The sequence below is a fragment of the Lentzea sp. NPDC020367 genome, from assembly GCF_044387305.1.
Classification (GTDB): domain Bacteria; phylum Actinomycetota; class Actinomycetes; order Mycobacteriales; family Pseudonocardiaceae; genus Lentzea.
This window is the reverse complement of sequence record NZ_JBIRVV010000007.1, coordinates 338,615-449,355: the sequence shown is the minus strand read 5'-3', so window position 1 is coordinate 449,355 and position 110,741 is coordinate 338,615. Positions and strand designations below refer to the sequence as shown.

Sequence of the window (110,741 nt, the reverse complement as noted above, 5' to 3'; positions counted from 1 at the left end):
CGTTCGGGAAGCTGGTGGCCAGTGTCCACGAGTGAGACGGCGTCCAGGACTGAGTCAGGCGACGTGCTGACCGACGTCGTGATGAGGACCTTCCGTTTGTACGGGGCGTTTCTCGACGCGGCCGAGGTGATGACGAAGCCGGTGGGCCTGACCGCGGCGTGGTGGCAGGTGCTCGGCGCGGTGCTGCGCGAGCCGTTGTCCGTCTCCGGCATCGCGCGGGAGATGGGGCTGGCGCGGCAGTCCGTGCAGCGGATCGCGGACCTGTTGGTGGACAAGGGTTTGGCGGAGTACCTGCCGAACCCGGCGCATGCCCGCGCGAAGCTCGTCCAGCCCACTCCCGAGGGTTTCGCCGCCATCGAACGGTTGCGGGACGCGCAGTACGAGTGGGCGAACCGCGTCAGTGCGCAGGTCTCCGTGGAAGACCTGCGCACGACGCTCGCCACGATGACCGCGTTGGTCGCGGCTACTTCCTGATGCCCGGCAGGGGGTGGGGCATCGGGGTTTCTAGCCGATCGTGGTGGTGGTCAGCACGGGGCTGGGGTCCGGGTAGCCCTTCGCGGCGGCGTTGATCGGGAACCCGATCACCACGACGACGGCGGTGAAGGTGAGACCCGGGGCGTCGTAGCTGGTGCCGCCCAGCTTCGTGGTGATCGTCCCGGTGCCGCCGGCCTGCAGGTTGATCGTGACGGTCGGCAACTCGAAGTCGGCGCCGCCCTTGATCGGACCGGGCACGCTCAGCACGACGTCGTTGCCCGACAGGGCGACCGTCGGCGTGCCACCCAGCCCGGAACCGCCGGACAGCGAGGCGGACTGGAACTTCGAGTTGGCCGGAACCGGCAACCGGAGCGCGAGACCCTTGATCTCCCGCACCTGCCGGCCACCGGCCTCGGTGGGAATCTTGTTGGGCGCGGGGTCGATGGTGACCGCGACCGTGCCGCCGGGGGCGACGGTCGCGGGCGCCGACGAGTCGACGCCCTGGTCGAGCGTGAAGTCCGACGTCTGCCCGACGGCAGTCGCCCGGAGCTTGTAGGTGATCGTCTGCGGAGCGGCTGCTGACGCGTTGGTGGCGAACATCAGCATCGGTACCAGTGCGGCTGCGGCAATTCCGGCTAGCTTCATGGCCTCTCCCCGTTGAGTGGACGAGGGACACTTCCAGCACGCGGCGTAACCACCTGACTACTCATGAGTAGGTTTCACGTCAACAGTTCACACTTCACATCGCCCGAACGGCGCTGCGCATTCGATCTTGTGGCGGCGGCCGAAAGTGGCGCCGCGGTGCGGGTCAGCGCCGCTTCGAGGTGCTGTGGCCCAGCGCGCCGATCGCCGTCACCACGAAGCCCGCGAAGAAGAGGCCGAAACCCAGGGCCAGGTTCGGGCCGCCGACGCTCGAGGCCGTGGGCCGCTGGGGGAAGCCCGGCGTCTCGAAGGAACGGAACTCGGGTGGCATCGGCTGGTTCGGGAAGCCTGGCGGCAACTGGCCGTCCGCGAAGTCGGGTGGCACGTCGCCGAACGTGACCGCCGTCGGGAAGGCAGGCGTCAGGCGGCTGGGCCGCTCAGGTGCGCCCGAGGGGCCCAGCAGGCCGAACAGGACGACCCCGAAGCCCGCTATCGCCAGGAGGGTTCCCACCCACACGAACACCTTGACCCACGAGGGCGCACCGGACAGGTCCTGGTAGCCGCGCCGGGAACGGCGCCGCGAGCGCGGGAAGTCGTCGTCCGCGAAGTCCGGGTGGCTCAGATCCGCGATGTCGTCGGCGCTGCCGTCGAAGATGCCGTCACGAACGCTGTGATCGGAATGGTGTGGATCGTCGTACACGTCGCCCCCCGGTGCCGTTGCGCAGTTGGTACCACGCCGTGGCCTCGTGCCGAGGGCGATTCGGCGTGATCAGGCCGGGGGTGGCAGCCAGCCGCGGCTGATCGCCACGGTGACGGCGGCCGTTCGGTCGCTCACGTCGAGCTTGCCGAACACGTGCAGCAGATGGCTTTTGACCGTCGCCTCGCTGACGTTCAGCTTCTTGCTGATGGCGCCGTTGGACAGTCCACACGCCACGAGCCCGAGCACCTCGGCCTCACGTGCGCTCAGCCCGGGGCGTTGCACGGCACTCACGAGCTTGGTGGCGACCGGAGAAGCCAGCACGGTCTGGCCGCGCGAAGCCGCCCGGACCGCGTCGATCAGTTCCTCGCTCGGCGCGTCCTTCAGCAGATAAGCGGTGGCACCAGCCTCGATGGCACGCAGGATGTCGCCGTCGGTGTCGAAGGTGGTCAGCACGACCACTCGGCTGGACGTGGACGCGACGACCTGTGCGGTGGCCGTGGCGCCGTCCATGCCGGGCATCTTGAGGTCCATCAGCACGACGTCCGGCAGGAGTTCCGACGCCAGCCGGATCGCCTCGGAACCGGAGCCGCACTCGCCGACGACGGTCAGATCTTCCTGCGCCTCAAGGATTGTGCGCAGGCCGAAGCGGACGACCGGGTGGTCGTCGACCAGCAGCACCCGGATCACGCGTCCTCCAGTCGTACGTGCACGCGGACTCCTGAGCCAGGCTCGGAACGGATGTCGAACTCTCCGCCCGTGGCACGCACACGGTCTCGCAACCCGTCGAGGCCGTAGCCGCGCGGGGTGTCCGGTGAGAAACCGCAGCCGTCGTCGACGATCGAAAGCTCGACACCGGCCGCGTAATCGAGAGAGACGGTCACAGTCGAGGCGTGTGCGTGCTTGCGGACGTTCGCCAGCGCTTCCTGCGTGACGCGCAACAGCGTGACTTCGTGGTCCGGTGGCAACGGGCGATACGTGCCGTGAACCGTCATCGACGCGGAGAGCCCTAGCTCGCGGCCCAACCGAGATGTGAGGCGTTCGAGAGCGGCGGGGAGGGCGGCGCCGTTCAACTCGACCGGTGTCAGCGCGGCGACCAACGCGCGGATCTCGGCCAGGTTCTCGGACGTCGTCTGCTCCGCGAGAGCCAGATGTTGGTCGCGCGCAACGGGATCGGTGGCGGTGCGGGCCGCTCGCAACAGCAGCAGCACCGACGTCGCGCCCTGGGCGAGGGTGTCGTGCAGGTCGCGGGCGAGGCGTTCGCGTTCGGTGAGGACGCCGGCTTCGTGGCTGACGACGGCCAGCTCAGCCCGTTCGCGGCTCTGCGAGATGATCCGGGCGATCCACAGGCCCAGCATCACGGCGGGCACGACGCTCAGGAAGATGACCACCGCGCCGCCGATCGAGTCCTCGCTGAAGCTGCCGGACACCAGCACGACGGTGCCGATCGACAGAGACGTCAGCGCGGTCGCCCAGATGGCGAGCCTGGGTTCCAGCAGCGACCAGATGTGCGGGTACAGCGTGAAGAACAGCACCGCCAGCGCGGGCACCAGTGCGAACATCGCGATCACCAACGGGATCGCGACGGCCAGGTAGCGCACGCCGCGTGCGTCGCGGGCGAGCGGTGCCCCGACGCGCCAGTACCAAAGACAAAGCGCGGCCAGCAGCACCAGGGCGACGGGCACAAACCGGTCTTCCGCGAACACCAGCACCACGCTGACGAGAGCGAACACCGCGAAGGCCACGTGCCAGGCGACCTTCGTGCGGTCCCAGGCGTCATCGGAGGACACCGGGAAACTGTGCGGCTCCCCGCGCGAAAACACCAGTAGCCGGTCGACTGAGCGCGAAACCCACCGGTCCGTCGATGCGCGCCACACCCCGGAAACCCGAGGATTCCGAGCCATGACGAGAAAGAAGTCCAGCCTGGTCCTGCTGATCCTGTCGATGGTCTACGCGGCCGCCATCGCCCTGCTCGCGGTCGCCGACTCGAGCGCGCTCACCCCCGTCGCGATCGCCGGGGGAGCCCTGCTCGGCATCGGCTGGGCGACGGTCGGCTACCTGTCCAACCAGAAGGCCTAGGCGGCGACGGTCTGCCGTGCCAGGGCGAAGTCGTACCGGTCCAGCACGAGCTGCGCGACCTCGACGTCGTCGCCCAACGGCCGCGCCACCACGGCGTCACCCGCGAGCGTCGTCACCTTGTCCGGCAACAGGCCGGGAGCGAGGAACCACGACGACACGGCGATCTTCGTGGCCCCCCTCATCCGCAACCGCTCGATCGCCTCGGGCACGGTCGGCGAGGCGATCGACGCGAACGCCGCCTCCACGCCGGCCCAGCCCGACTCGCGGGCCCAGCGCCGGGCCACCCGCGCCACGGCCTCGTTCGCCGGAGCGTGCGAGGACCCGGCGCCGGCCAGCACCACACCCAGGTTCCTGTCCCCGAACGAGACCCCGGCCTCGGACAGCCGGCGCAACGCCGCCGACTCCAGCCGGGGATCCGGGCCGAGCACGTCGGTGACCACAGCGGGCACCCCGGACTCGGCTACGGCGGCCGGCACGTCGACACGGGCGTGATAAGCCTTGCCCAGCAACAAGGGCACGACCACCGAGGGCTCGCGCAACACGTCGTGCAGCCGGGGCGCGCACAGGTCGAGGAAGCAGCCGCGCACGTCCAGCTCCGGCCGCAACGACCGCACCACGTCCAGCAACGCGTGGATCGACGCCGCCGAACGCGGGTCACGACTGCCGTGCGCAACGGCCACGAGCGGTGTCACAGGGCCCCCGTCAGACCACGAGCCCGCAGCACGGCGCGCTCCAACGGACGGAACAGCAGCAGCTCGATCCCGATGCCCACCAACAGGATCAGGAAGATCGCCGCGATCACCATGTTGATGTCGTTCAACGACGAGCCGTTGTGCAGGTACTGCCCGAGTCCGACGCCGAGCTGGGGCGAGGTCGCGATGATCTCCGCGGCCATCAGCGACCGCCACGAGAACGCCCAGCCCTGCTTCAGGCCGGCCAGGTACCCGGGCAGGGCCGCCGGCAGCAGGATGTGCCGCGCTGAAGCCAGCCGACCGGCGCCCAGCGCACGTCCGACCCGGGGCAGCAGCGGCGGAATCTGGTCGATGCCGGCCACCAACCCGTTCGCGATCGACGGCACCGAGCCCATCAGCACCACGAAGTAGATCGTGGACGGCGTGACGCCGAACCACAGGATGGCGGCCGGCACCCAGGCGACGGACGGAAGGGACTGCAGACCGGTCAGCAACGACCCGATCGCCGCCCGCACCACCCGCACCTTGGCGACCAGCAACCCCAGCGGCGTGGCGATCAGCACCGCCGCGAGGAACCCGAGCACCGCGCGGTGCAACGAGGTCCACAGGATGCCGAACGCCTCGCCGGTGGAGATCGAGCGGACGAGCTCGTTCCACACGTTGACCGGAGCGGGCAGCTGGAACTCCGGCAGCAGAGCCGAGGCCCAGAGTCCCTGCCACACGCCCAAAAGCAGTGCGAAGGCGATGAGCGGTGGCACGCCCGTCTTCAGGAAGCGCTGCCACAGCGACGCTCTGTGCGCCTCTACGGGCACATCGAGCGCGTCGAGGCCGGCGCCGACCTTGTCGAGCGTGTCAGGAGGCGTGGCCACTGATGACCTCTCGCAGATGGGTGTTGATCTCGTCCAGGACCTCGTCGCGCGAGTCCGTCACGTCCCACTCGCGCACGACGCGGCCGGGACGTGACGACAGCAGCACCACCCGCTGGCCGAGGCGCACGGCCTCGCGCACGTCGTGCGTCACGAAGATGATCGCGGTGTTCGTGGTCTCCCACACCCGGATCAGCTCGGCCTGCAGCACGTCGCGCGTGATGGCGTCGAGCGCGGCGAACGGCTCGTCCATCAGCAGCAGGGCGGGCGCCCCGTCCGCGGACACGGTGGTGGACGCCAGCGCGCGAGCCAGGGCCACGCGCTGACGCATACCACCGGAAAGCTCGTGCGGACGCTTGTCCGCGACGTCGCCGAGCCGCACCAGTTCGAGCAGCTCCTGCGCGCGACGCTTGCGTGCGATGCGGCCGACACCGGCGAACCGCAGCGCCAGTTCGACGTTGCGCGACGCGGTCAGCCACGGCATCAGCGCGGGCTCCTGGAACATCACGGCCGGGCGCGACGTGTTGAGCTCCAGCGAGCCCGACGTCGCGCCGTCGAGGCCGGCGACGATGTTCAGCAGCGTGCTCTTGCCGCAGCCGGAGGCGCCGAGAAGGCACACGAACTCACCGGGCTTGACCTTGAGGTCGACCCCGTCGAGCGCCACCACGGCGGAGTTGCCGTGGCCGAAAACCTTGCGGATGCCAGCCAGTTCGACGGCGGTATCCACAGTGGACAGAGAAGTGGTCTCGAGCGTGGCGGTCATGGTCGTGTGCCTTCCCCTCAACGTCTCGGAACTACTTCTTGTCCAGGCCCGCTGCCTGAACCTGCGGCTTGCCCTGCGCCTGCAGGACCTTGTTCAGCAACGTGAAGTCGGCGTACCCGGCGACGTTCGCGGCCTCCTTGGCCACCCCTGCGGTCACGGCGTCCTTCGCGAGCTGCGGGAAGTGCTTGGCCTGCGCGTCCGTGGTCAGCTCGATGTTGTCCCACGCGGCGTCGAGGATCTTGTCGCCGAGCTTCTTGGACGTGAGCTTCTCCAGGTGGGCGTTGGCGGCCTTCTTCGCCTCGTCCTTGTTGGCCTTCGCCCAGTCGATGGCCGCGACGTGACCCTTCAGCACGGCCTCGACCGTCTCCGGGTGCTCCTGCAGGAACTTCGTCCGCACGATGACCACGGTGGTCGGGAACGCCCCGCCGTCCCACAGCGTCTTCTCGTCGAGCAGCACCTTGCCGCCACCCTCGTTGACGATGCGCGCCGACCACGGCTGCGGCGCCCAGGCCGCCTGGATGTCGCCCTTCTTGAACAGGTCGAGCGACGCGGCGTTCTCCACGTTCTGCACGGTCACCTGGCCGGTCAGGTTCTTCTCCGCCAGGTACTTCTTCAGCGACACGTCCTGCGTGTTCGCGAGCTGCGGCGTGGCGACGACCTTGCCCTTGAGGTCCTCGATCGAGTTGATCTCGGGCTTCACCACGAGCTGCGCACCACCCGAGGTGGCGCCCGCGATGAGCTTCACGGCCTCGCCCTTGGACTTCGCGTAGGCGTTGATCGCCGGTCCGGAGCCGATGTAGGCGATGTCGAGGGACTCGCCCAGCAGGGCGTTCACCTCGTCGGGGCCCGCGTTGAACGTCTGCGTCGTCAGCTTGGTGTTGCCCAGTTCCTTGGCGTACAAGCCCTTTTCGACGCCGATCAGCGCGGCGGCGTGGGTGATGTTCGGGAAGTAACCGAGGCGGACCTCGGCGGCGGCGCCCTTGGACTCGGCGGCGGGAGTCTCGGAGGTGCCTGCACGGCTGCAACCGGACAGGGCTGTCAGTGCGATCAGTGCGACGGCGATGGCGGGCTTGAGGTTCACGGGGTTTCAGGCCTTTCAGGGACCGGGGGAGACAAGGGCGTGGTTGTCAGGGGTGGCGTTGACGCCACCCCCGGTACAGCTCTCCACGCCGTCCTCAAGCAGCGGCAGCGGAGCCCCGACCAGTCCGGCGGCGAGCGTGGAACCATCGCTCGCGTCGATCACCAGGAAGGACCCGGTGCGCCGGCTGAAGCTGTAGTCGTCCAGTGGAACAGGCTCCGCGAGACGCAGAGCCACTCGGCCGATCTCGTTGAGCTCCAACGAAGCTGGGCTGTCCACGCTGGACAGGTTCTGCTCGTCGAAGCGGTCGCGCAGGTCGGTGACCATCGCCTGCACGGTGCGCGTTCCGTGCTTGACGAGGACTCGGGCGCCGGGTCGCAGAGGCTTCTCCGCGAGCCAGCAGAGGGTGGCGTCCAGTTCGTCGGTGACCGTGGGCTCGTTGCCCGCCACCGAGATCAGGTCGCCGCGGGAGATGTCGATGTCGTCCGCCAGCAACAACGTCACGGACTGGCCGGCCGCCGCCTCCGCCAGTTCGCCATCAGCCGTGTCGATCTTCGTGACCTTCGAGCGCCGCCCGGAGGGCAGCACCACGATCTCGTCGCCCGGCTTGACCGTGCCGGCCGCGATCAGGCCCGCGTAACCCCGGTAGTCGAGGTGTTCGGCCGTGCGCGGCCGGATGACGTACTGCACCGGGAACCGGAACGGGGCGTCGTGCGGGTCGGGCTCGACCGGCACGTTCTCCAGGTGCTCCAGCAGCGTCGGGCCGGAGTACCAGGGCGTGTTCGCGGACTTGTCCACCACGTTGTCGCCGGCCAGCGCCGAGACCGGGATCTCGACGACCGCGTCCTCGGTGTAGCCGAGAGCCGTGGCGTGCGCGGTGAACTCCTTGGAGATGCGGGAGAACGTCACCTCGTCGTAGTCGACGAGGTCGATCTTGTTGACCGCGAGGACGAGCCGGGGCACGCCCAGCAGCGCGAGAACCGCCGCGTGGCGCCTGGTCTGCTCGATGACGCCCTTGCGCGCGTCGACGAGCAGCACCGCGAGCTGCGCGGTGGAGGCGCCGGTGACCGTGTTGCGGGTGTACTGCACGTGGCCGGGGGTGTCCGCGAGGACGAAGCTTCGTTTCGGCGTCGCGAAGTACCGGTACGCCACGTCGATCGTGATGCCCTGCTCGCGTTCCGACCGCAGGCCGTCGACCAGCAGCGACAGGTCCGGCGTCGCGAGACCCCGGTCCGCGCTCGCCCGGTGGACGGCGTCGAGCGTGTCCGCGAGCACGGACTTGGTGTCGTAGAGCAACCTGCCGACGAGCGTGGACTTTCCGTCGTCCACGCTGCCAGCGGTAGCCAACCTCAACAGGTCGCTCATGTTTAGAAGTACCCCTCCCGCTTGCGGTCTTCCATGGCGGCCTCGGACAGCCGGTCGTCGGCACGGGTGGCGCCGCGCTCGGTCAGTCGTGACGCGGAGACCTCGGCGATCACCGCGTGGATGTCGGCGGCGTCGGACTCGACGGCACCCGTGCAGGAGCCGTCACCGACCGTGCGGTAGCGAACTGTCTTGCGCAGCAACGTTTCGCCGTCGCGCGCCGTGCCCCAAGGGCCTTCGGCGAGCCACATGCCGTCGCGCAGGAACACGTCGCGCTGGTGGGAGTAGTAGATGTCCGGGAGCTCGATGCCCTCGCGCTCGATGTAGTTCCAGACGTCGAGCTCGGTCCAGTTCGACAGCGGGAACACGCGGACGTGCTCACCGGCGCGGTGGCGGCCGTTGTAGAGGTTCCACAGCTCCGGCCGCTGGCGCTTCGGGTCCCACTGACCGAACGCCGTGCGCAGGCTGAAGATCCGCTCCTTGGCGCGGGCGCGTTCCTCGTCCCGGCGTCCGCCGCCGAAGACCGCGTCGTACTTGTGCTGCGTGATGGAGTCCAGCAGCGGCACGGTCTGCAACGGGTTGCGGGTGCCGTCCGGACGTTCCTCGAGGCGGCCGTCGTCGATCCAGTCCTGGACCTTCGCGACCTCCAGGCGCAGCCCGTGCTGCGCGACGACGCGGTCGCGGAACTCGATGACCTCGTCGAAGTTGTGCCCGGTGTCGACGTGCAGCAGCGGGAACGGCACCGGCGCCGGGTAGAACGCCTTGATCGCGAGGTGCAGCAGCAGCGTCGAGTCCTTGCCGCCGGAGAAGAGGATCACCGGCCGGTCGAACTCTCCCGCCACCTCGCGGAAGATGTGGATCGCCTCGGATTCGAGGCGCCCCAGGGTGTCCAGAGCCAGAGTCATCCGTGCAACCCACATTCCGTCTTGGACTGACCGGCCCACCGGCCGCTGCGGGCGTCCTGCCCCGGCAACGGCTTCGCGGTGCACGGCAGACAGCCGATGGAGGGATATCCCTCCTGCACCAACAGGTTCTCGAGGATCCCCTTCTCCTGGATGTAGGCGTTGAACTCGTCGTCGGACCACGGCGCGATCGGGTTGATCTTCACCAGCCCGTTGCGGTCGTCCCACTGCACGATCGGCGTGTTCGCCCTGGTCGGGGCGTCCACGCGGCGCACGCCGGTGACCCACGCGTCGTACTTCGCGAGCTCCCGGCGCAGCGGCACGACCTTGCGCAGGTTGCAGCAGGTGGCCGGATCCGACTGGTACAGCAGGCCGAACTCGCGTTCCTGGTCCTCGACCGACTGCTCGGCGGCGGCGTTGACGATGCGCACGTCCGGGTAGACGACCCCGACCGCGTCCCGCACGCCGATCGTCTCCGGGAAGTGGTACCCCGTCTCCAGGAACAGCACGTCGAAGTTCGGCTTCACCTTGGCGGCGAGGTCGATCAGCACGGCGTCCTGCATGTTGGAGGCGACGATGTAGCTGTCGCCGAACGTCCGCGCGACCCACTCCAGCGCCTCTTCGGCGTTCGCGTCCTTCAGCTCCAGCTCCGCGGCCTCAGCGACGATCTTGAGGTCTTCCTTGAGATCGCTCACTTCTTCACCTCCTGCGGCAGGTTGAGCCCGACGAACGAGACCTTGAAGACGCGGCGGCACCCGGTGCACAGCCACGCGTAGCTGGGTTCCTCCTGCGGCCGGAGGTCCTCGTCGCCGCAGTAGGGGCAGTAGAACGGCGTCGCGCGCTCGGTCACTTCAGGTCACCCTCTTCCGCACGGGCGACCCACTGGGCGAAACGCTCGTCCTCCTCGCGCTGGGCGACGAAGTTCCGCACGATCCGCTCGACGTACTCGGACAGTTCGTTCGCGGTGACCTTGTGGCCGCGCAGCTTGCGGCCGAACCCGGCGTCGAGCCCGAGCCCACCGCCGAGGTGGACCTGGAAGCCCTCGACCTGGTTGCCCGACTCGTCCGTGACGATCTGGCCCTTGAGGCCGATGTCCGCGGTCTGGATGCGGGCGCAGGAGTTGGGGCAGCCGTTGATGTGCACGGTGATCGGCTCGGTGACGCCGTCGACGATGTCCTTGAGGTTGGCTTCGAGCTGCACGACGAGGTCGTTCGCGCGGGCCTTCGTCTCGACGATCGCGAGCTTGCAGAACTCGATGCCGGTGCAGGCCATGATTCCCCGGCGCCACGGCGACGGGTCGACCTGCAGGCCCAGCTTGGCGAGGTTGCTCTTGAGCGTCTTCACCTCGGCCTCGGGCACGTCCAGCACGATGATCTTCTGCTGCGGCGTGAACCGGACGCGGCCGGAGCCCGCCTGTTCGGCGATCTTCGCGACCTCGACCAGGATCGAACCGGACACGCGGCCCGCGACCGGTGCGGCGCCGACGTAGAACAGGCCGTCCTTCTGCCGGTTCACGCCGATGTGGTCCAGTTGCTGCTTCAGGGTCTCTGGCGCCGGGCCGTCGATCAGCTTGCGCTTGAGGTACTCGTCCTCCACGACCTGGCGGAACTTCTCCGGGCCCCAGTCCGCGACGAGGAACTTGATGCGCGCGCGGTGCCGCAGCCGGCGGTAGCCATAGTCGCGGAAGACGGAGATGACCGCCTCCCACACGTCCGGCACCTCGTCGAGCGGCACCCAGGCGCCCAAGCGCTTGCCCAGCATGGGGTTCGTGGACAGGCCGCCGCCGACCCAGAGGTCGAAGCCGGGCCCGTGCTCGGGGTGGTTCACGCCGACGAACGCGATGTCGTGGATCTCGTGCGCGACGTCCTGCAGCCCGGAGATGGCGGTCTTGAACTTGCGCGGCAGGTTCGAGAAGCGCGGGTCGCCGATGTAGCGCTCGAGGATCGTGTCGATCGCCGGCTGCCCGTTGATGATCTCGTCCTCGGAGATGCCCGCGACCGGCGAGCCGAGGATGACGCGCGGGCTGTCGCCACACGCCTCCATCGTCGTCAGGCCGACGGCTTCGAGCTTCTGCCAGATCGTCGGGACGTCCTCGATCGCGATCCAGTGGTACTGGATGTTCTGCCGATCGGTGATGTCCGCGGTGTCGCGCGCGTAGGTCTGCGAGATCTCGCCGAGGACCTTCAACTGCTGCGTGGTGAGCGCGCCACCGTCACTGCGGACGCGCATCATGAAGTACTCGTCGTCCAGCTCTTCGGGCTCCAACGTGGCCGTGCGGCCGCCGTCGATGCCGGGCTTGCGCTGCGTGTACAGGCCGTACCAGCGGAAACGCCCGCGCAGGTCGGCCGGGTCGATCGAGTCGAAACCACCGTGGGCGTAGATGTTCTCGATGCGGGTGCGGACGTTGAGCGGGTTGTCGTCCTTCTTGCTCCGCTCGTTGGGGTTCAGCGGCTCTCGGTAACCGAGTGCCCACTGCCCCTCGCCGCGACGCTGCTTGGCGCGCGGTGACGTCTGCGGCGGGACCATCGCCATCCTCCGGGGTTTCGAGGCGCTCGGTGCGCATGCGAGCCCGGAGGTGCTTGTGGTGGGGGCGTCGTCAGCGCGCCGGGCGCCGACGGGAACAAATCAGCGCGCGGTCAGGCCGAACGACGGCACATCGCGCTGGAGACACGACGGAAGTCGACGTGGCGGCGGGCCACGAGGCGGACTCCAGTCGAATGCATGTCCTCAGTGTGCCTCCCGTCCAGTAACTGGTCCACCAACAACCGAATGCTGGGATTGACGAGGGGAAGTTGACATCCTAGGCTGGTTTCACTCCGTAATATCTCTGTCACCGACAGATACATCGCCTGGCTGTGCACCGCCGTTCGGGCTGTAGGGGACACTGGGAGCCATGCCTTCCGCTCTGCCCGAAGGCGAGCCCGCGCCCGCTGACGGTTCGCTTCCCCCTTCCGCTCTCGCCGGTGTCGGTTCCCGGCCGTTCGGCATCTACGTGCACGTGCCGTTCTGCGCGACCCGCTGCGGTTACTGCGACTTCAACACCTACACGCCCGGCGAACTGGGGTCCTCAGCCTCGCCCGAGTCGTGGCTGGAGGGCCTGCGCCGCGAACTGGACCTGGCCGCGTCCGTTCTCGGAACCGCTCCCATGGCCGAAACCGTGTTCGTCGGCGGCGGTACGCCTTCTTTGCTGGGCGCTTCGGGCCTCGGTTCGGTGCTGGACGCGGTGCGGCAGTCGTTCGGCCTGGCACCCGGCGCCGAGGTGACGACGGAGTCGAACCCGGAGTCGACGTCGGCGGAGTTCTTCTCGGGCATCCGTTCGGCCGGCTACACGCGCGTGTCGTTGGGCATGCAGTCCGCGGCCCGGCACGTTCTGGCCGTGCTGGACCGCAAGCACACCCCTGGCCGTCCAGGCGAAGCGGCGCTGGAGGCGCGGGCGGCCGGGTTCGAGCACGTGAACCTGGACCTGATCTACGGCACGCCGGGGGAGCGCCCCGCGGACCTGGCCTCGTCGCTGGACGCGGTGCTGGCCGCGGGCGTCGACCACGTGTCCGCCTACGCGTTGATCGTGGAGGACGGCACGGGCCTGGCCCGCCAAATCCGCCGCGGCGACCTGCCCATGCCCGACGACGACGTGCTGGCCTCGTCGTACGAGATGGTCGACTCGGTGCTGAGCGGCGCCGGCTTCTCCTGGTACGAGGTGTCGAACTGGGCGACTTCTCTTGAAGCCCAATGCCGCCACAACGTCCTGTACTGGAAGGGCGCGGACTGGTGGGGCTTCGGCCCAGGCGCGCACAGCCACGTCGGCGGCGTCCGCTTCTGGAACGTGAAGCACCCGGCCCGCTACTCGTCCCTGCTCGCGGAAGGTCTGTCGCCCGCCGCCGGTCGCGAGCTGTTGTCCGCCGAGGACCAGCGCGTCGAGCGCGTGCTGCTGGAACTGCGCCTGGCATCAGGGCTTCCGATGGACGTGCTGGACGACGCCGGCCGCGAGGAGGCCAAGCAGGCGATCGCCGACGGGCTGCTGGAGCCGCACGACGACCGCTGCGTGCTGACCGACCGAGGCCGCCTGCTGGCCGACGCCGTGGTCAGGCGTCTGCTGCCGTGATCAGCGGGCGCGCAGGTCGTGCTGACTGCGCACCTCGGTGATCTCCTGGCCTTCTTTGTCGTACGTCACCGTGCCCCACCAGAGCCCGTCCTCCCTGCGGGCCGTCTCCCAGACAACTGAGCCCCTCCACCACTCGTCGTCGCTGAGCACCAGGCATGGTCTGCCGGGTGGCCGCAGCCACACCACGTTGTCCACGTTTGGACCCTAGCGACCGCCACCGACAAAAACCGGAGGCCGGATCGAGCCCGGGTTCAGAGCGGGCACCAGGCCCGAATCCGGCTGGGTAAACTCGGGAGTAGTGGACACGGAGGTGAACAGCGATGAACGCCGATGAGCGTCGGTTCGAGGTGCTGCGCGCCATCGTCGCCGACTACGTGTCCAACCAGGAGCCCGTCGGGTCGAAAGCCCTGGTCGAGCGGCACAACCTGGGTGTGTCGAGCGCGACCGTGCGCAACGACATGGCCGCGCTGGAGGACGACGGGTACATCGCCCAGCCGCACACCAGTGCCGGGCGCGTGCCGACGGACAAGGGCTACCGGCTCTTCGTCGACAAGCTGAGCGAGATCAAGCCGCTCTCGCAGGCCGAGAAGCGGGCGATCCGCAGTTTCCTCGACGGGGCGATCGACCTCGACGACGTGATGCGTCGCAGTGTGCGGTTGCTCGCGCAGCTGACTCGGCAGGTGGCGGTGATCCAGGTGCCGACGCTGTCGCGTGCGGCCGTGCGTCACCTGGAGGTGCTGCCGATCACGCCGTCGCGGCTGATGCTGGTGCTCATCACCGACACCGGCCGCGTCGACCAGCGGATCGTCGAGCTCGGGGACGTGATCAGCGAGGAGCACACGGCGCAGTTGCGCGGCGTGCTCAACCAGGCGATGGCGGGACAGCGGCTGGCAGAAGCGTCGGCCAAGGTCGCCGAACTGCCGGAGGAGGTTCCGCCGAACCTGCGCGACCCGATGCTGCGAGTCGCTACTGTGCTCATCGAGACGCTGGTGGAGCACCCAGAGGAACGGCTCGTGCTCGGCGGTACCGCGAACCTCACGCGCAACATCACCGACTTCCCGGGCTCGCTCCGGCAGGTGCTGGAGGCGTTGGAGGAGCAGGTCGTCGTGCTCAAGCTGCTCGCCGCCTCCCGCGACCCCGGTCGCGTGCTGGTGCGCATCGGCGAGGAGAACGAGGCCGTGGAGATGCACAGCACTTCCGTGGTGTCCATCGGCTACGGCAGCCGTGACAACCCGCTCGGGGGCCTGGGTGTCGTCGGACCGACGCGCATGGACTACCCCGGAACCATGGCGGCCGTCCGCGCGGTCGCCAACTACGTCGGTGAGATCCTGACCGGTCGTTGACCACACGTACTTGCAGTAGTTGATGAAGATGAAAGCGAACAAGGTGGCCAGGGATTACTACGGCATCCTCGGTGTCTCGCAGGACGCGACGCAGGATGAGATCAAGCGCGCCTATCGCAAGCTCGCGAGGCAGCTGCACCCGGACGTCAATCCCAACGAGGAGGCCCGCTTCAAGGAGGTGACGGCCGCCTACGAGGTGTTGTCGAACCCCGAGAAGCGCCGCGTCGTCGACCTGGGAGGCGACCCGCTCGACTCGGGTGGCGGTGGCCGACCTGGCGGAGACCCGTTCTCCGGCTTCGGCCTCGGCGACATCATGGACGCGTTCTTCGGCGCCTCCACCGGTGGCGGCCGTGGTCCGCGCAGCCGCGTGCAGCCCGGCTCCGACGCGCTCATCCGGCTCGACATGACGCTGGAGGAGTGCGCGGCGGGCGCCACCCGTGAGCTGACCGTCGACACGGCGATCCTGTGCGACCGCTGCCACGGCGCGGGCACCCAGAACAACTCCAAGCCGGTCCAGTGCGACACCTGCCACGGCCGCGGCGAGGTCCAGTCCGTGCAGCGCTCGTTCCTCGGCCAGGTCGTGACGTCGCGTCCGTGCCCGGTGTGCCGCGGCTACGGCGAGGTCATCCCCGACCCGTGCCAGCAGTGCGCCGGTGATGGCCGCACGCGGTCGCGTCGCACGATCTCCGTGAACATCCCCGCCGGCGTCGCCGAGGGCATGCGCGTGCGCCTCGCGGGCCAGGGCGAGGTCGGCCCCGGTGGCGGCCCGGCAGGCGACCTCTACGTCGAGGTCGAGGAGCACCCGCACGAGATCTTCGAACGCGACGGCGCCGACCTGCACTGCATCGTCCAGATCCCGATGACGACGGCCGCCCTGGGCGCCACGTTGCCGTTGAAGACCCTGGACGGCGAGGAAGAACTGCAGATCGACCCCGGCACGCAGCCGAACACGCAGCTCGTCATGACGGGCCGCGGCATGCCGAAGCTGCGTTCCACCGGCCGCGTCGACGGCCGCGGCGACCTGCACGTGCACCTCGAGGTCCTGGTGCCGACCAAGCTCGATGCCGCCCAGTCCGCGTTGCTGCGCGATCTAGCCGATCTGCGCGGCGAGAACGAGCCCTCCCTGTCCCACAACGGCAAGGGCGGCGGCGGACTGTTCTCCCGCCTGCGTGCCTCGCGCGGCAACCGGTGACGCTGCCCGTCTTCCTCGTCTCGTCGTTGCCGGCGGGCGAGGAGTTCGTGCTGGACGGACCGGAAGGCCGCCACGCCGCGACGGTGAAGCGTCTGCGCGTGGGCGAGGAACTCGTGCTGTCGGACGGATCCGGCGCCCAGGTGCGCTGTTCCGTGACGGCGGTGGAGAAGGACGCCTTGGCGTTGCGCGTGGTCGAGCGCTGGGTGGAGCCCGAACCGGCGCCGCGCGTCGTGCTCGCCCAGGCGCTGGTGAAGGGCGACCGCGGCGAACTCGCGGTCGAACTCGCCACCGAGGCCGGAGTGGACGGTGTGGTGCCGTGGCGCGCCGCCCGGTGCATCACCAAGTGGGAGGACGGCCCGCGCGGCGCGAAAGCGTTGGGGCGCTGGCGATCCACGGTGCGCGAGGCGGCGAAGCAGGCCCGCCGCTCGCGCGTGCCGGTGGTCGACGAACCCGTGAGCACGACCCAGCTTTCTCATCGCGTGTCGTCGTCCGCGCTGACGCTCGTGTTGCACGAGAGCGCGACCGAACGGCTTGCCGACGTCCCGCTGCCCGATTCCGGGGACGTGCTGCTCGTCGTGGGTCCCGAAGGCGGAATCACGCCCGAGGAACTCGACGCACTGCGATCTTCGGGTGCGCGGATCGTCCGATTGGGCCCAACTGTTCTGCGTGCATCTACCGCCGCGGCGGTTGCTCTTGGTGCCATTGGGGTGCGCACTGCTCGGTGGTGACCCCGATCACTACTGAGATGAACATCGGATGGATTGGCTTGACGGAAGTTGTAGCGAATCCCAGGCAAGTGGGGTTACCCTAGTTCGCAGAGGGGCTGATTGGTCTATCCGGAAACGGAGTAGACGATTAGACCTTCTGACCAAAAGACTCGCCGGACACCTCCCCCCTCGGTCCGGCGTCGGCGCCTCGCGGCGAAGCGACCCCCAGGCTTCGGACCGCGAGGCGCCCCTTTTGGTTTGGTGGTGTCTGCTCGTCGCTGACGCGCCTTCGCCGGCCGCACCAAAAGCGTGTCTTTTGGGGGCCGAGCCCCCAAGCCCCACGCCGGGGGCGCGCCCCCGGACCCCCGGCCACCTCGCCTTCGGCATCGGGTGGCCCATCAGGTGCACAGGCGCGGCAGGGTGAGGCGGCCCCTATCCGGTGCGTTGTGGGTGTAGCGAGAGAGTCTTCTTATCTGGCAGTCGCTGTCGGTTGTTGTGTCTTCATCGTTATTTCTTGGCGTTGACGTAGGTTCTGCGTGTGCAGCGAATTGCTTACGGTGACCATCCCAGTCAGTTCGGCGAGCTTTACCTTCCTGACGGTGTTGCTCAGGGTGCTGTTGTCGTCATTCACGGTGGTTTTTGGCATCAGCGCTACGGCTTGGAACTCGGCCGGCCCCTTGCGGACGTGCTCGTCGCCGAAGGATTCGCCGTGTGGAACATCGAGTACCGGCGAGTGAGTGGTGGCGGTGGGTGGCCGCAGACCGGTGAGGACGTGCTCGCCGCCATTGACGCCGTCGACATCGGGCCCGTCGTGACGCTCGGGCACAGTGCCGGAGGCCACCTCGCTGTGTGGGCGGCCAAGCACAGTCCGCGAGTGGTCGGAGCGGTGGCCCAGGCGGCGGTGCTGGACTTCACGAAGCACATCACGCCGCGGGCGTTGGAGTTGTGCACCGAGGAGCAGTTCGCGGAGGCCTCGCCGGTCGCGTTGGTTCCCATCGGCAAGCCGGTGGTGTGCGTGCACGGTGATCAGGACGAGGACGTACCGCTCGAGCAGTCCGCCGGGTTCTGCGCGGTGGAGCCGCAGGCGGAACTCGTCGTGGTGGAAGGGGCCGGGCACATGGACGTGATCACGCCGGGCACCGAGGCGTGGGAGAGGTGCCGCGCGGCTGCCGGGCGGCTTGCGCGCGGCTGCTAAAAATGGGCGGTGCCCAAGGTTGTCGACCATGAGGAACGCCGCCGCGAACTCGCCGAGGCCGTGTGGCGCATCGTGCAGCGGGACGGGATAGACCACGCTTCCGTGCGCGCCGTCGCGGCCGAGTCCGGGTGGTCGAGCGGGTCCTTGCGCCACTACTTCCCGACGCAGGACGCCTTGCTGGGGTTCGCGATGGAGCTCGCGTACCGGCGGTTCATCGCACGGCTGGAGAAGATCGACACCTCGGCCGGCAACCGGGAGGTGCTGCGGTCCTTCGCGCACGAGATGCTGGCGATGGACGACGATCGCCGGGTCGAGGCCGCGGTGCTGTTGTCGTTCCTGCCGCGGGCGATGGTGGAACCGTCGCTGCACGAGCTGGAACGTCTTGGCACGCGCGAGTTGTACGCCGAGATCGCGCGCGTTCTCGTTGCCTCGCAGGAAGCCGGTGAGCTGCGGGACGGCGTCGTGCCGATGAAGGCCGCGCGGCGGTTCATGGTGCTGATCGACGGGCTCAACATCCACCACGGGCTCGGGCCCGACGAGCTCACGGTCGACGACATGATCGAGGCCGTCGACGAGCAACTGGACCGGCTGTTCGCTTAGCTTGGGGCATGTCCTGTTTGTTCTGCCGGATCGTCGCCGGTGAGATTCCCGCGACGATCGTGCACGAGACCAAGACGACGCTGGCGTTCCGCGACATCCAGCCCAAGGCGCCCGTGCACGTGCTGCTCATCCCGCGCGAGCACGTGCCGAACGCCGTTGACCTGAACGGCGACCAGCTCGGCGACCTCTTCGCCGCCGCGCGAGAGGTCGCCGACGCCGAGGGCGTGGCCGAGTCGGGATACCGCCTGCTGTTCAACACCGGACCGGACAGCGGGCAGGAGGTCTTCCACGCCCACCTGCACCTGCTGGGCGGTCAGCGTCTCTAGCCGATCGCCTGGAGCAGCGGCGCGTGGTAGCGGGTGCGGTCGCCTGGGAGTTGTTCGGCGTTGCGGACCATCCAGGTGGCCTCGCCCCACGACTCCATGCCGTGGTCCCGCACGAACGCGATCACCGCGGGGTCGTGCACGTCCACCCGCACACGGCCGTTGCCGACGGCCGAGTCGGCGATGAGCGCGCACGCGTCAGCGGGGGAGTCCGCGATGACCGGGCCGATCAGCAGCAGGTCGTCGCTCACGCGCAACGACCCGGCGACGCCGTGATCGGAGACCCTGACCGACCCCCTGGCGAGCAACGACTCCCACAGGAACGGCCGCGTCAGACCGGTGACCTTGACGTCGAGCGCGACGAGGTCGTCGAGGTCAGCGGCCGTGGCGATATGCGATATATCGGCGGCCGGTCCCGTGAACACGCCCGCGTGGATGTCGGTGAAGCCCACAGCGTGGAAGCCGAGCTGCTCGTAGAGCGGGCGGCCCATCGATGTCGCGAACAACGTCGAGACACCCGTATCCAATACATGGGACACCAGTCGGCGGCCGTGGCCCTGACGCGCGGCGCGTTCCGCGATCAGCACCATGCTGATCGACGCCAGTTCCGGGTAGCGCGTCACGATCGTCGTGCCGACGAGGCCGTGCTCGTCGAACAGTCCCCAGCCCTCGCCGTGCGTGAGCAGGAACTCCCACTTCTTCTCCTCGCGCGGCCACGACCGGCTCTCGGCCAGGTCGGAGCACGCGGGGAGGTCGTCCAGTTCGAGTCGTCGCAGTTCCACCGGAAAGCCCCCAGTCATCCGAGCGCGTGCGAGGCGGGCGCGAAGTAACGCGAGCGATCGCCCGGTACGTCGGCGGCGCCTTGCACCATCAACTTGCAACCGCCTGTGCGTTGCTCAAAGCCTTGCCCCAGCAGGAAAGCACCCACCTCCGCGTTGTCGGTGTCCACCCGGATCCGGCCGGCGCCGGACGCCAGGTCCGCGATCAGCTCGCACGCGGCCGAGGTGGACGGGGCGATCAGCGGGCCGATCGTGACGCCTTCGGGATTCGGGCGGGTGGCGATCACGCCGGAGTCGGACATCAGAACCGCGTACGGCGTCGACGGGTCGAGCAGTCGTTCCCAGAGCGCCGGCCGGGTGTAGCCGCTGACCTCGCGATCCAGCTCCGCGAGCGTCGCCGTGTCGGCGGGAGTGGCCTCCCGCGTCACACCGGGGGCCGCGCCCGTGAACACGCCGTGGAAGTCGGTGGTTTCCCCGACGGAGTGAAAGCCGAGCCTCGCGTAGAGCGGCTCACCCATCGCCGTCGCGTACAGAACGGAGGGGCTGATATCCAATATACTGGCCATCAGTCGGGTGCCGATTCCTCTGCGACCGGCCCAGGACGCGACCAGCACGCCGCTGATCGCCTGCATCTCGGGATACGGCGTCGTCAACGCCGTGCCGAGCAGCCCGGACGAGTCGAAGGCACCGAACCCCGGACCGAGGGCGAGCATCATCTCCCACTGCGCGGGCGTCCAGCTCCAACCCCGGTCCGTGATCAGCTTCATGCACTCGGGTATGTCGTCGACACCAAGCCTGCGGATCTCCACGACCCTGAGCACACACCGTGAGCAATGCGCTAGCCACCCATTTTCGGCCGGACTAGCATCGACGGCACCAGATCCGAGCGACAGGAAGCAGGCCGGGGCCACGTGGCCGACGAAACACAGCAGAGCAACAAGGAAGGTCAGTCCCGGTTCGCCGTGCCGGAAGGTGCGGTGCTCACGCTGCTCGGGTCGCGCGACGAGAACCTCCGGCTCGCGGAGGAACTGCTCGACGCCGACGTGCACGTGCGCGGGAACGAGATCACCTTGTCCGGCGCCCCCGCCGACGTGGCCTTCGCCGAGCGCGTCTTCTCCGAGCTCATCACCCTCGCCGGCCGCGGTCAGCCGATCGACAAGAACAGCGTCCGCCGCATCATCACGATGCTCAGCGCGAACGACGTCGAGTCGCCCGCCGAGGTGCTGAGCCTCGACATCGTCAGCCGCCGCGGCCGCACGATCAGGCCGAAGACGCTGAACCAGAAGCACTACGTCGACGCGATCGACAAGAACACGATCGTGTTCGGCATCGGCCCCGCCGGCACCGGCAAGACCTACCTCGCCGTGGCCAAGGCCGTGCAGGCGCTGCAGGCCAAGCAGGTCAACCGGATCGTCCTCACCCGCCCGGCCGTCGAGGCGGGCGAGCGCCTGGGCTACCTGCCGGGCACGTTGAACGAGAAGATCGACCCGTACCTGCGCCCGCTCTACGACGCGCTGCACGACATGATGGACCCGGAGGCGATCCCGCGGCTCATGCAGGCGGGCACGATCGAGGTCGCGCCTCTCGCATACATGCGGGGAAGAACGCTTAATGACGCGTTCATCATCCTCGACGAGGCGCAGAACACGACGCCCGAGCAGATGAAGATGTTCCTCACCCGCCTGGGCTTCGGCTCGAAGGTGGTCGTCACGGGTGACATCACCCAGGTCGACCTCCCCGGTGGCCAGCGCAGCGGTCTGCGGGTCGTCAGGGACATCCTCGAAGGCGTCGATGACATGCACTTCTCGACGTTGACCAGCCAGGACGTGGTGCGTCACCGCCTGGTCGGCGACATCGTGGACGCGTACGACAAGTGGCAGGTCCAGCAGGACCTGATCGACCAGAACGGGCAACACCACGGACCCGGTGCACGCCGGGGGAACCAGCGCCGGGGACGATAGGCGCCGTGAGCATCGAGATCGCCAACGAGTCGGGTGTCGGAGTCGACGAAGGATCCATCGTCTCCGCCGCCCGCTTCGCGCTGGACCGCATGGGCGTGAGCCCGCTGGCCGAGTTGTCCGTGCTGCTCGTGGAGCTGGACGTGATGGCCGACCTGCACGAGCGCTGGATGGACCTGCCGGGTCCGACGGACGTCATGGCCTTCCCCATGGACGAGCTGGACTCCGCGCGCCGCCCCGACGCCGCCGGGCTCGGGCCCGCGCTGCTCGGGGACATCGTGCTGTGCCCCGCGTTCGCCAAGGACCAGGCCAAGAAGGCGGGCCACGGCCTGCTGGACGAGCTGCACCTGCTGACCGTGCACGGCGTGCTGCACCTGCTCGGCTACGACCACGCCGAGCCCGCGGAGGAACGTGAGATGTTCACGTTGCAGAACCGCATCCTCGGCGACTTCCGCACCGCGCGGGACGACGCAGAGCGGGCCGCTCACCAGCGCAGCACCGACGACAAGGTGCTCGGCGCGGTCGGCCTGGACGAGAAGAACGAAGAAGCCTGACGCGATGACCGCGAACCCTGCCAGTGTGATCGTGCTGGCCGTTCTGCTCGTGCTCGCCGCCGGACTGTTCGCGTGCGTGGATGCCGCTCTCGGCACCGTGTCACGCGCACGGGTGGAGGCCCTGCAACGGCAGGGTCGCTGGGGCACCGGGCAGCTGCTGCACGTCCTCAACGACCGGCCGCGGCACGTCAACCTGTTGTTGCTGCTGCGCCTGGCCTGCGAGATGTCGGCGGCCGTGCTGGTCACGACGGTGTTCCTCGACTACGTGGCACAGGCCTGGCTGGCCGTCCTGTACGCCTGCCTGAGCATGCTCATCGTGTCGTACGTGCTCGTCGGCGTCGGACCGCGCACTCTCGGCCGTCAGCACCCGTACGCCGTGAGCCTGCTCGCCGCGGGCACCGTCCGGCAGCTCGGGCGCGTGCTCGGGCCGCTGTCCAAGCTCCTGATCCTCATCGGTAACGCCATCACGCCCGGCAAGGGCTTCCGCGAGGGTCCGTTCAGCTCCGAGGTCGAACTGCGCGAGCTGGTCGACATGGCGCAGGAACGCGGCGTCGTGGACGAGGGCGAGCGCGAGATGATCCACTCGGTGTTCGAGCTGGGCGACACCATCACGCGCGAGGTCATGGTGCCGCGCACCGAGATCGTGTGGATCGAGCAGTCCAAGTCGCTGCGGCAGGCGCTCGCGCTGTCGTTGCGCACCGGCTACACCCGCGTCCCGGTGATCGGCGAGAGCGTCGACGACGTGCTCGGCGTGGTGAACCTCAAAGACCTGATGCGGGCCACGCTCGCCGAGGGCGAGGACCCGAAGAGCGTCTCCGAGCTGATGCGCCCGATGAGCTTCATCCCGGACTCGAAGCCCATCGCGGACCTGCTGCGCGAGATGCAGGTGTCGCGCCGGCACATGGCGATCGTCGTGGACGAGTACGGCGGCACCGCCGGCCTGCTGACCATCGAGGACATCCTCGAGGAGATCGTCGGCGAGATCACCGACGAGTCCGACACCGACGACCGCCCGCCGGTCGAGCACCTGGAGGACGGCGCGGTGCGGGTCAGCGCGCGCCTGCCGGTGGACGACCTGGACGCGTTGTTCGGCACCGAGCTCGACGACCACGAGGTCGAGACCGTCGGCGGCCTGCTCGCGCAACGGCTCGGGCGCGTGCCGCTGCCCGGTACCGAGGCCGAGATCGCCGGCCTGCGCATGCGGGCGGAGGGCGGCAAGGACGAACGCGGCCGCATCCGGGTCACGACGGTGCTCGTACGTCCCGCGCAGAAGGAGAACGAGGATGACTGACGTCGATCCGGAGAACGCCAAGCTGATCACCCTCGCGCGGTCCGTCCGCGCGCGCAACGGTGCCGCGGAAGGCGCGGCGGTGCGGGACCTCGACGGCCGCACCTACAACGCCTCCACGGTCTCGTTGCCGTCGCTGAAGCTCACCGCGCTGCAGGCCGCCGTCGCGGCCGCCGTGTCGAGCGGCGCGGAGGGGCTGGAGGCGGCGGCGGTCGTCTCCGAGGAGAACCGGGTGGACGGCGAGTCGCTGGCCGCCGTGCGCGACCTGACGTCCTCCGGTCCGGTGCTTCTCGCGAACACCTCGGGTGAACTGCGCAAGCAGTTCTAGACGCCCCGCGAACGGCCATAACCAGCAAGAGGGACAATGGACGGATGGATGGTTACCGCTCCGGGTTCGCGTGCTTCGTCGGCCGCCCGAACGCAGGGAAGTCGACGCTGACGAACGCGCTGGTGGGCACGAAGGTCGCCATCACGTCCAGCAAGCCGCAGACCACGCGCCACACGATCCGCGGCATCGTGCACCGCGAGGACGGCCAGCTCGTGCTGGTCGACACCCCCGGTCTGCACCGGCCGCGGACGTTGCTGGGCCAGCGGCTCAACGACCTGGTGCGCGAGACGTGGTCGGAGGTCGACGTCGTCGGCTTCTGCGTGCCCGCGGACCAGAAGGTCGGCCCCGGTGACAAGTTCATCGCCGCCGAGCTGGAGAAGGTCGCCAAGCGCACGCCCGTCGTCGGCATCGTCACCAAGACCGACCTCGTGTCGCAGCAGCAGGTGATGGAACAGCTGCTCGCGCTGCAGAAGGTCATGGAGTTCGCCGAGATCATCCCGGTGTCCGCCGTCGACGGCTTCCAGGTCGACAAACTGAGCGACCTGCTGCTGAAGAAGCTGCCAGAAGGCCCGCAGCTGTTCCCGGACGGCGACCTGACCGACGAGCCCGAGCAGACGCTGGTCGCCGAGCTCATCCGCGAGGCCGCGCTGGAAGGCGTTCGTGACGAGCTGCCGCACTCCATCGCCGTCGTGGTCGAGGAGATGCAGGTCCGCGAGGGCCGCAAGGACCTGATCGACATTCACGCGTTCGTGTTCGTGGAGCGGTCGTCGCAGAAGGCGATCATCCTGGGCCACCGGGGCGAGCGGCTCAAGCAGGTCGGCATGGCCGCCCGCAAGCAGATCGAGGCGCTGCTCGGCTCGCGGGTGTACCTGGACCTGCACATCAAGATCGCCAAGGACTGGCAGCGGGACCCGAAGCAGTTGCGCCGCCTGGGTTTCTGACGATGGGAATCTGATGGCGAACCTGTACCGCGACACCGGAGTCGTGCTTCGCGTGCAGAAGCTCGGTGAAGCGGACCGGATCATCACCTTCCTGACCCAGCGCCACGGCAAACTCCGCGCCGTGGCCAAGGGCGTGCGCAAGACGTCGTCGAAGTTCGGCGCGCGGCTCGAGCCGTTCTGCCACGTCGACGTGCAGTTCTACCCCGGCAGAACGCTCGACATCATCACGCAGGTGCAGACGCTGGACGCGTTCGGCGTGGGGATCGTGAAGGACTACCAGCGCTACACGGCGGCGTGCGCGATCGCCGAGACCGCGGACCGCCTTTCGGCCGAAGAGGGCGAGCCGGTCCTGCGGCTCTACATGCTCGTGGCCGGGGCGTTGAAGGCGTTGTCGACGGGGGAGCGCGACCCGTCGCTGTTGTTGGACGCGTTCCTCATGCGTGCGATGGCGTTCGCGGGATGGGCGCCCGCGGTGAACGAGTGCGCGAAGTGCGGCAATCCCGGTCCGCACCGGGCGTTCAGCATCCAGGCCGGCGGCTCCTGCTGCCCGACCTGCCGTCCGGCCGGCTCCTCCTCGCCCTCCCAGGACACACTGGCGTTGCTCTCGGCTCTGCTGCACGGCCAGTGGAACGTGGTCGACGAGATTCCGCACATCGCCCGCCGCGACGCGAGTGGCCTGGTCGCGGCGCACCTGCAGTGGCACCTCGAACGGCAGCTGCGGTCGTTGCCTCTGGTCGAGCGAAAGGCGCAGCCGGCCGACGGCTAATGTGGCGGCTACCGACAATCGCCAGAAATCAAGCACAGTCGCGCACGTTCGAAAGGTACCTAGGCACATGCTGCGTCGTCGCCGCTCTGAGCGTGAGAAGCGCGTTCCGCGCCCGCCGGAGCCGCACGAGTCCGGTGCGACGCCTCCGGACATCCCGGCCGATCTGGTGCCCAAGCACATCGCGATCGTGATGGACGGCAACGGCCGTTGGGCGAACCAGCGCGGACTGTCGCGGGTGGAGGGCCACAAGCGCGGCGAGCAGGTCGTGCTCGACGTCGCGAAGGGCTCCATCGAGCTGGGCGTGAAGTGGCTTTCGCTGTACGCCTTCTCCACCGAGAACTGGAAGCGCAGCCCCGAAGAGGTGCGCTTCCTGATGAACTTCAACCGCGACGTGATCGCCCGCCGCACCGACGAGCTGGACGAGATGGGTGTCCGCATCCACTGGGCCGGCCGCTCGCCGAAGCTGTGGGGCAGCGTGATCAAGCAGCTGCAGGAGGCCGAGGTCCGCACGGCCGAGAACACCGTGTTGAACCTCGTGATGTGCGTGAACTACGGCGGCCGCGCGGAGATCGGCGACGCCGCCAGGGAGGTCGCGCGCCTGGTCGCCGCCGGGAAGATCAACCCGGACAAGGTCGACGAGCGCACCCTCGCGAAGTACCTGTACAAGCCGGAGATGCCGGACGTGGACCTGTTCATCAGGCCGTCCGGTGAGCAGCGCATCTCGAACTTCCTGCTGTGGCAGTCCGCGTACGCCGAGATGGTCTACCAGGACATCCTCTGGCCCGATTTCGACCGCCGCGACCTGTGGCGCGCCTGCGAGAAGTTCGCGGACCGCGACCGTCGCTTCGGCGGTGCCGTCGACAAGCCCGGTGAGGAGGTGGCGTCGTCGTGAACGCGAGCGGTGAGGCCCTGGAGGCCGCACGCAAGGCGTTGGAGCTGTTCCACGACGTCTCCGTGGACGACGACGGCGCGCTGAGCTTCCGCCACGGCGACGTGCCGTGCGCGGTGCAGGGCATGGAACTGGCCGAAGGCCTCACGGTCCTCTCGCTGACGGTCGTCGTCGCGTGGGACCTGCCGGCCGAGGCGGCAGGGTGGGTCGCTGAACGCGCTGGTCAAGGCCTGTTCGGCACGCTCGGCGTGATTCATTCCGAACGCGGCACCGACGTGATGCTGCGCTACGCGTTCCCGGCGGACGGCCTCAAGCCGGAGCCGCTGAGCACGCTCCTCATGTTGGTCGTCTCGACCGCGTCGCAGGTGCGCGGCGAGCTCCTCTCCCGGTTTTCTTGAGAAAGGACCCTTCCATGGGTGGCGTGATCATTTACGAGCCGGAAGAGGACTCGGACGTCAACGAGTTCCCGTGGACCGTCACGTTCGAGCCCTCGGGCGGCGACGACTGGGACTCGTTCATCTGCGGCCCGTACGAGCGTGACCACGCCGTCGCGCTGGCCGAGGCAGTGGCGCTCGACGACGCCGAGGGCGGTGTGCTGGCCATCGTGAAGCCGATGCTGCCCGCGCTGTCGGCCGACGACGTCACCGCCACGATCGAGGAGCTCCGCGAGGCCGCTCTCGAAGAAGAGGCCGACGCCGAGGAGACCGTCAACGGCACTCCCGTCGACTTCGACGACGACGATCTCGAAGAGGAGGAGGCGGAGTTCGACGAGCCGCCCTCGCCCGAGGAGATCCGCGAGGGCATGGCGCGCCAGTACCGCCGCCTGCTGGACCTGGACGCGGACGCGGAATGACGATCACCGGCGAGATCCGCTCGTCGAAGCGGCGCTCGGGCCCGCCTCGGCTGAAGATCACGTCGTTGGAGGTGCTGTGCGGGATCCTCGTTCTCGCACTGCTCTTCCAGTCCCGGCTCGTCGATCTTCTCGACGTGCCGAAGCTGCGCACGGCCTCGACCGTGTTCGTGGCGATCTGCGTGCAGGCGATGCCGTTCCTCGTGCTGGGCGTGCTGATCTCGGGCGCCATCGCGGCGTTCGTACCGGCCTCGGCACTGCGGAAGTTGCTGCCTTCGAAGACGGCGCTGGCCGTGCCCGTGGCCGGTGTCGCGGGCATCGCCCTGCCGGGCTGCGAGTGCGCTTCGGTGCCGGTGGCCAAGAGGCTCATGCAGCAGGGCGTCGCCCCGGCCGTGGCGCTGACGTTCCTGCTGGCCGCGCCCGCGGTGAACCCGATCGTGCTGGTCTCGACCGCGGTGGCGTTCAACGACACCCCGATGATGGTCGTGGCGCGGTTCGTCGGCTCGTTGCTGACCGCGATGGTCATGGGCTGGCTGTGGGTGCGCTTCGGCAAGATGGAGTGGATCGCCGAACGCGCGCTGGCGAAGCTCGGAGATCACTCCGGCCAGAACAAGTGGGCCGTCTTCGCTGAGAGCGCGCGGCACGACCTCGTCGACGCCGGCGGGTTCCTCGTGCTGGGCGGGCTGTTCGCGGCGACGTTCAAGACGTTCGTGCCGGTCGCGTGGATGCAGACGCTCGGCGGCCAGATCGTGCTCGGTGTGATCGTGATGGCATTCCTGGCTGTCATCCTGGCGCTGTGCTCGGAGGCCGACGCGTTCGTCGCGGTCGCGTTCTCCGCGCTGCCGCTGTTGCCGCGCCTGGTGTTCCTCGTCGTCGGCCCGGCCGTCGACGTGAAGCTGATCGCGCTGCAGGCAGGTGCGTTCGGCAAGTCCTTCGCCTTCCGCTTCGCACCGGCCACCTTCGTGGTGGCGATCTTGTGCGCCGTCGTGACAGGAGTGGTGCTGCTGTGAGGCGGGAAACCCAGAACATCCTGCTGGTGCTGCTCGGCGGCGCGCTGCTGAAGATCAGCTTCTCCGGGCTCTACCTGCGCTATGTGCAGAAGAGCCTGCTGCCGCTGCTGATCGCGGCCGGCGTGACCATGATCGGCCTCGCGCTGTTCGCGATCATCCGCGACATCCGCCGCGGCAAGGCAGCCGACGACGGCCACGAGCACTCGCACTCGTCGCGCTCGACGTGGCTGATGCTGCTGCCGGTGCTCGCTGTGTTCCTGATCTCGCCCCCGGCGCTGGGCGGCGACGTCGTCAACTCGGCCGCCGACACGAACCAGACGCAGCGCTCCCGCAACCTGCTGGGCGAATTGCCGTCCGGGGACGTGATCCCGTTGTCCATGACGGAGTTCGTCACGCGCACGGCGTGGGACGAGTCGGGAACGCTCGACGGCCGCCGCGTGAAGCTGACGGGCTTCCTGCTGCGCGCCGAGGGCGAGACCTACGTCGCACGGCTCGCGATCTCGTGCTGCGCCGCCGACGCCCGTCCGCTGAAGGTGCGGGTGACCGGGGACGTGCCCGCGCTGCCGGACGAGCAGTGGGTCGAGGTGACCGGGAAGGTCGTGCCGAAGTCGGCGAACGAGAAGAACTCCTGGGTGCCGAGCTTCACCGTGGAGTCGTTCACGCCCGTGGCCGAGCCGGTCGAGCCCTACGAGTCGTAAGCCCTACTTGAGACCTTTGGCCGTGCAGTCCGCGCACGTGCCGAAGATCTCGACGGTGTGGCTGACCTCGGAGAAACCGTTCTCGGCCGCCACCCGGTCCGCCCACTTCTCGACGGCGGGACCCTCCACCTCGACCGTGCGGCCGCAGTGGCGGCACACGAGGTGATGGTGGTGGTGTGCCGAGCAACGACGGTAGATCGCCTCGCCCGAGTCGGTGCGCAGGACGTCGACCTGGCCCGCGTCCGCGAGGGACTGCAGGGTGCGGTAGACCGTGGTCAGGCCGATGCCCTCGCCGCGGCGGCGCAGTTCCTCGTGCAGTTCCTGGGCGCTGCGGAAGTCGTCGAGCTGGTCGAGCAGGTTCGACACCGCGGTGCGCTGCTTGGTGGACCTCAGTCCGGTCACAACTTCTCCTCGACGTGCGTCACAGCGTCCACCACGATGTGCGCCAGGTGTTCGTCTACCAGTCGGTACACGACCTCGCGGCCGTGTCTTTCGCCGTGCACCACGCCCGCCGACTTCAGCACGCGCAGGTGCTGACTGATCAGCGGCTGGGCGACTCCCAGTGCCTCGACCAACTCGTGCACGCAGCGGTCGTGTTCCCGCAGCTGCAGCACGATGGCGATGCGGACCGGGGCGGCCAGCGCGCGCAGCAGGTCGCCGGCCTCGGCGAGGGTGTGCGCGGAACGGGGCGGCGCGGGCGCGGGGGCCGCGCGTTCGGGGGAGTGCTCGCCGTGCAACTGGACGGTCATGGCGGCGCACCTCACCTGGTAGGGATTTTCACAACCAATTCTACGGTGATGATGAGCAGTACGAGCAGGACCACCACGCGCAATGTGCGCTGAGCTGGGGAAAGAACCTTCCAGGTGGCTGCCAGCAGCACGCCGGCGCCCACGATCAGCACACCGAGCAGCACCGCGCCGAGGGTGCCGCCCACCAACACGCCCGTGATGAACAGACCGAGCACGAGCACGAACGCCACGACGGGGCGGACGCGCGCGAGTGGGCCGTCGCCGGGCAGAAGAGGGCGCTTGGAGGTCACCGTGCCATCCTTGCACCGTGCTGCTGGTGTGCCGCTTCCGCGTATCCGATCCCGAGTCGTTCACCTCGCGCGTCGAGCAGGCGCTGACGCTGCTGACGGCGCAGCCGGGGTGCCTCAGGGGCACGCTGGCGCGCTCGACCGACGAGGACGACCGCTGGGTGCTGACGGTCGAGTTCGAGTCCGTGGTGGCCTACCGGCGCGCGATGTCGCCGTTCCCCGTGCGCGAACACGTCATCCCGCTGCTGTCGGAGGCGCTGACCGACGAGCCCGCCATGTACGAACCGAAGCTGACCAGCGCCGGCGGTGAGGTCGAGACGCACACGAGCGTGCTCGCCGAGGACGCGTTCACGGTGCGGCTCGGCGAGGCGGCGGGTCCGGCTACTCCTCGCTAGCGATCTTCGTCATCTCCGCGAGGAACTCCTCGTCCGAGCCGTCCGGCAGCAGTTCCAACGCCCTGCGCGCGGCCTGTGCGGCTTCGGCGGTGCGGCCGAGGATGTGCAGCGTCTTGGCCTTGCCGTACGCCGCGTACGGAGCCGGCGTCTGGTCGAACGCCGTCAGGGCGTCCTCGTAGCGCTCGTGCTCGAAGTAGTACCAGCCGAGGTTGTTGTACAGCGGCCCGAGCCAGTGCGTCAGGTTCGGGTGCTCGGCGATCACGTCGAGCCCGACCTGCGTCCACTTCTCCGGGTCGTCGACCAGGGCCACCATGTGCGCGGCGTCCGCGGCGAACCACAGGTCGTCGCGCTTCTTCGCGAGCACGAACGCCGCCACGAACAACGGCTGCGCGGCTTCCGGATCACCGCCGGAACGGTGCAGCCTGCCGCGTTCCAGCAACGCGCGCACGCGGCCCGTCGAGTCGGGGGACACGAGCGTCTCCGCCTCGTCGATCAACGCGTGACCTGCGGCGAAGTTGTCGCGCAGACCCTCGACGCGGGCGAGTTGGGTCAGCACCTCCGCGCGCCCGTCGTCGGTCGCCTCGTCGTCGAGCCTCGCGCGCAACCGCGCCTCGGTGCCGCCCAGGTCGGCGAAGTCCCACAGCTCTCGCAGCCGGTCTTCCATCCGTGCAGGGTAAGGCTCCGGTCGCCCGTTCGGGGCGTGACGTGACGGGCTAGGCTTGAGCCCCCGATTCTCATTCGCCCGATGGAGTTCCCCTTGCCCGCCGATCGCATCGAGACCGTTGTCAGCCTCTGCAAGCGCAGGGGGTTCGTCTACCCGTGCGGGGAGATCTACGGCGGTACCCGCTCGGCATGGGACTACGGACCTCTCGGCGTGGAGCTCAAGGACAACATCAAGCGCCAGTGGTGGAACTTCATGGTCCGCGGCCGCGAGGACGTCGTGGGCCTGGACTCGTCGGTGATCCTGCCGCGTGACGTGTGGGTCGCCTCCGGTCACGTCGAGGCGTTCGTCGACCCGCTCGTCGAGTGCGAGTCGTGCCACAAGCGGTTCCGCGCGGACACGCTGTCCGAGGAGTACGCGGAGCGCACCGGCAAGGAGGTCGCCGAGGGCGACGTCTCCGACGTGCCGTGCCCCAACTGCGGCGTGCGAGGCACCTACACCGAGCCGAAGATGTTCAACGGCCTGCTCAAGACGCACCTCGGTCCGATCGAGACCGAGGAGGGCCTGCACTACCTGCGCCCCGAGACCGCGCAGGGCATCTTCACGAACTTCCTGAACGTGCAGACGACGTCGCGCAAGAAGCCGCCGTTCGGCATCGGTCAGATCGGCAAGTCGTTCCGCAACGAGATCACGCCGGGCAACTTCATCTTCCGCACCCGCGAGTTCGAGCAGATGGAGATGGAGTTCTTCGTCGAGCCGGGCACGGACGAAGAGTGGCACCAGTACTGGATCGACGAGCGCACCCGCTGGTACACGGACCTGGGCATCTCCAAGGAGAACCTGCGTCACTACGAGCACCCGAAGGAAAAGCTGTCGCACTACTCGAAGCGCACCGTCGACGTCGAGTACCGCTTCCAGTTCGGCGGCCAGGAGTGGGGTGAGCTCGAAGGCATCGCGAACCGCACCGACTTCGACCTGACGACGCACTCGAACCACTCGGGCGTCGACCTGTCGTACTTCGACCAGGCCACGAACTCGCGCTTCAAGCCGTTCGTCATCGAACCCGCCGCCGGTGTCGGCCGCCCGATGATGGCGTTCCTGCTGGAGGCCTACACCGAGGACGAGGCCCCGAACGCCAAGGGCGGCGTGGACAAGCGCGTCGTGCTGAAGCTCGACAGGCGGTTGGCGCCGGTCAAGGTCGCCGTGCTTCCGTTGTCGCGCAACGCGGACCTGTCGCCCAAGGCCCGCGACCTCGCGACGGCCCTGCGCCGCAACTGGAACGTCGACTTCGACGACGCCGGTGCCATCGGCCGCCGCTACCGCCGTCAGGACGAGATCGGCACGCCGTTCTGCGTGACGGTCGACTTCGACACGCTCACCGACCTCGCCGTGACGGTGCGGGAGCGCGACACGATGTCGCAGGAGCGCGTGGCGATGGACCAGCTGGAGTCGTACCTCGCGGCGCGCCTCGTCGGCTGCTGATCCGCTGAACGTGATTCGGGCCCGGTGCGCGCACCGGGCCCGAATTCGTTTTTGAAGGCAACAACTCGGCGCCCTCGTGCGTGTGGGATGCATGGGGGATCAACGACTGAGACAGAGCGGCGCCCTGCTCGTCGGTGCGGGGGTCGCGCTGCTGGCCGGGATGGTCGTGGTGGCGCTGACCGTTCCGGTGACCGGCTACGCCTCCGTGCAGGTGTGGGTGGGCGTGGCGGCGGTGGCGCTCGGGCCGTGCTGGACGGGCCTGGTCTTCTTGCGGTCGTCGCGGTACCAGGTGCTCAAGCGCCTCGGTCTCCCGTTCGGCGCCTCGCTGGTGCTGGCCGCGATCGCGGGGTTCTCCGTGCGGGATCACTACGTAGGGCACCCGGCAGTGCCGGTCACCGTCTCCGCGGTGGCCAACGGCGTGATCGCCTTCGGGTCGGTGCTGCTGACGGTACTGGCTACCAAGGTGATCGAGCCGGTGCTCACACCCGATGAGCTCGACCAGTCCGTGGACGTCCGCGACCTGCACACGTGGGGCAGGCGCGTCGCCGTGCTCGGTGGTCTGTTCGCCGTAGGGCTCGTGGCGACCTCGGTTTCGGGCGTTCTGCTGTTCGGGGTGATGGCGGCCGGCTGCGTGGTCGCGTCCGGTGTGGTGCTGATCAGGGTGCGCGATCTGCGCGCCGGTCATCGGAGTCGTGTGCTGGTGACCGTGCTGTTCGTGGTCGCGATGTTCTCCTTGGTGATGGCGTGGCCGGTCGTGTACGGCATGTTCGCCTCGTCGGTGATCGGTGCCGTCCTGTTCGCGGTCCAGCTCATCGCCGCGCTGTTCGCCGTCGTCGTGGCCGGCGTCGAACTCGCCCGCTTCCTCGGCCGGTACGGCGTGCTGCGGCCGGACGGGCAGGTGGCCCGATGAGCCCGCAGCAGATCAGGCAGTTCGGCGTCGTGCTCGTCGCCGCGTCGCCGGGGATGGCGCTCGCGGCGTTCGTGGCGGGGATGACCCTTCCGCTGTTCGACGTCGCCCGTACCTTCATCGCCGCCGAGGGTGTCGTGTCGGTGGCCGGCGGCTTGGGGGCGGGACTCGTCCTGGCGAGGACGTCCGAAGCGCTTCTCGCAGTGAAACCGTTGCGCGTCTGGATGCTGGTCAACGTCGTCGCGGGCACCACGGCCCTGCTGACGCTGTACACGGACTACCCGGAGAAGACCGGGCTGCTGACCAGTCTGAGCTCGGTGGTCTTCACCGTCGCGGTGCTGGCGTCGGTGCTGGGGACCTCCTACGTCCTGCACCAGGCGGAGCAGGGCATCAAGTCGCGGGGCCTGGACCTGCCTGAACTGCCGAGGTGACGGTGCCGTGGCACGCTCGGCCGATGATCGTCGTCGGCCGGGGTGAGCCACCTCAGTGGGTTCCGGTCCCCGCGGACCGCGTGGAACGGGCCAGGGCACGTCTCGCGCTGACGGGACTGCCGGTTGCCGGTGCGGCACTGGTGCTCGGCATCGTGCTGGTCGCGGTGGGGCTGAACCTGCCGACGGCCCGCAGCCCCCTCAACGTGATCGGCGTGATGACGGCGGGGATCGCCGCGTTCTGCGCGATGTTGTCGGGGGTGAGCGTGCTGAGCGCCCGTTCGTGCGTTCGCGACGGGTACGTCGACGTGAACGGCTCACGGCTGGTCCGTCGCCTGCTCGGGGTGTGGTGGGGCGCGGCGATCTTCTGCGTGCTGGGGGCCTGGTTCGCCGAGGTGATGACGCTGCGCGGCGACGTGCCGTTCGGCGCGGGGTCGGCCGTCTACCTGGCGTTGCTGGCATTGGTGCTTGTGCTGGGAGGAGTCGCGTTCTTCGCCGCGGGCAACATCCTGGGACGTTTGCGCGTGTAGAAGGACATGACGGGGGAGCGGGGCAGGGGGCGCGTGCAGGCTGCGGTGGGGGTGGTGCTCCTCGCCTGGGTGGTGTTGTTCGCCGCGTTGACCGAGGTGGGGAACCCTCAGGTGCTCCTGGCCACGGCCGTGAGCGGCGGGCTGGTGTGCGCGTGCGCGGTGGCGGGCGGCGTGGTGGCGATGCGTCTCACCGACGCGGAGACCGCCGCCCGGCTGCGGCACGTGTTCGTGGTGCTGGAAGGCACCGCCATGGCGATCTTCTACCTGTTCTACGGGTTCGCGTTCAGCGCCGAGCCCGTGGGGAGGCCGGGGGACTTCGCGGTCGTGGTCCTGCTGGTGCTCTCGGTGCCGGCACTGGGGGCGCTCACGTTGGTCCTGTGGCGGAGCTACGCGGTGCACAAGATCGTCGTCGACGCCTTCGGGCCGCTCGTGCCGGATTCCGGTGAGGGGGTTCCGGTGCAGCGGATCAGGGTGCTCGGGACCGTGCTCGTCACCGTCGGGCTCGCCCTGGCGGTGTCCGCGATGACGGTGGCGCTCGTGACGCCGATGTACCGGCCCGTGCTGCTGACGGTCGGTCTGCTGGTGACACTCAGCCCGGTCGTGCTCGGGGTGAGTCTGACGCGGGTGACGGACGTCTACTCCGCGCGGCGCCGCAACGTCGGCAACTACGTCATCGTCCTCGCCGCTTCGGGTTTCGCCGTCTCCGAGTTCGCCTCCGGCGCGGGCGTCGCGGGGGCGTTGTTCGGCGCGCTGGTCTTCGGCGCGGTCGTGCTGCTGGTGATCGCGATCCTCGTGGTGCGCGAGTTCACCGGTGAGTGGGACCGGCCGTGGCGGGAGCCGCGGGTCAGGAAGGTCAGCTCTTGACGCCCAGCTTCGCGAGGACGGCCGTGGTGACGGCGTTGATCGACTGCCTCGCCGTGGTCCAGGAACCGGTCGGGTTCGTGGTGAGCACGGCGACGGCGTAGCGGTCGTCGAGCACGCCCGCGCTGTGCAGGTAGACCTCGCTCGGCAGGTAGTACATCCAGCCCTGCTTGGCGTAGGCGCCGGTGACGCCGAGCAGCCCGAACGCCTGGTCGAAGCCGTCGGCGGCGGTGGCGGGCGCCTTCGACAGCGCGCCGACGATCGCGTCGCGTTCCGGCGAGTCGAGGATGTGCTGGTAGAGCCGCACCATGTCGTTCGCGGTGATGACGACCTCTCCCCACTGCGACGGGTCGTCCGGGGCGTGGGTGCCGGTCAGGCCCGCTTCGGCGGCGACGCGGCCGATGGCGTCCATGCCGTCGAACCTGGTCCACAGCACGTCCATGGCGTTGTCGTCGCTCGCGCTCAGCGCCCGGTCGATGAGGTCGACGTCGCCGGCCTGCAGCTGCTGGTGCAACGCGTCGAACGCGAGGATGAGCTTCGCCAGCGACGCCGAGTAGAACGGCTTGTCGCCCTGCTCCGAGACGAGCTGGTCCGTCTGGAGGTCCAGCACCGCGACGCCGACGTCGGACGCGCCGCCCGCAGCCGCGATATCCGATATGTCAGCCGCTGATATATCGGATATTGCCGACGATGATGAGCCGGTATCCGATATATCGGCGTCGCCGGGATCCAGCGAGCCGTCACCGGTGTCCAATACATCGGGGCCGCGCGATATATCAGCTGACGGCTTCCCGTGCGCTTGGCACGGCGCAGCCTCCGGGACGACGAACACGGCCGCCACGAGGAAGAGGATCAGAGCCCAGCGCACACTTCCAAGGTCCGTCTCACAGGAGCCTGGTGTCGAGCTTTTCCTCCTGTGCGGTTGCTGAAGAATCCTCCCTGACCACCACGTATGCGCCGGAACCCTGCCGTTCCGTCACCGCCTCGACGAGCTCGGTGCCCCGGTAGAGCAGGCCGACGCCGTCGTCGGTGCAGTACGTCGTCGGCAGCACTCCGGCGGCCACCGCGTCGTGGATCTTCGGGCGGCGCTGCTCCTCGGAGTCGTAGTGCACGCCGTTGCCGTAGGGCAGGAAGCCCAGGCCGTTCGTGACGATCCGGAGGTCCGGGCCGAACGAGTCCGTCGCGCCGCCGGTGTGCCAGCAGATCGAGCCCGCGGACACGCCGCTGAGCACCACGCCCGCCTCCCACGCCTTGCGGAAGACCGCGCCGAGGCCGTGCACCTCCCACACCGCGAGGAGGTTCGCCACCGAGCCGCCGCCCACCCAGACGACGTCGTGGGACAGCACGTAGTCCTCGAGGTCGTCGGTCGGCGGCATCGTGAAGAGGTTCAGGATCGACACGTCGACGCCCGCGACCCTGCCCGCCTCGGCCATGTTCGCGTTCATGTTCCGCTGATCGCCGCCCGCGGTGCCGACGTGGCACAGGCGCGGTGTGCGGCCGTCGACGCCGGAGAGGTCGAGGGCGAAGTGGATCAGCTTGTTGAACTCGACGAAGGTCCGGCGCCCTGAGCGCAGACCTCCGGACGTGGCGAGGATGGTGGGCTGCTCAGCAGGCATGACGATGATCCTCGCAGGGGCGTCAACGCGGCACCCGCGCGGTCTGGGAGCATGCATGGTGTGCGGACCACGCCCCTCAAGCCCTTCGCCCGGATTCGCCGGATCGTGTTGCGCCTCGTGTTCGGGGCGCTGGTCATCGGCGTGCTCGTGGGCGGCGGCACGGCGTTCCGCGTGTGGCAGGTCGCCCGCGTCGACGACTGGACGAAGGCCGACATGGCGATCGTCCTCGGTGCCGCGCAGTACAACGGCGTCCCGTCCGACGTGCTCGCGGCACGCCTCGAGCACGCGCTCGGCCTCTACCAGGAGGGCGTCGTCGGCTACATCGCCACGACCGGCGGCAGGCAGCCGGGTGACAACTTCACCGAGGGCCAGGTCGGCAAGTTGTGGCTGGTCAAGCGGGGTGTGCCGGAGGACAGGGTGCTCCAGGTCGGCGAGGGAGCGGACACGCTCGGGTCGCTGCGGGCCGTCGCGTCCGTCGCCAAGGAACGCGACCTGAAGACCGCCGTGATCGTCAGCGACCCGTGGCACTCGCTGCGCGCCCGCACGATGGCCGAGGACGCCGGTCTGCACGCCTGGACGTCGCCGACCCGCAGCGGTCCGAACGTGCAGACACGTGAGACGCAGTGGTTCTACATCAAGCGCGAGACCGGAGCCTTGCTGTACTACCGCCTGATGAAGGCTCACGCGGGCGTGTTCGACGAGCTCAAGCTCCCTAAAATCGGCTGATGGGATACACCGGCCACGACGCGGAGCGCCTGCTCTCCGAAGACCCCAAGAGCGCCGCGCTGCCGGGCGCCCGCACCGACACCCGCACGCCGTTCTCCCGTGACCGGGCCCGTGTGCTGCACTCCGCGGCGTTGCGCAGGCTCGCCGGCAAGACCCAGGTCGTCGGCCCCGGTGAGGGTTCCGAGGTCACCGGTGTGCCGCGCACGCGCCTGACGCACTCGCTGGAGGTCGCGCAGATCGGCCGCGGCATCGGCGAGGAGCTGGGCTGCGACCCCGACATCGTCGACACGGCCGGCCTCGCGCACGACATCGGTCATCCGCCGTTCGGACACAACGGCGAGAGGGCGTTGAACGAGCTCGCGGGCCCGTGCGGCGGGTTCGAGGGCAACGCGCAGACGTTCCGCATCCTCGCCCGCCTCGAACCCAAGACCGCGCACGGACTGAACCTCACACGGGCCGTGCTCGACGCGTCGACGAAGTACCCGTGGACGCGCACGCCGGGCATCGTGAAGTTCGGCGCGTACGACGACGACCTCGAAGTGTTCGAATGGATGCGTGCGGGCGCTCCGGACCGTGAGCGGTGCATCGAGGCGCAGGTGATGGACTGGTCCGACGACGTGGCGTACTCGGTGCACGACGTCGAGGACGGCGTGCTGGCCCACCGCATCAGCCTCGGCGCGCTGGCCCGTCCCGACGAACGCGGCGCCATCGCGTCACTCGCCGCGAAGACGTTCTCCGACGAGTCCGTGGCCACGCTCGAAGCCACCGCCGAGGACCTGCTGACGCTGCCGGTGATCGCGTACTGGACCGACCGCGAGTACGACGGCTCGCTCGGCGCGCAGGTCGCGTTGAAGAACCTCACCAGCGAACTGGTCGGCCGCTTCGCCTCCGCCGCCGTCACCGCGACCCGCGCCGTGCACGGCGACGGGGCGCTGACGAGGTACAACGCCGCGCTGGAGGTCCCGAAGCAGGTCGCGGCGGAGGTGGCGCTGCTCAAGGCGATGGCCGTCCGGTACGTGATGAGCGACCCGGCGCGCCTGGCCATGCAGGCGAAGCAGCGCGACCTGATCACCGACCTCGTCGCCCGCCTGATGGAGCGCCCGACGCTGCTCGACCCCGCGTTCCGCCCGGTGTTCGCGGCCGCTTCCTCTTACCCCGCAAGGCTTCGCGTCGTCATCGACCAGGTCGCGCTGCTCACCGACGCGCAGGCCGTGGCCTGGCACCGCGCATCGGCGTAGGTTCGAAGGGATCCGTGCCGAAGTCCGATCCTCGGGGAGATTCCGTGACCGACCAGGCCGACTTCGCCCTCAACCTGCACCGCGTCGCCGTACCCGATCCGTCCTCGAACGCCTGTTGGTCGCCGTTCTCGGTGGCCAGCGCCCTCGCACTGGCCCGTGAGGCCGCCGGCAGCGAGACCCGCGCCGAGATCGGCGGGCTCCTGGGCGACTTCGACGCCTCCGACGCGCTCGACGTCCCCGAACTGGCCGTCGCGAACACGCTGTGGGCCGACGACGACCTGACGATCAACCCGGACTTCTCGCTCGCCGGTTCGGTGCGGCGCACGGCGTTCTCCGACCCCGCGACGGTCCGCAAGCTCGTCAACACCGACGTCGCCGAGACCACCCGCGGCCTGATCCCCGAACTGCTGGCGGACGCGCCGCCCGCGGACGCCGCCGCGATCATCGTCAACGCCCTGTACCTCAAGGTCGGCTGGCTGAACCCGTTCTCCGACTGGGAGACCGCCGCGCAGCCGTTCCACGCGCCCGGCGGCGACGTGGACGTGCCGACGATGAAGGTGACCGAGAAGTTCCGCTACGCCCGCCACGACGGCTGGCAGACGATCGTGCTGCCCGCGGACTCCGGCGTCGAGGCGGTGATCCTGCTGCCGGACGAGTCGCTGGACCAGCCGCTGAGCCCGTCCGTGCTCGCCGCGCAGGACTTCACCCGGCTCGAACTCTCACTGCCCAAAGTGGACGTACGGGCGAGGTTCAACCTCAAGAACACGTTGCGGCAGCTCGGAGTCGAGCGCATGTTCACGCGCGACGCCGACTTCTCCGGCCTCTCACCGGACGAGCGGATGTTCGTCGACGACGTTGTGCACGAGGCCGTGCTGCGCCTGGACGAGCAGGGCCTCGAGGGCGCGGCGGCCACCGCCGTCACGTTCCGGACGGTGTCGATCGAGATCCCGGTGGACCCGGTCGTGGTGACGGTCGACCGGCCGTTCCTGGTCGCGGTGCGGCACGCCCGCTCGAAGGCGATCTACTTCCTCGCGCAGGTCGCCCGTCCGTGACCGATCAGACCACCTTCGCGCTGGACCTGCACCGCGTCGCCGTGCCCGATGCCGAATCGAACGCCTGCTGGTCGCCGTTCTCCGTCGCGAGTGCGCTCGCACTGGTCCGGGAGGCCGCTCGGGGCAGGACCCGGGACGAACTCGCCCTGCTGGTCGGCGGGTTCGACCCGAAGGCCGCGCTCGGCGTCCGGAACCTGGCCGTCGCGAACACGCTGTGGGCGGACGACGGCCTGCCGCTGAACCCGGACTTCCCCCTGACGTCCTCGGTGCGGCGGGCGGACTTCTCCGATGCGAAGACCGTGCGCAAGCGCGTCAACGCCGACGTCGCCGAGACGACCCGCGGCCTGATTCCCGCACTGCTGCCGCCTCCGTCCGGTCCGTACGACGGGGCGATCATCGTGAACGCCCTCTACCTCAAGGTCGGCTGGACGACCGCGTTCCAGGCCCACCTGACGGAACCGAGGCCGTTCCACGCACCCGGCGGCGACGTCGAGGTGCCGACGATGACGGCGACGGCCGAGTTCGGCTACTCCAGGACCGAGGGCTGGCAGACCATCGCGCTGCCCGCCAGGCCCGCGGTGGAGGCGCTGGTGCTGCTGCCGGACGAGTCGCTGGAGCAGCCGCTGCCGCCGTCGGCGTTCGACGTGCGCGACAGCACCGCCGTCGAACTGTCACTGCCCAAAGTGGACGTACGGGAGAAGTTCGAGCTGCGGGAGACCCTGGAACAGCTGGGTGTGGGCACGATGTTCTCGCCGAGCGCCGATCTCAGCGGCCTCTCGCCGGACCCGTTGTTCGTGAGCGACGTGATCCACGAGGCCGTGCTGCGCCTGGACGAACAAGGCCTGGAGGGTGCGGCCGCGACCGCCGTGCGGATGACCAGGGGCGGGCGGTCGAGAGCGCCGCAGGACCCGATCGTCGTGCGGGTCGACCGGCCGTTCCTGGTCGCCGTCCGGCACGCGCGGTCCGGTGCGCTCTACTTCCTCGCGCAGGTCGCCCGTCCGTGACCACTTTCGGGGCCCATTCGCCCTGATGGCGAGCGTTTCGCGCGGCGAGATCATGATCATGGCTTTACCGTTCCACGCATGACCCAGCACGGTGCCGGCGAGCAGCTCGTCGTGCTCGCCGCGGCGGGCGCCACGCAAATCACCTGCTTCAGCGGCGTCACCATTCCCGTCCTGCTCAGAACCGAGTGCTACGCGAAGGCCCTGGCCAGGGCACTGGGCCTCGCGCCGACGCCGGAGCTGCAGCGCGACGGCGTGTTGCCGCAGTGCGTGTTCTTCATCCACGAGTACGCGCTGCAGACCGTGGTCGGCGGCAACCGGCTGATGGAGGACCAGGTCCTGCACCTGCTGTTCCACGCGCCGTCGATCCGGATCGTGCCGGCCAGCGCGGGCGGGGCGGCGGCGGTCGGGCTCGACTACGCGCTCATCCAGTACGAGCACGAGCCGCCGCTGGTCTACCTCGCGAACTGGACGCTCGCCAGTGACGCCGCGACGGTGGAACGGGCCGTGGCCATCTTTCAGCGCATGCACGCCGTCGCTCTCGACAACGAGCGGTCGCGTGACGTGCTGATGGAGTACGTGGCCGTCTACGACCGCTAGGGCCTGTATCGAAGTCTGGTCCGCGATAGCCGGGCCCGAGGCGGCCCCTGGCGGCACGGCCGAAGGGCCCACATACAACACCGGTATGCGGGCCCTTCGGCCGCACCGCCAGGAACCACCTCAAGCGCGACTCTCATCGACCCAGACTTCGATACAGGCCCTAGGGCGTGTTGCGGCGCAGGAACAGCCGCATGCCGTCCTCACCGGGCAGCGCGCACAGCAGCAGTTTGACGTTCTGGTGTCGCACCGGAACCGCACACGAGTCGCCTGCCAGCAATGTTCCCGCGAGCAGGCCGGCCGACTCGTGGTCGATGTCCAGCACGAAGTCGTTGCTCATGGATGGACCCTATGAGCTGGCCGCCTCGCAACCCAGTCACCCAAAGGTGTTGTCACGTTCCGGCGAGCTGCCTCGTCCACAGGGCATGACGAGGATCAAGGGAATCATGAAGAAGGACGCCGGCCCGCTGCTCAAGGCCGTGTACTGGTTCGCGCGGCGGGAGTTCGGGGCGGTGCCGGAGCCCGTCACGGTGATGGCGCACCACCCGAAACTGCTGATGGCGAGCGGCCGGCACGAGCTGGCGGTCAAGAAGGCGATCCACGGGCCGTTGTTCGAGCTCTGCGTCTACCGGACGGCGGTGAAGCTCGGCTGCTCGTGGTGCGTGGACTTCGGCGCGATGCTGATGAAGCACGGCGGTCTCGACATCGAACGCCTCAAGCACATCGACGAGTACGCCACCTCGCCGCTGTTCACCGACCTCGAACGCAAGGCGCTCGCCTACGCCGACGCGATGACCGACACGCCCGTCGCGGTCACCGACGAGCAGGTGGCGGAGCTGGAGAAGCTGCTGGGGCGCAAGGAACTCATCGCGCTGACCTACCAGATCGCGCTGGAGAACCAGCGCGCCCGGTTCAACAGCGCGTTCGACATCAGGGACCAGGGCTTCACCAGTGGTGACGCCTGCCGCGTACCGACAAACTAGAGCGGTGGAGAAGATCGCCCTGACGGGTGCGCAGGAGACCATGCTCGCCACTCTGTACGGCCGGGCGCTCGACAGCGAGCGCCCCGCGTCCGTGCTGCACGACGACGAGGCCAAACGCGCTGTCGACCGCATCGACTACGACTTCGGCAAGACCGGGATGAACACGACGTCGGCGGTCGGCGTCGCCATCCGCGGGCGGGTGCTCGACGACTGGACCCGCGAGTTCCTCCGCGCCAATCCGTCCTGCACGGTCCTGCATCTGGCCTGTGGGCTGGACACTCGCGCGCATCGGATCGAACGGCCGGACACCGTGCGGTGGATCGACGTCGACATGCCGGACGTCGTCGCGTTGCGGCACAAGCTCTTGCCCACGCCCCAAGGCGACTACCGGCTGGTGGCGTCGTCGGTGACCGAGGACGCGTGGCTCGCCGAGGTGCCCGCCGACCGTCCGGTCGTCGCGGTGTTCGAGGGCCTCTCGATGTACCTCACGCAGGCGGAGGGCCATGCGTTGATCAGCCGGATCACCAGCCGGTTCGCCGGCGGTGAGCTGCTGTTCGACGTCTACGGCTCGTGGGGGATCAAGCTGCAGAAGCTCGTGCCGGCCGTGCGCAACGCCGGCGCGACCTTGCACTGGGGTGTCGACGATCCGAGCGAGATCGAGGCCCTGTGTCCCGGACTGACCACAGTGGACGCCTGGCGCAGCGTGGACCTGCCGCACCTGGACGCGTTGCCCAGGTCCGGCAGGATCCAGATGAAGGTCGTCAGCGCGATCCCGAAGCTCCGCGACGTCGGGAAGCTGCTGCGACTGCGGTGGTAGGGATCAGTTGTCGATGACGAAGTCGAACTTGGCGGTGTAGCGGTTGCCGACGAGCGGACCGAGCTCGACCTCGCACTCGCGGTCGAGGTAGGCGTCGCGCCGGTTCAGGTAGGCCACGTTCATCCCGTACGCCCTGAGGTTGTCCGGGAAGAACAGCTGCGTGGTGAGGATCGGGCCGCCCCGCGCCTGCACCTTGACGTGGATGTGCGGGGTGCGGCCGGGATAGTCCTTCGGCACGATCGTCTCCAGCACGTACGCGCCGGAGGCGTTGCTGAACTGGTGGCCGCGCATCTTGAACGTGGTGTTGTCGTACACACCGCGGTCGTCCGCCTGCCAGAAGTCCAGCAGTGCGTTGGGAATCGGCGCGCACTTCATCGTGTAGACGAACCCGGTGATGCTGAGCACGATCCCGGTGACGCCGGGCGTGCGCAGGTTCGTGCGCTGCGGGGAGTTCCGCTTGAAGTAGGGACCCTCGATGTTCGACGGGGTGTCGTCGTCATCGACGCAGGTCGGGGTCAGGGGGAGAGGCGCGCTGCGCGCCGTGGTGGTGCCGGCGGCGGTCAGTGCGACCACTGCGGCCGCACCGGTCGCCAGGAACGCCCGGCGTGAGGGGTTGTCCTGTTCGGGCATGTTCGAACTCCGGTGGTTGCAACCCGCGGCAGGGGGCTTGGGCTGGACCAGCGGACAGGACGTTAGCGACGAAACGATCCCGGCTCCAGTTACGGTCCAGACCAAAACCCCGTCAGAACGCGACGTGGGCGAGCTTGTCCGGGTTCGCGATGTCGTAGACGGCCACGACCTTGCCCTCGTGCACCGTGAACGACGTCACACGCGCCGTCACGTCGCCGTACGCCGGCATCGCGAAGCCGAGTTCGCCGTTGACGAACACCGGCCGGTGCTCCTCCGGGAAGCCGTACTTGCGGATGAGGCCGAAGAAGAAGCGCGCCACCTTGTCCGCGCCGGTGACCGTCTGGACCGCGGTGCGCACCTTGCCACCGCCGTCGCCGATCATCACGGCGTCCGGGTGCAGCAGCGCGAGCACGGCGTCGAGGTCCCCGTTCGCCATGGCCCGCAGGAACTTCTCCAGCACCTCCTGCTGCTCGGCCAGCGCCGCGCGGGGCGGCGGTTCGGCGTCCGCGACGGCCTTGCGGGCACGGGACGCGTGCTGGCGCGCGGAGGCCTCCGAGACCTGCAACACCTCGGCGATCTCGGTGAACGGCAACGAGAACGCGTCGTGCAGCACGAACGCCACCCGCTGGTCCGGGGTGAGCCGGTCGAGCAGCACCAGCGCCGCCATCCGCACGCCGTCGGAGCGCACCACGCTCTCCAGCGGGTCGTCCTCCGCGCCGGTCGTCAGCAACGGCTCCGGCAGCCACGAGCCGACGTACGTCTCGCGGCGCACGGCGGCGGACCGCAGCCGGTCGAGGCAGATGCGGCTCACCACGGTCGTGAGCCAGCCGCGCGCGTCCTGCACACCCTCGGCCTTCGCGAACCGCGGCCACGCCTCCTGCACGGCGTCCTCGGCGTCGGCGAGACTGCCGGTCAGCCGGTAGGCGACGCCGATGAGGTGCGTCCGATGGAGTCCGAAGACGTCAGCGGTGGTCACAGTTGGCAGTTTGCCAGGGGATTAGACTCAGCCGTGTGGCAGGACGCATCAGGGAAAGCGACATCGCATTGGTGCGTGAGCGCAGCCGGATCGACGAGGTCGTCGGTGACCAGGTTTCGCTGAAGCGAGCGGGTGGGGGCGCGCTCAAGGGGTTGTGCCCCTTCCACGACGAGAAGTCGCCGTCGTTCAACGTGCGCCCGTCGCACGGCACGTTCCACTGCTTCGGCTGCGGCGAGGGCGGCGACGTGATCGCCTTCGTGATGAAGGTCGAGCACCTGTCGTTCGTGGAGGCGGTGGAGCGGCTCGCGGACCGGGCGGGCATCCACCTCACCTACGAGGGCGGCGGCGCCACGATCCAGCGCGACCGGGGCACGCGCGGCAGGCTCATCGAGGCGCACAAGGTGGCCGCCGAGTACTACGCGGAGCAGCTCAAGACGCCCGAGGCGCAGGCGGCGCGGGAGTTCCTGGCCGAGCGCGGGTTCGACGAGGCAGCGGCCCGCCAGTTCGGCTGCGGCTTCGCGCCCGGCGGCTGGGACAAGCTCACCAAACACCTGTTGGGGCGTGGTTTCGAGCTCCAGGAGCTGATCAAGTCGCAGCTCGTCAAGGAGGGCAAGCAGGGGCCGATCGACCGGTTCCACCGGCGGCTGCTGTGGCCCATCAAGGAGATCAGCGGCGACGTCGTCGGGTTCGGTGCGCGGCGGATCTTCGACGACGACCCGATCCAGGCGAAGTACCTCAACACCAGCGAGTCGATGATCTACAAGAAGTCGCACGTGCTGTTCGGGCTCGACCAGGCCAAGCGGGAGATCGCGAAGCGCAAGCAGGCCGTCATCGTCGAGGGCTACACCGACGTGATGGCGATGCACCTGGCCGGCGTGCCGACGGCCGTCGCGTCGTGCGGCACCGCGTTCGGCACCGACCACATGAACGTGCTGCGCAGGCTGCTGATCGACGACGACGTGAACGGCGAGGTCATCTTCACCTTCGACGGTGACGAGGCCGGTCAGAAGGCCGCGCTGAAGGCGTTCGAGGGGGAGCAGCAGTTCTCCGCGCAGACCTACATCGCGGTCGCTCCGGACGGCATGGACCCGTGCGAGCTGCGGCAGGCCAAGGGCGACGTGGCGGTGCGCGACCTGGTGGCGCGGCGCATCCCGTTGATCGAGTTCGCGATCAAGGCCCAGCTCAGGTCCTACGACCTCGACTCGGTGGACGGCCGTGTCGAGGCGCTCAAGAAGATGGTGCCGTTCGTCGCCCAGATCAAGGACAGGGCCAAGCGCGACGGCTACGCGACGCGGCTCGCCTGGTGGGTGGGCTGGGACGACGAGGCGATGGTCGTGCGCCGGGTCCGTCAGGTCTCCGGCGGCAAGACGCCCGCCGTCCCCGCCGCGCGCGTCGACCCGAACCAGATCGCGCTGGGCGTGGAGGTCGACGGCCCGGCCAGGCCGAACCCGCGCGACCCTCGCCTGGTGCCCGAACGCGAGGTGCTCAAGATCGCACTGCGGCTGCCCGAGTACGCGGGGCCGTTGTACGACTCGCTGCCGGACGAGTCGTTCACGGATCCGGCGTACGTGGCGCTGCACCGGGCGATCCGCGAGGCCGGTGGCGCGTCCTGCGGGCTGGAGGGTTCCGCGTACCTGGAGGCGATCTCGCAGGCGTGTTCGCACGCCTCGGTGCGGTCCGTGATGACCGAGCTCGCGGTGGAACCGTTGGCGGTCAAGCAGAACGACGAGTTCCGCTACGTGTCGATGGTGATCGCGCGGTTGCAGGAGGTGCAGGTCGGCAAGCAGGTCGAGGACGTGAAGTCGCGGTTGCGGCGGCTGTCCCCGATCAAGGACGCCGACGAGTACCGGGCGCTGTGGGGCGACCTGGTGGCGCTGGAGGAGTACCGCAAGGCGCTCCTGCAGCAGAGTGCGGGAGTGCTGTAGTGGGGTTGTTCCGACGGGTGTTCGGCGACGGCGCGCCGGACGGGTTCACCGGTGAGCTGGAGCGCGACGAGACCGTGATCGCGCACGCGCCCGTGCAGACCGGCGGGCACGTCGTGGTGACGTCGCTCGGGCTGTGGGTGCCGGGGGAGTCGCCGCGGCGGATCGGCTGGCACCTGGTCAGCAAGGTGAAGTGGGAGGGCGCGCTGCGGGTCGTCGAGGCCGTCGAGGCCTCCACCGAGGGTGCCGTGGTGCTGCTGGAAGACCTTCCCGCGCAACGGTTCGCGCTGGACGACCCGCGCCGGGTGCTGCGGGCGATCAGCCAGCGCGTCGAGGGGTCGATCCGGGTGCGCGAGCGCGTCGAGTCGCCCGGTGTGTGGATCCTGCAGCGCAAGGTCCCCGGCCGGGACGGTGTCGTGTGGCAGGCCCGCGGGGATGCCGGCGTGGACCTCGACGCCGTGCGTTCGGCCGTGGCGGTGTTCTCCGAGGGACTGGCGCGCTAGCAGTACGCGTGTACTGTTAGCCGTATGTGGGATCCGGCGCAGTACCTGGCCTTCGCCGATCACCGTGCGAGGCCGTTCTACGAACTTGTGGCGCGCGTACAGGCTTCGGAGCCTCGTCGCGTGGTGGACGTGGGCTGCGGGCCCGGCAATCTGACCGTGTCGCTGTCCTCGCGGTGGCCTTCGGCCGTGATCGAGGCGTTCGACTCGTCGCCGGAGATGGTCGAGGCGGCCCGGGCTGCGGGTGTCGATGCCCGCGTGGACGACGTGACGACGTGGGAGCCGTTGCCGGACACCGATGTCGTGGTGTCGAACGCGGTCCTGCAGTGGGTCGCGTCACATCCCTCGATCGTGTCTAAATGGGTCGAGGCGCTGCCTGCCGGCGCGTGGCTCGCGTTCCAGGTCCCCGGCAACTACGCGGACGCGTCGCACCGGCTGATCCGTGAGGTTGCGGGGGAGTCGCTGGCGCACGTTTTCCGTGCGGAGAAACCGGTTCTGGCCCCCGTGGAGTACGCGGACCTGCTCGGCGACTGCACTGTCGCGGACGTCTGGGAGACCACCTACGTGCAGCGGCTCACCGGTCCGGACCCGGTGCTCGAATGGGTGACTGGCACGGCGTTGCGGCCCGTGCGCGCGGCACTGTCCTCAACGGACTGGGAGGCGTACGTCGCGGAACTGGCGCCGCGGCTGCGTGAGGCGTACCCGCAGCGAGCCGACGGCACCACTTGGTTCCCGTTCAGGCGGATCTTCGCGGTCGCGCAGGTGTGAGGCCTGTCACGGTCGCGGCGTCACCGGCGGAGTGGCGACCTTGCCGTTGGTCTCCTCCTGGTGGCGCCACGGAGCCTTCTCCGCTGCCTTTCCAGCGGCGTCCGCGGCCAGATCCTTGGCCTGAACTGCGGCTTCGAACGCCTTGTCCTTCGCCTGTGCCGCCGTCTTGCGCACCGTCGGGTTCGCGGTGAAGCGGTGCCAGAGGCGCACGATCTGGTCGTAACGCTCCCGCCCGGCCTTCGCGCCGAGCACGTAGCCGATCGCCGCGCCGACCAAGATGCCCTTCATGTGACGTCTCCTCTCGCATCGTGCCTGGTCAAGACCTGTGCTGCCGCCAAGTGGGGGGTGCCTGCAAAACCCCTTTCGCGACTCATGTAGAGTTACCCACTGTCAGGAGGAACCAAGCCTGACAAGCTAGAACAACCGAACATTCCCCCATAGCTCAATTGGCAGAGCATGCGACTGTTAATCGCAGGGTTACTGGTTCGAGTCCAGTTGGGGGAGCCATCGCCTAGACCCTAGTCCACCGACTGGGGTCTTTTGCTTTGTACGGGTTTGCTCCAGCTTGGGGTGCATGGCCCGCTACGCGAATCTTCGTCGCATCTCCTCGCTGGACCCGGTCGCCGACCACGAGGAGATCATGCGGATCTCGGCCGGCCTGGAGTTCCCGTGGGACTACCAGAAGTCCCTGGAGATGGCGCTGTTCCGCACGTACTGCGTCCCGACGATCTCCGGTCTGCTGGAACGCACCGGCGAGTTCGCGCGGCGGCCGCAGAAGCGCTACGACGACACCGCGATCCTGATGGCCGAACTCGTGGAGCACGGCTACGACTCCCCGCGCGGACGTGAGGCGCTGCGCGTGGTCAACCGCCAGCACGGCCGTTATGACATCTCGAACGACGACATGCGCTACGTGCTGTCGACGTTCATCTACGACCCGATCGACTGGCTTCAGCGCTACGGCTGGCGCCCGCTGACGCACAACGAACGGCTGGCGGGCTTCCACTTCTACCGCGCGGTCGGCGCCCGCATGGGAATCCGGGACATCCCGGCCGGCTACGACGAGTTCCTGGCGTTCAAGACGGCCTACGAGCAGAAGCACTTCGTGTTCGCGCCGTCGAACCGCCGCATCGGCCAGTACACGCTCGACCTGTTCTGCTCCTGGTACCCGTCCGTGGCGCGCCCAGTGGTCGCACGGGCCGTGGTCGCGATGCTGGACCCGGCGATGGTGCGCGCGTTCGGCTTCACCGCGCCACCGTCGTGGGTCGGCGCCGTGGGACGCCGGGCGTTGCGCCTGAGGGCGTTCGTGGTGCGCCAGATGCCGGTGCGGAAGGGTTTCAAGCTCACGAGCACCCCCAACCGCACCTATCCGGGCTACCCGCGCGGCTACCGGCCGTCGGACCTGGGCGCGAGCTCCAGCACCGCCCGCTGACCGTTGAGCACGAAGCCCATGGCCTTCAGGAACTCGTTGCCGGGCTTGAAGTCGTCGAGCCTCACCTGCACGCGCGTGACTTCCGGAAAGCGCTCGGTCAGTGCCTTCGCCATCTCCCTGCCGATGCCCCACCTGCGCAGGTCCTTGGGCACCAGGAAGAACCTGATGTCGGCGTGACCGGGCGCGGGGTGGTCCACCACGAGGTCCACGAACCCGATCATGCCCTGGGCCTGCGCGACCAGCAGGTGCTTCTGCTCGAACGCGGCACCCTCCGGCAACGCGTAGAAGAGACTTTGCACATCACCGGGTCCAGAAGGATGGCCCGTGGCAGCCTGAAACCAGTCGTCGCAGTCGGCGAACAGCGCCAGCACCTCCGGCTCGTCCGCCGGGGTGAAGTCGCGGAGGGTCAAACGCACGTGTCCAGCCTATGTGTCGCTCGCCACGGGGGTGCGCAAGGGCCGTTCGGCGTGATCGGTATCCTCCACGACGCAGCGTGAGCGGGGGGAAGTAGCTCAGTTGGTCAGAGCAGCGGACTCATAATCCGTCAGGTCGTGGGTTCGAGCCCCACCTTCCCCACTAGAACTACCAGCGCAAATGGGCTCCTCGAAGATCCAGACTTGATCGCCTCTTCCGGTTTTCGGCAGCACTCGCGCCAACCCGGCCCACGGCACCCCGCGACCCGCTTACAGTGCCGGAATGGCGGAAGACGGGTTCGTCGAAGTAAGCGGGGCCAACCGGGGCAACAACGTGATCCCGCGCCTCTTCGCCGTGGCGTTGATGGTCACCGGGCCGATCGTCTACGCGGCCAACGACGGTGGCACTGTCGGCATCGTGCTCACCGTGGTGCTGCTGCCGCTGGGCATCGCCGTGTGGCGCGGCACCACGCGCGCCAAGCGGCGGCTGCTGCGCCTGGACGAGGTGGGTCTGCCCGCGACCGCCGTGGTCCTGTCCGTGGAGCCGATCAGCGAGGACCCCACGGTCCGCGTCCGGCTGCTGATCAAGGGTCCGGACGTGCCCGAGTTCGTGATCGAGCACGACACCAGGTACGACCCCGAGCTGAAGCCGGGGAACAAGCTCGTCGCGACCGTCGACCCCGACGACCACCGTGACTTCGAGCTGGACTACTGAGGAACGCTTTGATGCCCCACGGACTACGGGGCGCGCAGGCCTTCGACGTAGATCGACAGGAAGCGGCGCCACTCGCCGGGAGAATCCCGGATCACCTGGGCCATGGCCCTGGTCAGGGTCGCCATGTCCGTGATCGTGTAGTCGGCGCGCAGGGTGCCGCTCTCGATGGCGCGCATGATCAGGATCTCCGAGTGGCCGGCGCCGCGGTGACAGGCTGACACGACTTCCGGGGCGTTCGGGAGGTCGCGGGCCAGGATGTCGTTGAGTCCGCGGTCTTCTGCCTGCAGGGCGTAGACGTCTTCCAGGTAGACGACGAACGCGTGCCACGGGTCCTGGTCCGCCAGTGCCTTCTCGCTGATGACGTCCAGGGCGGCCAGGCGCTCGGGGAAGATCGCCGCGACGAGGTCCTCGCGGGTCGGGAAGTGCTTGTAGAGCGTGCCGATGCTGACTTCCGCGCGGCGCGCGATGTGTTCCATCGGGACGTCGAGGCCGCGTTCCGAGAACAGCTGTGTGGCCGCTGCCAGCAGCTTCTCCCGGTTGCGTGCCGCGTCCGCACGCAGGGGCTTCGACGCGGTGACCATGGGCGGATCCTACTCGGCGGCTAAGTCGAGGGTGCCCTCAAGTTTTGTGGTAGCGTCGGTCCGGTAAGTCGAGGGTAGCCTCGAATTAGCGTTCGGAAGGACGAAACCCATGTCTCCCACCGCAGTTGTGCTCGGGGTCGGTCCCGGGCTCGGCATGTCCATCGCGCACCGGTTCGGTCGCGAGGGCTACGACGTGGTGCTGATCTCGCGCAGCAGCGCGCGGCATGCCGGCTACCTCGCCGAGTTGGCCGACGCCGGCGTGACAGCGCGAGCGGTCGCCGTCGACGTGAGCGATCGCGCGCGGCTTCTGTCCACTTTGGACGAGATCGGGCCGGTGGACGTCGTCTACTACGGGCCGGCCGCCGCGAACATGGAGACCATGCCCGGCGAGATCACCAAGACGACGTCCGACGAGACGCGCGCCGCGATGGACATGGTCTACCCGGCGATCGACGTCGTCGAGCACGTTCTGCCGGGTGTGGTCGAGCGCGGTGGTGGCGTGCTGCTGGCCGGTGGGCTGAGCTCGGTGGTGCCGCTGCCGATCCTTGGCGCTCTTGCGTTGTCGTCGGCCGCGCTGCGCAACTACGCCGTGACGCTCAACGCGGCGCTCGCGGACAAGGGTGCGTACGCGGGCACGCTCACCATCGGCGGTGTGATCGAACGCGGCGACATCCACAAGCTGGTGGAAGCCAGTCCTGAGCAGTTCGGGGGTCTGGCCGGGCACACGCTCAACCCGGACGACATCGCCGAGACCGCGTGGCAGATGTTCGTGAAGCGGGACCGCGCGGAGGAGGTGTTCAACGTCCTCAGCTAACGCGGAGCAGGTCAGGCGGTCGGCGCTGACGGCCTGACGTGCCGGCTAGACCTGTTGCGGGACCCCGAGGTGCTTCAACGGGGAGGGGCGCGCGACGGTGTGCAGCGCGTGCGCCACTAGTCGCCGGATCCGGAACGCTCCGGTGGGGAGTTCGTCGACGAGGTTCGCGTTGGTCAGGCCGTGCAACGCGGTCTCGCTGCGTGCGGGTGCCCAGCCGAGCACGGTGCTGAGGCCGCCCGTGCACAGGCGCCGGGCCGGGGCGGCGGCGAGCGTGGTCAGGGCGGTCTCGCTGTCCGTCGGCACGTCGCGGAGACGGGAGCGCACGCTGTCCTCGAACGTGCGTCCCTCCAGCCACAGTCCGGTCAGCCGTCGTGGGTCGGCCTCCAGTTCGCGGACCGCGCGGCCCAGCGGCCAGGACGGGTGGCAGGCCAGCCAACGGGCCACGCCGCACAACGCCAGTGGCACGCCCTCGCAGAGGTCCGCGATCTGCCCGGCGGCTTCCGGCTCGCGGCGCACGCGGTGCTCGCCGGACAGCGCGGCGAGCAGGCGCACCCCCTCCTCGCGGGGCAGCGGGCCGAGCTCGAACAGCAGGTTGCCCACCGCGCCGGGCAGGCAGAGTCTGCTGACGACGATCATGGCGTTGTCCTGGCCGCCGGGACGCAGGGCGCCCAGCACGGAGACGGAAGACGCGTGATCGACGATCACGAGTGTCCGCCCGTGCGCACTCCACGCTCTGAAGCGCCTGCCCACCTCGTCGAGGTCGGCGACGGCCGGCATCGGCACGCCCGCCCGGTGCAGCCGGTCGCGGATCAGCGCCGCCCCGGAGTCCGGCTGCTGGTCGGTCCCGGCCAGGTCGATCACGACCACGCCGCCGGGGAAGTGGTCGCGGAGATCGTGCGCGGCCCTGAGCGCGATCGCGCTGGTGCCCACTCCCGGCGCACCGACGATCTCGATCACGCGCAGGCCGCCGTGGTTCGGTCTCGTGAGAACCTCGCGCAGCCCGGCCAGTTCGCGGCCGCGGCCGACCAGCGCGGGCGGCTCGGGCAACTCGGTGCGCCGGGCCGGGACGGCCTCCCGCTGCCGGGGGACGTCGATCGGCTCGTCCTGCAGCACCTCCTGAAGCACGCGCTGCACGCTCGCGGACGGTGCCACCCCGAACTCCTGGTCGAGCTGGGCGCGCAGGCGGTGGAAGACCTCCAGCGCCTCGGCCCGGCGGCCGCTGCGGTGCAGGGCGAGCATCAGCTTGGCGGAGAACGCTTCGTGGGTCGGCTCGTGCCTGGTCAGCCCGTACAGCTCGTCGATGAGCTGGTGGTGCCGCCCGAGCCGCAGATCGGTGTCGACGCGGAGCTCGATCGCGCTCTTGCGGGACTGGCCGAGGCGAACGGCGACCGAGGACAGCATCGGTCCCATCTCCACTCCCGCGAACGCGGGACCGCGCCAGAGGTCCAGCGCGGCTTTGAGGGAGTGCGCGGCCTCCGCGAACCGCTCGTGGTCGAACTCGGTCCTGGCGGTGCCGACCAGCGTCTCGAACCGGATGATGTCGAGCGCCGCCCCGGAACCTAGCCGCAGCTCGTAGCCGCCGGTGCGGGTGAGCAGGGCGCTGCGGCTCAGGTCGCCGTCCTGCCCGTCGCCGAGCGAGAGCAGCTTGCGCAGGTGGTAGACGTAGGTCTGGACGGTCCGGGTGGCGCTGGCGGGCGGCTCGTCCTCCCACAGCTCGTCGACCAACTGGTAGGTGGGCACCACCTGACCCGCGTTGAGGCTGAGCGCCGCGAGCACCGCGCGCTGTTTCGCCGCCGAGATCTCTATCTCGACTCCGAAGCGTTGAACCTGTAATGGGCCGAGCAAGTTCACGTGCATTCCGATTTCCCCCCAAAGTGCGGCGTGGCAGTCGGAGTATTCGGGGAACAGGTGACCGCGCGGAGAGATTCCGCTTTTTCACGATGTCTGACCGGTCGGAAGCCCCCACATCCACCTGAGCCAATGTGAGCGACTTTAGTAGTCACCCCAAGAGAGTGCTTGTGTCACAGGTCACAGGGTGACGCGTCGGTTGGCGTGTCCGGCTCGACAGTTCGGTGCGCTGGGATGGCCGGCAGGTGCGGGCACTGCTGACTCAACGTCATATCTGCTGTTCGGCGAACTCGAGCCATCACTCTCCGTCACTCCGTCGGGTGATTCTGCTGCTCTCTGCCCGTTTCATCCCGGCTTTGGGAGATGTCCGCTTTTAGAAGAGTCGTAACAATTCACGCCACCGGTTCGTCTGATTGGTTCGGTTTCTGATCGGTGATGCCGATGACGGCGATCGGAACTACCGGGAATGCGCGGCACGACCGACCGGCCCGCTCGACGCCGCTTCGACATCCGCTCGACGGGGTGATGAATCAGTTCATTCCACCCACAGGAGCGCCGGTGGACCGGTGCCCGAACACCGCGGAGGTAGGAGTGCGTTCGTTGCGGGTCGTGGTCATCGGGGGCGGACCCGCCGGTCTGTTTCTCGGCCGGCTGCTCAAATTGGCGGATCCCACGTGCGTCGTCGAGGTGCACGAACGCAACGGGCCGCAGGACGCGTTCGGCTTCGGCGTCGTGTTCTCCGACCGGACGATGTCGGCGTTCCGCGCCGCCGACCAGGAGACCCATCGGCGCATCCGGTCGGAGAGCGTGTCGTGGACCGACATGGAGATGCGCCTGCCCGGCCACGTCCTGCGCTACGGCGGTTACGGCTTCACCGCGATCTCCCGCCGGGTGCTGCTGCAGGTCCTGCAGGAACAGGCCGCGGACGCCGGCGTCGGTCTTGTCTTCCACAGCGGCATCGACCTGGCACGGGCGGGCGAGGGGCAGCCGGACGTCATCGCCGTGGCCGATGGCGTCAACTCGGCGGCACGGACCGAGCTGGCCGGACGCCTCGGCAGCCGGGTGGAGACCGGTTCCGCGAAGTACATCTGGTTCGGCACCGAGGCCCGCTACGACGCCGTCGTCTTTCCGTTCGCGCAGACCAGTTACGGCGTTTTCGGGGCGCATGCCTACCCGTTCGCGGACGGCCTGAGCACCTTCATCGTCGAGACCAGCGAATCCACCTGGCTGGCAGCGGGGATGGACGCCTCCACCGCGGGAGCGCAGGCACCCGGCCAGACCGACGAGTACACCCGGCGGTTGCTCGGCGAGGTCTTCCGCGACCACCTCGACGGGCGGCCGCTGATCGGCAACAACAGCAAGTGGGCCGACTTCCAGGTGGTGCGCAACGAACGCTGGTCCGACGGCCGCGTGGTGCTGCTCGGCGACGCCGCGCACACGGCGCACTTCTCCGTCGGTTCCGGCACCAAGATGGCGATGGAGGACGCGATCGCGCTGTCCGCGGCGTTGACGAGGGCCGGTTCGACGACGGAGGCCTTCGCGAGTTACGAGGCGGCCCGCAGGCCGCCGATCACCCGCACCCAGGCCCTCGCCGAGCCGAGCATGCGCTGGTGGGAGACGTTCGGAAACCGCACGAGGCTCGCGCCCGCCCAGTTCGGCCTGCACTTCCTCACCAGGACGGAGGCCATCGGCTACGCCGGACTGCGGCGCAGGCACGCCGCGGAGATCGACGAGGCCGAGACGCACGTCGCCGCCCAGGCCTGGGCCGTCGTGCCGGGCTCACCCATCGTCACCAGGGGTCCCGCCGCGGCCGGCGGCGTCGAGAACGGTCTCCACCTGCCCATGCAGCTGGGTTCGGTGCCGCTGGGCAACCGGATCGTGCTCCCGCTCGCCGGAACCGCCGCCGAACAGGTGCGGCAGGCCGGTGCCGGCGCCGCCGCGGGAGGCGCGCTGCTGCTCGCCGACTGGCGTGCGGGGCACCAGGCCGACGGCTGGTCCGCCGCCGCCGAGCGGGCACGCGAGTGCGACGTGGTGTTCGGGGTCGTGCTCGACATTGCCACCGCCCACCTGGCCGCGCCTGCGCTGGCCGCGGGGGCGTTGGTGCTCGAGTTCGTGGCGAGCGGTGACGACGAGACCGACGACCGCGTGCTCGGCGGCCTGCTCGACCTCACCGGGCCGGACGCCGCGGTGCTCGCCGGATTCGCGGTGCCGGTGGGATCGCCGTGGTCAGCACGGGCCGAACGGGTCCTGGACCGCTGCGAGAAGCTGATCGCCGGCGGTGTGTGCGCGGTGCACGTGCGCCGTGACGCCGTGCGGACCTGGTCCCACGCGCTCGCGTGGGCGGACCGGTTGCGGACCGAACGCGGTGTGCCCGTGCTGGCGGACGGCGAGGACGGCTGGGCGGCGGGCGTGCGGGCGGAGGACTCGCAGGACGACTGGGCAACGCGACTGCACGTGGCGGTGGTGAGCGGCCGCGTCGACATGGTCGCCGCGTGGCCGCTCGGCAGACCGCGGGTGCGGGTCGCCGCCGGGTGACCGGGTCAGGCCACCGGACTGGCCAGGTCCGCGTACACCTCACGCGCGGACGCGAGCAACGCCGCCACACTCGGCTTGTTCTCCTGGCGCCGCAACCAGGTCATGGTCACCGTGGTCCGGGAGTTCGCTCCCTGCAGTGGAATCGCCACCACGTCACCGCGGGCCACGTGGTCGGCCGCCGCGATCTCCGGCACCAGCCCGCAGCCGAGGCCGGACGTCACGCACTTGCACAGCGCCGCGAGACTGCCCACCTCGGCGTCGATGAAAGGCCCGTTCGGCGCCGCGCTCAGCAGCGCCTGCTCCAGCATCGCGCGGAAGCCGCACCCCGTTGGCGTGGCGAGGAAACCGACGCCGTCGAGGTCGTGCACGCCGACCGCGGTCAGCGTCGCGAGCGGGTGGGCGGGCGGCGCGATGATCATCAACTGGTCGGTGGCGAGGGTCTCGCTCGTCAGCTCGGGATCGTCCGGCGGGTCGCCGAACGTGAAGCACACGTCCATCTCGCCGCGCTGCACCGCGCCGTACAGCTCGCCCCGGCCGCCTTCCTTGAGCGAGATCCGGACCTGGGGCCAACGCGCCCGGTAGCCGGCGAACAGCGCGGGAACCCGGTGGGCGCACAACGTTTCCAGCGCACCGATGACCAGCGCGCCGCTGGGTTCGGCGGGATCGTCCTCGACCGCGGCCCTGGCCTCCTCCACGAGCACCAGCACCTGATCGGCGTACCCGACGAGGCGTTCGCCCGCCGGTGTCAGGCTGAGCCTGCGCTTGGCGCGGTCGAAGAGCTGGGTGCCGAGTTCCGCCTCCAGCGCCTGGATCTGCTCGGTGACGCTGGACTGCGCGTAGTGCAGCTCGGCGGCCGCCTTCGTCAGGTTGAGCGTTCTCGCCACCACCCGGAACGTGCGCAAATGCCTGAGCTCCATGAATTCCCCCCGGATCCATCGGCTGTCCCGATGGAACTCATCTTAACTGCCTGTTTCCTTTCGACACCACAGAGCGACGATCGTGGACCCACGACGTTCACATCGGCGTCCGACCGTGCCTTCCGTCAGTCAGGGGAGAGATTTCGATGACCACCAAGCCCATCCGGCCGGACGCGCCGGTGGCCGATCCGGCGGAGCGGACCGGGCGTCCGGGTGGACTGCTGCTGCTCGGGCTGTCGCTCGGCTACTTCCTGGTCATGCTGGACACCACGATCATCACGGTGGCCCTGCCCGCGATCGGCGCGGACCTCGGCGGCGGACTGGCCGCCCTGCAGTGGGTGTCCAACGGCTACACGCTGACGTTCGCGGCGCTGCTGCTCACCGCGGGCGCCTGGTCGGACCGCTACGGCGGGCGCCGGGTGTTCCTGATCGGCCTGTGGTCCTTCGCCGCCCTGTCCGGGGTGTCCGCGCTCGCGGGGTCGATCGGCGTGCTGATCGGCCTGCGCGCGCTGCTCGGCGTCGCGGGCGCGCTGCTCGTGCCGACCTCGCTGGCGCTGATCGCGAACACCTACACCGTTCCCGCCGAACGCGCGAAGGCGATGGGGGTCTGGGCCGCGCTGAGCGGCACCGGCCTGGTCGCCGGGCCCGTTGCCGGTGGCCTGCTCACCGACGCGTTCGGCTGGCAGGCGATCTTCCTGGTGAACGTCCCCGTCGCGTTGTTCAGCATCTGGATCACCACGCGGCACGCGCCGGAGACCGCGCGCAAGACCAGCCGGGGCACGGACGTCACCGGGCAGGTCTCGGCGGTCGCGGCGCTCGCCGGGCTGACCTACGGGCTGGTGCAGAGCGGCCCGCTCGGCTGGGCGGCGCCGGAGGTGCTCGTGTCGATCGCGGTGTTCGTGGCCGCGACCGTGATCTTCGTGCTCACCCAGCGGCGGAAGGAGACCGAGAAGTTCTCCCCGATGCTGCCGCTGCGGCTCTTCCAGTCGCGGACGTTCTCGCTGGGACTGGTCGCGGGCGCGATCGTCAACTTCGGCCTGTCCGGCGTGCTCTTCGTGCTCTCCCTGTACTTCCAGGGCACCCGGCACTTCTCGCCGTCGGTCGCGGGCCTCGCCTTCCTGCCGCTGACGATCCCGACGGCGTTCAACCCGATCTTCACCGGCCGGCTGGTCGCGCGGGTCGGGCCGAGCGGACCGGCGATGGCGGGCTTCCTGATGATGGCGGCGGGCACGGCGGTCCAGGCGCTGTTCAACGGTGACTCGGTGCCGGAGACCGTCATCTCGCTCGCCGGGCTCGCCCTGCTCGGGTTCGGCGTGTCGTTCGCCATCCCGTCGCTGCTCACCGCGGTGGTGGGATCGGTGCCCAAGGAACTGGCGGGGATCGGCTCCGGCGCGCTGAACTCGGCGCGCCAGACCGGTGCCGTGATGGGCGTCGCGGTGCTGGGCGCGTTGCTGAGCAGCACCACCGCGTCCACGTCCGGCACGCGCACCGCGTTGCTCGTCGCCGCGGTGCTGCTGCTGATCGGTGCGGGGATCTCCGCGACCGCGTTGGCGCGCAAGACGACCACCTGAGACCACCAGGCGCACCCCCTCCGGAGCGGGGGCGGTGCCGGGCACAGTCCCGGCGCCGCCCCCGCTTCGGCACATGCGCCCTGACTGCCGTTCGACATCCGCTTGATCGTGGCTAGACACCAGCGAGCGACGGTGTTGCCAGACCGGAATCCGGTTGTGTGCCAACACGATTCGTTCATCTGGAGGAACCCAGTCATGGCTTCATCGCCCGATCAGCACCCGGACTCCGTCGACGTCGTGGTCATCGGTTCCGGACCAGGAGGTGCGTCCACCGCCATCAAACTGGCGCAGGCCGGGCGTTCGGTGCTCGTGCTGGAACGCCGCAAGCTCCCGCGGTTCCACATCGGCGAGTCCCTGCTGCCGCCCACCATGCGCATGTTCGAACTGATGGGCGTCCTCGACCGGATCAAGGAGCAGGGCTATGTGCCCAAGTACGGCGCGGAGTTCTCCGGTCCCACCGGGAAGTTCGGCCGGATCCCGTTCGACGGGCAGGGTCCGGGGCGGTACCCGTCGACGGTGCAGGTCGAGCGCGCGCACTTCGACAACGTGCTGGCCGAGTTCGCCCAGGAGTGCGGTGCGACGCTGGTCCAGGAAGCCACCGTGCACGAGATCCTCTGGGAGGGTGAGCGCGCGGTCGGCGTGCGTTACGAGCACGAGGGCAAGTCCTACACCGTGCGGTCCACCTACGTCGTGGACGCGGGCGGCCGCGCGAGCAAGATCGCCCAGACCAAGGGGCTGCGCCGCTACATCGACCAGCTGCGCATGATCGCGGTCTTCCAGCACTACAACAACCTGGACGAGAGCAAGAACCCCGGCTGGGAGGGCGACATCCAGATCGGCCGTCACGAGACCGGCTGGGTCTGGGCGATCCCGATCTGGAAGGACACGATCAGCGTCGGTTCGGTGATGCGCAAGGAGAGCTTCAAGGCGGACCAGGCGGAGGAGCTGTTCGCCAAGCACGTCGCGAGCCTGCCGCGCATCGCGGACCGGTTGCAGGGCACGACTCCGCTGTCCGACGACGTCCACGTCGAGACCGACTACTGCTACTACTCCGACACGATCGCCGGTCCCGGCTGGTTCCTGGTCGGTGACGCGGCCGCGTTCTTCGACCCGATCTTCTCCGCCGGCGTGCTGCTGGCCACGACGAGCGGGGTGCGGGCGGCCGAGACGATCGACACGCTCCTCGGCGCGCCGGAGCGGGAAGCGGATCTGCAGCACAGGTACGAGAACTTCTACAAGACCGGCTACGACACCTACTCCCGGGTGATCCACGCCTACTACGACTACGACTTCAACCTGCGGAAGTGGCTCGTCACCGTCGGCATGGACTCGCCGGAGGCCCGCTGGAACGACGACAAGTACGTCGTTCGCCTGCTGTCCGGCGACTTCTGGAGCGACAGCCCGGTCAACCAGGCGTTGCGGGCCGAGTCGAAGTGGAACACCTTCGCGCCGTTCGAGCGCGACCTCGAATGCCCCTACTACGGGCACCTCAACGCGGCCGAGGCCGCCGAGGAAGCCGCAGCCGCGGCCGTCTCGTAGCAGCGGTACCGGTCGTGGGCGGCGGCGAACCGTGCCCTGCCGCCGCCCACGGCCACTTCTCGTGGCCGGACATTCGAGGGAGGAAGTCGTGGGGGGAAACTTCGAGCTGGCGACCAAGGTGCTCGCCGCGCTGTTCGTGGTGCTGGCGGCCACCAGGGTCTGCGGCAGGCTCGCGCTGATCGCCGGGCAGCCGCGGGTGGTGGGGGAGATCGTCGCGGGTGTCCTCTTGGGACCGTCGGCGTTCGGCGCGGTGCTGCCCGGTGTGCAGCAGCACCTCTTCTCCGCCGACGTGAAGAGCGTTCTCTACGTGCTGAGCACGTTCGGCCTGGCGTTGTTCATGTTCCTCATCGGGGCGAGCCTCGACCACGGCTTCGTCACCAAACCCGCCGTGCGTCAGGCGACGGTGCTCGCCACGTCGGGGATCGTGCCGAGCTTCCTGCTCGGCGCCGGCGTCGCGGCCCTGTTCTACGACAGGCTGTCCCTGCCGGGTGTCACCGAGGTGCAGTTCCTGCTCTTCGTCGGCGGCGCGCTGTCGATCACCGCTTTTCCCGTGGTGGCGCGGATCCTGCAGGAACGCGGGCTGTCCAACACCCGGATCGGCTCGCTGACGCTCGTCGCGGCCGCCGTGGACGACGCCGTCGCGTGGGGCATCCTCGCCGTCATCATCGCGCTGGCCAAGGCGGGCGACGCGTCCGGTGCGGTTCTCACGATCCTGGGGGCGGCGGCGTTCGCCGGCCTCATGCTCACCGTCGGCAAAAGGCTGCTCAAACCGCTGGCGCGCAGGGTGGAGCGCGACGGCGAGCTGAAGCCGCAGACGCTGGCGGTGATCCTCCTGGTGGTGATCGCGGCGAGCTGGTTCACCGACTTCATCGGGGTGTTCTCGGTGTTCGGCGGGTTCGTCACCGGCCTCGCCATGCCGCAGAACCCGATCCTGCGCCGCGAGCTGACGACCCGCCTGATGGACTTCAACGCGATCCTGCTGCTCCCGGTCTTCTTCGCCTTCTCCGGCCTGAACACCCAGATGAGCGGCCTGACCGATCTCCAGGTGCTGTTGCCGCTCACCGCGATCGTCGTGGCGGCGTTCGTCGGGAAGTACGTCGGCTGTGGCCTGACCGTGCGGTTGCAGGGCTTCTCGTGGCGCTACGCCTCCGCGGTCGGCGGCCTGATGAACGCCCGCGGCCTGATGATCCTCGTCTTCATCAACATCGGGCTCGCCTACCAGCTGATCAGCCAGCAACTGTTCTCGATGCTGGTGGTGGTCGCCGTCCTGACCACGGCCGCCGCCCTGCCGATCTACCGGCTCTCCATGCCGAAGCACATCGAGGACGCCGAGAAGTGGACGCCGACGTCCGCAGAGTTCCTGCCCGCCACGACGCGGGACCCCGCCGCCTGACTCCGGTCGGCGCCATCTACTCGAAGGGCTTTGATCCATGGCTGAGGACACTGCGTCGACCCGAGACGCGGACAGGGTTCCGATCGCCGTCGTGGGCATGAGCTGCCGGCTCGCCGGTGGTGTCGCGTCGCCCGACGACTTCTGGCGGATGCTCGCCGACGGTCGTGAGGCGATCTCGGAGGTGCCGGCGGAGCGGTGGGCGGAGTACGCCGAGGCGAGTGCGGCGAACGCGGCGACGTTGCGCAAAACGACGCGCTGGGGCGGTTTCCTGGACGACATCGCCGGGTTCGACGCCGAGTTCTTCGGTGTGCTGCCGCGCGAGGCCGAGCTGATGGACCCGCAGCAGCGGATCCTGCTGGAGGTCGCCTGGGAGGCGCTCGAACACGCGGGCATCTCACCGTCCACACTGGCCGGTGGCGACGCCGGTGTGTTCGTGGGTGTCGGCTCGGACGACTACGGCCGCCGGCTGCTGGAGGACCTGCCGCGAATCGAGGCGTGGACCGGCATCGGCGCGTCGATGTGTGCCGTCGCCAACCGGATCTCCTACGCGCTGGACCTGCGGGGTCCGAGTTTCGCGGTCGACACCGCCTGTTCCGCCTCGCTGGTCGCGATGCACCTCGCGTGCCAGGCCCTCGAACGAGGCGAGACCCCGCTGGCGCTCGTCGGCGGCGTGAACGTCATGGCCGGGCCTGGTCTCACCGTGGTGCTCGACGAGGCCGGCGCGATCTCGCCGGACGGCAGGTGCAAGTCCTTCGACGCGGCGGCCAACGGCTACGGCCGCGGTGAGGGCGCGGGCGTGCTCGTGCTCAAGCTCCTCGCCGACGCCGAACGCGACGGGGACCGCGTGCTCGCGGTGGTCCGGGGCAGCGCCGTGCACCAGGACGGCAAGACCAACGGCATCATGGCACCCAGCCGTGAGGCGCAGGCCTACCTGCTGCGGCGGGCCTACGACAACGCGGGCATCGATCCGTCCACTGTGGACTACGTCGAGGCGCACGGCACCGGCACGCGGATGGGCGACCCGATCGAGGCCGGCGCGATGGCCGAGGTCTTCGGCGCCGGTCGGGCCGACGAGGACCCGTGCCTGATCGGTTCGGTGAAGTCGAACATCGGGCACCTGGAGGCGGGCGCCGGCGTCGCCGGGATGATCAAGGCGGTGCTCGCCCTGCGGCATGCCGAGATCCCGCCGAGCCTCAACTTCTCCGAGCCGAACCCGGAGATCCCCTGGGACACCGCCGGGTTGAAGGTCGTCACCGAGCGCACGGAATGGCCGCGGCGGGACCGGCCGCGGCTGGCCGGGGTCTCGGGTTACGGCTACGGCGGCACGATCGCCCACGTCATCCTGGAAGAAGCGCCACCCGCGTCGCCACGGGAGCGGGAAAAGACCAGTGGCCCGCGGGTGTTCGCCCTATCCGGCGCCACCGAGGCCGGCCTGCGCGCGACCGCGGACAGGCTCGCCTCGCATGTCGAGACCGCACGCCCGCCCCTGGACGCGGTCGCGCACACGCTCGCCCTTCGCCGGGCCCACCTCGACCGCCGCGCCACCGTCGTCGCGGACGGGCACGAGGAACTGGTGGCCGGCCTGCGCGCGATCGCCGGTGGTGAGGAACCGGCGGGGGTCGCGACCGGCCGCCCGGTGCCGGGTGTGGCCGACGGCGTCGTCATGGTGTTCTCCGGACACGGGTCCCAGTGGGTGGGGATGGGCAGGGACCTGCTCGACCACGAACCCGCGTTCCGCGCGGTGCTGGACGAGATCAGCCCTGTTTTCGTCGAGGAGATCGGGTTCGACCCGCGTGAGGTGCTGCGCGGCGACGTGCTCGACGCCACCGACGTCATCCAGCCGATGATCTTCGCCATGCAGCTCGGCCTCGTCGCCGTGTGGCGTGAGCACGGTGTCGAACCGGCGGCGGTGCTCGGCCACTCCGTCGGCGAGATCGCGGCCGCGGTGACCGCGGGAGCGTTGGACCGGCTCGACGGCGCCCGGCTGATCTGCTGTCGCTCCACGCTGTTGCGCCGCGTCGCGGGCAAGGGCGCGATGGCCATGGTGAACCTGCCGTTCGACGAGGTGGAGAGCAGGCTGGAGGGACGCGCCGACATCGTTGTCGCCGCCATCGCCGCCGCCACGAGTTCGACGGTGGTCGCGGGCGACGCCGACGCGGTCGGCAAGGTGTCGGCGCGCTGGGAGGAAGAGGGCCTGGTGGTCCGGCGGGTGGCGTCAGACGTCGCCTTCCACTCCTCGCACATGGACCCGTTGCTGCCCGAACTGGAGGCGGCGTTCGCCGACCTGCGCACGAGGGACGCCCGGCTGCCGATCTACAGCACGGCCATGGCCGACCCGAGGTCGTCCGTGCCACGCGACGGCGCCTACTGGGCGGCCAACCTGCGTCAGCCGGTGAGGTTCGCCCAGGCGGTGCGCGCCGCGGCCGACGACGGCCGCCGGATCTTCGTGGAGGTGTCGAGCCACCCGGTGGTGGCCCACTCGATCTCCGAGGTGCTCGCCGACGCCGGGGTGGACGACGCGGTCGTCGGCTCCACCCTGCGCCGCCGGATGACGGACCGGGCGAGCCTGCTCGCGAACCTCGGCGCGCTGCACTGCCACGGCGTGTCCGTGACGCTCGCGCCGGACGCGGGCCCGCTGGCCGAACTGCCCGGAACCGTCTGGCAGCACAAGAGGTTCTGGCGCGAGGGATCGGCGGGTGCGCGGCGGGTCGCCGGGCACGACGTCGACAGTCACACGTTGCTCGGCGGCCTGACCACGGTCACCGGCACCACGCCGATGCGCCTGTGGCAGTCCTATTTGGACCAGACCTGCCGGCCGTACCCCGGTGACCACCCGGTGCAGCAGGTCGAGATCATTCCCGCGGCCGTGCTGCTGAACACGTTCCTCGCCGCGGCGGCCGAGGCGGGCGCGCGGACGGCGGCGGGCTGGCCGGTCCTGCGTGACGTCTCGCTGCGCGTCCCGGTCTCCGTGGCGGCACCGCGCGAGCTCCAACTGTCCTATCAGGACCGTGCGCTGCGGCTGGGCTCCAGGCTGGTGGACGAGGAGGAGGCCGGTGACCAGGGCGGCTGGCTGACGCACACCACGTCGTCCGTGGACCAGACGCCGTCGGCACCCGCGGGTCTGCTCGACGCCGGTCTGCTCCGGCAGCGGTGCGCCGAGCGGTTGCCGGAGAACTTCGTCATCGACCGGCTCGCGTCGATCGGTGTCGCGGCAATGGGTTTCCCCTGGCAGATCGAGGAATTGCGGCGCGGTGACGACGAACTGTTCGCCGTCGTGTCGGCGGGAGAGGACGAACCGGGCACGTGGGCGTCGGTGCTCGACGCGGCGCTGTCCATCGCGTCCGTGGTGTTCAGCGGCCAGCCGATCCTGCGCATGCCCGCCGCCATCGGACGCGTCGCGTTGTCCGGCACGTCACCAGGGCGCGTCCTGCTGAGCGTCCGGGCTTCCAGCGACGACACCGTCGACGTCCAGGTCGCGGACCTCGGCGGTGAGGTCGTCGCGGAGATGGGCGACCTGCGGTACGGCCGGTTGGACGGCGATCCCGGTGCCACCGCGAGCCCGCGGCGGTTGGTGCACGAACTGGACTGGCGCGCGTTCGACCCCGGCGAGCCCGGCTACCTCGGCACCGTCGTCGTGGTCGGCGGCAGGCACGAGCTCACCACCGCTGTGATGGCGGGGCTGGCCGCGGCGGGCACGTCGCACCGGCTGGTCGACGGCCTCGACGAGCTGAACCGGCTGCGCGACTGGCTCGGCCCGGACGGCGCGGTGCTCGTCGTTCCCCGGCGGGCGGCCGAGGGCGAGGCGCTCACCGACGCCGCGGTGCGGTCGGGTCTGCTCGTCGCGGACGCGGCGAGCACCGTCGCCGGGTGGGGCGGTACCAAGCCGCTGATCTGGGCGATCACCGCCGGTGTCCGGGAGAGCGCGGCCGCCGCGTCGCTCGGGCAGTCCTCGCTGTGGGGCATCGGCCGGATCATCGGTGGTGAGCACGCCGACATCTGGGGTGGCGTGGTCGACCTCGACCCGGCGGACGTCGCGGGATCCGCCGCTGTCCTGCCCGGCCTGCTCGCGAGCAGGCCGGGGGAGGACGTGATCGTCCTGCGCGACGGCGTGCCCAGCCGTCCCCGGCTCGTCCCGATCGAACGCGCGCCGCAGAGGTCCACTGTGGACTGCCGGCCGGACGGCACCTACCTGGTCACCGGCGGGCTCGGCGTGCTGGGCCTGGAGATCGCCCGCTTCCTCGCCGGACGGGGCGCGCGCCGCATCGTGCTGGCGGGCAGGCGGGGTCTGCCTTCGCGGCAGACGTGGGACGCCGTCACGGATCCCGCGACGGCGGCGCAGATCGCGGCGGTGCGGGCGCTGGAAGCGTTGGGCGTCACGGTGGTCGTGGCGGAGCTGGACGTGACCGATCGCGTCCAGGCGGCGGAGGCGCTCGCGGCCGCCACGTCCGGGCTGCCGCCGATCCGCGGTGTGGTGCACGCGGCCGGTGTGCTGGACAACAGGATGCTGGCCGACCTCGACGAGGCGTCGCTTCAGCGGGTCATGCGGCCGAAGACCGAGGGCGCGCTGGTGCTGCACGAGCTGTTCCCGCCGGGCAGCCTCGACTTCCTGGTGCTCTTCTCCTCGTGCGGGTACCTGCTGGGCCTGCCGGGACAGGCGAGCTACGGCGCCGCCAACGCGTTCCTCGACGCCTTCGCCGCGCACCGGCGGTCGTCGGGCGTGGACGACACGGTCAGCTTCGGGTGGACGTCGTGGCGCGGCCTGGGCATGTCGACCTCCTCCGAACTGATCGACATCGAGCTCAACGCGCGGGGCACGGCGGACATCACGGCGACGGAGGCGTTGCGCGCCTGGGAGTTCGCCGAGCGCTACGACGGTTCGCACTTCGCGGTGCTGCGGATGATCGCGCCGGAGCCCGGCATGAGCAGGCCCCCGTTGCTGGACGAGGTGGTCGTCGAGGAGACCGCGGGCGAGGCGGCGCCCGACACCGAGTGGGCGGGACTCACCGGAGACGAGTTGCGCGAGTACCTGGTGGCCGCGGTGCGCCGGCAGGTGGCCGGTGAGGTGAGGCTCGACCCCGAGGAGCTCGACGTCCGGCGTCCGTTGTCCGAGATGGGCCTGGACTCGGTGATGACGCTGGTCATCCGCCGCAGGCTGGAGAAGCTGCTCCAGCTCAGCCTGCCGTCGACGCTGTTGTGGACGCACCCGACGGTGGCCGGCATCGCGGACTTCGTCGGTGGGCTGCTCACGGAGTCCGAGGCGCCCGAGGAGATGCCGCCCGCGGTGGTGGTGGCATGACCGCCGACCTGCCGGCGTGGCCACCGGAGCTCGCGGCCGGGTACCGAGCGGCCGGGTACTGGCTCGACCGCCCGCTCGGCGACCTGATGTGGCAGTGGGCCGAGACGTACGGCGAGCGCGTGGCGTTGGTCGACGGCGACGTCGAGATCTCCTTCCGCGCGCTCGCCGGGTACGCCGACGGGCTCGCGGAGGCCCTGCTGGACTTGGGGTTGCGGCCGGGCGACCGGATCGTCGTCGGGCTGCCGAACCGCTGGGAGTTCGTCGCGCTGGTACTGGCCTGCTTCCGCGCGGGGATCGCCCCGGTGCTGGCCCTGCCCGCGCATCGCGAGCAGGAGCTGGGTTACCTGGCCCGGCACGCCGAAGCGCGCATGATCATCGTGCCGGACAGGTGGCGCGGGTTCGACCACGAGGCTCTCGCGGCCCGCCTCGCCGCCGATCTGCCGTGGCGGTGCGCGGTCGGTGTCGTCGGGGACTCGGTGGCACCGGGTCACGTCGACCTGACGGCGTTGGCGCGTTCCACCGGCGGGGGACGGCGGCGACGGCTGGACGCGCTCGCACCGGATCCCGGTGACGCCGCGTTGTTCCTGCTGTCCGGTGGCACGACCGGGCTGCCGAAGATGATCGGCCGCACGCACAACGACTACGAGTACAACCTGCGGCGCAGCGGGGAGGTGTGCGGCTTCTCCGCGGACACCAGGTACCTGGTGACGTTGCCGGCGGCGCACAACTTCCCGTTGGGCTGCCCGGGAATCCTCGGGGCGCTGGCGGTCGGCGGCCAGGCCGTGCTGCTGGGCTCGCCCGAGCCCATCCGCGCGTTCCAGACGATCGCGCGACGACGGATCACGATCACCTCGCTGGTGCCCGCGATCGCGCGGCGCTGGGTCGACAAGGCCCGCGAGACGCGTCCGGACCTCGGGAGTCTCGCCGTGGTCCAGGTCGGCGGGTCGGTGCTGGACCCGGTGCTGGCACAGGAGATCCCGGCGACGCTGGGGGTGCGGCTGCAGCAGGTGTTCGGGATGGCGGAGGGCCTGCTCAACTACACGCGGCTCGACGACTCGGACGAGGTGCTGCTGCACACCCAGGGCAGGCCGATCAGCCCCGGCGACGAGGTGCTCGTCGTCGACGAGTCGGACCGGCCGCTGCCCGCCGGTGAGATCGGCGAACTGCTGACGCGCGGCCCGTACACCCCGCGCGGCTACTTCCGCGCGGCCGAGCACAACGCGCGGGCGTTCACCCCGGACGGCTGGTACCGCACCGGAGATCTGGTCCGGCTGCGCGAGGACGGCAACCTCGTCGTCGAGGGCAGGCGCAAGGACCTGATCAACCGCGGCGGCGAGAAGGTGTCCGCCGAGGAGGTGGAGGCCGTGGCGCGGGCCGTGCTCGACGTCGCGGACGCCCTCGCCGTACCGGTACCGGACCCGAGGTTCGGCGAGCGCGTCTGCCTCGTCGTGGTCCCCCGCGGTGCGGCACCCAGCCTGGCCGAGGTCCGCGCCGAGTTCACCGCCCACGGCGTGGCCGACTACAAGCTCCCCGAACAGGTCGAGTCCCTCGACCGGCTGCCGCTCACCCCGGTCGGCAAGGTGGACCGCAAGTCGGTCCGAGCCCAATTCGCGAGCAAGACGGAGGAATCATGGACCCCAGTTCGCTGAGCCTCGGCACGGAGCTGAAGGGAGTCGACCACCTCGCGCACGTCACCTGGAAGCCGGGGGAGACCGTCGACTTCTACCGCGAGGTGATGACGCTGCCCCTCACCCACGCGGTGACCGGCACGGGGTGGCTCGCCGAGGAGTTCCCGGACTTCGTGCACTTCTTCTTCGGTCTGGGCAAGGGGAACTACCTGGCGTTCTTCTACTACTTCGGACTGCAGGAGAACTCCCTGCACACGTCGGACCTGATGCACCTGTCCCGGCACATCGCGTTCCACGTCGACACCAAGGAGGAGATGATGGCGTGGCGGGACCAGATCAAGTCCCACGGCGTCAAGGTGACCCCGCCACTGGCCCACGAACTGCTGGAGTCCATCTACTTCGACGACCCCAACGGCATCCAGCTGGAGATCGCCTATCCGTTGCGCCCCTTCGGCGACATCGACGCCCGGGACGCCGACATCACCGTCCGCGCCCTGCGCGAGGTCGCGGCAGGGCCGAACCCCACGGTGGACGCCATGTGGCAGCGCAAGGCCGCGCTGGTCGCGGAACGGTACGGGGCGGTGACCCGCTGATGCCCGCGATCTTCATCCTGGACACCCCGGAGTTCGAGCCGATCGTGCGCACCGTCGAGCACGCCGGCATGACCGTGCGCAGGGCGGGGGACTACCTGGAGGCGACGAGCACCGGCGCCGAGGTGACGCTGGAACGGGCGGTGACCGGTGTGCGGCCGTCCATCTGGTTCGCGGCGCTGACCGGCGGGCTGGTCGGTCACATCGTCCACTTCGACCACGACCTGTTGCGGCTCTCCGACGCCGAGCAGAGCGGGCACGGCGATCGCGGGATGCGGTGGGACGGCGGAGGATCGAGCCTGCTGCGCCGGCAGGGCTAGCGGTACGAACCGGGAGTGTGGCCGAGCGAGCGGCGGAAGACGTCGATGAACGCGCTCGAGGTGGCGAATCCGCACCGCAGGGCCACGGAGGTGACGGGCTGACCTTCCGCCAGCAGGCGCAGGGCGTGGTAGAGCCGCAGCTGCGTGCGCCACTGGGGGAAGGTCATGCCCATCTCGTCGCGGAACAGCCTGGTCAGCGTCCTGCTGCTCGCGCCGGCCTCCCGTCCGAGCGCATCGAGACCGCGTGCGTCCGAGGGGTCGGTCTCGAGCGTCGCGCAGACCGCCGCGAGCCGGGGGTCGTGGGCCGTCGGCACGCGCACAGGTTGTTCGGCTGTGGTGGCGAGTTGGTCGAGCAGCACCGAGCGCATCCGTTTGCCCGCAGGGGTTTCTCGGTCCGTGAGCTCGGTGTAGGTGATCAGCAGTTCTCTGAGCAGTGGTGAGACAGCGAGAGCGGTCGGCTCGTGGAGCTTCAACGGGTTCTGCGTGAGTCCGAGGAAGTGCAGCCGTGTGACGCCGTACGCGCGGTGCGAGTGCACGACGCCGGACGGGATCCACAACGCACGGTGCGCAGGCGCGATCCATCTCGACGACTCGGTGTGCACGGCCACGACGCCGCGGCTGGCGTAGACGATCTGGTGCTCGTCATGCCAGTGCGCGCTGACACCACCGGCGGCCGCCAGGTCGCGGCTCGTGGTCGGCGCCGCCGGCAGATGGCGAGAATTCGACATACATCGGCAGAATATCGGAATCGCGAACCTGTTGTGCGGGGCCACGATCGGTGCGTGAACAACTCTCGCTGGCGGATGTCGGTCCTGGTCGCCGGTCACGCGGTGGACGACCTCTACCAGGGCGCCGTGCCGGCCGTCGTGCCGTTCTTCGTGCTGGAACGCGGTTACAGCTACCTCGCGGCGGCCGGCATCACGGTTGCCGCGACGCTGCTGTCGTCGGTCGTGCAGCCGTTGTTCGGGGTGCTGACGGATCGGCGTCCCATGCCGTGGCTGGTTCCCGTGGGCATGACGTTCGCTGGTGTGGGCATCGGGTTGTCCGGGCTGAGCGACTCGTACGTCCTCACGTGGCTCGCGATCGCGTTGTCCGGCCTCGGCGTGGCCGCGTATCACCCGGAGGCCGCTCGTCTCGCGCGTCGCGTGGCGCAGGACAGTCACGTCGGCATGAGCTGGTTCGCGGTGGGCGGCAACGTCGGGTTCGCGCTGGGACCGGTGCTCGTCACGCCGGTGCTGGCGTTCGGGGGCCTCGCGTGGAGCCCGTTGCTCGCCGTTCCCGCGCTGGTGGGAGGCGTGTTGACGTTCGCGGCGCTGCGCGGTGTGCACGGCGCTTCGGCTTCGGTGCCGGTGGTGGTCGGCCGGGACGACTGGGGTCAGTTCAGCCGGCTGACCGTGGTGATCGTCGCGCGGTCGATGGTGACGTTCGGGCTCGGGACGTTCCTCGCGATCTGGGTGTCGGAGCGGGTCGGTGGTGGCCCGGCGGCCGGTGCGGCGGCGTTGGTCGTGCTGTTCGGGGCCGGTGCCGCCAGTACGTTGCTCGGCGGCGTGCTGGCCGGGCGGTTCGGGCGCGTCCGGGTGCTGCAGGTGTCGTATGCGGCCGCGGTGCCCGCTGTCGCTGGTGTCGCGTTGGTACCCGGTCCAGCTGTGTATCTGATGGTGGCGCTCACGGCCGTGGCGTTGTATGTGCCGTTCTCGCTGCACGTCACTCTCGGCCAGGACTACCTGCCCAACCGGCTCGGCACCGCCAGCGGCGTCACGCTGGGCCTCGCCGTCAGCGTCGGTGGCTTGGGATCGCCGGTGGTCGGTGCGGTCGCAAGCGCTTGGAACCTCCAGTGGGGACTGTTGTCTCTCGTAGTGCTGCCCATCGTCGCGTGGGTGGCTGCACGCGGCTTGCGATCACCTGTGCGCGTGTAGCTCCATGCGCGCTCTAGCCGCTGTGACTACCGTGGAGCGCGTGCGAGTGGCGACCTGGAACGTGAACTCCGTCAAGCAACGCGTGCCCCGCCTGCTGCCGTGGCTCGACCAGCGACAGCCGGACGTCGTGTGCCTGCAGGAGACGAAGCTGGCCGACGACGCCTTCACCGCGCTGCTCGGCGACGCCCTGAAGGAACGCGGCTACGAGGTGGCGCTGTTCGGCGAAACCCAGTGGAACGGCGTGGCCCTGCTCTCCCGCGTGGGCCTGGAAGACGTAGCGGTAGGCGTAGCCGGCGCACCGGGTTTCCCGCACGTAGAGGCCCGCGCCGTAGCCGCGACGTGCGGCGGCGTACGCGTCCACTCGCTGTACGTGCCGAACGGCCGTGAGCCCGAGTCAGACCACTACAAGTACAAGCTCGAATGGCTCGCCGCCCTCCGCGACGTGCTGGAAGCCGGCCCCGCCGACGCGCTGGTGTGCGGCGACATCAACATCGCGCCGGCCGACGCCGACCTGTTCGACCCCGAGGCCTACATCGGCCAGACCCACGTCACCGAACCCGAACGCGCCGCCTTGCAGGCCATCGAAGCGTTGGGGTTCCACGACGTCGTGCGCGACCGGTGGCCGAACGAGCGCATCTTCAGCTACTGGGACTACCGGGCCGGCATGTTCCACCGCGACCTCGGCATGCGGATCGACCTGATCCTGGCGTCCAGCTCGGTCGCGCCGCGGGCCAAGGCCGCCTGGATCGACCGGCATGCCCGGAAGGGGACCGGGCCGAGCGACCACGCGCCGGTGATCGTGGACCTGGACGAGGCCCCTGACGGGGACATCGGGCCTGTGGTGCCGCCGCCGTCGTCGCCGGGCTCGAAGAAGAAGGTCAAGCTGCCGCAGGCGAAGTGATCGTTAGATTGATCAGATGGACCCCGGAGTACCCGACGTTCCGTTCGACCGTTGGTGGCACGCGATGCGCGACGTCGCCGCGACCGAGCAGACAGCGCTCGCCTGGCGCCGGCACAGGTACACGTTCGCGCACGAGCTCGGGCACGCACTGGCCGGCGGTCTCACAGGTCCGGCCGTCTACGGGGTGTGGCTGCAGTGGGGACTGCTGTACGTAGGGCAGACGCTGGAGGCCGGCCGCAGGCTGAAGGACCTCGCGATCGGCGAAAGCCACCACCTCGCGAACACGTTCCCTCCCGAGATCTGGCACCGCGTCGTCGTGGTGGCGTGGTCACAGCTCCCACCGGCGGCCGAGGCGATCGACAGGCTCGGCGTCAAGGCTGTCGGCGAAGGGCTCGAGTACCGGTTGCAGGCCTCGTTGCGGCCGTTGGCCAACGCAGCACGCCGGGTGTCGAACGGCACCTGGCGCGATGTCGACTGGGAGCGCAGCAACTCGCTGGGCGCCCGCACCGGACCGCAGATCGACGAGCTGTTCGTTGCCCTGCAGGAGGTGTGGGACGTCGCGGCAGCGTCGCCGGACGGTGCGGCCCTGCCGTCAGCCGGCCGCGTCGTGTTCCCGTCCCGCCTGCTGAGGTCCTGACTGCAGCGTCACGGTGAAGGCGGCTCCGCCCTCCGCCGCAGGCCCGGCCGTGATCGTCCCACCCATCCGCGTCACCAGCCCGTGCACCAGCGCGAGCCCCACCCCGGTCCCGACGGGCCGGGAGTCCTGGTACCGCGCGTGCAGCACCCCGCGGTCGAACGCGACGGCGTAGTCCTCGGCCGCCAGCCCGGGCCCGCCGTCCCGCACCTGCAGCACGGACGACACCGCGAGCACGACGGGGCGGCCGGCCGGGGTGACGCGCAGGGCGTTCTCCATCAGGCCGTCGATGACCTGACGCAGGCGCCGTGCGTCGGCCTGCACGACGGGCGAGGCGGACACCTCAAGAGAGAAGTTCACGCCTCGGGCGTGGCAGCGGGCGTGCCACACCTCGGCTGCCGTGCGGACGACCGGTTCCAGGGACACGGTCGCCATGTCCAGGCGGAAGTCGTCGGCGCCCAGGCGGGCCAGGTCGAGCAGGTCGGTGACCAGGCGGTCGAGGCGGCGGGACTCCTCCAGGATCACGGTGCCGACGGGGGCTACCTGTGCGCCGGAGACGACGCCGTCTGCCAGGGATTCCGCGAAGCCCGTCACGGCGGTGAGAGGAGTGCGTAGTTCGTGGGAGACGGAGAGCAGGAAGTCGCGTTGGCGGGATTCGCTGCGTTGCAACGCGTCTGCGAGGGAGTTCACGGCCGTGCTCACCTCGGCCAGTTCGTGGGTGCCGGCGACCGGGACTCTGAGGTCTCGGCGGCCCGCGCTCATGGCGTGGGCCACGGAGGCGACTCGGCGTAGCGGGCGGGCCAGGAACGTGCCCAGGGCCAGGCCCGCGACGCAGGCGACGGCCAGGCCTATGCCCAGGGCACCGAGGATGTTGCGGACCAGCTTGCGGTAGGTGCCGGTGGTCTCGGTCTCCTGGACCAGGGCGAAGCCGCCCGCCCCCGACGGACGGGCTTCCACGTTCAGACGGCCGCTCACCCCGGACACAGGAGAACCTGACAGCACCCCGCGGTACTCGATGGCACGGACCGCGCGGACCGCGGCGCGGTCGTCGCCGGTGACGTCGCCTGAGGCGGTGATCCGGACGATCGCGATGTCCTGGCCCTCCAGGATCTGTTCCACGCGGTTGTTCGAGATCTGGCCCGCCACGACGTCGGCCTGGGAACGCAGGAACTCGCGGCTCACCTGTTGTGAGGTCGAGAGCACCAGGCGCAGTGACACGAAGCCGGCGACGACGACGGCCACGAACGCGACTCCCAGGCACAGCAACGCGATTCGGCCGGCGAGGTTCACGACGCGTCCGCCGAGTAGCCGACGCCGCGCACTGTCCGAATTGGACTCAAGGTGCCGAACTTGGCTCGTAGCTGGGCTATGTGGACGTCGACGGTTCGTGTGCCGGCCACGGAGGAGTAGCCCCACACGGCGGAAAGTAGTTGCTCGCGCGAGAACACCTGACGTGGATTCTTCATCAGGTACGAAAGCAGTCCGAACTCCGTCGACGTCAACGACACCTCGTCCGCACCGGCGAACGCTCGCCGTTCGCCGACATCGAGCCGTACCGAACCCACCTGCAGAACGTCTGACACGGGGCCGGACGAGCGGCGCAGGACCGTGCGCACGCGCAGTGCCAGTTCGCGGGGGCTGAAGGGCTTGGTGATGTAGTCGTCGGCGCCCAGTTCCAACCCGAGCAGGCGGTCCACCTCGTCGTCGCGGGCCGTCACGAACAGCACGGGCGTCCAGTCACCGGCGGCGCGCATGGCGCGGCAGACCTCGATGCCGTTCAGCACGGGCAGGCCGACGTCCAGGACCACCGCCACGGGCGACAGCGACCGGACCGCGGCCAGTGCCGCGTCCCCCGAGGACTCCAGGTGCACGCCGAAGCCGTCGCGCCGCAGGTACAGCGCGACGAGTTCGGCGATCGCCGGTTCGTCCTCCACGACGAGCACCAGGCCACGTTCCACGCGTTCACCCCGGCTGGTTGATGTCCGACTCGATGCTGTTCAGCGTTGATTCCACATCATCGAGGTCCGACACCGGAGCCTCACCCCGGCACGCCGTCAGGGACACCAGCAGAACCAGAGCCGCGACCCACCTCACTTGGACCCGCAGTGCTCGGACTTGAACTTGGCCACGCGCTCGCCTGCCTTCGCCAGCTTCACGAGCTGCGCGTCCCGCAGCTTCAGCCGCGCGTCCAGGACGTCCGCGCGGGCCGTGTTGCCGGCCTTGCGGGCGTCGGCGGCCTTCTGCTCGATCCACTTCTTCGAGCCCAGGGTCTCCGGACTGCCGTTGATCTTGTCGGTCAGCGCCTTGACCTTGGCCTCGACCCGAGGCACGCGGTTCGAGCAGATCTGCTGCACCTTCTCGGGGCTGATCGTGATCGGTTCCTGCGCCGACGCGGTGCCCGCGCCCAGCAGCAGCATCCCCAGCACGATCCCACCGATTCGCGAAATGTTCATGGCACAGAACGATGACCGCCCACGATCAGAGCACGGTCCGCCGAATGTTCGGGTTCTGCAAAGATCACCCCGGCGTCGTCAGCGCAGGGAGACGCCCCGCGCTGCCGCCGCCTGCGCCATCGGCCGCAACCGGTCCCACACCCGTTCCGACCGCAGCTCCTCCGCCGCGCTCACCGCCCGCAGCCCCACGGCCTGCCCCTCGTCGAGGTCGCCGTCGAGGAAGTGGCAGGCGGCCAGCGCGGTCAGGCAGAACGTGCCGCTGCGCGCCATCGCCGGCCCGAACCCCTCGATCGCCGACGTCAGCGCCGGAATCGCCAGCCGGGTGTCACCGAGCTCGGCGTGGATCGTGCCGGTCATCGCGGTCAGGTCGGTCTCGTCGTGGAACCGCGCCCAGTCCGGCGTGCGCGCCAGGTCCGCGGACGCGAACGAGTCGTGTGCCCTGCCCAGTGCGCGCAACGCCTCGGCGGAACGGCTTTGGCGCGCGTACGCCCACGCCTCGTTCAAATACATGATGCTCGACGCCAATGGCGCGAAAGCGCCCCGCTGGAAGTAAGCCAGCGCATCACCCGGTGCGCCGTGATGCAGATGGACGCGCCCACGCCGGTAAACGATGTTGGTCGTCAGGTCTTCGTCGTGCCGCGCCAAATCCAGTGCACGATCGAAATGGTGGTAAGCGGCCCCGACCTGGCCGCAGTCGAACGACGTCCACCCGGCCAGGTTGTGCAGATCCGCGACGGCGGACAGCAGGCGCGCCCGCACGATGTCCGAGGCTTCGGCGTCCAGAAGCTGTTGCGCCCAATAGATCCGCACGACGACCGCGTCGCGGCACGCCCCTCCGCCGTACTGGTAGTCGACCGAACGCAGCGAACGGGTCTGCGCCTCCAGCTGCTCCACATCGCTCGTGCCGATGCGGCTGGAGTGCGGAGGAGGGAAGAACGCAGGATCCGCCATGGAGTACACCTCTGCGCCGCCGTTGAAATCCGAGCGTAGGGCCCGCGCGACCCGCTGAGAAGAGGGGCCGTGTCGAGTGGAATCCGGCGGAAGAAGTGATTGAGCAGGTATAAATCCGGGTATACGTGCTCTGGCTGGCGAGCGCATTCTGTGCATATGAGGCGACGCGCGCACCTGCGGCTGGTGACCTCCGACGAAGTCGTGGACACGACGCTGACGGCGGTGCTGAAGGCCGAAGACCTGGCTGAGGAGCTCGGCCTCGACCCTGAAGCCCGAGTGACGTGCGCCTGGCATCGCTGCTGGTTGCACCAGTGCGTGGACTCGCCGCCGGACACCGCGGCGAACGGACAGTTCGTCAGGGCTTACCGGACGAGCATCGCCGCGATGAACGCCGTCACGCACGCACGGTAGAACGACCCGGAAGAACTAAACCTGGTGGGTGAAGACGGCGGCCTCCGGGAGATGGCTCGGAGGCCGCTGGCTGTCCTCCGGCACGTCGAGCAACGCCCAGATGATGTGCCGGCCGCCACCGGCCGGCGTCTCGCCCATGGTGAAGTTGCAGACGGCGATGGACGCGACGTTGTGCCGCATGACGTGCCACTGCTTGAGGTCGAAGCGTGCGGTCGTGCGCACGGCAACAGACATCTTGTCGCCGCGCATCCGCAGCAGCAGCGCGAGAGGGCTGTCGTCCTCGATGTGCGACACGAGCTCCACGGCCACCTGAGGCGCCACGTCGAGCAACGACTGGACGCCCCACCGTTCGCAGGCGCGTTCGGTGATCCGCTCGGCCACGTGCGGCAGGCATCGGCACGTCGGCAGTTGCGCGTCCACCCGGTCCTCGTGCCGGAGCCGCACCACCGAGGCCAGCGCTTCCGGTGTCGTCGAGTACATCGGGATGTGCCGGGGGAGACCGCGTGACTCCAGCGTCGACCGCAAGCGGTGATCACTCACGACGAGGCTCAGCGAGATGCCCGGCCAGCGCGCCGCGGACAGCCACACGACGTCGAACAGCACGAGCAGCGCGGGCGACTCGGCGACGAGATCGTCCAGTTCCACCACCACGCCGACGAGTTCCTTGGTCGCGTAGTCGAGCAGCACGTCCTGCGCGCGCATGTACGTCGTCCAGTCGAGTCGCCCGCTGAGCCGGACGACGAGCACGCCGTTCTGCTCCCGGACGTCCACCCCGAGGCTGTCACCGGCCATGATCCCGTCCCCTCCCACAGGCCCGTCCCCAAGCCTTCAAGACTGATGGGGGTCACCGCATGGGCCCTAGGGTGTAACTACCCGTGTTTCCGCGTTGGTGCCTCCGGGGGACCGCGTTGCAGCGGGCGATCGCACCGACCTAGGGTGCGGCTGTGGGCGGTTCGCTTTCCCCAGGTCGCAGAGGCAATTTGCCTGCTGACACAACTACTTTCGTCGGCCGCAAGCACGACGTCGCCGAGGTGCGAAGGCTGCTGTCCGAGTCGCGCCTCGTCACTCTTACGGGTGTTGGTGGCGTCGGCAAGACGCGGCTGGCGCTGCGTGCTGCCGCCGAGACGAGCAGGGCGTTCCGCGACGGGGTGTGGTTCGTCGAACTGGGCGGCGTCACCGACCCGGACCTGGTCGTGCACGCCGTTCTGGAACAACTGGGCGTGCACGACGACACGGTCCGCATGCACCGCACCGTTCTGATGGAACACCTGCGCGAACGGCAGATGCTGCTGGTCCTGGACAACTGCGAGCACGTCGTCGGGGCCACCGCACGCCTCGTGGACGCGTTGCTGCGCGGTGGCCCGAGTCTGCGCGTGCTCGTCACCAGCAGGGAACGCCTCGGTGTCGACGGTGAACACCTCTGGCAGGTGGCTCCGCTGCCGCAGGACCCGGCGCTGGCGCTGTTCGCCGAACGAGCGGCCGCCGTCGAGCCCGGCTTCGTCCTCAACGCGCGCAACCACGCCGAGGTCAGCCGGATCTGTGCCCTGCTCGGTGGAATCCCGTTGGCCATCGAACTGGCCGCGGTGCGCCTGCGCGTGCTCAGCCTCGACCACTTGTCGTCCAGATTGGACAACACGTTCCGGGTGCTCGCGGACGGCAAGCGCGGCGGCGATCCGCGCCACCAGACGCTGCACGCCGCGGTCGACTGGAGCTTCCACCTGTGCACGCGGGCCGAGCAGATCCTGTGGGCGCGGGCGTCGGTGTTCTCCGGCACGTTCGACCTGGAGGCCGCGGAACGGGTCTGCTCCGGTGACGGCGTCGCGCCAGAGCAGGTCATGCACTCGCTGATGGGCCTGGTCGACAAGTCGGTCGTGGTGTCGGAGCAGCACCCGTCCGGCACCCGGTTCCGGTTGCTGGAGCCGTTGCGCCAGTACGGCCTGGAGAAGCTGCGCGACGCCGGCCGCGAGCAGGTGATGCGCGAACGGCACCGGGACCACTTCATCGAGTGGGCCGAGCGGCGCGAAAAGGAGTGGTTCGGCCCCGCCCAGCCGCAGATCTTCTCGCTGACGCGCCTGGAACACCCGAACCTGCGGTCCGCACTGGACTTCTGCTTCGACCACGACACCGACCACTGCGTGCACCTGGCCAGCACGCTGTGGTTCTACTGGGCGGGCTGCGGCATGCTCGGCGAGGGCAGGCACTGGCTCGACCGCGCCGTGGCGAACGCGAAACCGGGCCCCTTGCGAGCCAAGGCGTTGTGGGTCAACGGTTATGTGTCGACGTTGCAGGGAGACCTGCCCGCGTCGACGCGGATGCTCGACGAGTGCCGCGAGTACGCCGTCGCGTCCGGCGACGGGCCCGCGCTCGCCTACGCGACCCACCGCCTCGGCTGCACGCACCTCGTCGGCGACGACCTGGACCTCGCGGACAGCCTGTTCGAGGAGGCCATGCGGCTCTACCAGGGCCAGGGCACGGTCAACAGCCACACCATGCTCGCCGGCATCGAACTCGCGATCTCCGCGACGTTCCAGCACGACTTCGCCGCCGCGGAACGGCTCTGCGTCGAGGCCAGGGCCGTCGGCGAGGAGCACGGCGAGCTGTGGGCGCAGGCGTACGCGGTCTACGGGCTGGCCCTGTGCGCGTGGGTCAGCGGTGACTTCGTGCGCGCCGACCGGCTCGGCCGGGAGTGCCTGCGGATGAAGCGCTCGTTCCACGACCTGCTGGGCATCGTGCTCGCGATAGAGGTGCTGGCCTGGATCTCCGCCTCGCAGGGCGACGCGGTGCGCGCGGCCACGCTGCTGGGCGCCACCAACGAGATCTGGCAGTCGGTGGGCTATCCCATGTTCGGGTCGCGCTACTTCGGCACCCCGCACGGCGAGTGCGAGTCGGCGACCGTCTCCGCGCTCGGCGAGCACGAGTTCCGGGAGATGTTCCGCAAGGGCATGGACTTCCAGTTGGAGGACGCCATCGCGTTCGCCATCGGTGAGGAGCAGGCCGAGGACCCGGCACCCGTCGCGGCCCTGACCCCGCTGACCCGCCGCGAGCAGCAGGTCGCCGACCTCATCGCCGGTGGCAGTTCGAACAAGGAGATCGCGGCCAGCCTGGTGATCGCGCGCCGGACCGCGGAGGGGCACGTCGAGCGGATCCTGCAGAAGCTCGGCTTCACCTCACGCGCGCAGATCGCCACCTGGGTCACCGAGCGACGCAGCTAGTCGACGCGGCTAGTCGATGCACGGAATGCCGTCGTTCGGCGGCGGAGGAGGCGGCGCGGTGGCCAGTTCGGTCACCTTCGCCCGCACCTTGGCCTGGTCCACCCTGTTCACGTCGAGCCCGCCCAGGTGCGCGCCGCCCTCGATCGGCAGCGTGTCGAACCGCACCTCGGACGGGATGTTCCTGGCGAACTCGATCAGGTCGAACCGCGCGTCCAGCACGACGTCCTGCTTCGCCATGTCGATCATCGCCTGCACGGCGGTGACGTCGGCGCCCTTGAGCCTCTTCGCCACGGCCGACAGGAACGCCTGCTGCCGCCGCGTGCGGTCCAGATCTCCGTTCGGCAGACCGTGCCGCTGCCGCACGAACGACAGCGCCTGGCCCGCGTCGAGGTGCTGCGGCCCGGCCGGGAAGTCCGCGCCGGACAACGGGTCCTTCGCCGCGTTGCGCAGGCACACGTCCACGCCGCCGAGCCCCTCGGCGACGTGGAAGAACCCGATCAGCGAGATCTCCACCAGGTGGTCGATCGGCTGGTTCAGGAACGCCGACACCGTCTGCACCTGGGCCCTGCGTCCCGCCTCACGCCCGGCGCGTTCCAGCTCGCGCTTGTCGTGCGTGCCGGCCTCGCGCAGCCGGTCCTCCTCGACGATCTTGGCCCGGCCGTAGGCCTCCTTGATCTTGCCCTCGCCGCCCGAGGTCAGCGGCACGAGGTTGTCACGCGGCACGGACATCGCCACCGCGGGCCCGGAAGCGGGGATGTGCAACAGGATCAGCGTGTTCGCGTTGTAGCCGCCGCGGTCGCTCTCGCCCGCCTGCATGCGCCGCAGCACGTCGTCGGGCAGCGGTTCGCCGTGCAGGTCCAGCCTCGTGGTCAGGCCCATGATCAGGATGTTGCGGCCGGACTCCGACCGGGGCGCGTCGTCCGGGATCGCGTAGGACCGCTCGACGCCGGTCGAGATGGTGGACACAGTGGACCAGGCGAACGCCGAGGCGGCGAGCAGGACCGCGCTCAGGCCCAGCCAGGCGGTGCGCGTCAGGACGAGAAAGACCGTGCGGTGATAGCCACCACCTGATTGCATGAACACGACACCCCCTGAACTATTCTAGGTGTTCATGGGGGTTCAACTGCCCAGTCTCGCCGCGCTCGCGATGCTGGCGGTGTTCACGCAGACGGGGGTCTGGGTGGACGGGGGCGACATCGGCTGGGCCTTCGGCGTGTGGCTGGTGGGCGGCACGGTCGTGGCCTCCGCACTGGTTCGTCGCATCGGGTTGTGGACGGTGGCACCGGCGCCACCTCTCGTTTTCGTCGTCGTCGCGGTGGGCAACGCGGCCTGGGAGCGGCAGTCGAAGAGGCTGCCGTCGTGGGGGAGCAGCAAGGAGTTCGCCGCAGACGCGATCCCGTGGCTGGTGAACGGGTTTCCGTGGATGGCGGCGGCGGTCGGCGCGGCACTGGTGGTCACGGTCGTCCGCGTTTTCATTGGGGGCAGAAGGAAATGCAGGTCTTCGTCGACAGAAGCGGCGGTAGACGGGTAGCGGCGAGGCTGATCAGCTGGTCCGTCGCGAGTGGACTGATCCTGTTCGCCGCCGTGGTGGGCGGCACGCTGCTGGGAGCGTGGTGAAGCGCACGCCACGGTTGCACTGGATCTCCATCCTGCTCGGGCTGCTCGTGCTGATGAGCGTGGTGTCGTTCCACGCCTACGCCGCGCTCAGGCCCGTGCCCGTGCAGCAGGTGGGAGAGCACCGCGAGCTGCCGGAGGGCACGCTCGCGCTGGCGTTCCACGGCGGCCCCGACCCGAAGTGGACCCCGCGCACCCTGGAGAGGTTGCAGGCCGCCGGCATCAAGGCGACCTTCTACGTCACCGGGGCCCAGGTCACCCGCCATCCCGACGTGGCGCGGCGGATCGTCGCCGAGGGGCACCGGATCGGCCTCGACGGGTTCCGCGCCGAGGGTGATCTCGCCGGCTCGCTGAACCTCGCCTTCGCGCAGGCCGCGCTCGCCGACGCGCTGGGTGTCCACACGCGACTGGTCGGCGCTCCTGCCGAGGTCGACAGCGGCGACCGCGAGTACCAGGACATCGGCACGCTGGTCCGGATGGCGTTGCAGGACAAGGGCGGCGTCGTCCGGCTGCACGACGACGGCAGCATCGGCGGCGACATCGCCCGTGAGCTCGCGAAGCAGCCCGGCTACCGGTTCGTGCTGATCAGCGACGAGCAGCCGGTCGCGGCCTCCACGCGCGAACGGTTCACCGGCGCGGTCACCACGTGGTCGCAGCGCAACGGCGGCATCGTGCTCGTGCTGTTCGGCACGGCCATCGCGATCGCCGCCCTGCTCGGCCTGCTGCGCACCCTCATGCAGCTCGGTCTCGCGCACACCGACCGCCGGCTGCGGCGCGAGAGCGAGGAGGAGCCGCCGCCGTGGCACGCGCCGCCGGTCTCCGTGGTCGTCCCCGCGTTCAACGAGGCGCTGAACATCGTCGCCACCGTCAGGTCCATCGCCGGGAACAACCACCTCGCCGACGTCGAGGTGATCGTCGTGGACGACGGCTCGACGGACGGCACCGCGGACATCGCCGAGGAACTGGACCTCCCCGGCGTCACCGTGATCCGCCAGACCAACCAGGGCAAGCCCGCGGCGCTGAACGCGGGCATCCGCGAGGCGACGCACGACGTGCTCGTGCTGGTGGACGGCGACACGATCTTCGAGCCGGACACGGTCGGCCAGCTCGTGCAGCCGTTCGCGGACAACGACGTCGGCGCGGTCTCCGGCAACGCGAAGGTCGGCAACCGGCAGGGTCTGCTCGGGCGTTGGCAGCACCTGGAGTACTGCGCGGGGTCCAACCTGGACCGACAGATCCTGCACGCGTTGCGCTGCATCCCGACGGTGCCGGGCGCGGTGGGGGCGTTCCGCAGGGCCGCGCTCGTCGACGTCGGCGGCGTCAGCGACGACACGCTGGCCGAGGACACGGACCTCACGATGGCCGTCACGCGCGCGGGCTGGCGGGTCGCCTACCGTCCGGAGGCCAAGGCCTGGACCGAGGCGCCGGCCACCGTCCACGGCCTGTTCAAGCAGCGCTATCGCTGGTCGTACGGCACGTTCCAGGCGATGTGGAAGCACCGCGGCGCGTTGGTGGAGAACGGGCCGATGGGCCGGTTCGGCATCCTCTACCTGCTGGCGTTCCACCTGCTGCTGCCGTTGCTCGCACCGGTGATGGACCTCTTCGTGCTGTACGGGTTCCTCGTCGCGGACGCACCGCTCGCGTTGATCGTGTGGGCGGTGTTCCTGCTGATCCAGACGGCGAGCGCGGGTTACGCGCTGCGGCTCGACGGCGAGTCGCTCAAGCCGTTGTGGGCCTATCCCCTGCAACAGGTCCTGTACCGGCAGCTGATGTACGTCGTGGTGATCCAGTCGTTGATCACGGCGGTGCACGGCACGCAGCTGCGCTGGATGTCGGTGCGGCGCACGGGCCGGCTCATGGACGCTCCCGGTACGGTGCACGTCACCTGAGCCGAGGGAGGCCGGTGTGGGTCGCACGCCCCTGGACGCACCGGCGCGTCAGCAGGAGGTCTTCGCCGCCGTGCTCGGAGTGCTGGCCGAGGTCGGCTACGCGCGGTTCAACATGGACCTGGTCGCGGGCCGGGCACGTGCCAGCAAGGCGAGCCTCTACCAGCGCTGGCCGTCCAAGGCGCGGCTCATCACGGACGCGCTGAAGGCCAACCTGCCCCAGCTGTCGCAGCCGGACGAGGGGACGTTCGCCGAGGACGTCCGCCAGATCCTGCTGGCGTGGTACGAGCCGAGGCCGTTCGACACCGCCGGGATCTTCCTCGGGCTGCTCGAGGGCAGCCGCCAGGACGCCGACCTCGCGTGCCTGCGCGAGGAACACGTCGACCGCGCCTACACCGAGCACCTGCGGGTCGCCGTGGACCGGGCGAAGGACCGGGGCGAACTGCCGGGCGACCTGAACGCCGACGTCCTCATCACCGCGCTGATCTCGACGTTCGTCCTGCGGTCCGAGGAACCGGGCGTGATCGACAGCATCGTCGACGGCCTGTTGAGACCGCTCATCGGCACCTTTCGGACCAAATAACTCGTCAGGGAGTAGTTTCTTCGCTACGTTCGGTCATGGATTCAAAAGAACAGTTCTGTTCTGTTGAGGGGGATTTCCCGTGACTGAAGCTGCCGTCTGCCCGGTCCTGCACGAGCGCGACCACCCGCTGCAGCCGCCGACCGGCTTTCCGGAGGCCGTCGGCGACGGACCGGTGAAGATGCTCTGGCCCAACGGTGTCGAGGCCTGGGTCGTGTCCAGCTACGCCGGTGTCCGGCAGGTCCTGTCCGACGCGCGGTTCAGCACCCGCAAGGGCGGCCAGCCGGAGATGCGCACCGACGAGGGCGAGACCGTGCTCGACCCCGACCAGCCGGGCAACATCAACGGCATCGACGGCGCCGAGCACATGCGGTTGCGCCGCCCTCTCTCGCGCGGCTTCATGGTCAAGCGCATGAACGAGCTGCGTCCGCGCATCCAGCAGATCGTCGACGAGCACCTCGACGTGATGGAGGCCAAGGGCGCTCCCGCGGACCTGGTCACCTCGCTGTGCCTGCCGCTGCCGTCGCTGGTGATCGCCGAGCTGCTGGGCGTGCCGCCGGAGCACCAGGAGCTGTTCCAGGCCACGGCGGGCGACCTGTTCGGCAAGAACGGCTCGAAGGACGAGTACCTGGCGCACGCCACCAAGCTCGCCGAGGTGCTCGCGCCGATCGTCGCGGAGAAGAAGGCCGCCGGCTCGAACGACGACATGATCGGCCTGATGGCCAACGACACCGACTTCAGCATGGACGAGCTGATCTTCCTCTGCATCGGCCTGCTCGCGGCCGGGCACGAGACCACGTCGAACTTCCTCGGCCTGTTCACGCTGCACCTGTTCGAGAAGCCCGACCAGCTGGAGATCCTCCAGCGCGACCCGAGCCGCGCGGACGTGGTGGTCGAGGAGCTGATGCGGTACACGGTGGGCCAGCTCGGCGGCTCCGGCCTGATCCGCAGGGCGACCGAGGACGTCGAGGTCGACGGCGTGCTGATCAGGGCAGGCGACTGGGTGAGCGTGTCGCTCATGGCGAACCTCGACGAGGCGCTCTGCCCGCGGGCCGATGAGCTCGACCTGGAACGGGACGCCGTGTCGCACCTGGGGTTCGGTTTCGGGCCGCACCAGTGCCTCGGCGCCAACCTGGCCCGCGCGGAGCTGCAGATCGGGCTGCGGTCGCTGTTCGAACGGTTCCCGAACCTGCGGCCCGCCGTGCCCGTGACGGAGTTGAGGTACCGCAACGACATGATCACCTATGGCGCCGCCGAGATTCCGGTGGTCTGGTGACGACAGTCCGGATAGACCAGACGAAGTGCATCGGATCGGGCCAGTGCGTGCTCGCCGCACCGGACGTGTTCGATCAGTCGGATGACGACGGGCTCGGCCTCGTGCTGGTCGCCGAACCGTCCGCCGACCTGCTGCCGGGCGTTCGTGACGCGGTGGACAGGTGTCCCGCTCAGGTGGTGAGCCTGGAAGAGTGACTTGATCGGCCGTTCCGGTGAGGAGCAATTACCGGAAATGGATTCAGTTCGGCGGTGTTGACACCTTGTTGGCCCCTTTCCGATCACCACGGCCGTCCGAAATCGTAGGCGCGGCCACCACGGCGTTGTGGTGGCCGCGCCGACGTGTTCCAGGAGAGTCCAAAGACCCTTCCCGACCAGGCCCGACAGAGGGATGGTGGCGGCGGCGCGGTGAATACCGGCGGTGTGTAGCGGGTACCTCTGCAACGGGTGCGCGGCGCACGTCAGGAGGGCCAACCTATGGTCAGCGGCGAAGCTTTTCCGGCTCGCGTGGACAAGACCGACGTGCGGCATGTCGAATCTCTGACAAGTGCGCTTCGGGCACTCGATCACGAATATGGCGGCGGTGCCTGCCGGGACGCCTGCGTCGCGTTGCTGAACTGGGCGAACCCGCTGCTCGACACCGCCCCCACCGGACGGGTCCTGCACCGCCTCCAGGTGGCCATCGCGGACCTGCACAACCTGGCCGGCTGGGCGTCGTTCGACATGGGACTGCTGGAGTCCGCACACCTGCACTTCGGCCGTGCGATGGGCCTCGCGCGCGCGTCCGGCAACAGCGCGCTGGAGGCGAACATCCACTACCGGATGGGCCGCGTGCACCTGCACTACGAGCTCGCCGAGGACGCTTTGGCGTCGTTCCAACGAGGTCTGCCCATCGCGCAGGCCAGCGGGTCCACGCTGGCCGTGTCGATCCTGCACGCCAACGAGGCGTGGGCGTTCGCGAAGATGGGCGCGGAAAGGCAGGCGTTGCGCCAGTTCGCACGCGCTGAGGACGAGTTCGGACAGTCCGTCGCCGAGGACGCACCGCCGTGGGCGCGGTTCTTCGACCTCGCCGACCTGGTGTCCATTGGCGGCATGGTGCACACCGAACTCGCACGCACGTGCGACGTGAAGTACGCGCGGACGGCGATCCCGCTGCTCACCAGGGCCATTTCCGCCGGGGGAGAGGAAACGTCGCGCAGCCAGTCGTTCCGGCTGGCCGCGCTGGCGATGAACCACCTGGTGCAGAACGACACCGAACGCGCGCGCGAGGTCGGGGAACAGGCGATCGCGGTGTCCGGTCCCATCCGCTCGGCCCGCACCCGGGATCGCATGCGGCCGTTGAAGCAGGAGGCGGAACGGTTGCGGGGCAACGAGGCCGCGGACGATCTGGCGTCACGTCTGGGGAAGTTCATGACGTCACAAGGAGCGGCCTGAGTTGGAGGCGTCACCGGGGCCCGAGGAGAGGTTTGGGCTTCGGGCCCCGGCGACACCGTCTGAAGGGGAGCGGCGCCCCGCTGGGGGGCCAAGACGCCGCTCCGGTCTGGTGCGTCAGCAGCGGATGCTGGTCTCGGCGCGGTAGGTCGCGGCGCCGGAGTACCACTCGGCGAACGCGTTGGTGCAGGTGTCCAGGGTGTCCGTGCCGTAGGACCAGAGTTCCTGCTGCCGGTAGCTGCCCGCCTTGCGGCCCGCGTGGGCGTACGGCTCACGTGACGACTCGCTGCCCCACTTCGCGATGATGACGAACAGCGGGGTGTAGGGCGCGCCCGCGTTGTGCACGCTGTCCCAGGTGTAGATGTAGGCCCAGTTCTTGCCGCAGCCCTTGAACTGCTTGACCGAGGCCCACTTCTGCCCGCCGGAACCGATGTAGCCGGTGGTGCCGATCTGCGTCACCGGTCCGCAGCCGGGGGCGCTCTCGGCCTGGGCCTGGCCGGACGTCACCACTCCCAGGAACAACGCCGCGGCGGCGAGGAAGGTTGTCCGCTTCATGGGCGAGAAGCATCACGCGGCCCGCTGACATTTCGCTGACACCTCGGGTTACCGGCTGGTTAGGATCGGGCCCATGCAACGCCGGTGGGAGTTCAGGGTTCTCGGATCGTTGCAGGTCACCGACTCGGGCCGGGCGGTGGAGCTGCGCTCGGCCAAACAGCGTGTCCTGCTCGCCGCGTTGCTGATGAAGGCGAACGCGCCGGTCTCGTCCTATGAGCTGATGGAACACCTCTGGGGCGACGAGCCGTCCGGTGCGGCGCGCGCGACCTTGCAGACGTACGTCATGCGGTTGAGACAGTCGCTGGACGACCTGGCCGACCGCAAACTCGTGCGCACGTGGCCGACCGGCTACTCGATCCACGTCGAGGACGACCAGCTCGACCTGCTGACGTTCCAGCGGCTGCGCGCGGAAGCCCGGCGCGCGCCCGATCTGGAGACGGAGGCGCGGCTGTTGGGCGAGGCCGCGGCGTTGTGGCGCGGCCCTGCCCTGGACCAGGTGTCGTCGCTGCGGATGGAACAGACCGACGTGCAGCGCCTGAACGAACAGCGCTGGGAGGTGCTGGAACGCCGCAACGAAGCCGAGCTGCAGCTGGGCCGGCACGACCAGATCGTCGACGAACTGCGCTCGCTCGTCGCGGAACACCCGCTGCGCGAACGCTTCTGGTACCAGCTCATGCTCGCGCTGCACCGCACCGGCCAGCAGGCGCAGGCGCTCGACGTCTACCGCAGGGCCAGCGAGGTGCTCGCCGACGAGCTCGGCATCGACCCGAACGCCGAGCTCCGCGCCCTGCACATGGAGGTCCTCGCGGGCTCTTCCGCGCCGGTCGCCGTCCAGTCGGGACCGTCCTGGCTGCCGCCCGCGGTCGGTGACTTCTCCGGGCGGTCCGACGAGGTCGTGCGGCTGACCGCCGGGTTGCGGGCCGGGGGCACCTGGACGATCACCGGGCCCGGTGGCGTCGGCAAGACGTCGCTGGCCGTGCACTGCGCCCACGCCGTCCGGGACGCCTTCCCGGACGGGCAGCTGTACCTGAACCTGCGCGGCGGTGAGCAGAAGCCCGTCGAACCCGCGGCCGCGCTGGACCGGTTGCTGCGCGGCCTCGGCGTGTCCGGCGGTGCCATTCCGTCCTCTGTGGAGGATCGGGTCGATCTCTACCGGGACCTGTTGTCGGACCGGCGGATCCTCGTCGTGCTGGACAACGCGGTGAACGAGGCCCAGGTCCGGCCGTTGCTGCCGGGGACCACCTCGGGTGCCGCCCTGGTGACCTCGCGGGCCGCGCTGGCCGGGCTGGAAGCGGCGCACGTCGTGCCGCTGGACGTGCTGCCGTCCGCGGACGCGCTGGCGTTGCTGCGGGCCGCGGTCGGGGAGGCCCGGTGTGCCGCCGAACCCGCCGCGGCGCAGGAGATCGTGACCTACTGCGGCAAGCTGCCGCTGGCGTTGCGGGTGGCCGCGGCCCGGCTGGTGGCGCGTCCGCACTGGCAGCTCGCGAAGCTCGCCGGCCGGTTGTCCGACGAACGCCGCAGGTTCGACGAGCTGTCGCTGGGCGATCTCGACGTGCGGGCCTCACTCGCGTTGTCCTACGACGGCCTGGACAAGACGCGCCAGACCGCGTTCCGGCTGCTGTCCCTGGTGGACACCCCGGACTTCCCGGCGTGGGTCGCGTCCCCGTTGCTGGGCCTCGATCTCGACGACGCCGAGGACCACGTCGAGGCGCTGGTCGACGCCCGCCTGGTCGACTACGCGGGCCGGGACGCGCTGGGGCAGGTGCGGTACCGGCTGCACGACCTGTTGCGCGCCTTCGGCAGGGAGGCCGCCTCCGAGGATCCGGCCATCGCGCTCCAGCCGCTGTTCGAGCAGTGGCTCGACCTGGCGGTGCGGGCCGACGCGGAGCTGCCGCACCAGGGCGTCCGGCTGGAACCCCTTGAGCTGGAACGGTTCGACCTCGGTGACGCGGCCGACTGGTTCGACGCGGAGTGGCTGAACATCCACGCCGTGATCACCCAGGCGGCGGCGCTGGGGCTGGGCGTGCTGGCCGCCGAACTGGCGATCCGGTCGGCGGCGTTCTGCGACCTGCGGGCCCGGTTCGACGACTGGGAGCAGATCAACGACCTCGGCCTGTCCTGCGCGCCCGAGTCCCGCCGTCCGATGTTGTTCCAGCAGCGCGGGATCCTGAGCGCCCGGCTGCACGACTACGCCGCGGCCTCGGCCCACTTCCAGGCCGCACAGGAGGGTTTCGCCGCCGCCGGAGACGTGTGGGGCGAGGCCTACGCCTGGTACGGCATGGGCTGGATGCACGAGTGGAGCGGACGGTCCGCGGAGGCCCGTGAGGCGCATCGTGAGGCCAAGGCCCGATTCGCCGCCTCCGACAACCCGCACGGCGAGATCGAGGTGCTGTGCTCGCTGGGCGCCATCGAGCGCCGGGCCGGTGGACTGGTCGCCGCGCAGGGCTACCTGGAACGGGCCTGCCGGCTCGCCGGGCAGATGGGGGACTCGCAGAGCGAGTTGATGGCCACGCTGGAACTGGGGCGGTTGCACCAGTTCACCGGCGAACTGACGTTGTCGGAGGAGTTCCTGCGGGCGTCCCTCGCCGCCGCGCAGAAGTTCGGGGACCCGGACCTGGCCGCGAACATCCGGCTGTTCCTGGCGGACACGCTGATCCGGTCGGGGCAGGACTCCCTCGCGGAGGACCAGCTGCGGCAGGCCTGGGAGTTCTTCGAGGAGCACGACGACCGGCAGGGCCGCATCTGGGTGTGGCGCCTGAGGTCCGGGATGGCCTCCTCCGCGGAAGAGGCGTTGACGCTGGCCTCCCTCGCCATGGAACAGGCTCGGAAGATGGGGTCGCCGCCGGAGTTCGGGCGGTCGTTGCGGGTGCTGGGCAACGCGCTGGAGCGCGCCGGGCGGCGGGACGAGGCGCGCGAGCACTGGCAGCTGGCGGAGGAAACGCTGACGGCGGCCGGGTTCCAGGCCGAGGTGGACGAACTCCGGCTGGCGACTAGCCCTGGTTCTGGCTGAGCACCGTGTCGACCGTGACGCCGGACGCGATGATCATGCTGAGCAACGGGTCCGGCACCTGGCGGTGGAACTGCACGACGTAGTTGTCCGCCGTCGAGAACATGGCCTTCGCCATGCCCTGCCAGGTCTTGGTGATGCGCGCGACCTCGGTGTCGGTGTGGTCCTGCAGCGAGAAGTTCCACGCGCGCCAGTTCTCCGCGTAGATGCCGCCCACCTTCATCCCGTTGCACACGTAGGCGAAGCGGACCTTGCCGAAGACGTTCTCCTGCACGATCTCACCGATCGGCATGCCGTCGCCGCGCTCGACCAGGACCTTGGACTTCCACATCGTCGCGGGACGGGTGATGCGCAGCAGCGGAAGGCCCTGCACGTCGCGGATCTCCAGGCGGACGTCGAGCATCGCGTCCATCTTGGTGAAGGCGCGCAGGGCTTTGGCGGCGCCGGACTGGCCGACCTGTTCCACCGTGCCGATGTGGCGGGCGTGCTGGTCGTACACGACGTAGGAGTTCGACATCTCGACGAGCTTCGCCTTCTGGTTCACGACCAGGACGGGCTCGGTGAACAGGGTGCCACCGCCTCCGCCGACGACGCCCTGGACGCCGGCGCGCTGCACCTGCCGCGCCACGCGGTCCTGACCGGTGCCGCCCATCTGCACCTCGGCGTGGTGGGCGTCGGCCTGCTCCTGGCGCGGCTGCACGTGGGGCGTCCACTGGGTGCCGTCCCACCAGCGGACGAAGCGCTGGTCGGCGTTGTCCGGGTACCAGCCTGGCGCGAAGTTCACACCGATGAGAGTAGTGCGCCGGTCGTGGAACTGAGTCAGGATCGGGAGCATGTTCGTGGGCAAACGATTCTTCGCGGCGCTGCTGGCCGCGGTACTCGTCCTGTTCGGCGTCAATGCCGGAATCGCCGGTGCCGCACCGGAAGCGTGCGCGGGCGCCTACCAGAACGACAGCAGGCTCGGGCCGGAGACGTTGCCCCGCCCGTGGCGGCAGCCGGTGGGGCCGCTGGTCGCCGGGTACCAGCGGTTCGGCTCGCTCGGTCAGGACGCCTTCCTGGCGAGGTACTGGAACGGCACGGGGTGGAACTACCCGCCGCAGGACGGGTTCAGGCTGGGGCCAGGCGGTGAGCCGATCAAGTACAGGCGGACGTTGCGCGCCGAGACCAGGCTCGACCGGTTCGGCAGCGAGTTCGGCGGGTTCCTGGCGTACAAGGGCGCGCACTACTCGACCAGGGCGATTCCGCCGCAGAGCCTCTACACGTTCGATGCCGCGTACCGGTGCAACTACCACGCCTACAAGGTCACCAAGGCGTTCGCGGTGTGGGAGGGGCCCATCGCGCCCTGGTTCGAGCAGCCCGGCGGCGGGCTGCAGCAGAAGCTGGACAGGGCGCTGGTGCCAGGCGACGGGGCACTGAACGTCGCCTGGCTGCTCTCCAACGGTTACCTCGTGCGGATCAACTGACGGTGATCGCGCCCGCCGGGCACAGGCTCGCCGCTTCCTTCGCGGTGGCCTCGTGCGCGGCGTCGGGGTGCTCTTCCAGCAGTACGACGGTGCCGTCGTCTTCGCTCTGGTCGAAGAGGTCGGGGTCGGTCAAAACGCACATTCCCGAACCGCAGCACTTCGTCTGGTCGACGGAGATCTTCATGCCGTCCACGCTACTGGCAGCGAGTGGACTCCGTAGATCCCCATGTCGGTGCGCAGCGGCACCTCCTCGGGGTCGATGTCGAGCCGCAGGTCCGGGAACTCCTGGAACAGCCTGGAGAAACCGATCCGCATCTCGATCCGCGCGAGCTGCTGACCCAGGCACTGGTGGATGCCGTGCCCGAACGCCACGTGGCCACTGGCCGGACGGCGCAGGTCGAGCTCCTCGGGGTTACCGGGGAACTTCTCCGGGTCGCGGTTGGCCGCCGGCACGTGCATCACCACGGTGTCACCGGCCTTGATGAGGTGGCCGTCGATCTCCACGTCCTCGACGGCGGTGCGCGTCGGTCCGAAGTGGATGATCGACAGGTACCGCATCAGCTCCTCGACGGCGTTGTCGACGACCTCCGGCTCGTCGCGCAGGATCTTGAGCTGGTCCGGGTGCTGCAGCAGCGTGAACGTGCCGAGGCCCAGCATGTTCGCCGTGGTCTCGTGGCCGGCCAGCAGGAGCAGCAGCGCCATGTTCGACGCTTCCTCGTCGGTCGGCTCCCCGGTGGCGAGCAGATCGCTGATCATGTCGTCGCCCGGGTCAGCCTTCTTGCGGACGATCAGCTCGCGCATGAACTCCTGGATGCGCGCCATCGCCTCCATGGCCTCTTTGAACGTCGACTCCAGGCTCAGCATCTTCGTCGTGTCTTCCTGGAACCTGTGCCGCTCGTCGTAGTCGACGCCGAGAATCGCGCAGATCACCAGCGACGGCACCGGAAGCGCGAACTCCTTCACGAGGTCCGCGTGGCCGTCGAACGTGCGCAGGTGCTTGAGCTGGTCGTCGACGATCGTGCCGATCCACTCGGCCAGCTGGTTCATCCGCCGGACGGTGAACTGGCCCTGCAGCATCCTGCGCAGCCGGGTGTGGTCCGGCGGGTCCTGGCTCAGGAACATGCCCGGCTCGACCTTGCGCTTCTCCTTCGGCGCCTCGCCCTGGAACCTGACGTCCAGCATGTGGTGCCGGCCGGGGTCGTTGGTGAACTTCGGGCTCCCCAGGACCTCGCGCACCTGGTGGTGGCCGGTGACGAGCCAGCCGAGGTGACCGTCGGCGAACTTCAGCCTGCTGACGTGGGCCTGCTCGCGGATCCGGGTGACCTCGGCGGGTGGGTCGAACGGGTTCTGGCGCGTCGTGGGCAGTTTCTCGGAGATCAGTTCGGTCATCTCGCACACCTCCCAGTGCTCGGTAGAGGACCTATTTCGAAGCTACAGAAGTTTCATGACTCCGTGAAGGTGAATCCAGGGTTACGGACCGCCACGAACCGAAATCTGTCCGCATCTGCCGGTCGTGGGTCGCGACGGCCACCGCCGCACGGGTCTGGTCCAGCGCCTCGGTCAGTTCGTCGACCAGGGCGATCGACAGGTGGTTGGTCGGTTCGTCGAGCAGCAGGACGTGCGGAGCGCTGCTCAGCAGGATCGCCAGCTCCAGGCGCCTGCGTTGTCCAGTGGACAGCCGGCCGACCGGGCGCACCAGGTCTTTTCCTCTGAGCAGACCGAGTTCCCCCACCCGCGAACACAACTGTGCGGCCGTGGCGTCCTCGTTCTCGAACGTCGACTCCTGGGCCAGCAGCGCGACCCTGCCGACGTGGTGCACCGTGCCGTTCGACGGTTGGAGACGGCCTGCCAGCACGTTCAGCAGCGTCGACTTCCCCGCTCCGTTCGGACCGGTGACGAGCAGCTTCTCGCCCGCGCTGAGCGAGATCGGCTCGGTGAGGTTCAGTCTTCCGGGGACGTCGAGCGGGGTGGCGTGCAGCAGGTCGCCGCTCGCCTCCAGCTCCGGCGGCGTGAAGCGCATCGGCGGCGGGGGAGCGTCGACGCGCTGGTCGTCCAGTTCCTCCAGCCGGCGTGCGACGTTGCGCATCTTGTTCGCCGCACGGGTGGTGCGCTGGTGCCTGCCCGTTCCCTTCGGCGGACGCCAGCCGTCGATCAGGCGGGACTGGGCGCGGTCGACCTTCTCGGCCAGTTCGCCGTGCTCGGCCTCCTCCTGGGCGAACCGCTGCTCCCAGCGCCGGCGCTCGGCGCGTTTGGCCTCCTTGAACGCCCGGTAGCCGCCGCCGTGCAGGTGCACCTCGCCGTCCGGGGACGGGTCGAGGTCGAGCAACTGGGTGCAGACGTCGTCCAGCAACGTGCGGTCGTGGCTCACGAGCACCACGACGCCGTGGTGCTGCTGGAGGCGTTCGGTCAGGAACGCCAGCGCGCCCGCGTCGAGGTGGTTGGTCGGTTCGTCGAGCAGCAGGACGTCCGCGCGCTCGGCGAGCAGGCAGGCGAGCCGGACGCGGTAGCGCTGCCCGACGCTGAGCCCGGCCAGCCGCGTCGACCTGGCGTGGTCGGCGTCGAGGGCCTTGAGCGCGATGTCGGCACGGCGTTCGGCGTCCCACGCCTCGATGTTCTCGGCGTGAGCCAGGGCCTTCTCGTAACGCTGCTCGTCGAACGGCTCCGCCGCACCGTCCAGTTCGGACAGTGCCAGACGGCTTTCGCGCAACGCCTCGGACAGCAGGTCCCCCACCGTTTCGGTTGTGTGGAAGGGCATTTCCTGTTGCACGAGGCTCAACGAACCGTGCCGGGTGACAGTTCCCTGGTCCGGCACCAGGTCCTCGGCCAGCAGGCGGAGCAGCGTGGTCTTGCCGCGGCCGTTCTCGCCGATGATGCCGAGACGCTGGCCAGCGGAGACCTTCAGTGAGATGCCGTCGACGACGGGCCCGGCCTCATAGCCCTTGGTGAGATCTTGGGTCGTCAAATGAACATGCGAACGCACGGGGATCCTCTTCTGGGTACGCGAAATCAGGACGTGTTGCGCGGTGGCACACGTCCGTGATCAGAGGTAGAAGACCCCGTACCCGAATCCCATGAAACCCACGGTACTTACGGTCGCAACGCTTTTTCGACGGCCTTGCGGAGGTCCTGAACGCTCTCCTCGGTGCCCGGCTCCGGCCCGACCGTGCTGCCGCCGCCGACGAGCCGGTAGAAGAGCAGGCCCTCCAGGAACGCCGTGAAGTGCGCACCCGCCCGTTCGGGATTCTCGTGGCCCAGCATCTTCGCGATCGCGGTGGCCTGTTCGCGCGGGGAGTGGACCATGATCGACTTCAACTCGGGGTGGTGCGTGGCCTCGAGCATCGCCGCGTACCTCGCGAGCGTCCTGTTCCGCTCGACGAGCCAGCTGTCGAGCGTGCGCGCGATGCTGCCCGCGACGTCGTCGGGATCGGGCACGACGTCCAGTCGCTCCTGGTCCGCGAGCCGCGCCACGAACCCCTCGATCAACGCCTTGCGGGTGCGGAAGTACGCGCTGGTGGAGCCCTCCGGCAGCCCGGCCCGACGGTCCACCGCGCGGTGGGTGAGCCCGCGCATGCCCTGTTCGGCGACGAGCTGGATCGCGGCGTCGGTGATCAGGTCTTTGCGCACTGTGCTCCTCATCTCTCTACAGCTGTAGTCTACAGATGTAGAGTCTTCTACATCTGTAGAGGAGGATGCGATGAAGGCGATCGTGGTGGGCGGCGGCATCGGCGGGCTGGCGGCGGCGGTGTCGTTGCGCCGCGTCGGCTGGGAGGTCGTCGTGCACGAACGCGCGGCGGCGTTCGGTGAGATCGGCGCCGGCGTGGGCGTGATGCCGAACGCGTTGCGGGCGCTGGAGTGGATGGGCGTCGCCGACGAGGTCCGGCGGCTGGGCACGCCGCGCGTCTCCGGTGGGGTCCGGGCGGTCGACGGGCGCTGGCTCGTGCACCTGCCCGACGTCGGCCAGGAGAAGGTCATCGCGATGCACCGCGCCGACCTGCACGGCGTTCTGCTGCGCGCGCTCCCGTCCGAGATCCTCTTCATCGACACCGAGGTGACCAGCGCCGACGACCTCGACGCTGACCTCGTGGTGGCGGCCGACGGCATCAACAGCCGCCTGCGCGCGGAACTGCTGCCCGACGCGCCCGGACCGGTCTACGCGGGCGCCACGGCGTGGCGAGGAGTGGCTCCGGGTCCCTGCGACCTGCCCATCTCGCAGACGCTCGGCCCTGGCGGCGAGGCGGGCGTCCTGCCGCTCGGGGACGGCAGGGTCTGCTGGTACGTAGCGGCCGTCGCTCCCGCTCGGGCCGACCTGGACCCGGTCGCGTTGTTCGCGGACTGGCACGACCCGTTGCCCGAACTGCTGGCGTCGACTCAGGACGTGATCAGGCACGACATCTACCACCTGCCGTTGCTTCCGACGTTCGTGAAGGGGCGTGTGGCGTTGCTCGGCGACGCGGCGCACGCGATGACGCCGTACCTCGGTCAGGGCGCGTGCATGGCGTTGGAGGACGCCGTGACTTTGGCCCTGTGCAACGGTGATCTCGTGCGATACGACGCTTTGCGGCGTCCACGCACGCAGTCCGTGTGGAAGGGATCGCGGATGGCTGGAAGGTTCGGGATCGAACTGCGGTCGCCGATCGCCGTGGCGTTGCGGAACTTCGCCTTCCGCGTGATGCCACCTTCGTTGGCAATTCAGGGGATGACGCGCTTCTCTTCGTGGAACGTTCCCGAAGTTCACTCGAACGGGTCGAATCCAGCGGTGAAGTGAATCACAGGTCAATGTTTGATGTCGGCGCGATAACGGTCGAGAACCACCCTTTGTAGCGCCCATTGTCACCCGGTTGCGGTATCAAGTAATCGCTGTGCGTACCGGACGCGGTCCAGTGATCCAGATGGCGTAGCGCGACAGGCGGTTCCCGCTCCACGAAAGCGCAACTACGGTGCCTCGCCATGACCCCCGTCCCGACTGATGTGCTGCCCCGTTCCCTCTCGGCGCTTCCCCCGGCGCAGGTCGAGAACAGTGGCGAGATCGACATCTCCGAGGCTGAGGACTTCGTCCGGCAGCATCACGCCGAACATCCGGAACTCGGTCCCGTCGAGGCCAGGCTGGCCGAGGTGCACGCGGAGATCGCCGCGACCGGCACCTACCGCCACACGAGCGCCGAACTGACCTTCGGCGCCCGCGTGGCCTGGCGCAACAGCTCCCGCTGCATCGGCCGCCTCTACTGGCGGAGCTTGAAAGTGCGCGACCAGCGCGAGGTCTCCGCCCCCGCCGAGGTCGCGGCGGACTGCGTCGAGCACCTCCGCGTCGCCACGAACAAGGGCAAGATCCGGCCCGTCATCACGATCTTCGGCCCCGCCGAGCCCGGCATGGAGGCGCCGCAGATCATCAACGAGCAGATCATCCGCTACGCCGCCTACCGCGGTTCCGACGGCGGAGTGCTCGGCGACGCGCGCAACCTGGCGCTCACCGACCTCGCGTTGAAACGCGGCTGGCAACCGCCCGCGACGCGCGGCCCGTTCGACGTGCTGCCGCTCATGGTGTCGTGCAAGGGCCACGAGCCCGCGCTCGTCGAGATCCCCGAGGACGCCGTGCTGGAGGTCCCGCTGGCGCACCCGGACTTCCCGTGGCTCGGGGCGCTCGGCGTGAAGTGGCACGCCGTCCCCGCCATCAGCAACATGCGCCTGCGCATCGGCGGCATCGACTACCCGTCGGCGCCGTTCAACGGCTGGTACATGGGCACCGAGATCGGCGCCCGCAACCTGGCCGACCACGACCGCTACGACCTGCTGCCGTACCTCGCCAAGCGAATGGGCCTGGACATGTCGTCGGAGGCGACGTTGTGGCGCGACCGAGCTCTCGTGGAGCTCAACCGCGCCGTCCTGCACTCGTTCGGCGAGGCCGGCGTGACGATCACCGACCACCACACCGAGTCGAAGAGGTTCCTGACGCACCTGGAGAAGGAGGAGGCCGCGGGACGATCCTGCCCCGCCGACTGGTCCTGGATCGTGCCACCCGTGTCGGGCGGGGTGACGCCGGTCTACCACCGCTACTACGACTCCGGTGAACTGCTGCCGAACTTCTTCCCCGCGGACAAGCCCACCGGATGCCCTGTTCCACACTGACCGTGTGCAGCTGACCCGGAGTCTGAGCCTGACCGACGCCGTCTTCGTGGGGCTCGGCTCCATGGTCGGTGCCGGCGTGTTCGTGGTGTTCGCCCCGGCTGCGGCGGCGGCCGGGTCCGCGTTGCTCGTCAGCCTGGTGGTGGCGGGCGTGATCGCCTGCTGCAACGCGTTGTCGAGCGCCTGGCTTGCCGCCAGGTACCCGCAATCCGGCGGCACGTACGTCTACGGCCGCGAACGCCTCGGGCGCGTCTGGGGCGATCTGGCCGGGTGGGCGTTCGTGCTGGGCAAGACGGCGTCGTGCGCCGCCATGGCGTTGACCGTCGGCACCTACGCCGGTGCGCCGAAACCCGTTGCGGTGGCGGCGATCGTGGCGCTGACGCTGCTGAACCTGACCGGCGTCCAGAAGTCCGCGCTGGTCACCAGGATCATCGTGATCGCGGTGCTGCTCGTGCTGGCCTTGACCACCGTCACGGCCCGCGACGCCGTGCAGCCGGCGGAGTCCCTGCCGTCAGGAATCCTTCCCGCCGCCGCGCTGCTGTTCTTCGCGTTCGCCGGCTACGCGCGCATCGCCACCCTCGGAGAGGAGGTGCGAGAACCCGCACGAACGATTCCACGTGCCGTAGTCATCTCGTTGGTGATCACGCTGGTCGTCTACGCGACCGTGGCCCTCGTGGCGTTGGACGCGCTGGGTGGTGATCTGGCCCAGAGCACGCTCGCTGACGTGTCGCCGTCGCTGGCGCCCGTCATCCGCGTCGCCGCCTGCCTGGCCGCGCTCGGTTCGTTGCTCTCGTTGCAAATGGGGGTCAGCCGGACCGCGCTGGCGATGGCGCGCGACCGCCGGTTGCCTGGTCTGCTGGCGGACCTGCGCGCGGCCGAGATCGCCACCGGGCTGGCCGCGATCGCACTGGTGCTCGCTGTCGACGTCACGCGCGCGATCGTGTTCAGTTCGTTCTGCGTGCTGCTCTACTACGCGATCGCCAACGCCGCCGCGTGGACGCTCGGTAAGCGCGTCGTACCGGCGATTGGGCTGGTGGGGTGCCTGACATTGGCCGGTGCGGTCCTCTGGCAACTGTGATGTGGCCCAGGTCACCATTGATCGCGTAACGTGCGTACGGTGAAAGTGGGAACCCCCGCAGAGTCGCGGCCCGCCGAGCGCCGAGTCGCCTGCGTACCGGAAACGGTGTCGTCGTTGGTCGACGCTGGACTGACCGTGCACGTCCAAGAAAACGCCGGGCGTCATGCCCACGCCCCCGACGCCGCCTACCGCGCGGCCGGGGCGACCGTGACGCCCGAGGACCCGACGCCGGAATCCGACGTCGTCGTGTCCGTGCAACCGCTGACCACCGACCAGGCCGAGAAGCTCAAACCCGGCGCGGTCACCATCAGTTTTCTGCAGCCCCAAGGCGAGCGGGAACTACTAGAGGTCTATGCGCGGCGGAACGTCACGTCGTTCAGCTTCGATCTGCTGCCCAGGGTCACCCGTGCCCAGAGCGCGGACGCCCTGTCCTCCCAGGCGCTGGTCGCCGGCTACCGGGCCGTCCTGGTCGCCGCCGAACGGCTGCCGCGGTTCCTGCCGATGTTCACCACCGCCGCGGGCACCGTGCCGCCGGCGAAGGTGCTCGTGCTGGGGGCCGGAGTCGCCGGTCTGCAGGCGATCGCGACCGCGCGCAGGCTCGGCGCCGTCGTGGAGGCCTACGACGTGCGCAAGGCCGCGGGTGAAGAGGTCCGCAGCCTCGGCGCGAAGTTCCTCGAACTCGAACTGGAGACCCAGTCCGGCGTCTACGCGTCCGTGCAGTCCGAAGAGTTCCTGGAACGCCAGCGAGAACTCATCGGAGAGCACGTCGCGGCGTCCGACGTCGTGATCACCACGGCCGCGATCCCCGGTCGCAAGGCCCCGGTGCTCGTCACGACCGACATGCTCAAGGCCATGACGCCCGGTTCCGTGCTGGTCGACCTGGCGGCGGAGTCCGGTGGCAACTGCGCCGCTTCCGTTGCGGGACAGGAGACCTGGGTCGGCGAGGTGCTCGTGCACGGCGCGTTGAACCTGCCGTCGTCCATGCCGGTGCACGCGAGCAAGCTCTACTCGCGCAACGTGCTGAACCTGCTCAAGCTGATGATCGCGGACGGCGTCGTACGGCCGGACCTCGAAGACGAGGTGCTCGACGGCTGCTGCCTCACCCACGACGGTCAGATCCGCAAGGAGTCGCCGTGATCGACCTGCTGACGATCTTCGTGCTGGCCGTGTTCGTGGGCTTCGAGGTGGTCTCGAAGGTGTCCACGATCCTGCACACGCCGCTGATGTCCGGTGCCAACGCCATCCACGGCGTCATCCTGGTCGGCGCGATCCTGATCACCGGGTCCGCCGAGAGCACCCTGGAGCTGGTTCTGGGGCTGCTCGCGGTGTTCCTGGCCACGGTCAACGTGGTCGGCGGCTTCGTGGTGACCGACCGGATGCTGGAGATGTTCAAGCGATGACGGTCCAGCTGATGTACCTCGTCGCGTCGGTGTGCTTCATCCTGGCGCTGAAAGGCCTGAGCTCGCCCAAATACGCGCGCTACGGCAACTTCATCGGCGCGTTCGGCATGCTGGTCGCGGTCATCACCGCGTACGTGCACGGTGTCGTCCACAACGGACTGTGGATCCTGATCGCCGTCGCACTTGGTGTCGTGGTGGGCATTCCGGCCGCGCGGTCGGTGAAGATGACGGCCATTCCGCAGATGGTGGCGCTGTTCAACGGTGTCGGTGGCGCGGCGGCGGCACTGGTGGCGCTGGCCGAGTTCTTCGCCGTGCCGGACACCGACGTGATGTTCCGGCTCGCGACCGTGCTGACGGTGCTGATCGGTTCGGTCAGCTTCTCCGGTTCGGTGGTCACGTTCCTGAAGTTGCAGGAGTTGATGACGACCCGTCCGGTGTTGTTGCCGGCCGGGCAGCAGCTGGCGATCGCGGCCGGTGTGTCGTCGATCGCCCTGTGCGCCTTGACGATGGCGGTGCCGAACGGGTTCCTGCTGTGGTTGCTGGCGGTCGTCGGGCTCGCTTTGGGCGTGTTGTTCGTGCTGCCGGTCGGTGGCGCGGACGTGCCGATCGCGATCTCGTTGCTCAACGCGTTCACCGGTCTCGCGGTCGCCGCGTCCGGGTACGTGCTGGCGAACACGCTGCTGATCGTCGCGGGCACGCTCGTCGGCGCGTCCGGCACCATCCTGACCCGGCTGATGGCGCAGGCCATGGGACGGTCGCTCACGAACATCCTGTTCGGCGCGTTCAAGGCCACGACCGTTGCGGTGCAAGGGGAAGAGCAGCGGACGGTCAAGTCGGGCACGGTCGAGGACGTCGCGATCCTGTTGGGGTACGCGAACAACGTGGTCGTCGTGCCGGGGTACGGACTCGCTGTCGCGCAGGCACAGCACGCCGTTCGCGAGCTCGTGTCGCAGCTCGAACGGCGTGGAGTCTCGGTCGCGTACGGGATCCATCCCGTCGCGGGCCGCATGCCAGGGCACATGAACGTGCTGCTGGCCGAGGCGGACGTGCCGTACGAGCAGCTCAAGGAGCTCGACGACGTCAACCCCGGCATCACGTCGGTCGACGTGGCCGTGGTGGTCGGCGCGAACGACGTGGTCAATCCGGGCGCGCGGGACGAGCCGTCCAGCCCGATCTACGGCATGCCGATCTTCGACGTGGACCGCGCGAAGTCGGTGGTGTTCATGAAGCGCTCGATGCGGCCGGGGTTCGCCGGCGTGGACAACGAACTGCTCTACAACCCGAAGACGACGCTGCTGTTCGGTGACGCGAAGGACTCGCTCACGAAGCTTCTGGCGGCGGTGAAGCAGCTGTAGTCAGCAGTTCGGTCACCTCGGCCGCGGTCAGGGCGGGCAGCAACCCGATCACGCCGTCCGCGCCCGCCTGTCTCCAGTGCTCGGCGTCGGCGCGGGTGTGCACCTCGTCGACGCCGAACCGCACGCCGAAGCCGTGCACGGTGGCGATCAGGGCGCGCATCGCCTGGTGCAGCGGGGAATCCGGGCTGGGCGCGGGCGCGCGGGTGATCACCGAGCGGACCGGCACCTCGGCCAGCACCGCCAGTTCGTCGTGGCCGCCGCGGAACCCGTCCAGAGCGGTGACGATGCCGTTGTCGTGCAGCACCACCACGTTGTCGTCGCCCGCCAGCACCGACGAGATGTCCAGGGAGAGCCGCAGCCGTTCGGCCGGCAGGCCCGTCTCGTCGAGCGCCCGCTTGACGTCGGCGACCAGGTCCTCGTCGCGGGACTGCAGGGCGCCCAACGCGATGTGCAGCGTGGGCGCCCGGTCGCCGAACTCCGCCACCCATCTCGCGGCCTGCGCGCACGCCTCCCGCAGCAGCCACCGGCCGATCGGCAGCGACAGGCCCGTCGAGTCGGCCAGCGCCATGGTGTCGTTGTGGCTCAGGTCGTCCCAGTGCAGGCGGGCGACGGCGCCGAGCACCTCGCTCGTCTCCAGGTCGTGCACCGGCGCGTAGACGATCTCGATCTCGCCGTGTTCCCACGCTCCCGGCATCGACGCGGCCAGCGCGTACTTGCCGCGGCGGCGGGCGTCGTCGTGCGGGTCGTGCAACGCCCACTGCCGTTTGCCACGCGCTTTCGCCTGGCGCAGCGCGGAGTTCGCGCAGCGCATCAGCTCGGCGGCCGTGGCGAACGCCGGCGGCCGGTCCACCACGCCGATGCTCGCCGACAGCGCGATGCCGTGATCGTCCACAAAGGTCGGTTCGCCGAGGACCTCCTGGATCTCCTCCACCGTCGAGGTGACGGTGTCCGAGGTGACCAGGATCGCGAACTCGTCGCCGCCGACCCGCGCCACCACCGCGTTCTTCTCGGCGGCGAACTTGCCCAGCCTGGTGGCGACGATCTTGAGCAGCTTGTCGCCGGTCTCCTGGCCGAGGCCGTTGTTCACGACCGAGAACGCGTCCAAACCCAGGTGGTACAACGTGATCGGCGCACCGTCGAGCCGGCGTTCCACCTGCGAGATGAAGTACTGGCGGTTCGACAGGCCGGTGAGCGAGTCGTGCAGCAGCTGGTGGTCGAGGCTGCGCTGCAACAGGTGCAGCTCGCTGATGTCCTCGACCATCGTCACGTGGTGCGTCGGCTCGCCGTCCGCGTCGCGCAGCACCGACACCGCGAGGTGCACCCACACCGGTTCGCCGTCCACGCGGATCAGCTTGCGCTGGTCGCGGAACCTGTCGACGTGCCCCTCCTGCACCTTCCGGTACGAGGCGCCCAGGGCGGCCACGTCCTCGGGGTGGTAGAACTCGCGCAGGTCGCGGTCGGTGACGTCGGCGCCCGACTCCAGTCCCACGATCTCGGCGAGCGCGTCGTTCGCCTGGACGCACCTGCCGGTGAAGTCGGTGATCGCGATGCCCAGCGCGGCGGAGTCGAACACCTCCTGGAACCGCGCCTGGCTGACCATCAGCGTGCGCTCGACCCGTTGCTTGGCCCGCACGATCGCGACCTTGATCTGCTCCTGCTGGTCGAACGCGTCCATCCGCATCGCCTGTGCGTACGCGGAGCTCAGCCGGGCCAGCACAGGTAGTGCGAACGCGGGCGAAAGGACCTCGATCGTGGCACGCAACGAGTCGGGCCCGGTCGCGTGCAGTGACACCAATCGATAGGCGACCGATTCAGGTGACTCCGGCAGCTCGCGCAGCGAATCGAGCAGCGTTTGCTCGATTTCGGCGTGGGACAGCGGGATGTACGCGGTGGGCGTCAGCGCGTGCATCCAGCGGGCGGCGAGTTCCGGAAGTTCCATGCTGTTCACAGAGCGTACGGATTCACCGCTCCCCGGCCAACAGCGACGGGCGCACTACGACTTCCGGCCGACGGCGGCGTAGATGCCCGCCTTGTCCGGATCGTCGGTGTTCGTGCCCTCCGGCCGCCACAGCGGCGTCGGCACGATGCCGGGCTCCAGCAGTTCGAACCCGGCGAAGAGCGCCTCGATCTCGCTCTTCGTGCGCGGGTACATCGGGTTCTGGCTCTTCTTCATGACCTCGACGATCCCGGCCATCTCCGCGGGCTGCAGGTCCTGCGTGAACTGCGAGACCGCGAGGTAGCTGCCCGCGGGCACGGCGTCGCGGTAGGCGGCCACGATCGCGTTCGGATCGGCCTCCGGTGGCACGAAGTGGAAGACGCCGGCCGTGAGCACCCCGACGGGCTGCGAGAAGTCGATCAGGCCGCTGTCCCGCGCCGACCGCAGCACCGCGTCGGGCTTGGTCATGTCCTCCTGGACGATCGTGGCGCGCGGGTCGCCCTCCAGGATGAGCTGGCTGTGCGCGACCGCGACCTCCTCGAAGTCCACGTAGACGACGTGCGCCTCCGGGTCGGCCTTGCGGGCGATCTCGTGCACGTTGCCGACCGTCGGGATGCCGGAGCCGAGGTCGAGGAACTGGCGGATGCCCTCGTCGATCATGAGCAGCACGGCCCGGCGCAGGAACGCCCTGTTCAGCCGGGCGATCGTGCGGGCGTTCGGCTGGGCCCGCAGGAACTTCTCCGCGAGGGCTCGATCGGCCGCGAAGTTGTGCCCGCCCCCGAGCAGGTAGTCGTAGAGGCGCGCGGCGCTCGGCCTGCCCGTGTCGACGCCTTCCGGAACCCAGCTCACCCGTTCAGACATGTGACCAGGCTACTGAGACGCCACACGCGTACGGCAGTGCTTGAGTCCCATTGCTCCATCAGAACCGCTGCTATCACTGGAAAGTGTGAATCAACAGCGTCGCCACGGCGACGCCCAGTGCCGTCCCAAGTCCTCGCGCGACGTTGACCAGCCCGCTGCCGACCCCGGCCGCCCCCTCCGGCAGTGCGCCCATCACCCGTTTCGTGCAGGCCGGCGCGATGATCCCGAGCCCGATGCCCGCGACGACGAGCTGAACCACCTGCGGCACAGGCAGGATCAGCGCCACGGCCGCGATCAGTGCTCCTGTCCTGATCCCCTGCCTGCTCAGCACCGTCGCCGCGACCGCGAACCCGAGAGGCAACGCGGCGACCGTGAGTCCTATATGTGCCAAGGGTTGTTTCATGGTGAACGGCAGCAACGTCATCGGCGCGAACAACGCGGCGTAGGTGAACAGCACACCTAGCAGCCCTGGCAGGACTTTTAGTGACGGCTTTCCCTTGTCCCGCGCGGTTTTCGTGCGGGGGAGCAGATAGTGCCCCAGGACCATCGCGACGACGCCGATGGGCACGTTGATCGCGAACACGGCCTGCCACCCGAAGTTCTCCGTGAGGTACCCGCCGAGCAACGGCCCCGCCGCCAGCCCGGTCGCCTGCGCCGCGGCCTGAACCCCGAGCGCCCTGCGCCGCTGCTCCGGCGCGACCGCTGTGGTGACGAGCGCGACGCTGTTCGCCTGCAACATCGCCGCGCCCACGGCCTGCGCGATCCGGGCGGCGATGAGCGAGTCGAACCCCGGCGCGTACACGCACGCGATGGACGCGCCGGTGAACAACGCGAAGCCGTAGATGTAGACGATCTTGCGGCCGATCCGGTCCGCGATCCTGCCCATTGGGACGAGCAGCGCCACGAGCGTGATCAGGTAACTGAGCGAGATCCACTCCGGGTCGGCCCCGAAGTGCGCACTCATCGCGGGGAACGCCAGCGTGACGATCGAGGCGTCGAGCTGCCCCATGAAGGCGCCGAAGCAGACCGTCGCGATGACCAGCCAAGGCGCGTACGACCGGCGGGCGATCCACGCCGGTCTGGGCGACTCCGTGACGAACCAGTTCATCGTAATCAGATTATATCTGACACAGAGCTATTGCCGGGAGTTCAGTAAGATTTCCGCATGTCAGACGAAGCCCGCACGCTCACCGACGTCGTCACTCGCCTGCGCCGGGCGTTGCGGACGAGCATCCGGGCCGACTGGCCGTGGGAATCCCTGCCGATGGCGCAGGTAGAGCTGCTGCAGACCCTCGCGGAGCGCCCGCCGATGAAGGTCGGCGACCTCGCCGCGGCCCTGCGGCTGGCCCCCAACACGGTGTCCGGACTGGTGTCCCAACTGATCGACTCAGGCCTCGTCGTCCGCGGCGGAGACCCCAAGGACAGACGGGTAGCCCGGCTATCCGTCTCACCCCGTGGACACGAACAGCTGCTCGTCTGGCAGCGCGAACACGAGAAGCGGATCGGCGCCGCACTGGGCAAGCTGGAGTCCTCGGAACGAGAGGACGTCGTGCGCGCGCTGAAGGCCCTGGACCACCTGGTGGAGCACCTTGCCGAGCCCACCGCCTGACCGTCCGCTGGCGTTCGTCTCGTTGGTGTCGCTGGGCGGCGGGCTCGGCGGAGTCGCGCGCTACGGCCTGTCTCTGCTCGTTCCTGGCGCGTGGGGGCTGTTCATCATCAACGTGCTGGGGTCGTTCCTCATCGGCCTGCTGATGGGGCTGGTGCCTCGGCCGTTGGTGCGCGCGTTCTTCGGGGTGGGGGTGCTGGGCGGGTTCACGACGTTCTCGTCGTACGCGGCTTCGTGGTCGTGGGCGCTGTTGGCCACACCGGTTTGTGCTGTGCTGGCGGCGTTTCTCGGGCTGCGGGTGACGCGATGACCGTGCTGGTGGTGTTCCTGGGGGCTGCTCTTGGTGCTCCTACTCGTTATCTGCTGGACCGGTTCGTGCAGTCGCGGCACTCGTCGGACTTTCCCTTCGGGACCCTGACGGTGAATGTCGTCGGGTGCCTGCTGATCGGGTTCGTCGTGGGGACGTCCTGGATGCCGCTGCTCGGTGTTGGGTTCTGCGGCGGGCTCACGACGTACTCGACGTTCAGCTACGAGACGGTGAAGCTGCTGGAGGCGGAGAAGTACCGCCCGGCGTTGTTGAACGTGATGGTCAGCGTTGCTCTGGGAGTGGGAGCGGCGACTCTGGGGCTGGTGGTAGCACGCTGAACTCCTCTCGCTGCCAACGAGCGAGGAACTCGCGGATCTCCAGCTGGCTCTCGTTGTCCCAGAGAGGGGGGAGCCTGTGCTCGTTGGTGGCTTCGCACGCCCATTCCAGTTCGGGCAACGACAACAACGCCTGCAGAGCGGTCGTCTTGGGGGTGTTCATCCACTTCATCGTGGGGCTCGGGTCGTCCAGCCAGGGTGTCGGCGCCTCGATGATCGCCGCCACGACCGAGTCGGGGTCGGGCAGGGCGGAGCAGTTGTCCCCGAAGATCGCGGAAGCGAAGCTGCCGTGTGCGCTTGAGCTGTGTTCCCGGAAGAGCGCCTGCACGCCGTGGCGTCGGATGATCTCTGGAGCCACACCCGCCACCGTCATGGCCAAGATGCTCCCCGCCCACGGCAGATCCTTGCTCAGCTCAACAAGTTGCGTGTGATGCGTCTTCCTTAAGGAGTCGCAGATTTCGTGTAGCGCCGATCTGTCATCCGTGGCGGAGAACAATGTCTCCAGCATCAGCGCCACACCGGGCTCACTCTGCTGGATCAGATCCTCAAGACGATCTATGACGGCATGCTCCAGTGACGGCGTATTGGCGGCCGACGAGAAGAAGATGCAGCTCAACAAGGTGTCGAAGAGTTCTTCGGAGGCAACTTCATCTTCGAGATGCAGCTCGATCGGGCTCAGAGCGACTTGGTCGACCGCCGCTGTGGCGATGGCCCGAACGGTGCGGGCGGCGGGATGGGCATAGCGCAACGACCGGGTGACGAACCCCAGCCCGCCATTGGCCAGTGCCTCGGTGAGCAGTTCGTCCACCCCTCCATCGACGTTGCGGTCGTAGAGCTGCAACGCGATCTGGGCGACGACGTCCCACTGCACGATGTTCGGTTTGAGCGTGGCCCACAGGTCAGCAGCGGTGCGGCGGGTGCGGACCAGGTGCTCGGCGGCGAAGTACTCGAGGAACGTCCGGTGCGTGAAGCCGTACTTCTCCGCACCGACGTCGGTCAGGATCCACGACCGGCCGGTGCAGAAGGCCAGGAACTCCTCCGCGGTCGCCACCGACTCTTCGCGGTCGTCGAGCTTCGCCTCCAGGTACTCGACGAGAACGTTGATGATTATTGTGCGCGGCACGGCCTTGCCCGACTCAACCGCAGTGAACATCCACCACGCCAGATGCTGCACCGCCCCGCGCAGTCGTCCGTGGAACTTGAGCGGCAACATGATGCCGCGCTTTGAATCCCACTGCTCAAACATCATCAACGCACATCGCTCGTACACCTGGGCGAGGTTGCGCGGCAGGTACCGGTCGCTGGAGTACATGGCGCACAACAACGTCAGCAGCAACGGGTTGCTGCGCAGCTCCGGGATCTGCGCGCTGTCCTCCATGAACGAAGTGATCAGCCGCTCGCGTTCCGCAGGCGACGTGGCCTCGTCCAGCGTGAACCAGCGCCGTACGTAGGCGGCGACCTGCTGCGGGGCGAACTCCGCGATCGAGCTGGGCAGGAACAGGTCCACGCTCAGCGGAGCGTCCTCATACCCGATCTTCCGCGCCGTCACGAGGATCGGCACCAACGGGTACAGGTGTGCGAACCCCTCCACTAGCGACACGACCCGGCGCCGGAGCTCCGTCTGCACCAGCTCGTCGAGCCCGTCGAGGATGACGACGGCTCGCCCGGTGCGCAGCAGGTACTCGACCCCGTCCCGCGGCGGCTTGACATTGTACGGCGCCAGGCACAACTTCTCCAGGTAGTGGAGGAGGTCGCGGCCACCTTCGTCGAAGGAGGTGGCGAACTCCCGCAACACCACCAGGAAAGGCACCCGTCCGGTCCCGTCGACCGCGACATCGTGCGCGAACTTTGCCGCCAGCGTCGACTTGCCCGCACCGGGGTCCCCCTGCACCAGAACGCGTTCGCCGGGTGCACCGAGTCTCAACGCGAACGGCGACGACAGCGTCGGCTCCACGTATAGCTGGTCGTATCGGACTGACCGGCTCACCCCGGCGTGCGGCATCCGGATCCTGCTGTGCAACGCCGCCACCTGGTCGCGCATGCGCGCTGCGAAGGCGTAGATCCGAGCCGACGACTTGAGCCGCCGCAACATGGCGCTGTTGGTCGCTGCCGATGTGAACAGGTCGCTGCGGTCGATCTTGGCACTGCTGCCGGCGAAGTGCGGCGCCACCTCCCGACAGGCGGCGACCATGGCGTCGTGCACGATGTCCGCCACCCGCCGGACCGGGTCGCTCGACATTCCCGCAAGTCGCAGCCCCTCCCGCAGCTGGTCCAGGGCACCCTTGCCTGCCATGTTCCCGACCCGGTTCTGCACGACGACTGTGGCGAAGTCGGGCGATTCCAGGTACGCGGCTAAGACGTCGGCATCGGAGCGGCCGAGGTCGTCGAAGAGATCGGCCGTCGCTGCGGTGGCGGCCGACGGCAGCGTGAGCTCGGTGCTCAGACGTGTAGAGAGCTGGTCGCTCACGCCGACGACGACCCTGATGACCGCCGACTCGATGCTGGGCAACGGAGTTCTCCTCAGCGCTCGAAAACGTGGAACTCACGTTGCGTCCAGTCGAACAGCAGGTCCTCGACTGAGTACGACGTCCCTGCTCGCCTTAGTTCGAAAAGAGGGAAATCGCCGCGAGGAGCGCGGATACGGCTGAAGGCGAGGTCGTGCAGGAGCGGGGTCGGGTCGAACGGCAAAGCCTGCGAGAAGTCCGTGGACGCCTCAAGGTACGGCAGGCACAAAAGAAGTTCGAGGTCTATGCCAATGGCCCCGTCGAGCGACATCATCGGCATGGCCAACGGGTCGTAGTCATGTGCCCAGCGTTCGTGTTCGATCCACGGCTTGCGGTCCATTTGTACGATCCGCTCCACCGTGAGGATGCCGTGACCGGCGTTGTTCGAGGACAGAAGGGCCGTCGCAGGTGCTGGAACCGTCGCGCCCAGGAAGTTCTGGTGCTCGAACAACACCCGAGGCCCGCGGGCGGCTACGAGAGCGGCGAGACCGTTCATACTGTCCAGGTCGGGGAGCCACGGCGAACGTGCCCTGGCGAATGGACTGCGCAGGTAGATCTCGTGCACGGTCGAGCACAGATCCGCTTCCAGCATTCCGCAGCCCAGCAGGCTTTTGATCGTGTAGGCCACCGCCTGTGCGTCGCCTTCGCACAACCGGCCGAGTTCCTCAACCAGCGCGCGGTGCACCATGGAGATGTTCGCGGGCAGGCTCTCCCGCAGGCACGTGCGCAAAGGAAGATCCGCAGGGATCGGCGCGGTGGCCGGGAAGTAGGTCACCCGCCGGTTCGAGCCAGTGACGATCACATCGCTCAGACAGCTTCGGGTGATCTCGCGAACGACCGTCGGGCGAGGTGTTAGGTGGCGCAACGCGTTCGCGGCGAACCCGGTCTGGCGTTCGCCCAACGCCAGCGTCAGAACCTCGTCGGCACCGTCGTCGACGTTGCGGTCGTGCAACTGCAAGGCGATCCCCGAGACCACGTCCCAGGCGCCCTCGGAGACGTTGGGGCTCAGGACCTCCCACAACGAGGACGAGGTCGTGTGCCTACGTGCCAAGTGCTCCGCGGCGAAGTACTCCATGAACGTCCGGTGGGTGAAACCGAACAACGGCTCGTGCCGGTTCGCCCCCAGATCGGTCAGGATCCAGGCGCGGCCCGTGCAG

General features: G+C 69.2%; 118 protein-coding genes and 2 tRNA genes (2 of these 120 running past the window's edge). 72 read left to right on the top strand and 48 right to left on the bottom strand.

Going from position 1 to position 110,741, the window contains the following annotated elements; translation table 11 throughout:
• Together ACH413_RS30475 and ACH413_RS30470 are read left to right on the top strand one after the other, a co-directional pair.
• A protein-coding gene (locus ACH413_RS30475) for a DJ-1/PfpI family protein (RefSeq protein WP_360041842.1) crosses the window boundary here: on the top strand, positions 1-35 show its final stretch. 580 nt of this gene lie to the left of the window's left edge; the window shows 35 of its 615 coding nt (coding positions 581-615); its start codon lies off the left edge, out of view; it ends in the stop codon at positions 33-35.
• On the top strand, positions 22-474 hold the full coding sequence (locus ACH413_RS30470) for a MarR family transcriptional regulator (protein WP_360041845.1): 453 nt from the start codon (positions 22-24) through the stop codon (positions 472-474). The genes ACH413_RS30475 and ACH413_RS30470 overlap by 14 nt, the downstream gene beginning before the upstream one ends.
• A gap of 30 nt (positions 475-504) precedes the next feature.
• Here ACH413_RS30470 and ACH413_RS30465 read toward each other — a convergent pair whose 3' ends face one another.
• The 4 genes from ACH413_RS30465 to ACH413_RS30450 form a co-directional block, all read right to left on the bottom strand.
• Positions 505-1,119, bottom strand: a complete 615-nt coding sequence (locus ACH413_RS30465) for a cyclase (RefSeq protein WP_360041848.1) — start codon at positions 1,117-1,119, stop codon at positions 505-507.
• A 163-nt stretch (positions 1,120-1,282) separates the two neighbouring features.
• On the bottom strand, positions 1,283-1,816 hold the full coding sequence (locus ACH413_RS30460) for a hypothetical protein (protein ID WP_360041851.1): 534 nt from the start codon (positions 1,814-1,816) through the stop codon (positions 1,283-1,285).
• 69 nt (positions 1,817-1,885) lie between these two features.
• Positions 1,886-2,503: a response regulator transcription factor gene (locus tag ACH413_RS30455; protein WP_360041854.1), complete on the bottom strand. Its 618-nt coding sequence runs from the start codon at positions 2,501-2,503 to the stop codon at positions 1,886-1,888.
• Complete coding sequence (locus ACH413_RS30450) at positions 2,500-3,603, bottom strand: sensor histidine kinase (protein WP_360041857.1); 1,104 nt, start codon at positions 3,601-3,603, stop codon at positions 2,500-2,502. Before ACH413_RS30450 ends, ACH413_RS30455 begins: the two co-directional genes overlap by 4 nt.
• 112 nt (positions 3,604-3,715) lie before the next feature.
• Between ACH413_RS30450 and ACH413_RS30445 the strand changes: the two genes are divergently transcribed.
• A complete protein-coding gene (locus tag ACH413_RS30445) occupies positions 3,716-3,892 on the top strand; it encodes a hypothetical protein (protein WP_360041860.1) in 177 nt (58 codons plus the stop codon).
• Here the strand turns inward: ACH413_RS30445 and ACH413_RS30440 are convergent.
• From ACH413_RS30440 to ACH413_RS30400, 9 genes are read right to left on the bottom strand one after another with little or no spacing between them, the layout of a single operon-like run.
• Positions 3,889-4,584 (bottom strand): sirohydrochlorin chelatase, encoded by a 696-nt coding sequence (locus ACH413_RS30440; protein WP_360041863.1) that lies wholly within the window; start codon positions 4,582-4,584, stop codon positions 3,889-3,891. The genes ACH413_RS30445 and ACH413_RS30440 overlap by 4 nt on opposite strands.
• The gene (locus ACH413_RS30435; protein ID WP_360041866.1) at positions 4,581-5,453 is read right to left on the bottom strand and encodes an ABC transporter permease; all 873 of its coding nucleotides are present in this window, start codon (positions 5,451-5,453) and stop codon (positions 4,581-4,583) included. The genes ACH413_RS30440 and ACH413_RS30435 overlap by 4 nt, the downstream gene beginning before the upstream one ends.
• Positions 5,437-6,213, bottom strand: a complete 777-nt coding sequence (locus ACH413_RS30430; protein ID WP_360041869.1) for an ABC transporter ATP-binding protein — start codon at positions 6,211-6,213, stop codon at positions 5,437-5,439. The genes ACH413_RS30435 and ACH413_RS30430 overlap by 17 nt, the downstream gene beginning before the upstream one ends.
• A 31-nt stretch (positions 6,214-6,244) precedes the next feature.
• Entirely contained in the window at positions 6,245-7,294 is a 1,050-nt protein-coding gene (locus ACH413_RS30425; RefSeq protein ID WP_360041872.1) for an ABC transporter substrate-binding protein, read from the bottom strand.
• A 15-nt stretch (positions 7,295-7,309) separates the two neighbouring features.
• Positions 7,310-8,656, bottom strand: a complete 1,347-nt coding sequence (locus tag ACH413_RS30420; RefSeq protein WP_360041875.1) for a GTP-binding protein — start codon at positions 8,654-8,656, stop codon at positions 7,310-7,312.
• Positions 8,657-8,658: 2 nt separating this feature from the next.
• Positions 8,659-9,558, bottom strand: coding sequence for a sulfate adenylyltransferase subunit CysD (gene cysD / locus ACH413_RS30415; RefSeq protein WP_177320624.1), 900 nt, complete (start codon positions 9,556-9,558; stop codon positions 8,659-8,661).
• Positions 9,555-10,250: a phosphoadenylyl-sulfate reductase gene (locus tag ACH413_RS30410; protein WP_360041879.1), complete on the bottom strand. Its 696-nt coding sequence runs from the start codon at positions 10,248-10,250 to the stop codon at positions 9,555-9,557. Before ACH413_RS30410 ends, cysD begins: the two co-directional genes overlap by 4 nt.
• On the bottom strand, positions 10,247-10,405 hold the full coding sequence (locus ACH413_RS30405; protein ID WP_090006108.1) for an Insertion element protein: 159 nt from the start codon (positions 10,403-10,405) through the stop codon (positions 10,247-10,249). The genes ACH413_RS30410 and ACH413_RS30405 overlap by 4 nt, the downstream gene beginning before the upstream one ends.
• Positions 10,402-12,081: a nitrite/sulfite reductase gene (locus tag ACH413_RS30400; protein ID WP_360041882.1), complete on the bottom strand. Its 1,680-nt coding sequence runs from the start codon at positions 12,079-12,081 to the stop codon at positions 10,402-10,404. The genes ACH413_RS30405 and ACH413_RS30400 overlap by 4 nt, the downstream gene beginning before the upstream one ends.
• 367 nt (positions 12,082-12,448) lie before the next feature.
• Between ACH413_RS30400 and hemW the strand changes: the two genes are divergently transcribed.
• Complete coding sequence (gene hemW, locus ACH413_RS30395) at positions 12,449-13,657, top strand: radical SAM family heme chaperone HemW (protein WP_360041885.1); 1,209 nt, start codon at positions 12,449-12,451, stop codon at positions 13,655-13,657.
• Here hemW and ACH413_RS30390 read toward each other — a convergent pair whose 3' ends face one another.
• A complete protein-coding gene (locus ACH413_RS30390) occupies positions 13,658-13,852 on the bottom strand; it encodes a hypothetical protein (RefSeq protein WP_360041888.1) in 195 nt (64 codons plus the stop codon).
• A 125-nt stretch (positions 13,853-13,977) separates the two neighbouring features.
• Between ACH413_RS30390 and hrcA the strand changes: the two genes are divergently transcribed.
• From hrcA to ACH413_RS30360, 6 genes are all read left to right on the top strand, one after another.
• Positions 13,978-15,000, top strand: coding sequence for a heat-inducible transcriptional repressor HrcA (gene hrcA, locus ACH413_RS30385; RefSeq protein ID WP_360041891.1), 1,023 nt, complete (start codon positions 13,978-13,980; stop codon positions 14,998-15,000).
• 43 nt (positions 15,001-15,043) lie between these two features.
• Positions 15,044-16,192 (top strand): molecular chaperone DnaJ, encoded by a 1,149-nt coding sequence (dnaJ, locus tag ACH413_RS30380; protein ID WP_360042466.1) that lies wholly within the window; start codon positions 15,044-15,046, stop codon positions 16,190-16,192.
• Positions 16,189-16,920 carry a 16S rRNA (uracil(1498)-N(3))-methyltransferase gene (locus ACH413_RS30375; RefSeq protein ID WP_360041894.1) on the top strand — a complete coding sequence of 244 codons (732 nt, stop codon included), beginning with the start codon at positions 16,189-16,191 and terminating at the stop codon, positions 16,918-16,920. Before dnaJ ends, ACH413_RS30375 begins: the two co-directional genes overlap by 4 nt.
• Positions 16,921-17,437: 517 nt before the next feature.
• Positions 17,438-18,094 (top strand): alpha/beta hydrolase, encoded by a 657-nt coding sequence (locus ACH413_RS30370; protein WP_360041897.1) that lies wholly within the window; start codon positions 17,438-17,440, stop codon positions 18,092-18,094.
• A gap of 9 nt (positions 18,095-18,103) precedes the next feature.
• The gene (locus ACH413_RS30365; RefSeq protein ID WP_360041900.1) at positions 18,104-18,694 is read left to right on the top strand and encodes a TetR family transcriptional regulator C-terminal domain-containing protein; all 591 of its coding nucleotides are present in this window, start codon (positions 18,104-18,106) and stop codon (positions 18,692-18,694) included.
• A gap of 8 nt (positions 18,695-18,702) precedes the next feature.
• A complete protein-coding gene (locus tag ACH413_RS30360; RefSeq protein ID WP_360041902.1) occupies positions 18,703-19,020 on the top strand; it encodes a histidine triad nucleotide-binding protein in 318 nt (105 codons plus the stop codon).
• Here ACH413_RS30360 and ACH413_RS30355 read toward each other — a convergent pair.
• Positions 19,017-19,799: a GNAT family N-acetyltransferase gene (locus ACH413_RS30355; protein WP_360041905.1), complete on the bottom strand. Its 783-nt coding sequence runs from the start codon at positions 19,797-19,799 to the stop codon at positions 19,017-19,019. The two genes, ACH413_RS30360 and ACH413_RS30355, sit on opposite strands and share 4 nt — an antisense overlap.
• Before the next feature lie 14 nt (positions 19,800-19,813).
• On the bottom strand, positions 19,814-20,605 hold the full coding sequence (locus ACH413_RS30350) for a GNAT family N-acetyltransferase (RefSeq protein ID WP_360041908.1): 792 nt from the start codon (positions 20,603-20,605) through the stop codon (positions 19,814-19,816).
• Between the two features lie 102 nt (positions 20,606-20,707).
• On the opposite strand from ACH413_RS30350, the gene ACH413_RS30345 reads away from it, so the two are divergent.
• From ACH413_RS30345 to ACH413_RS30295, 11 genes are all read left to right on the top strand, one after another.
• A complete protein-coding gene (locus ACH413_RS30345) occupies positions 20,708-21,757 on the top strand; it encodes a PhoH family protein (RefSeq protein WP_360041911.1) in 1,050 nt (349 codons plus the stop codon).
• Positions 21,758-21,762: 5 nt separating this feature from the next.
• Positions 21,763-22,308 carry an rRNA maturation RNase YbeY gene (ybeY, locus tag ACH413_RS30340; protein ID WP_189159903.1) on the top strand — a complete coding sequence of 182 codons (546 nt, stop codon included), beginning with the start codon at positions 21,763-21,765 and terminating at the stop codon, positions 22,306-22,308.
• Between the two features lie 4 nt (positions 22,309-22,312).
• Complete coding sequence (locus tag ACH413_RS30335; protein ID WP_360041914.1) at positions 22,313-23,599, top strand: hemolysin family protein; 1,287 nt, start codon at positions 22,313-22,315, stop codon at positions 23,597-23,599.
• The gene (locus ACH413_RS30330) at positions 23,592-23,924 is read left to right on the top strand and encodes a cytidine deaminase (RefSeq protein ID WP_360041917.1); all 333 of its coding nucleotides are present in this window, start codon (positions 23,592-23,594) and stop codon (positions 23,922-23,924) included. Before ACH413_RS30335 ends, ACH413_RS30330 begins: the two co-directional genes overlap by 8 nt.
• Before the next feature lie 44 nt (positions 23,925-23,968).
• A complete protein-coding gene (era, locus tag ACH413_RS30325; protein ID WP_360041920.1) occupies positions 23,969-24,865 on the top strand; it encodes a GTPase Era in 897 nt (298 codons plus the stop codon).
• Positions 24,866-24,878: 13 nt separating this feature from the next.
• The gene (gene recO, locus ACH413_RS30320; protein ID WP_360041922.1) at positions 24,879-25,631 is read left to right on the top strand and encodes a DNA repair protein RecO; all 753 of its coding nucleotides are present in this window, start codon (positions 24,879-24,881) and stop codon (positions 25,629-25,631) included.
• A gap of 67 nt (positions 25,632-25,698) precedes the next feature.
• A complete protein-coding gene (locus ACH413_RS30315) occupies positions 25,699-26,523 on the top strand; it encodes an isoprenyl transferase (RefSeq protein ID WP_319978621.1) in 825 nt (274 codons plus the stop codon).
• Complete coding sequence (locus ACH413_RS30310; protein ID WP_189159908.1) at positions 26,520-26,918, top strand: YbjN domain-containing protein; 399 nt, start codon at positions 26,520-26,522, stop codon at positions 26,916-26,918. The genes ACH413_RS30315 and ACH413_RS30310 overlap by 4 nt, the downstream gene beginning before the upstream one ends.
• A 23-nt stretch (positions 26,919-26,941) precedes the next feature.
• Positions 26,942-27,373, top strand: coding sequence for a hypothetical protein (locus ACH413_RS30305; protein WP_360041925.1), 432 nt, complete (start codon positions 26,942-26,944; stop codon positions 27,371-27,373).
• Entirely contained in the window at positions 27,370-28,380 is a 1,011-nt protein-coding gene (locus tag ACH413_RS30300) for a permease (RefSeq protein WP_360041928.1), read from the top strand. The genes ACH413_RS30305 and ACH413_RS30300 overlap by 4 nt, the downstream gene beginning before the upstream one ends.
• Complete coding sequence (locus ACH413_RS30295) at positions 28,377-29,078, top strand: TIGR03943 family putative permease subunit (RefSeq protein ID WP_360041930.1); 702 nt, start codon at positions 28,377-28,379, stop codon at positions 29,076-29,078. The genes ACH413_RS30300 and ACH413_RS30295 overlap by 4 nt, the downstream gene beginning before the upstream one ends.
• Before the next feature lie 3 nt (positions 29,079-29,081).
• Here the strand turns inward: ACH413_RS30295 and ACH413_RS30290 are convergent, their stop codons facing one another.
• The 3 genes from ACH413_RS30290 to ACH413_RS30280 are packed head-to-tail and all read right to left on the bottom strand — an operon-like array spanning position 29,082 to position 30,117.
• Positions 29,082-29,480, bottom strand: a complete 399-nt coding sequence (locus ACH413_RS30290) for a Fur family transcriptional regulator (protein ID WP_030474433.1) — start codon at positions 29,478-29,480, stop codon at positions 29,082-29,084.
• A complete protein-coding gene (locus ACH413_RS30285; RefSeq protein WP_089950753.1) occupies positions 29,477-29,827 on the bottom strand; it encodes a helix-turn-helix transcriptional regulator in 351 nt (116 codons plus the stop codon). The genes ACH413_RS30290 and ACH413_RS30285 overlap by 4 nt, the downstream gene beginning before the upstream one ends.
• A gap of 11 nt (positions 29,828-29,838) precedes the next feature.
• On the bottom strand, positions 29,839-30,117 hold the full coding sequence (locus ACH413_RS30280) for a hypothetical protein (RefSeq protein ID WP_093600458.1): 279 nt from the start codon (positions 30,115-30,117) through the stop codon (positions 29,839-29,841).
• Between the two features lie 17 nt (positions 30,118-30,134).
• Here ACH413_RS30280 and ACH413_RS30275 point away from each other — a divergent pair, with 17 nt between their 5' ends.
• Positions 30,135-30,509, top strand: coding sequence for an antibiotic biosynthesis monooxygenase (locus ACH413_RS30275; RefSeq protein WP_360041935.1), 375 nt, complete (start codon positions 30,135-30,137; stop codon positions 30,507-30,509).
• On the opposite strand, the gene ACH413_RS30270 is transcribed toward ACH413_RS30275, so the two are convergent.
• Positions 30,496-31,173 carry a hypothetical protein gene (locus tag ACH413_RS30270; protein ID WP_360041937.1) on the bottom strand — a complete coding sequence of 226 codons (678 nt, stop codon included), beginning with the start codon at positions 31,171-31,173 and terminating at the stop codon, positions 30,496-30,498. The genes ACH413_RS30275 and ACH413_RS30270 overlap by 14 nt on opposite strands.
• A gap of 93 nt (positions 31,174-31,266) precedes the next feature.
• On the opposite strand from ACH413_RS30270, the gene ACH413_RS30265 reads away from it, so the two are divergent.
• From ACH413_RS30265 to ACH413_RS30245, 5 genes are all read left to right on the top strand, one after another.
• Positions 31,267-32,652, top strand: a complete 1,386-nt coding sequence (locus tag ACH413_RS30265) for a glycine--tRNA ligase (protein WP_189159985.1) — start codon at positions 31,267-31,269, stop codon at positions 32,650-32,652.
• Positions 32,653-32,743: 91 nt separating this feature from the next.
• Positions 32,744-33,562 (top strand): hypothetical protein, encoded by an 819-nt coding sequence (locus tag ACH413_RS30260; RefSeq protein WP_360041940.1) that lies wholly within the window; start codon positions 32,744-32,746, stop codon positions 33,560-33,562.
• Positions 33,559-33,990: a hypothetical protein gene (locus tag ACH413_RS30255; protein WP_360041943.1), complete on the top strand. Its 432-nt coding sequence runs from the start codon at positions 33,559-33,561 to the stop codon at positions 33,988-33,990. The genes ACH413_RS30260 and ACH413_RS30255 overlap by 4 nt, the downstream gene beginning before the upstream one ends.
• A 23-nt stretch (positions 33,991-34,013) precedes the next feature.
• A complete protein-coding gene (locus tag ACH413_RS30250) occupies positions 34,014-34,517 on the top strand; it encodes a hypothetical protein (protein ID WP_360041946.1) in 504 nt (167 codons plus the stop codon).
• A gap of 33 nt (positions 34,518-34,550) precedes the next feature.
• Positions 34,551-35,381 carry a hypothetical protein gene (locus ACH413_RS30245; protein WP_360041948.1) on the top strand — a complete coding sequence of 277 codons (831 nt, stop codon included), beginning with the start codon at positions 34,551-34,553 and terminating at the stop codon, positions 35,379-35,381.
• On the opposite strand, the gene ACH413_RS30240 is transcribed toward ACH413_RS30245, so the two are convergent.
• The gene (locus ACH413_RS30240; protein ID WP_360041951.1) at positions 35,371-36,246 is read right to left on the bottom strand and encodes a serine hydrolase; all 876 of its coding nucleotides are present in this window, start codon (positions 36,244-36,246) and stop codon (positions 35,371-35,373) included. The two genes, ACH413_RS30245 and ACH413_RS30240, sit on opposite strands and share 11 nt — an antisense overlap.
• 16 nt (positions 36,247-36,262) lie before the next feature.
• Positions 36,263-36,994: a peptidase E gene (locus ACH413_RS30235; RefSeq protein WP_360041954.1), complete on the bottom strand. Its 732-nt coding sequence runs from the start codon at positions 36,992-36,994 to the stop codon at positions 36,263-36,265.
• 60 nt (positions 36,995-37,054) lie between these two features.
• On the opposite strand from ACH413_RS30235, the gene ACH413_RS30230 reads away from it, so the two are divergent.
• From ACH413_RS30230 to ACH413_RS30210, 5 genes are all read left to right on the top strand, one after another.
• Positions 37,055-37,720: a YdcF family protein gene (locus tag ACH413_RS30230; protein ID WP_360041957.1), complete on the top strand. Its 666-nt coding sequence runs from the start codon at positions 37,055-37,057 to the stop codon at positions 37,718-37,720.
• Positions 37,720-38,958 (top strand): deoxyguanosinetriphosphate triphosphohydrolase, encoded by a 1,239-nt coding sequence (locus ACH413_RS30225; protein ID WP_360041960.1) that lies wholly within the window; start codon positions 37,720-37,722, stop codon positions 38,956-38,958. The genes ACH413_RS30230 and ACH413_RS30225 overlap by 1 nt, the downstream gene beginning before the upstream one ends.
• Before the next feature lie 44 nt (positions 38,959-39,002).
• Complete coding sequence (locus ACH413_RS30220) at positions 39,003-40,010, top strand: serpin family protein (RefSeq protein WP_360041963.1); 1,008 nt, start codon at positions 39,003-39,005, stop codon at positions 40,008-40,010.
• Positions 40,007-41,014, top strand: coding sequence for a serpin family protein (locus ACH413_RS30215; protein ID WP_360041966.1), 1,008 nt, complete (start codon positions 40,007-40,009; stop codon positions 41,012-41,014). Before ACH413_RS30220 ends, ACH413_RS30215 begins: the two co-directional genes overlap by 4 nt.
• Positions 41,015-41,092: 78 nt before the next feature.
• Positions 41,093-41,611 (top strand): Scr1 family TA system antitoxin-like transcriptional regulator, encoded by a 519-nt coding sequence (locus tag ACH413_RS30210; protein WP_360041969.1) that lies wholly within the window; start codon positions 41,093-41,095, stop codon positions 41,609-41,611.
• Between the two features lie 160 nt (positions 41,612-41,771).
• Here ACH413_RS30210 and ACH413_RS30205 read toward each other — a convergent pair whose 3' ends face one another.
• Positions 41,772-41,948 carry a hypothetical protein gene (locus ACH413_RS30205; RefSeq protein WP_157512840.1) on the bottom strand — a complete coding sequence of 59 codons (177 nt, stop codon included), beginning with the start codon at positions 41,946-41,948 and terminating at the stop codon, positions 41,772-41,774.
• Positions 41,949-42,033: 85 nt separating this feature from the next.
• Here ACH413_RS30205 and ACH413_RS30200 point away from each other — a divergent pair, with 85 nt between their 5' ends.
• Positions 42,034-42,591 carry a carboxymuconolactone decarboxylase family protein gene (locus ACH413_RS30200; RefSeq protein ID WP_360042469.1) on the top strand — a complete coding sequence of 186 codons (558 nt, stop codon included), beginning with the start codon at positions 42,034-42,036 and terminating at the stop codon, positions 42,589-42,591.
• 4 nt (positions 42,592-42,595) lie between these two features.
• The gene (locus ACH413_RS30195) at positions 42,596-43,408 is read left to right on the top strand and encodes a class I SAM-dependent methyltransferase (protein WP_360041973.1); all 813 of its coding nucleotides are present in this window, start codon (positions 42,596-42,598) and stop codon (positions 43,406-43,408) included.
• Between the two features lie 3 nt (positions 43,409-43,411).
• Here ACH413_RS30195 and ACH413_RS30190 read toward each other — a convergent pair whose 3' ends face one another.
• Both ACH413_RS30190 and ACH413_RS30185 read right to left on the bottom strand, forming a co-directional pair.
• Positions 43,412-44,038 (bottom strand): dioxygenase, encoded by a 627-nt coding sequence (locus ACH413_RS30190; RefSeq protein WP_360041976.1) that lies wholly within the window; start codon positions 44,036-44,038, stop codon positions 43,412-43,414.
• A 112-nt stretch (positions 44,039-44,150) separates the two neighbouring features.
• The gene (locus ACH413_RS30185; RefSeq protein ID WP_396425381.1) at positions 44,151-45,023 is read right to left on the bottom strand and encodes a sigma-70 family RNA polymerase sigma factor; all 873 of its coding nucleotides are present in this window, start codon (positions 45,021-45,023) and stop codon (positions 44,151-44,153) included.
• Positions 45,024-45,049: 26 nt separating this feature from the next.
• Between ACH413_RS30185 and dnaG the strand changes: the two genes are divergently transcribed.
• Genes dnaG through ACH413_RS30170 form a run of 3 tightly spaced genes read left to right on the top strand, consistent with a single transcriptional unit; the run spans position 45,050 to position 48,204 of the window.
• Positions 45,050-46,939, top strand: coding sequence for a DNA primase (gene dnaG, locus ACH413_RS30180; RefSeq protein ID WP_360041982.1), 1,890 nt, complete (start codon positions 45,050-45,052; stop codon positions 46,937-46,939).
• Positions 46,939-47,439, top strand: a complete 501-nt coding sequence (locus ACH413_RS30175; protein ID WP_360041985.1) for a hypothetical protein — start codon at positions 46,939-46,941, stop codon at positions 47,437-47,439. Before dnaG ends, ACH413_RS30175 begins: the two co-directional genes overlap by 1 nt.
• A gap of 24 nt (positions 47,440-47,463) precedes the next feature.
• Positions 47,464-48,204, top strand: a complete 741-nt coding sequence (locus ACH413_RS30170; protein WP_360041988.1) for a trans-aconitate 2-methyltransferase — start codon at positions 47,464-47,466, stop codon at positions 48,202-48,204.
• Between the two features lie 6 nt (positions 48,205-48,210).
• Here ACH413_RS30170 and ACH413_RS30165 read toward each other — a convergent pair whose 3' ends face one another.
• A complete protein-coding gene (locus ACH413_RS30165) occupies positions 48,211-48,492 on the bottom strand; it encodes a hypothetical protein (protein WP_360041991.1) in 282 nt (93 codons plus the stop codon).
• 143 nt (positions 48,493-48,635) lie between these two features.
• Here ACH413_RS30165 and ACH413_RS30160 point away from each other — a divergent pair.
• Together ACH413_RS30160 and ACH413_RS30155 are read left to right on the top strand one after the other, a co-directional pair.
• Positions 48,636-48,711: transfer RNA gene (locus ACH413_RS30160), tRNA-Asn, on the top strand.
• A 67-nt stretch (positions 48,712-48,778) separates the two neighbouring features.
• Positions 48,779-49,636 (top strand): oxygenase MpaB family protein, encoded by an 858-nt coding sequence (locus tag ACH413_RS30155; protein WP_360041994.1) that lies wholly within the window; start codon positions 48,779-48,781, stop codon positions 49,634-49,636.
• Here the strand turns inward: ACH413_RS30155 and ACH413_RS30150 are convergent.
• A complete protein-coding gene (locus ACH413_RS30150; RefSeq protein ID WP_360041996.1) occupies positions 49,591-50,052 on the bottom strand; it encodes a GNAT family N-acetyltransferase in 462 nt (153 codons plus the stop codon). The two genes, ACH413_RS30155 and ACH413_RS30150, sit on opposite strands and share 46 nt — an antisense overlap.
• Before the next feature lie 85 nt (positions 50,053-50,137).
• Here ACH413_RS30150 and ACH413_RS30145 point away from each other — a divergent pair.
• Together ACH413_RS30145 and ACH413_RS30140 are read left to right on the top strand one after the other, a co-directional pair.
• Positions 50,138-50,212: transfer RNA gene (locus ACH413_RS30145), tRNA-Ile, on the top strand.
• A gap of 120 nt (positions 50,213-50,332) precedes the next feature.
• Positions 50,333-50,764, top strand: a complete 432-nt coding sequence (locus ACH413_RS30140) for a hypothetical protein (RefSeq protein ID WP_360041999.1) — start codon at positions 50,333-50,335, stop codon at positions 50,762-50,764.
• A 23-nt stretch (positions 50,765-50,787) separates the two neighbouring features.
• Here ACH413_RS30140 and ACH413_RS30135 read toward each other — a convergent pair whose 3' ends face one another.
• Positions 50,788-51,345 carry a TetR family transcriptional regulator gene (locus ACH413_RS30135; protein ID WP_360042002.1) on the bottom strand — a complete coding sequence of 186 codons (558 nt, stop codon included), beginning with the start codon at positions 51,343-51,345 and terminating at the stop codon, positions 50,788-50,790.
• Between the two features lie 109 nt (positions 51,346-51,454).
• Between ACH413_RS30135 and ACH413_RS30130 the strand changes: the two genes are divergently transcribed.
• Positions 51,455-52,159 carry an SDR family NAD(P)-dependent oxidoreductase gene (locus tag ACH413_RS30130; RefSeq protein WP_360042005.1) on the top strand — a complete coding sequence of 235 codons (705 nt, stop codon included), beginning with the start codon at positions 51,455-51,457 and terminating at the stop codon, positions 52,157-52,159.
• Between the two features lie 45 nt (positions 52,160-52,204).
• On the opposite strand, the gene ACH413_RS30125 is transcribed toward ACH413_RS30130, so the two are convergent.
• Positions 52,205-54,016 (bottom strand): BTAD domain-containing putative transcriptional regulator, encoded by a 1,812-nt coding sequence (locus tag ACH413_RS30125; RefSeq protein ID WP_360042008.1) that lies wholly within the window; start codon positions 54,014-54,016, stop codon positions 52,205-52,207.
• 549 nt (positions 54,017-54,565) lie between these two features.
• Here ACH413_RS30125 and ACH413_RS30120 point away from each other — a divergent pair.
• Positions 54,566-56,542: an FAD-dependent monooxygenase gene (locus tag ACH413_RS30120; protein WP_360042011.1), complete on the top strand. Its 1,977-nt coding sequence runs from the start codon at positions 54,566-54,568 to the stop codon at positions 56,540-56,542.
• 5 nt (positions 56,543-56,547) lie between these two features.
• Here ACH413_RS30120 and ACH413_RS30115 read toward each other — a convergent pair whose 3' ends face one another.
• Positions 56,548-57,459, bottom strand: coding sequence for a LysR family transcriptional regulator (locus tag ACH413_RS30115; protein ID WP_360042014.1), 912 nt, complete (start codon positions 57,457-57,459; stop codon positions 56,548-56,550).
• A gap of 146 nt (positions 57,460-57,605) precedes the next feature.
• Between ACH413_RS30115 and ACH413_RS30110 the strand changes: the two genes are divergently transcribed.
• The 7 genes from ACH413_RS30110 (at position 57,606) to ACH413_RS30080 (ending at position 69,796) form a co-directional block, all read left to right on the top strand.
• Positions 57,606-59,030, top strand: a complete 1,425-nt coding sequence (locus ACH413_RS30110) for an MFS transporter (RefSeq protein WP_360042017.1) — start codon at positions 57,606-57,608, stop codon at positions 59,028-59,030.
• Between the two features lie 195 nt (positions 59,031-59,225).
• Complete coding sequence (locus ACH413_RS30105) at positions 59,226-60,569, top strand: NAD(P)/FAD-dependent oxidoreductase (RefSeq protein ID WP_360042020.1); 1,344 nt, start codon at positions 59,226-59,228, stop codon at positions 60,567-60,569.
• Positions 60,570-60,657: 88 nt separating this feature from the next.
• Complete coding sequence (locus tag ACH413_RS30100; protein ID WP_360042022.1) at positions 60,658-61,962, top strand: cation:proton antiporter; 1,305 nt, start codon at positions 60,658-60,660, stop codon at positions 61,960-61,962.
• A 37-nt stretch (positions 61,963-61,999) separates the two neighbouring features.
• Positions 62,000-67,258 (top strand): type I polyketide synthase, encoded by a 5,259-nt coding sequence (locus tag ACH413_RS30095; protein ID WP_360042025.1) that lies wholly within the window; start codon positions 62,000-62,002, stop codon positions 67,256-67,258.
• Positions 67,255-68,907 (top strand): AMP-binding protein, encoded by a 1,653-nt coding sequence (locus ACH413_RS30090; protein ID WP_360042028.1) that lies wholly within the window; start codon positions 67,255-67,257, stop codon positions 68,905-68,907. The genes ACH413_RS30095 and ACH413_RS30090 overlap by 4 nt, the downstream gene beginning before the upstream one ends.
• Positions 68,889-69,479, top strand: coding sequence for a VOC family protein (locus tag ACH413_RS30085; protein ID WP_360042031.1), 591 nt, complete (start codon positions 68,889-68,891; stop codon positions 69,477-69,479). The genes ACH413_RS30090 and ACH413_RS30085 overlap by 19 nt, the downstream gene beginning before the upstream one ends.
• Entirely contained in the window at positions 69,479-69,796 is a 318-nt protein-coding gene (locus ACH413_RS30080; RefSeq protein ID WP_360042034.1) for a hypothetical protein, read from the top strand. The genes ACH413_RS30085 and ACH413_RS30080 overlap by 1 nt, the downstream gene beginning before the upstream one ends.
• On the opposite strand, the gene ACH413_RS30075 is transcribed toward ACH413_RS30080, so the two are convergent.
• Positions 69,793-70,524: a helix-turn-helix transcriptional regulator gene (locus ACH413_RS30075; protein WP_360042036.1), complete on the bottom strand. Its 732-nt coding sequence runs from the start codon at positions 70,522-70,524 to the stop codon at positions 69,793-69,795. The two genes, ACH413_RS30080 and ACH413_RS30075, sit on opposite strands and share 4 nt — an antisense overlap.
• Positions 70,525-70,599: 75 nt before the next feature.
• Here ACH413_RS30075 and ACH413_RS30070 point away from each other — a divergent pair, with 75 nt between their 5' ends.
• Genes ACH413_RS30070 through ACH413_RS30060 form a run of 3 tightly spaced genes read left to right on the top strand, consistent with a single transcriptional unit; the run spans position 70,600 to position 73,250 of the window.
• Entirely contained in the window at positions 70,600-71,712 is a 1,113-nt protein-coding gene (locus ACH413_RS30070) for an MFS transporter (RefSeq protein ID WP_396425380.1), read from the top strand.
• Between the two features lie 31 nt (positions 71,713-71,743).
• A complete protein-coding gene (locus ACH413_RS30065) occupies positions 71,744-72,613 on the top strand; it encodes an exodeoxyribonuclease III (RefSeq protein WP_360042042.1) in 870 nt (289 codons plus the stop codon).
• A 16-nt stretch (positions 72,614-72,629) separates the two neighbouring features.
• Positions 72,630-73,250 (top strand): hypothetical protein, encoded by a 621-nt coding sequence (locus ACH413_RS30060; RefSeq protein WP_360042045.1) that lies wholly within the window; start codon positions 72,630-72,632, stop codon positions 73,248-73,250.
• Here ACH413_RS30060 and ACH413_RS30055 read toward each other — a convergent pair.
• The 4 genes from ACH413_RS30055 to ACH413_RS30040 all read right to left on the bottom strand — a co-directional run bounded on the left by ACH413_RS30055 (position 73,206) and on the right by ACH413_RS30040 (position 76,651).
• Positions 73,206-74,537: a HAMP domain-containing sensor histidine kinase gene (locus tag ACH413_RS30055; protein ID WP_360042048.1), complete on the bottom strand. Its 1,332-nt coding sequence runs from the start codon at positions 74,535-74,537 to the stop codon at positions 73,206-73,208. The two genes, ACH413_RS30060 and ACH413_RS30055, sit on opposite strands and share 45 nt — an antisense overlap.
• Positions 74,534-75,205 (bottom strand): response regulator transcription factor, encoded by a 672-nt coding sequence (locus ACH413_RS30050; protein WP_360042051.1) that lies wholly within the window; start codon positions 75,203-75,205, stop codon positions 74,534-74,536. Before ACH413_RS30050 ends, ACH413_RS30055 begins: the two co-directional genes overlap by 4 nt.
• A 132-nt stretch (positions 75,206-75,337) precedes the next feature.
• Positions 75,338-75,700, bottom strand: a complete 363-nt coding sequence (locus ACH413_RS30045; protein WP_360042053.1) for a hypothetical protein — start codon at positions 75,698-75,700, stop codon at positions 75,338-75,340.
• A 78-nt stretch (positions 75,701-75,778) separates the two neighbouring features.
• The gene (locus ACH413_RS30040; protein ID WP_360042056.1) at positions 75,779-76,651 is read right to left on the bottom strand and encodes a hypothetical protein; all 873 of its coding nucleotides are present in this window, start codon (positions 76,649-76,651) and stop codon (positions 75,779-75,781) included.
• Positions 76,652-76,807: 156 nt separating this feature from the next.
• Between ACH413_RS30040 and ACH413_RS30035 the strand changes: the two genes are divergently transcribed.
• A complete protein-coding gene (locus ACH413_RS30035) occupies positions 76,808-77,062 on the top strand; it encodes a hypothetical protein (protein ID WP_360042059.1) in 255 nt (84 codons plus the stop codon).
• A 15-nt stretch (positions 77,063-77,077) separates the two neighbouring features.
• Here the strand turns inward: ACH413_RS30035 and ACH413_RS30030 are convergent, their stop codons facing one another.
• Positions 77,078-77,854: an STAS domain-containing protein gene (locus ACH413_RS30030; RefSeq protein WP_360042062.1), complete on the bottom strand. Its 777-nt coding sequence runs from the start codon at positions 77,852-77,854 to the stop codon at positions 77,078-77,080.
• 188 nt (positions 77,855-78,042) lie between these two features.
• Between ACH413_RS30030 and ACH413_RS30025 the strand changes: the two genes are divergently transcribed.
• The gene (locus ACH413_RS30025) at positions 78,043-80,274 is read left to right on the top strand and encodes a LuxR C-terminal-related transcriptional regulator (protein ID WP_360042065.1); all 2,232 of its coding nucleotides are present in this window, start codon (positions 78,043-78,045) and stop codon (positions 80,272-80,274) included.
• A 9-nt stretch (positions 80,275-80,283) separates the two neighbouring features.
• Here ACH413_RS30025 and ACH413_RS30020 read toward each other — a convergent pair whose 3' ends face one another.
• Positions 80,284-81,351, bottom strand: a complete 1,068-nt coding sequence (locus ACH413_RS30020; protein ID WP_360042068.1) for an LCP family protein — start codon at positions 81,349-81,351, stop codon at positions 80,284-80,286.
• Between the two features lie 34 nt (positions 81,352-81,385).
• Here ACH413_RS30020 and ACH413_RS30015 point away from each other — a divergent pair, with 34 nt between their 5' ends.
• The 6 genes from ACH413_RS30015 (at position 81,386) to ACH413_RS29990 (ending at position 87,060) form a co-directional block, all read left to right on the top strand.
• Positions 81,386-81,805 carry a DUF6542 domain-containing protein gene (locus ACH413_RS30015; protein ID WP_360042071.1) on the top strand — a complete coding sequence of 140 codons (420 nt, stop codon included), beginning with the start codon at positions 81,386-81,388 and terminating at the stop codon, positions 81,803-81,805.
• An 82-nt stretch (positions 81,806-81,887) separates the two neighbouring features.
• Positions 81,888-83,777 (top strand): bifunctional polysaccharide deacetylase/glycosyltransferase family 2 protein, encoded by a 1,890-nt coding sequence (locus ACH413_RS30010; protein WP_360042074.1) that lies wholly within the window; start codon positions 81,888-81,890, stop codon positions 83,775-83,777.
• Positions 83,778-83,793: 16 nt separating this feature from the next.
• On the top strand, positions 83,794-84,357 hold the full coding sequence (locus tag ACH413_RS30005) for a TetR/AcrR family transcriptional regulator (RefSeq protein ID WP_360042077.1): 564 nt from the start codon (positions 83,794-83,796) through the stop codon (positions 84,355-84,357).
• A gap of 79 nt (positions 84,358-84,436) precedes the next feature.
• Entirely contained in the window at positions 84,437-85,630 is a 1,194-nt protein-coding gene (locus ACH413_RS30000; RefSeq protein ID WP_360042080.1) for a cytochrome P450, read from the top strand.
• Entirely contained in the window at positions 85,627-85,824 is a 198-nt protein-coding gene (locus ACH413_RS29995; protein ID WP_360042083.1) for a ferredoxin, read from the top strand. Before ACH413_RS30000 ends, ACH413_RS29995 begins: the two co-directional genes overlap by 4 nt.
• A 309-nt stretch (positions 85,825-86,133) precedes the next feature.
• On the top strand, positions 86,134-87,060 hold the full coding sequence (locus tag ACH413_RS29990; protein WP_360042086.1) for a hypothetical protein: 927 nt from the start codon (positions 86,134-86,136) through the stop codon (positions 87,058-87,060).
• A 114-nt stretch (positions 87,061-87,174) separates the two neighbouring features.
• Here ACH413_RS29990 and ACH413_RS29985 read toward each other — a convergent pair whose 3' ends face one another.
• Positions 87,175-87,612, bottom strand: a complete 438-nt coding sequence (locus ACH413_RS29985; protein WP_360042089.1) for a hypothetical protein — start codon at positions 87,610-87,612, stop codon at positions 87,175-87,177.
• 73 nt (positions 87,613-87,685) lie between these two features.
• On the opposite strand from ACH413_RS29985, the gene ACH413_RS29980 reads away from it, so the two are divergent.
• Positions 87,686-90,622 (top strand): BTAD domain-containing putative transcriptional regulator, encoded by a 2,937-nt coding sequence (locus ACH413_RS29980; RefSeq protein ID WP_360042091.1) that lies wholly within the window; start codon positions 87,686-87,688, stop codon positions 90,620-90,622.
• On the opposite strand, the gene ACH413_RS29975 is transcribed toward ACH413_RS29980, so the two are convergent.
• Entirely contained in the window at positions 90,603-91,403 is an 801-nt protein-coding gene (locus tag ACH413_RS29975; RefSeq protein ID WP_360042094.1) for a phospholipid scramblase-related protein, read from the bottom strand. The two genes, ACH413_RS29980 and ACH413_RS29975, sit on opposite strands and share 20 nt — an antisense overlap.
• A gap of 55 nt (positions 91,404-91,458) precedes the next feature.
• Between ACH413_RS29975 and ACH413_RS29970 the strand changes: the two genes are divergently transcribed.
• A complete protein-coding gene (locus ACH413_RS29970; protein WP_360042097.1) occupies positions 91,459-92,082 on the top strand; it encodes a TNT domain-containing protein in 624 nt (207 codons plus the stop codon).
• Here the strand turns inward: ACH413_RS29970 and ACH413_RS29965 are convergent.
• From ACH413_RS29965 to ACH413_RS29950, 4 genes are all read right to left on the bottom strand, one after another.
• On the bottom strand, positions 92,075-92,266 hold the full coding sequence (locus ACH413_RS29965) for a ferredoxin (protein WP_360042100.1): 192 nt from the start codon (positions 92,264-92,266) through the stop codon (positions 92,075-92,077). The two genes, ACH413_RS29970 and ACH413_RS29965, sit on opposite strands and share 8 nt — an antisense overlap.
• Positions 92,263-93,471 (bottom strand): cytochrome P450, encoded by a 1,209-nt coding sequence (locus ACH413_RS29960; protein ID WP_360042103.1) that lies wholly within the window; start codon positions 93,469-93,471, stop codon positions 92,263-92,265. Before ACH413_RS29960 ends, ACH413_RS29965 begins: the two co-directional genes overlap by 4 nt.
• A gap of 31 nt (positions 93,472-93,502) precedes the next feature.
• A complete protein-coding gene (locus ACH413_RS29955) occupies positions 93,503-95,044 on the bottom strand; it encodes an ABC-F family ATP-binding cassette domain-containing protein (protein ID WP_360042105.1) in 1,542 nt (513 codons plus the stop codon).
• 125 nt (positions 95,045-95,169) lie between these two features.
• A complete protein-coding gene (locus tag ACH413_RS29950; protein ID WP_360042108.1) occupies positions 95,170-95,706 on the bottom strand; it encodes a TetR family transcriptional regulator in 537 nt (178 codons plus the stop codon).
• 70 nt (positions 95,707-95,776) lie between these two features.
• Here ACH413_RS29950 and ACH413_RS29945 point away from each other — a divergent pair, with 70 nt between their 5' ends.
• From ACH413_RS29945 to ACH413_RS29920, 6 genes are all read left to right on the top strand, one after another.
• Positions 95,777-96,847: an FAD-dependent monooxygenase gene (locus tag ACH413_RS29945; RefSeq protein ID WP_360042111.1), complete on the top strand. Its 1,071-nt coding sequence runs from the start codon at positions 95,777-95,779 to the stop codon at positions 96,845-96,847.
• A 182-nt stretch (positions 96,848-97,029) separates the two neighbouring features.
• Entirely contained in the window at positions 97,030-98,205 is a 1,176-nt protein-coding gene (locus tag ACH413_RS29940) for a nitric oxide synthase oxygenase (protein ID WP_360042115.1), read from the top strand.
• 10 nt (positions 98,206-98,215) lie between these two features.
• Positions 98,216-99,280, top strand: coding sequence for an APC family permease (locus ACH413_RS29935; protein WP_360042472.1), 1,065 nt, complete (start codon positions 98,216-98,218; stop codon positions 99,278-99,280).
• A 39-nt stretch (positions 99,281-99,319) separates the two neighbouring features.
• Positions 99,320-100,417 (top strand): Re/Si-specific NAD(P)(+) transhydrogenase subunit alpha, encoded by a 1,098-nt coding sequence (locus ACH413_RS29930; protein ID WP_360042118.1) that lies wholly within the window; start codon positions 99,320-99,322, stop codon positions 100,415-100,417.
• On the top strand, positions 100,414-100,680 hold the full coding sequence (locus ACH413_RS29925; protein WP_053737731.1) for an NAD(P) transhydrogenase subunit alpha: 267 nt from the start codon (positions 100,414-100,416) through the stop codon (positions 100,678-100,680). The genes ACH413_RS29930 and ACH413_RS29925 overlap by 4 nt, the downstream gene beginning before the upstream one ends.
• The gene (locus ACH413_RS29920; RefSeq protein ID WP_360042121.1) at positions 100,677-102,035 is read left to right on the top strand and encodes an NAD(P)(+) transhydrogenase (Re/Si-specific) subunit beta; all 1,359 of its coding nucleotides are present in this window, start codon (positions 100,677-100,679) and stop codon (positions 102,033-102,035) included. Before ACH413_RS29925 ends, ACH413_RS29920 begins: the two co-directional genes overlap by 4 nt.
• Here ACH413_RS29920 and ACH413_RS29915 read toward each other — a convergent pair.
• The 3 genes from ACH413_RS29915 to ACH413_RS29905 form a co-directional block, all read right to left on the bottom strand.
• The gene (locus ACH413_RS29915) at positions 102,001-103,974 is read right to left on the bottom strand and encodes a diguanylate cyclase domain-containing protein (protein WP_360042124.1); all 1,974 of its coding nucleotides are present in this window, start codon (positions 103,972-103,974) and stop codon (positions 102,001-102,003) included. The two genes, ACH413_RS29920 and ACH413_RS29915, sit on opposite strands and share 35 nt — an antisense overlap.
• A 54-nt stretch (positions 103,975-104,028) precedes the next feature.
• Positions 104,029-104,832: an SAM-dependent methyltransferase gene (locus tag ACH413_RS29910; RefSeq protein WP_360042127.1), complete on the bottom strand. Its 804-nt coding sequence runs from the start codon at positions 104,830-104,832 to the stop codon at positions 104,029-104,031.
• A gap of 73 nt (positions 104,833-104,905) precedes the next feature.
• On the bottom strand, positions 104,906-105,940 hold the full coding sequence (locus tag ACH413_RS29905; RefSeq protein WP_360042130.1) for an MFS transporter: 1,035 nt from the start codon (positions 105,938-105,940) through the stop codon (positions 104,906-104,908).
• Between the two features lie 57 nt (positions 105,941-105,997).
• Here ACH413_RS29905 and ACH413_RS29900 point away from each other — a divergent pair, with 57 nt between their 5' ends.
• The 3 genes from ACH413_RS29900 to crcB are packed head-to-tail and all read left to right on the top strand — an operon-like array spanning position 105,998 to position 107,083.
• Positions 105,998-106,441 (top strand): MarR family winged helix-turn-helix transcriptional regulator, encoded by a 444-nt coding sequence (locus ACH413_RS29900; RefSeq protein WP_093600284.1) that lies wholly within the window; start codon positions 105,998-106,000, stop codon positions 106,439-106,441.
• The gene (locus ACH413_RS29895) at positions 106,422-106,748 is read left to right on the top strand and encodes a CrcB family protein (protein ID WP_360042135.1); all 327 of its coding nucleotides are present in this window, start codon (positions 106,422-106,424) and stop codon (positions 106,746-106,748) included. The genes ACH413_RS29900 and ACH413_RS29895 overlap by 20 nt, the downstream gene beginning before the upstream one ends.
• Positions 106,745-107,083: a fluoride efflux transporter CrcB gene (gene crcB / locus ACH413_RS29890; RefSeq protein WP_360042138.1), complete on the top strand. Its 339-nt coding sequence runs from the start codon at positions 106,745-106,747 to the stop codon at positions 107,081-107,083. Before ACH413_RS29895 ends, crcB begins: the two co-directional genes overlap by 4 nt.
• Here crcB and ACH413_RS29885 read toward each other — a convergent pair.
• Positions 107,028-109,589, bottom strand: a complete 2,562-nt coding sequence (locus ACH413_RS29885) for an NACHT domain-containing protein (protein ID WP_360042141.1) — start codon at positions 109,587-109,589, stop codon at positions 107,028-107,030. The genes crcB and ACH413_RS29885 overlap by 56 nt on opposite strands.
• A gap of 11 nt (positions 109,590-109,600) precedes the next feature.
• Positions 109,601-110,741, bottom strand: partial view of an NACHT domain-containing protein gene (locus ACH413_RS29880; RefSeq protein ID WP_360042144.1) — the end only. 1,454 nt of this gene lie beyond the right edge of the window; 1,141 of the gene's 2,595 nt are visible here — the last part of the coding sequence; the start codon falls outside the window, past its right edge; its stop codon occupies positions 109,601-109,603.

What these genes read in the sequence shown, in the direction of transcription:
- ACH413_RS30465 (WP_360041848.1), bottom strand. Translation starts at nt 1,119, where the DNA reads ATGAAGCTAGCCGGAATTGCCGCAGCCGCACTGGTACCGATGCTGATG.
- ACH413_RS30445 (WP_360041860.1), top strand. Translation starts at nt 3,716, where the DNA reads ATGACGAGAAAGAAGTCCAGCCTGGTCCTGCTGATCCTGTCGATGGTC.
- ACH413_RS30430 (WP_360041869.1), bottom strand. Translation starts at nt 6,213, where the DNA reads ATGACCGCCACGCTCGAGACCACTTCTCTGTCCACTGTGGATACCGCC.
- ACH413_RS30420 (WP_360041875.1), bottom strand. Translation starts at nt 8,656, where the DNA reads ATGAGCGACCTGTTGAGGTTGGCTACCGCTGGCAGCGTGGACGACGGA.
- cysD (WP_177320624.1), bottom strand. Translation starts at nt 9,558, where the DNA reads ATGACTCTGGCTCTGGACACCCTGGGGCGCCTCGAATCCGAGGCGATC.
- ACH413_RS30400 (WP_360041882.1), bottom strand. Translation starts at nt 12,081, where the DNA reads ATGGTCCCGCCGCAGACGTCACCGCGCGCCAAGCAGCGTCGCGGCGAG.
- hemW (WP_360041885.1), top strand. Translation starts at nt 12,449, where the DNA reads ATGCCTTCCGCTCTGCCCGAAGGCGAGCCCGCGCCCGCTGACGGTTCG.
- hrcA (WP_360041891.1), top strand. Translation starts at nt 13,978, where the DNA reads ATGAACGCCGATGAGCGTCGGTTCGAGGTGCTGCGCGCCATCGTCGCC.
- ACH413_RS30360 (WP_360041902.1), top strand. Translation starts at nt 18,703, where the DNA reads ATGTCCTGTTTGTTCTGCCGGATCGTCGCCGGTGAGATTCCCGCGACG.
- ACH413_RS30335 (WP_360041914.1), top strand. Translation starts at nt 22,313, where the DNA reads ATGACCGCGAACCCTGCCAGTGTGATCGTGCTGGCCGTTCTGCTCGTG.
- ACH413_RS30330 (WP_360041917.1), top strand. Translation starts at nt 23,592, where the DNA reads ATGACTGACGTCGATCCGGAGAACGCCAAGCTGATCACCCTCGCGCGG.
- era (WP_360041920.1), top strand. Translation starts at nt 23,969, where the DNA reads ATGGATGGTTACCGCTCCGGGTTCGCGTGCTTCGTCGGCCGCCCGAAC.
- recO (WP_360041922.1), top strand. Translation starts at nt 24,879, where the DNA reads ATGGCGAACCTGTACCGCGACACCGGAGTCGTGCTTCGCGTGCAGAAG.
- ACH413_RS30315 (WP_319978621.1), top strand. Translation starts at nt 25,699, where the DNA reads ATGCTGCGTCGTCGCCGCTCTGAGCGTGAGAAGCGCGTTCCGCGCCCG.
- ACH413_RS30300 (WP_360041928.1), top strand. Translation starts at nt 27,370, where the DNA reads ATGACGATCACCGGCGAGATCCGCTCGTCGAAGCGGCGCTCGGGCCCG.
- ACH413_RS30285 (WP_089950753.1), bottom strand. Translation starts at nt 29,827, where the DNA reads ATGACCGTCCAGTTGCACGGCGAGCACTCCCCCGAACGCGCGGCCCCC.
- ACH413_RS30270 (WP_360041937.1), bottom strand. Translation starts at nt 31,173, where the DNA reads ATGGAAGACCGGCTGCGAGAGCTGTGGGACTTCGCCGACCTGGGCGGC.
- ACH413_RS30260 (WP_360041940.1), top strand. Translation starts at nt 32,744, where the DNA reads ATGGGGGATCAACGACTGAGACAGAGCGGCGCCCTGCTCGTCGGTGCG.
- ACH413_RS30255 (WP_360041943.1), top strand. Translation starts at nt 33,559, where the DNA reads ATGAGCCCGCAGCAGATCAGGCAGTTCGGCGTCGTGCTCGTCGCCGCG.
- ACH413_RS30250 (WP_360041946.1), top strand. Translation starts at nt 34,014, where the DNA reads ATGATCGTCGTCGGCCGGGGTGAGCCACCTCAGTGGGTTCCGGTCCCC.
- ACH413_RS30235 (WP_360041954.1), bottom strand. Translation starts at nt 36,994, where the DNA reads ATGCCTGCTGAGCAGCCCACCATCCTCGCCACGTCCGGAGGTCTGCGC.
- ACH413_RS30225 (WP_360041960.1), top strand. Translation starts at nt 37,720, where the DNA reads ATGGGATACACCGGCCACGACGCGGAGCGCCTGCTCTCCGAAGACCCC.
- ACH413_RS30210 (WP_360041969.1), top strand. Translation starts at nt 41,093, where the DNA reads ATGACCCAGCACGGTGCCGGCGAGCAGCTCGTCGTGCTCGCCGCGGCG.
- ACH413_RS30205 (WP_157512840.1), bottom strand. Translation starts at nt 41,948, where the DNA reads ATGAGCAACGACTTCGTGCTGGACATCGACCACGAGTCGGCCGGCCTG.
- ACH413_RS30200 (WP_360042469.1), top strand. Translation starts at nt 42,034, where the DNA reads ATGACGAGGATCAAGGGAATCATGAAGAAGGACGCCGGCCCGCTGCTC.
- ACH413_RS30190 (WP_360041976.1), bottom strand. Translation starts at nt 44,038, where the DNA reads ATGCCCGAACAGGACAACCCCTCACGCCGGGCGTTCCTGGCGACCGGT.
- ACH413_RS30170 (WP_360041988.1), top strand. Translation starts at nt 47,464, where the DNA reads ATGTGGGATCCGGCGCAGTACCTGGCCTTCGCCGATCACCGTGCGAGG.
- ACH413_RS30165 (WP_360041991.1), bottom strand. Translation starts at nt 48,492, where the DNA reads ATGAAGGGCATCTTGGTCGGCGCGGCGATCGGCTACGTGCTCGGCGCG.
- ACH413_RS30155 (WP_360041994.1), top strand. Translation starts at nt 48,779, where the DNA reads ATGGCCCGCTACGCGAATCTTCGTCGCATCTCCTCGCTGGACCCGGTC.
- ACH413_RS30140 (WP_360041999.1), top strand. Translation starts at nt 50,333, where the DNA reads ATGGCGGAAGACGGGTTCGTCGAAGTAAGCGGGGCCAACCGGGGCAAC.
- ACH413_RS30135 (WP_360042002.1), bottom strand. Translation starts at nt 51,345, where the DNA reads ATGGTCACCGCGTCGAAGCCCCTGCGTGCGGACGCGGCACGCAACCGG.
- ACH413_RS30130 (WP_360042005.1), top strand. Translation starts at nt 51,455, where the DNA reads ATGTCTCCCACCGCAGTTGTGCTCGGGGTCGGTCCCGGGCTCGGCATG.
- ACH413_RS30125 (WP_360042008.1), bottom strand. Translation starts at nt 54,016, where the DNA reads ATGCACGTGAACTTGCTCGGCCCATTACAGGTTCAACGCTTCGGAGTC.
- ACH413_RS30115 (WP_360042014.1), bottom strand. Translation starts at nt 57,459, where the DNA reads ATGGAGCTCAGGCATTTGCGCACGTTCCGGGTGGTGGCGAGAACGCTC.
- ACH413_RS30110 (WP_360042017.1), top strand. Translation starts at nt 57,606, where the DNA reads ATGACCACCAAGCCCATCCGGCCGGACGCGCCGGTGGCCGATCCGGCG.
- ACH413_RS30105 (WP_360042020.1), top strand. Translation starts at nt 59,226, where the DNA reads ATGGCTTCATCGCCCGATCAGCACCCGGACTCCGTCGACGTCGTGGTC.
- ACH413_RS30095 (WP_360042025.1), top strand. Translation starts at nt 62,000, where the DNA reads ATGGCTGAGGACACTGCGTCGACCCGAGACGCGGACAGGGTTCCGATC.
- ACH413_RS30090 (WP_360042028.1), top strand. Translation starts at nt 67,255, where the DNA reads ATGACCGCCGACCTGCCGGCGTGGCCACCGGAGCTCGCGGCCGGGTAC.
- ACH413_RS30085 (WP_360042031.1), top strand. Translation starts at nt 68,889, where the DNA reads ATGGACCCCAGTTCGCTGAGCCTCGGCACGGAGCTGAAGGGAGTCGAC.
- ACH413_RS30080 (WP_360042034.1), top strand. Translation starts at nt 69,479, where the DNA reads ATGCCCGCGATCTTCATCCTGGACACCCCGGAGTTCGAGCCGATCGTG.
- ACH413_RS30075 (WP_360042036.1), bottom strand. Translation starts at nt 70,524, where the DNA reads ATGTCGAATTCTCGCCATCTGCCGGCGGCGCCGACCACGAGCCGCGAC.
- ACH413_RS30070 (WP_396425380.1), top strand. Translation starts at nt 70,600, where the DNA reads ATGTCGGTCCTGGTCGCCGGTCACGCGGTGGACGACCTCTACCAGGGC.
- ACH413_RS30060 (WP_360042045.1), top strand. Translation starts at nt 72,630, where the DNA reads ATGGACCCCGGAGTACCCGACGTTCCGTTCGACCGTTGGTGGCACGCG.
- ACH413_RS30045 (WP_360042053.1), bottom strand. Translation starts at nt 75,700, where the DNA reads ATGAACATTTCGCGAATCGGTGGGATCGTGCTGGGGATGCTGCTGCTG.
- ACH413_RS30040 (WP_360042056.1), bottom strand. Translation starts at nt 76,651, where the DNA reads ATGGCGGATCCTGCGTTCTTCCCTCCTCCGCACTCCAGCCGCATCGGC.
- ACH413_RS30035 (WP_360042059.1), top strand. Translation starts at nt 76,808, where the DNA reads ATGAGGCGACGCGCGCACCTGCGGCTGGTGACCTCCGACGAAGTCGTG.
- ACH413_RS30030 (WP_360042062.1), bottom strand. Translation starts at nt 77,854, where the DNA reads ATGGCCGGTGACAGCCTCGGGGTGGACGTCCGGGAGCAGAACGGCGTG.
- ACH413_RS30020 (WP_360042068.1), bottom strand. Translation starts at nt 81,351, where the DNA reads ATGCAATCAGGTGGTGGCTATCACCGCACGGTCTTTCTCGTCCTGACG.
- ACH413_RS30015 (WP_360042071.1), top strand. Translation starts at nt 81,386, where the DNA reads ATGGGGGTTCAACTGCCCAGTCTCGCCGCGCTCGCGATGCTGGCGGTG.
- ACH413_RS29985 (WP_360042089.1), bottom strand. Translation starts at nt 87,612, where the DNA reads ATGAAGCGGACAACCTTCCTCGCCGCCGCGGCGTTGTTCCTGGGAGTG.
- ACH413_RS29980 (WP_360042091.1), top strand. Translation starts at nt 87,686, where the DNA reads ATGCAACGCCGGTGGGAGTTCAGGGTTCTCGGATCGTTGCAGGTCACC.
- ACH413_RS29965 (WP_360042100.1), bottom strand. Translation starts at nt 92,266, where the DNA reads ATGAAGATCTCCGTCGACCAGACGAAGTGCTGCGGTTCGGGAATGTGC.
- ACH413_RS29960 (WP_360042103.1), bottom strand. Translation starts at nt 93,471, where the DNA reads ATGACCGAACTGATCTCCGAGAAACTGCCCACGACGCGCCAGAACCCG.
- ACH413_RS29945 (WP_360042111.1), top strand. Translation starts at nt 95,777, where the DNA reads ATGAAGGCGATCGTGGTGGGCGGCGGCATCGGCGGGCTGGCGGCGGCG.
- ACH413_RS29940 (WP_360042115.1), top strand. Translation starts at nt 97,030, where the DNA reads ATGACCCCCGTCCCGACTGATGTGCTGCCCCGTTCCCTCTCGGCGCTT.
- ACH413_RS29920 (WP_360042121.1), top strand. Translation starts at nt 100,677, where the DNA reads ATGACGGTCCAGCTGATGTACCTCGTCGCGTCGGTGTGCTTCATCCTG.
- ACH413_RS29915 (WP_360042124.1), bottom strand. Translation starts at nt 103,974, where the DNA reads ATGGAACTTCCGGAACTCGCCGCCCGCTGGATGCACGCGCTGACGCCC.
- ACH413_RS29910 (WP_360042127.1), bottom strand. Translation starts at nt 104,832, where the DNA reads ATGTCTGAACGGGTGAGCTGGGTTCCGGAAGGCGTCGACACGGGCAGG.
- ACH413_RS29905 (WP_360042130.1), bottom strand. Translation starts at nt 105,940, where the DNA reads ATGAACTGGTTCGTCACGGAGTCGCCCAGACCGGCGTGGATCGCCCGC.
- ACH413_RS29900 (WP_093600284.1), top strand. Translation starts at nt 105,998, where the DNA reads ATGTCAGACGAAGCCCGCACGCTCACCGACGTCGTCACTCGCCTGCGC.
- crcB (WP_360042138.1), top strand. Translation starts at nt 106,745, where the DNA reads ATGACCGTGCTGGTGGTGTTCCTGGGGGCTGCTCTTGGTGCTCCTACT.